This window comes from Chitinophaga ginsengisoli, from assembly GCF_003014595.1.
GTDB classification, from domain to species: Bacteria; Bacteroidota; Bacteroidia; order Chitinophagales; family Chitinophagaceae; genus Chitinophaga; species Chitinophaga ginsengisoli.
Window position 1 is genome coordinate 1 of sequence record NZ_PYGK01000006.1, and the last position, 115,343, is coordinate 115,343.

Here is a 115,343-nt window from a genome sequence, read left to right on the forward strand (position 1 = left end):
ACTATTTTGATGTGCCGCCGTATACGGACCCGTACGTACGGTGGCTGGAGGGGACGGCATGCGAAATAATCTCATGCCTCCTACTCACTTGTAGCCCCGGAGTGCAAACCCGGGGGAATCAATACAACCCCGGGAACATTACAAATCCGGTTCGGGAATAATGTAACCCCAAATCAGAATGGATATCCTATCGCCACGTTCCAGATGATATTATTCCTCCTCCACGCTGCATCCCCCAGCTGCCACTGGCTCAGATACCATCCATTCTTATTTCCTGTATAATAGGGTACCTTCACTGGTACGCCCCAATCAAGCCTTATTAAAAAGAAAGAAAAATCAAGCCTTAAACCAGCCCCTGTACCCACGGCCAGATCCCTGTAAAGGTTCTGCAACCTGAACTCACCTCCCGGACGAATAGTATCCTTCTTCAGCATCCAGATATTCCCCATATCCAGGAAGGTCGCTCCCTTAAGATTAATACTACCGTTGAACAGGCGCAGGAGGTCAAAACGGTATTCAATATTCCCTTCCAGCTTCATATCACCGGTCTGGTCGGGGAAGTTGCTGGCAGTGACGGAACTGTCTTTGAAGGTACCCGGTCCGAGGGTGCGAAGACGCCAGGCGCGGATACTATTAGGCCCACCAGCTGTAAACTGGCGGATATATGGCATTACATCTGATTTGCCGTAAGGGATACCAACGCCGCCATAGATGCGGGTGGCTAGTACTGTATGACCAGTCAGGTTCCAGTAATGCCGGTAATCAGCCTCCAGTTTAAGGAAGTTCGCAATCGGCATGTTGGTCAGACTTTCGAGATCGGTGCCCTTACCGGAAATACTCCCCCAGAGGCTGTTGATACCATTCAGCCATGCACCAGACTCCTCAACATTCGCACGGAAATAAGAATAGTGATTGCGGTGAAGTGCATCATTGTTACTATAGATGTAAGTGACATTCTCACCACCGATGAAGGCAGGCTCAAAGCTTCTTTTCAGATAAGGGTTCTTATTGACAATGCTATCACGGAAACCGGCATTCAGATTCACCCCGACATAGTTGAGGGAAATAGGTTTGACGATCCAGCGTTTATAGAGGCTTTGATTCCATTCATACCCGAAAGAGGCATTTACGTTGGATATATAAAACTTCGCTGAGCGGGTCAGATAATCGACCCCTGCTGTCAGCCTGGTTCGTACTGTAGTGGACCGGCTGCGCTGGGCAATATGAAAGGGCGTAATAAACCGGGGAAAGATCAGGCTGACCTGACCGCCTATTTCCTGCGATTGCAACATCCAGCTGCCCTGGCTACGGATGAGTTCAATGCCGGTATTCAGGCTGACGTTCAGCTGTGTAGCTGAACGGCCTATATTCAGGTGCCGGTAGTTCAGGCTGATACCACTACCCACGAGGTAATCAGAGCTCGTGCTGACCTCGAAGTTGGCCCCGATTTCCTGACGACGTTTGGGCGTCATAAAGATATAAGTGCTCAGCATATTCGGCGTGTCTTGGCGTTCCCTGTACTGCAGGTTTACAAACTGCCAGGCACCCAGGTCATACAGACGGCTGATTGCATCGTTGGTACGCTGCTGAGAAAAGCGTTCATCCTTTTTCAGGATGACAGCCCTGTAAAGTACGGTCGGTTTCAGGATATCCTGGCGGTAGCGGATGGTCAGGTCCTTACGCTGGGTAGTCTTGAACAGTGAGTCAGCAGTACTGCCATATACCGGGTAATCAGGGTACACAATAATGCTGTCCAGGGTATACTGCTGATAACGGAGGGAGGAGTCCTCCGGATTCCAGATCTTAATGGTGATATCCATTTTCGGCATGTCCTGCCCCTTACGCTCATTGTAGACGTTAACGATCCCTTCAAAAGGGTTCATAAGGTTGCGGAACAAGATCTTATGGAGGGTATCGATCTCAAATTCGATTGCATTGCGGTCAAATTTATAATAGCCGGCATTGCGTATTACGCGCATTAGCCTTTCTCGCTCGCTGCCAAGGGATTCCTGTTTGTAGGCCATGCCTGATTTGATCAGGGCGAGATTTTCATGTTCTTTGACCAGTTTCAGCAGATTGGTATCCGGTATTTCATAACGGATCTTGTTGATCACAAAGTTCTTACCGGTGTTAACCTTGTAGGTAACATTGACTTTTTGCCTTTTGATAGACTCTTCGTAATCTACAGTAGCATAGAAATAGCCCTGGTTATTCAGGTAGCTGACCATGCGTTTGACAGATTCCTTGGTTTTGGTGGAGTCGTAGATCACCGGTTCTTCCAGGTTGCGGGGCGCCAGCATCAGGTTCCAGAACCAGTTGGACTTCTTTTCATTGTACTTCTGGTTGTAGAGCCATACCTTGAAACGGGTACCCATAAACAAGGTATTGGACTGTTGCAGCATGAGTTGTTTGGAACTAAGAGAGGCGCGGATATCCTGTTTTTCAGCAGAAGAAGTTTCTCCTTTCACATCTACATCGCTGTCCACATAAAGCACCTGATTCTTTTGCAGGTATTTTGTATTGGAACATGCAGCCAGCGCCAGTGTCGTCATCAGGATGATTAGATAGTTCAGATAAATAAAAAGGGAACTATGTGGCCGCTGCTGCATCAGAGTCAATACAATTATTAATAGTTAGAAGCTTTGTTTTCTGTTATTTCCATAGAGGCCAGTCCGCGTGGCTTTGCCGATTAAAAGAATTCATGTAGGTTTGGCTCTATGTTGTCGAAGGCGCAAATTAAGTATATTCAATCATTACAGCATAAAAAATACCGTCAAAAATCCGGCCAGTTCATTGCTGAAGGCGATAAGATCGTTCCAGAGCTCCTGCAGGCAGGCATTCCCGTGCGGGACGTGTATGCAACTGCTACCTGGATCAGTACTCATCGGTCTTTGCTGGACAGGACACCTGTGGTACGGATCACTGAAGTTGAAGAGAGTGTCCTGAAGCAGCTCTCAGCGCTGACTACACCCAATCAGGCATTGGCCCTGCTGGATATTCCCGGATCTGCTGCCATAGAGCCGGCATCTTTAAAAGGAACCGTATCTCTTGCGTTGGAAACCATCCAGGACCCCGGCAATATGGGAACCATCATTCGTATAGCCGACTGGTTCGGCATCCGTCAGATCATCTGCTCGCCCGATTGTGTGGATGCCTATAATCCTAAAACTATCCAGGCAACAATGGGAAGCATCGCCCGTGTAAGCATACTGGAAAGTGATGTTGTTACTTTATTACAGCAGGCCGGCGTGCCCTCTTATGCCGCTACCTTACATGGTACAGACATCACACAGTTCTCCAGACTAAAAGAAGGCATTATCCTGATCGGTAACGAGTCCCGCGGACTGAGCGATGCCGTAATCGCTGTCAGTACCCATAAGATCACTATCCCAAGACTGGGAGGAGCAGAATCCCTGAATGCCGGTGTTGCTGCCGGTATCATCTGCGGAAGATTGTTGATATAACACGCTAATAGCAACTGTCGCTCCTGACCGCTGTTAAGACAATACGTTGATAATGACATAAAACAAAGAAGTCCATAGCACTGATCGCTATGGACTTCTCTGTTTATGATTGTTAGTCAATGGTCACTTAAACTGTATCGCCTTCACAGGCGTGATCTTCCTGATAATCAGGGAGGGTAGTATCAATACCAAAATGCAAAGGCTCAGGGTACCTAAGTCAATCAGCACTACCTGCCACCAGCTCAGGGAAATAGCTGCTACAGACATGTAATAGGATTCCTCCGGCAATTTAAAGAGGCCCGTAGTCTGTTGCAGGATGGCTAAACCAATACCCAAGATATTTCCCAGAATAATCCCTGCTATAACAATATAAGCCGCCTGAGCGATGAAGATCTCCTGTATCCTGGCATTCCGCATACCCAGCGCTTTCACAATACCGATCATATTTGTCCGCTCCAGGATGAGAATGAGGATAGCCGTGATCATATTGATGGCGGCTACAATGGACATGATCACCAGGATAATAGCCTTATTTTTATTCTGTAAACGCAGCCAGGCGAAGATGTTCGGATAGATATCGGCGATAGAACGGATGAACAGCTGATCCGGAATAACATTATAAGCTGCGGTACCCGTTTCTTTCAGTTGCTGATAATCATCCGTAAAGATCTCATATCCACCAATGCTACCGGGTTCCCAGTTATTCAGCTTACGGATCAGTTCAAGATCGCCCAGTACATACGTCTTGTCGTATTCTTCAATACCTGTCTTATAGATACCACTGATGGTCAGCTTACGGGCTCTGGGAGGTTGTCCTGGCCCCTGGATAAAGTAAATAATAAGTGGATCATGCAGTTTGAGTTGCAGCTCTTTCGCAAGTCTGACAGAGATAAGCACCTCAGGTGCATAACTGCTGTCATTATAATGGATAACAGAGCCTTCCTGCAGGAATTGCTGCAAATGGCTCCAGTTATAATGACGATCTACCCCCTTGAAGATGACGCCTTCCAGATCTTTTTCTGCTTTTATTATAGCAGATTTGGTGGCATAAGCGTTAATAGTATTGATACCTTTTATCTGTCGGAGTTTTGCCACCATGGTGCTATCCGATGGAAAGGGAAATTGTTCGGTCAGCGGACCGGCATTAGGCTGGTACTGGGTAATGTGCATATGTCCCCAGAAACTGAATATCTTCTGCTGGATAACTTCCTGGAAACCATTCACCAGGGCCACAGCCAGTATCATTACCGCTACGCTGATCGCAGTAGCTGCAATAGCAATATTGATAATGAACTTGGAAAAGGAAGACGACCGGTTGAAGGCTATCCGCTTGGCAATGAAGAATGGCAAATTCATAAGACAAATGTATTGAATATAATCATAAACAGCCGGCCGCCTATATTATAATGAAGCTGCTCGGAACAAATCGAAAAAATAGTACCTTAATGGTTACTTGAAATGCTATTATGAAGATAAAAACCTTCTTCTGTATACCTGTAATATGTTTACTGGCGTACGTTCTGCCAGTAGCTGCGCAGGAGAATACTATTAGTCCTGACCACGTTTACTACAGTAATATCCGGTCTGTAAAGCTCAACCAGGCCGGCGATCAGCTCAGTTATCCTATCATTACACTCAATGGCGATGAAAAGTTGGAATTGAGCTTTGATGATATGGACAATGATGTGAAGAACTACTTTTATACGTTCGTCCTCTGTAATGCCGACTGGACAAGACCCCAGATCAACCAGGTAGAGTACCTGCGGGGTTTCTCCGAAAACAGGATCCAGGACTACCGTTTTTCCAGTATTGCTTTGCAGAAATATACGCACTATTCAGTACAGCTGCCCAATCAGAACTGTTATCCGACGAGGTCGGGCAATTACCTGTTGAAGGTGTATCTGGATAGCGATACGGACCAGCTGGTACTGACCCGCCGCATGCTGGTGATTGCCAACAAAGCCAGTGTAAGCGGTTTTATTCAGCAGCCAGTTACTCCAAAAATATTCCGGTCACACCAGAAGATCAACTTCTCTGTTAATACTGCCGGACTCAATATCACGAACCCTTTCGATCAGATGAAAGTGGTCATCCTCCAGAACTACCGCTGGGATAATGCGATAAAATTCCCCCGTCCTTTGTTCATTAAAGGTAATGTGCTGGAATACAACTGGGAGGTCGACTGCGTGATGCCGGCAGGTAAGGAATGGCGTTGGATCGACCTGCGAAGTTTCCGCTTACAGACAGAACGGGTGAGGACAACAGAGTACGCGAAAGATCATACAGATGTATATGCACTTCCCGACTTTGAACGAGGGGGGAAGATGTATCAGTATATCAAGGATATCAATGGCTTGTATTACCTGGCCACACTGGATGGTTATGATCCTTTCTTTGAAGGAGACTATGCTACTGTGCACTTCTCTTTCCCGGTTCCTGAACCTTATGCTGGCTACGACATGTACATCCTGGGAGAGCTGACCAACTATGAGTGCGACGATAATAGTAAGATGGTATTTAATCCCGCCACCAGGGCATATGAGGGAACGATGTTCCTGAAACAGGGTTTTTATAACTACGTATATGCGTTAGTAGATAAAACGGTAGTCGGCAGCAAACCCAGTACTGAGTTAACAGAAGGGAACTGGTGGGAAGCAGAGAACAACTATACGATCCTTGTTTACTATCGCGCATTGGGAGGCCGTGCCGATGAACTGGTTACTACCACCACACTGAACTCGATGTTAAGTCGTAAATAACAAAATATAAAATAGTAACGCGTCCATGGCATCATGTGCTATGGACGCGTTGTTGTTTTTATTACTACGGATGCTATGTCGCATTACACAGCTCCTGGCAAGTATCAGCTGACGACAGTCTGGCGGAGTTTCACAATATTCGCAGCGCCACGTTTAATGATAATTCGTGTACCACGATCAAAAGTGAAGTAGCGATAGAACCAGTTACTAAACACCACCAGTTTGTTCCTGAATCCCAGGAGGCTCATAAGGTGTACCGCCATCCATACCATCCAGGCCATAAATCCGCTCAGTTTCATTCCTGCAAATTCAGCTACGGCATGATTACGTCCGATGGTCGCCATACTGCCAAGATCATTGTACTTAAACCCTTTCAGACCACGTCCGGCAGATTTGATCATCTTCAGGATATTCTCAGCCAGGTTAGCACCCTGCTGGATCGCCACCTGCGCCACCATCGGATAGCCTTTCGGGAACTTAGGATCATTCACCATCTGAGCAATATCGCCAATAGCATAGATATTGAGTGTACCGTTCACCAGGTTGAATTCATTCACCTGTATACGGCCATTGGGCAATATGGCATCCTGCGGAATGCCCCTTACCGGCACGCCTTTTACACCTGCAGCCCATAACAGGGATTGTGTCTTCAGTGTTTCGCCATTGCTAAGCAGAAGTGTTTTACCATCATATTCTTTTACTACTGCATTGCACAATACTTTCACGCCCAGTTTCTCCAGGCTTTCCAGCGATTTGCGGGAAGAGTGTTCACTCATGCCGTTCAGGATACGGCCGCTGCCTTCAATGAGGTAAATGTTCATCAGTGATACTGGCAGTTCGGGATAATCTTTCGGCATGATATATTTACGCAGCTCCGCGAAGGCGCCTGCCAGTTCTACACCGGTAGGACCGCCGCCTACCATTACGAAGTTCAGTTTTGACCTGATCTGTTCTTCATCTTCCAGGAGCAGGCTTTCTTCAAACTGTTTGATCACATAGTTACGGATCTGTACTGCTTCAATGAGCGACTTCATACCAATGGCATGTTCTTCAATGATCTTGTTACCAAAGAAGTTGGTAGTGCTGCCCGTGGCGAGTACCAGGTAATCGTAGTGTAAATCTCCGATACCTGTTTCCAGTATATTTTCTGTGGGCCGTACACCGGTTACTTCGGCCATACGGAAGAAGAAGTTGGATTGTTGCTTAAAGATCCCGCGAAGCGGAAAAGCGATACTATCTGTTTCAAGACCAGCGGTAGATACCTGGTAGAGGAGAGGTTGGAAGAGATGATAATTGTTCCTGTCGAGCATTACAATCTGTACGGGGGCGTTTTTGAGCTTTTTAGCCAGGTTGATACCACCAAAACCGCCACCTACAATTACTACGCGGGGCATGCCTGTTTCCGGAATATTCGGCTGAATCATAATACAATCATTTAGCAATCAAAGAAATAAATGAACGTGTGTCTCTCGACACTATGTATTCAAACGCCGGAACGTATAATGGCATATCAAAATTACAATACTTTCAGAAAAGAATGAAAGTTTATTTATAAAAAAATCCCCGATGCATGGCTTGCACCGGGGAGTATACCATCTAAAAATAAGATTACATCTTCTTCGCGTCTTCCAGGAACTTAGCCAGACCGATGTCAGTCAGCGGGTGTTTCAGGAGACCGAGGATTGAATCCAGCGGACATGTACAAATGTCAGCACCGGCTTCAGCACATTTGATGATGTGTAAAGGAGAACGGATAGAAGCCGCCAGGATCTCTGTTTTGAAGCCCTGGATGCTATAGATCTGTGCTATCTGGGCGATCAGCTCAACGCCATCCCAGTTACTGTCATCAATACGGCCAATGAAAGGAGATACAAAGGTAGCACCTGCTTTAGCAGCCAGGATAGCCTGACCTGCAGAGAATACCAGTGTACAGTTAGTCTTGATACCGTTGTCGGTGAACCATTTCAGGGCTTTGATACCGTCTTTGATCATTGGCACCTTCACCACGATGTTCGGGTGAATAGCAGCCAGTTTCTTACCTTCTTCAACGATGGCGTTGAACTCGGTAGACAATACTTCTGCACTGATAGGACCATCTACCAACTCGCAAATTGTCTCATAATGTTTGAGGATGTTAGCTTCGCCTTTGATGCCTTCTTTAGCCATCAGGGAAGGATTGGTGGTAACACCGTCAAGAACGCCCAGGTCGTTTGCTTCTTTAATCTGCGCCAGATTTGCAGTATCTATGAAGAATTTCATTGTGAAATGATTTAGTCCTTTTTAAATAATTATTGCCGCCACAATAGTACGGAACAAATAAAATATAATCAACAGTACTCACTGATTCATTTAAGAATGAACAGAAGCCGGACAATCGCGAAATAAACAGTTGGAACGCATTGGGTAGAGTCCACAGGTCATCCTTATTGGAATGAATGAGTAGTTAATAGCATTTCAACTGAATCTATCGACTGATGACCTGGAATATAAAATAAAAAAAAAACGGCAAGTTACTTACATCGCACCGCTACAACCGCCTACCCTTGCTACATTCCTGTCCTGGGGGAGTTCAGCAGGAGCTGGTCGTATAAGACTTGCCGGCTGCAAATGTACACTAATTGAAATAAATAACAAATCTTAAAAGAAAAATTATGAGAATTATTTAAAAAAGGAACAAAAAATGTTTCCTGTAGTGATCAATTTTGTCACATCGTATGTTATAAGTCATGTAATTAGTGACCGGTTGAACTGTTGTTGAGCTCCATATTCCCTGAATAAGTATCCTTTTTACACCACGATCCGGTAGGTATTATGTTCATTTTTTATACATATATCCTTTCACCTAAACCGCTAATCATGCAAGACGTTTCCTACGAGTCCTCCGGCGCCATCCTGGGTGGTGCCTTACTGAGCATTTTTCTTTTCGCTTTCGTTATTGGGTTATTTTTCATTGTCTGTTACTGGAAAATATTTGAAAAGGCAGGTAAACCTGGCTGGGCATGTATTGTCCCCATCTACAGCACCATTGTTATGCTGGAAATAGTAGGTAAGCCCTGGTGGTACTTTTTTATGTTCCTGATCCCTATTTACGGGTGGATTGTCCTGCCTATCATGTTAACGCACGACTTCAGCAAGAGTTTTGGGAAGGATATCGGGTTCACACTTGGATTATTGTTTCTTCCATTCATTTTTTATCCGATCCTGGCATTCAGCAGAGACATCCGTTATATAGGTCCTGCCGGTCATCCCACCGGGCCTTCACTGGATAGCCAGATAGGCAGTATCGGAAATCCTGCTGTATAATCAATTTTTTGCCATAATTAGTTTTCCTGCCGGTTGTCATTTATTTGGCGACCGGCTGCTATCGTGTAGTATAGTAGTTGTAATCGTTCAATACCGTCTCCAAGAATTCCACCGGCTGCATGTCTGTTTTGATCTCAAGCACATCCCTTACGCGATAGGCCACACGCGCTGCCAGCTCGGGGTTGTTGGATTTAATGGCCTGATCCATCAATGTTTTGATCTTGTTCATGTCCCTGTCAGATAATTTCAGGATCTGCGGGAAATGCGGCTGATAATCCACCGCAGACATATCCCTGAAGATCGTATCATTCAGGCTTGCCTTTGTTTTTGTACTTACCACGATCGTTCCCGCCACAATATCCCCCAGCCGTTGATCGTACGGCGATCTTAACATGGCAATGATGGGAATAATACCATTCCAGAAGATGTAGGGCGTTTCCAGCATACGGAACAGCCATCTGATCAGGTGCTGGCTGATACTCGGTTTCCCTCCCTGCATATTCCTCACCTTAATGTTCATTATCAGCTTACCCGGTGTCTGTCCGTTCATAATGATCTCAAGTACAAGGAAATAGAACAGCATAGGCAATACACCCAGGAAGAAATACACTACATAACTTGTGACCTCTCCCAGTTGCATGTTATACACCGTGTAACCCAATGCTATACAATAGACCAGCCTGATGAGCGTATCCAGCAACCAACCCAGGAAACGCTGGAAAAGGTTAGCTGTCTCAAATTCGAGATCTATATTGAAAGAAGTGGGTATTTTTATAGAGGCCATGAATAAATTTAGTAATTAATCTATATGTTTGCCAGTAGTCCAGAGATCGTAGACTTTAAGCGGTATACCCTCGCTACAAACGGCTCCTGCTGACTAATCTAGCTAGATTTATTTAATTAATATTAGCTGCCCGGGTCTTTTTTTGTATATTCTGAGCAAAATCCTTTTAATGAACATTTGATGGCTTATCCTTTATAGCTTATCAACTATGGATGACGGATTAAGAGACTAGCCCATGCGTGAATCAACCTTCATAAAAAAGAATCTGCAGCGCTGGAAAAGATACCAGGAGCAACCTGCCGAAGATCCGGACGAGTTGGCGGAACGCTTTACCAGCCTGCTGGATGATCTGGCGTATGCCAAAACCTTCTACAGCTTCAGTAAGATAACCGCTTATATCAACAGCCTGGCTGCCGGTATTTACCATACTATCTATGGCAACCGGAAAGAGCAGGATGGCCGATTCCGTAATTTCTTCGTCTATGAACTGCCACTGCTGTTCCGCAGGTACCACCGCTTGTTCCTGTTCTCCTTTTTATTCTTCCTCCTCTTCTGTGTGATCAGTGCTTTTTCCGCCGCCCACGATGAAACTTTTGTACGTGGTGTGCTGGGAGATGAATATGTAGGTATGACAGAACAGAATATCAATAATGGCGATCCCTTTGGCGTTTATAAACAGGAGAACGAGCTGGTCATGTTCCTGAGAATTGCAGAAAGGAATATTACAGTCGCTATGCTGACTTTTGTAAGCGGCCTCACACTGGGTGTGGGTACGCTCTGGCTAATGATGAAGAATGCCGTTATGCTGGGAGCTTTCCAGTATTATTTCTTTTCCAAAGGATTGGGGCTGAAGTCAATATTGGTAATCTGGATACATGGCACCCTGGAGATCTCTGCTATTGTCATAGCTGGTTGTGCCGGTTTGGTAATGGTCAGCGGACTGATATTCCCGGGTACCCGTAAAAGGTTGGATGCACTGAAGAATACAGCCCGTGATGGCGTGAAGATAGTAGTGACGCTGATACCCATATTTATAGTGGCGGCCTTCCTGGAAGGTTTCGTAACCCGGCATACCGCCATGCCTGTATGGACCAGTGTCAGCATTTTATCGCTGTCGCTGTTGTTTATTGTTAGCTACTTTATTGTTTACCCGATCTATCTGCATCGTAAAGGATATAAGCTCGGACCAAAAGCAACTATTATAAAGCCTGTGAAATGAGGAAAATGCGCGTTCATTATATCCTGGTATTATTATGTCTGCCTTTGTTCGTCAAAGCACAGCAGTCTGTACCTCCGGAACAATTTGATTCCATGGTAGCGGCAGATATGGTGGCTACGGCAACACAAAGAGAGGCAGCGGAAGAAGCAGCCGATTCAAGCACCAGGGAAAATATCAGTCAGCACGAAAAAGCCTTGGCGGATCATCACTTATGGGATGAGGCAGTACCTGCCATGGCTGATACGATGGAATCATACGCAGACTATCCACTGGTGATAAGGGCCGTGCCTGATACCATCATGAAAGCATTGTTGGCAGACAACGACCTGCAATACCAGAAAAAGGAACCTGCGCGACAAAAAGATATGTCCTGGATGAACGATATCTTTTCAGCCATCCTGCGGCTGGTAGGGCTTTCCCCATTTGCGATCATCTGTTTCATATTAAGCGGTGTGGGGCTGTTGTTATATCTCTATCTGAAGCAGAATGGTTACCTCTTTAAAAGAACGAAGCGGGATGCAGATAAGACGGTAAAACTAACAGAAGAAGAACTGGATGTAGCAACATATCATCAGCAGATAGAACAAGCCATTTCTTCCGGTAAGTTCAGAGTGGCGGTAAGATTACTATATCTGCAAACGCTGCGCGTGCTGGTAGATAAAGGGATCGTCACCTATAGCAGGGAGAAAACCAATGCGGCTTATCTACACAGCCTGGTGTCTACACCGTGGTATAAAGCATTTGCAACGCTGACACTGGATTATGAATATATATGGTATGGAGAAATGCCTGTGAACAATGAACAGTTCAACGTTATACACAGACAGTTCCGTCAATTTATGAACGAATTAGGCTATACCCGGTGAAATCAAAATTAATAGCAATAATCAGCGCCATTATCCTGGTATTTTTGATCCTGCTGGTCTTCTCGTCACGCACACGTAAGCCGGACGGCAAAAATATTGATGAGAAAGAACTCTCACAGCAAAGCTTTTCCCACAAGGATAAAAGCCCGGGAGGATGTTATGTGATGTTTAAGGCCCTGTCTCATCTGTTTTATTATGATATCAAACCGCAGATAGTTACCAAGCCTTTTTCCCGCACGTACAATAAGGATGAGACGCTGGCCTCTACAGATTATAATCTGTATATCCTGGTAGCCGACAGGTTGTACACTTCGGCAGAAGATGCGAAGAATATGATCAAATTTGCTTCTGCAGGTAATCAGTTGTTCATTGCATCAAACCGGCCTGATAGTATGTTATTAGAATACCTGAATATCACTGTGGATGATGAAGGTATTTTTCAATCTTTTACCAATGCCGACCAGCGTTATGTGAACAGGAACCTCGCACCTGACACGGCCTTTTCCCGTAAAGGTATCAGAGGGGGCAGTTTCGTCGTAAAAATGGATACTAGTCGCACAACCATATTGGGTACTGATGCATTCAAACGTCCCAATTTTGTAAAGGTCGCAGTGGGTGAAGGCGCTGTATTCCTGCTGTTACAGCCATCTACACTCACCAATTATTTTCTGCTGCATAAGCGTAACATCGTGTCGCTGGAAAGACAACTGGCATACACTAATCTGTACATGGATCATGTGTATTGGGATGAGTTTTATAAATATCAGAGCTTTCGTCAGTCGTCTGATTTCAGTGAGTGGGAGGTGCTGATGCGGTATCCGGCCATGCGCTGGGCATTATGGCTGGCTGTGGCATTACTATTGATCTATATGTTGTTCGAAAGCAAGCGCAGGCAGCGTATCATTCCCGAAAAGCCTGTGCTGGTAAACAACTCGCTGGAGTTTGTAGAGGCACTCGGACAGTTGTATTATCAGCAGCACGATAACCGCAACCTGGCACAGAAGATCATCTTGCAGTGGCAGGAGTTTGTACGCACGCGCTATTATCTGAACACCAACAGCCTGGACAATGCCTTTGCAGAGGCATTGTCGCGCAAGGCAGTGATGCCATTGGAACAGGTGAAAGATATCCTGAATAGTATTCAGCAGGTACAGTCGGGGCAGGTAATTACAGATGAATATTTACAGCGATTTTATAAAAATATACAAGCGTTCTATTTAAATACGAAATAATGGAGGAAACTACATTTCAGCCCCGTACTGATTTTACCGCTCTTCATGAGGCGGTAGTGGCTATCCGGGAGCAGATAGGAAAGGTAATTATTGGCCAGCATGAGATGATTGATCTGTTAATAGCAGGGCTGCTTACACAAGGGCACGTACTGATAGAAGGTGTGCCGGGTGTCGCAAAAACCCTCACCGCTAAGCTGCTGGCGCGCTGCATAGATGCAGACTTTTCCAGGCTGCAGTTCACACCCGACATTATGCCTGCGGATGTGATAGGTACTTCCATCTTCAACCCGGAAAAAAGAGAGTTCGAATACAAGCGTGGTCCTGTGTTCAGCAACCTGGTGCTGATAGATGAGATCAATCGTGCCCCTGCGAAAACGCAGGCGGCGCTGTTTGAAGTAATGGAAGAAAGGCAGATCACGAATGATGGCATTACACATCCGCTGCCTGCTCCTTTTATGGTCGTAGCTACACAGAACCCGATAGAGCAGGAGGGTACTTACCGTTTGCCGGAAGCACAGCTGGACCGTTTCCTCTTTAAGATAGAAGTGAAGTACCCTGCGTTGGCGGAAGAGATCTCCATGCTGCAGGCCATGCATCATTACAATGGTCTGTCCGATCTGACGAAGCTGGTGGAACGCGTGGTAACTGCCATACAGATCATGGAATATCAGCTGCTGGTGCGTAAAGTGCATATAGAAGATAAACTACTGCATTACATTGCTGCCCTGATCCATGAAACACGTAACAATGCCTCATTGTACCTGGGTGCATCACCACGGGCATCGCTGGCAGTAATGAATTGTGCAAAAGCTGTTGCTGCAATGCATAACCGCGACTTCGTTACCCCTGATGATATTGTCAGCATGTTGCCGCATGTATTGCGTCATCGTATTATGCTGACGCCTGAGCGTGAAATGGAAGGCATTACTGCCGATGAGGTGATCTCACAGATCGTGAAGTCAGTGGAAGTACCGAGGTAAAAACTATTGTATGTTAAAAGCATTCTATCAGTCTTTATTTTTTACAACGCGTTTCTATGTATTGCTGGGAAGTACGGCGATGTTGTTCGTCGTGTCCTACTTTCTTCCCCCGCTGTATATCGTGTCAGAGCTGATCATTGCACTGTTATCTTTTCTTCTAGTCCTGGATATATTCTTCCTGTATGCAGCGGGAAATCAACCATTAGAAGTAACACGTAACATGGCCAGCCGTTTTAGCAACGGTGATAATAATGACATCAGGATAAAGCTGATAAATAATTATCGTTTTCCCGTTACAGTTATATTAATGGAAGAATTGCCAGTGCAATTTCAGATACGTGATTTCAGGAAGAAGGTAAAGCTGAAAGCAGGAGAGGAGCAGGATCTCCACTACACCTTACGCCCTGTGGAGAGGGGAGAATATCACTTCGGTAAAACCAATGCTTTTGTACGTAGTTTATTGGGGTTATCGCAACGGCATGTTGCACCGCTGAATGAGGAGATCGTGAAAGTGTATCCTTCTTTTCTGCAGTTACGCAATTATGAGTTCTTCTCTTTCAATGGCCGTTTACAGGAAATGGGTGTGCATAAACAGCGCGTGACTGGCCACAGTATGGAGTTTGATCATATTAAAGAATATGTACGCGGCGATGATGTGCGTATGTTGAACTGGAAAGCTACAGCACGCAGAGGTACGCCGATGGTCAATAACTATGTTGAAGAGAGATCACAGCAGGTGTATTGTGTGATAGACAAAGGCAGGGCTATGAAGATGCCTTTTGAAGGATTGACCTTACTGGATTATGCTATCAACGCCTCGCTGATCTTCAGCAATATCGCCTTACAGAAGGGAGATAAAACGGGGCTGGTAACGCTTGCAGCACAGCAGGTAGATGTGTTACCGTCTTCCAGTAAGAAAACACAAATGAACCTGATACTGGAGAAGTTGTATGCACAGGAAACGCAGTGGGAGGAGAGTGATTATGAAAGACTGAGTGTTACGTTACGCAGTGTTTTTTCCCAGCGTTCCTTACTGATACTTTTCACCAATTTTGAGTCTATGACAGCGTTGCAACGGCAGCTGCCTTATTTGCGCAGGCTTTCGAAGTATCATTTGTTGCTGGTGGTTTTCTTTGAAAATACAGAGCTCAAAAAAGTAACGAAAGATAATGTGCACACAGTAGAGGGCATCTATCGGCAGGTGATTGCACAGAAATTTGCTTATGAAAAGAAACTGATGGTCAGGGAGCTGACGAAATACGGCATTCTCTCCTTACTCACACCACCGGAACAACTCACGCTGAACGTGATCAACAAATACCTGGAGCTGAAAGCCAGGTCGCTTATTTAACCGTGGGAATCAGCTCCGGTAGTTCATTGATTATTTATCCTGGAGTTGCTTTACAGGTATTGTACTTGATACAGACATTGACGGATCGTTTTTATTGATGGCTGTGACTGTAATAATACGGGTAGCATCATTAGGAGGTAGCAGCAGGTCTTGTCCTAATAGTTTCCCTTCACTGGCGGTGAATTTTATAGCAGCTGTATCCAGTGGGTAGATCTTTCCGCTACTGAATGATCCTTCTACATTCAGGTAAAACCTAATGCCTCTTTTCAGGCTGTCGGCATAATGATTAAAGCGGATGCTTTCCAGGTGTGGAAGCGTCAGTGTGGTAGTCAGCGGTTGTGGAGAGTCAGGCAGTGTGACAGTGAGTTCTACCTGGTAATGCAATTTTGCCGCCCGTTGTCTGTCGAGCTGTAGATAGCCGTTTTGCACACTACCGGCAGAGCTGGTCACTTTGATACTCTTCCAACGGTAAGCGCCGTCTAAATATCCTTCTGTTTTTCTTACCTGTCCGTTTGCATATTTGAATTCCAGGCCAATAGGGATATGATTGTACAATTCGGCTATGCAAGCCGGGTCATAACTGGCAGTAACGCTGGTTATATTGTTTTGCTGTGCCTGGGCATTGAAGAAAAGCAATAACTGTGTGATGATTAAAAAAGCTCTCAATGTGTTTTTTACCTGAAAGCTGAAAAAATCATTCCACATTTACAAGTGCAGGCGGTTTTTTATCTTTCTTAACAGATGGTGGAGACGCTATACTATGGGCGTCAATGGCTAATGATGGGAAAGGAACTGGTGTGGGCTGGCTGGCAGTTGCCAGTATAGCTGCTGCGGACCGTTTCTTTCGGGCAATCCTGGGTGCCTTGGAAGACTGTTCCTGTTTTTCTGCTGGTGGTAAAGCCGGTTCCAGCACAGCTGTAATAAATGCCTGTTCGTTGCTGGCAGAGTTGTTAGCCTGAATATCCGTGTCAGTATGAAGAAAGCGCAGCTGCAGCACGACGATTGTGGCAGTTGCTTTGGCAGGTACGGCTGGCAGGAGCAGGGAATGCTGTTTTTCTCCCAGGGCGACGCAACTAGCAGCGGTGGCGGTTCCTACGCAAGTATTGTTGTCGAGGTCCATATCCAGTGCGGCTGCGTGGAGCTGTATATACCTGGTGTCTTTGGGAGGGTTCAGCCAGTGTTGCCAGTTGGGAGGCAGCTTTACCAGGATGCAGCCATCTTCCTGTCGGATGGTGTCTATTCCTCCGATGGTCATAACAGCCTTCTTGTTATAGCGGAAATCTTTCAGGTGCTGGTGCAGGGCATTAGCGCTAAATACGCGTTTTCCCCGTGCATGCCCGGTATCTTCTCTCAAAGCCGCATAAACAGCCTTATTTAGCCTGTAAATCGTCGTTTCTTCCTTTGCCGGTTGCCAGAGCCCATTCAGGGCTGAACGGATCGATTTTGCGGCTTTGCTTGCTTTTGCGAATTCCCGGCTACTTTGTTTACTGGCAGCGGACATGCTGTCCGGGCCATATTGTGGCATCCTACGGCAGAACGGTTTACCGTTCCGTTCGTAAAAGATCAGGTCCCCGACATGGCCGGAGAGTCCCTGTGTGAGCATATTTAAGTTTTGGGCCATAAACGTACAATAGATTTCATTGAATATACGAAATAATCAGCTGATAAATAGGTTCTTGTTTCGAATAGATACCTATTCTTCAGGCTCATTATAAGTACCTGAAAAATACATCTGTATATCCCTGGGAGAGCCTGAAATAAGCCTTTAATGAGCCTGAAGTGACCTTATAGAATCGAACTTTAACAGGACATCAATCGGACTTGAGTTGGACTTGATCAGGGGAAGGAAAGAATGTAAGTAGTGGTTTCGGAGGCGGTAGGTACTTTAGGGAAGGCGAAAACCATTATTTGAAAAACGCCTTTATGGGATAGTGAGTGTAGTGCTGCAAAGATAAGCCATTTAACGATCATGGCCCTGACACACCAGGAAAAAGCGCCATAAGAAAGAGTACCTAATGACATCAGAAGAAACGGGGACTATACCAAAGGTTAGTACTAACCTTTGGTATAGTACTAACTATTTATTAGCAATAGTAAATAGTTTTGCCTTGTCAAAAAATATAGAATGAAAACATTAAGGATTGTTTATTGGGTTAGCACTGCAATTGTAGCATTGATGATGACGTATTCAGCGTATGCCTATTTCACGGATGTAAAAATAGATCAGGCATTTCGACATCTGGGATTTCCCGCTTATTTCAGGATTGAACTGGCTATTGCCAAACTGATAGGTGTTGTATTGTTACTGGCGCCGGTTGGTGCCAGGATAAAGGAATGGGCGTATGCAGGTTTTACTTTCACGTTCATATCTGCTGGTGTAGCCCATGGTTTTTCAGGAGACCCGATGCCGGTTCCGGTTGTACCCTTTGTTTTCCTTGCCGTACTGGCGGTGTCCTACTTTACTTATCACAAACTAAATAAATCAAAATAGTATGAAAAAGATACTGAAGATTATATCAAGCGTAAATGGAGCAGTATCCAAGAGCACGCAGCTAGCAGACGCAGTGATTGAAAAGCTGACAGCGCATTATGCGGGTAGCACCGTCAAAGTAAAAGATCTGTCGCAACAGCGGTATGAGCATTTTCATGAGGGACATCTGAAGGTGTATCGTGGAATGGGAGAAGTGGCGCCTGAAATAGTAGCGACAGTAGAAAAAGTTTCCGACGATGCCATCAATGAAGTAATGGAGGCGGACATTATTGTAATAGGAGTACCGATATATAACTTTAATGTTCCGTCTACATTGAAAGCATGGATAGATCATGTGATGCGCGCAGGGAGGACATTCTCTTTCGCGGGTGGTCAGAAGGAAGGATTGGTGAAAAATAAGAAAGTGTACCTGGCTGTATCTTCAGGAGGTGTTTATTCTGAAGGACCGATGCAGGCATATAACTTTGCTGTTCCGTATCTGGAAGCAACTCTTGGTTTTATTGGTATGACGGATGTCACCACATTCTGGGCGGAAGGGTGTGATATGCCTGGATACAAGGAAACAGCTTTGCAGAAGGCGATCGACAAGGTAGCTGTTTAATCTGAAGTGTAGTTTAAAATACGTAACAGTAGCAAGGCTCCATAAGGAGCTTTTGTTGTTTGATATTGAGATTGTCATTTAAAGAAAAATTGGAAAGATTTATTGTAGTCTTGTTTGTTTGATATAAATTCGGTTATTGTTTGTTGACGTTACTCCACTGAATGAATCAGTTGAAAACTTCTTAGAGAATCATTGTGATATACCTATGCCATGCGGCCTGCGGAAGGCCGTGCGTGTACGCGTAGAGGTAACTGATGAAAAATATTGTTTACTTAAAAAACTGTAATTATGACGAAAGAACACATTGATGCAGTCCTTGCATTTACAAAAAGAAAATGGGAAAGAGGCGTTTCCAGGGAGTATGCAATTCGCAGATTGCAAACTATTGGTTTTTTAGACGAGAGTGGTGAAATCGCGGCCCGGTTCCAGCATCTAGGCGAATGGCCGCCTTTAAATACACCGTTACAAAGTCAACTTAATGAGGAAGGAGAGATGTAAAATGGCCTTATAAAAATGAGGGACATCATTCTGCTATAATAATGAGAAGTTAATAAACAGCAATTTCCAGTCTATGTATAACGTAGGATCCAATTTGGTGCTTGGTTTTCATGGTTGTGATCAAGCCGTTTGTGAGACATTGTTAAATAATCCAAATAGAATAAGAATAAGTCGGGAATCTTTCGACTGGCTGGGGCATGGAATGTATTTTTGGGAAAATAATTATGCACGTGCCTGGGACTGGGCAAGGTATAAATATGAAAGAGGAGAAATTAATTCGCCAGCTGTAATAGGAGCGGTGCTTGATCTAGGGTATTGTTGTGATTTTCTTAGCACAGAGCATATAGAGATGTTTAAAGATTCTTATAAGAAGTTATTTGACTTATATAAAACGTCAAATAAAGTATTGCCTAAGAATAAAGATTTGCGGGAGGATAAACATAAAGACAAATTGTTGAGAGAATTGGATTGTGTAGTGATTGAACATATGTGTGAGGATATTATTGAGCAAATGGAAAACGATTTAACTGTTCATGGTTTTACGAAGCATAAGCTTCCTGATTCAGTAAGAGGTGCCTTTCTGGAAGGCTCTCCTGCTTTCGAAGGCTCAGGCATATATGAAAAAACACATATCCAGATCGCTATCCGCAATCCAAATTGTATCAAAGGATTTTTTCTACCGCGCAGGGAACGAATATCTTTGAATTCCGATCGGGATATAGGTGATATCTCTGACAACGGATTCTTTGTATCCGAGCCTGGAATACCTTATAATGCATAACAAAAACAAGTCCCGGAAGTAGTTTATTTCCGGGACTTACATGCTTTCATGCAAGAGGCAACTCACATATACTTCATCGCTTCATAGCCCAGTAACCTCCGCCATAACGCTAATTGTCCGATACAATTCGCCTCTCGGTAAGTCTGAAAAGAAACCAGATCAAAGATGCTCATTTTCATACCTGGCATTTCAAAAGGCTCATCAAATTTTTCATCATCAGCATTGAGGAGTGATTCTCTTAAAAGCGGAGAAATGATCTTCCAGTCTTTTTCAAAAGAACTCAGTGCCGGATAGATCACGCCTTCCTGTATGCCCTTGTGGTCTTTAAAAAGTTCATTGGCCTGCTGTTGTTTTTCAATACCGAACAATCTGGCTAATTCGAATCGTTCCTGTACGAGGCTGCCTGTCAGCCACGCCATGTGATTGGCTTTTGTACCCAGGCGCTCATTGGCGTCTTTTTCAGAAATGCCTGCGATGACGTTCGGGAAAAAAGTGGTATGCATGTCATACAATACCATAAAGCCAAAGGTTTTGCTGCTAAGTGGTTGTACTTCCATTTTTAATAGTATTGGTGAGTACTAAGATACCGAATATGCGCTGGGTAACAGGTCGCCGGAGCTGCCAATCTTAGGGGGTATTTGTGACAAATACAGTAAATTAGTAGTCTATATATTCAGTTATGCCATCTCAGACGCTCGACAGCCGCACTATAGATACATTAAGAGATATTCCCGACCTGATCCCCGTATTCCGTGAATATTTTGAAGACTGGACCATCAGGGTGTTTAACAGGGAAGTGCATGAATGCCGAAATTACCTGTCTCCCAACCGGAGAGATTTTTATAAGGTACTGCTGACCACGAAAGGAGCAGGGGTGTTTACTATGGGATTAAATACCTATTACCTGGAAGAGCCAACTATTTTGTTTATCCATCCCAACGATATTATCTCCTGGAAAAATCTGTCTGCGGAGTCGGGCGGTTATTATTGTCTCTTCAGAAGGTCCTTTGTGAATGAGCATCCTACCTTAAAGGCAAGTATGGACAAATTTGCCCTGTTCACTGACAAGTCAAAGAGTGTAATCAGGCTGACAGAGAAAGACGCACAGGCATTGGAGCAGCTATTTGCGAAGATGAAGGAAGAGGAACTGTTGGGTAGTAAATGGAGTGATGATTCCCTGCAGGCCTACCTGCAACTGTTAATGGTTGAGAGTACAAAAATTGCCAATTTTCCACCGCCAGACAATGTAACGGATGAGTTCCGGCATGTGCATGAATTTTTCAGATTGCTTGAGGCGGAGACGGCCGGGATCAATAAAGAGGCACCAATCAGGATCAGGACTGCCAAGGAATTTGCGGCAGACCTGGGCGTGCATCCCAATCATCTGAATGCCTTGCTGAAGAAGCATACAGGGCAAAATGTAAGTACTCATATCAAAAGCCGTCTGCTGGACGAAACCAAGGTATTATTGTTGCAAACTGACTGGTCATTACAGGAGATCGGGTACAGCATTGGTTATGCAGAGCAACCCAATTTCAATTCATTCTTCAAGAAAAATACCGGTATTACCCCCGCCGAATTCAGGAAGACATACCATCTTTGATTTTCATAAAAGGTTCAGTGCTTTTGCTAAAGCCCGGCTGCTGGCTTCTTTTCATCTTTGTATCACAAAACACGAACAAAATGAAAAGCGTAAACACACAGAAAGTATGGTTCATCACCGGCGCATCCCGGGGATTTGGATTACAGATATCAAAAGCAGTTCTTGCCGCAGGCGATAAACTGGTCGCTACCGTACGCAGCAAACCACAAGACCTGGCTGCCCAGCTGGGAAATCATGAGCATCTTGCCGTTGTAACCCTGGATGTCACTAATGAAGAACAGGCACAGGCAGCTGCTAAACAGGCTATTGACACTTTTGGCAGCATTGATGTCCTGGTGAATAATGCTGGTTATGGTTTATTAAGCGGGGTAGAAGAAGCCACAGCGCAGGAAGTGAAGAATAACTATGAAGTAAATGTGTTCGGATTGCTGAATGTTACCCGTGCGGTATTGCCTTATATGCGGGTACAGGGATCCGGTCATGTGATCAATATTTCCTCCGTAGGCGGTTTATTTGGCTATGTAGGCTGGGGTATTTATGGTTCTACCAAATTTGCCGTGGAAGGTATTACGGAGGCGATGGCACAGGAACTTGCTCCGTTAGGGATCTATGCTACTGTGGTAGCGCCCGGGTTCTTCAGGACAGAATTCCTCGACCACTCTTCCCTGGTAAAAACCAGTAATGAGATCAGCGATTATGCCGCTACTGTTGGAGAAATGCGCTCTTTTGCAGCGGTTGTAAACAAAAAGCAACCAGGTGATCCTGTGAAACTGGCGCAGGCCTTTGTAAAGCTGGGACATGCGGAAAAGCCTCCTGTACATCTGCCATTAGGTAACGATACCCTGGCCAAATTCAGGGAAAAGACGGCTGCTTTCGAGAAGGAGATCACGGAATGGTATGATGTGATCACCGGAACAGATCATGATGATGTTGCTGCGTAAAATGCAGTGGAAATAAGGTATTAAGAGACAATGGGCTGTCCGCTTTAAGTGGACAGCCCATTGTATATATTAAATCAGTTGAAATGATCTTGCTATTTAATCAGCAGCTGGCTTGTTTGCTCCAGCGTCTCTTCCAGTTCCTGTATCAGTCTGTTTACAATATCATGGATAGGGCTGATATCTTCCACCATTTCGACACTTTGACCAGCAGACCAGAGTTGCTGGTAGTTGCCCGGCTTTACGGCTGCTTCCAGCTTTTTCATGCCGCGTAGTTGTACCAGCATTTTGAAATATTTGCGGGTACGGGCATTTTTATTCAGTTGTCTTTCCAGCCAGTTTTGTTTGTAGCCGATCTTTTTTGCTGCCGGAGTATTGATGACGTTGCAGGGAGTGCCCGACAGGCGTTCCGTCAATACGATATCTTCCATACCATAATCCAGGATGGCGTGCTTGTATTCGTTGCTGACACTAGCTTCCTCACTGGCAATAAAGCGGGTACCGATGGAGGCGCCCTGAGCACCCAGTACCAGGGCACTGGCCAGTTGCTGACCGGTAGCGATACCGCCGGCAGCTACCAGCAGTTTGTCGGGGAAGGCTTTATGGAGGGCAGGAACGAGTATATGCATCGGGTAGGGGCCGGCATGGCCGCCAGCGCCTGCACATACCGCAATAAAACCATCGCAGCCTGCCTGGGCCGCTTTTTCCGCGTGCTGCAGATTGGTCACGTCGCATAGCACTTTGGCACCGTAGCTGTGGGCAGCTGCAATCACTTCCTTCGGGCTACCAAGGGAGGTAATATAAAAAGGTACTTCTGCCGCTACGCAATCTTTCAGGTGTTTTGCATAGAGGGGATTGGTCTTCTGTACGATAAGGTTGACGCCATAGGTTCCCTGGCCGGACGACAATTGTGCCCGGTGTTGGTTCAAATGGTCCAGCACCTGCTTCAGTTCTCCCTCTTTTCTGTAGTTGAGGGAGGGGAATGTACCGGCGATCCCGTTATCCATGGCGGCTTTAACCATTTTTTCGTTGCTGACAAGGAACATGGGGGCCATGATGACCGGGTAACGGATGGCAAGGGCTGAGGTTAATTGCATAAGTGGACGTTTAGCTATGATTTCACAGCAAGCTGCCTGGCCACGTATTTTCCGAGGATGTCAAATTCCAGGTTAATTGTGTGTCCGGGTTGAACGGCTGAGATATTTGTGTGTTCATATGTATATGGAATCACAGCGATGCTGAATTCCATATTGGTCACATTATAAATGGTCAGGCTGATGCCGTTGAGGCAGATGGAGCCTTTTTCCACGACGAGGCCGGCAAATTGTTCCGGATAGCGGAAGCGGTATTCCCAGCTGCCGTTCTGAGGGGTACAGGAAATACACTCGCCGGTGCTGTCTACGTGTCCCTGAACAAGGTGACCGTCAATCCGGCCGTTAAAGACCATGGCCCTTTCCAGGTTTACTTTTTGTCCGGGGGTAAGTTGGCCGATATTGCTTTTCAGCAGCGTTTCGGCAACGGCGACGATGTCGTAGGTATTGCTATCTACGCGGGTAACGGTCAGACAAACGCCGTTGTGAGATACGCTCTGGTCAATTTTCAGTTCCGGTGCGAGGGAAGAGCGGATGGTGATGACCATATTAGTGCCTTCCTGCCTGGTAGCTATTACTTCTCCTGATGATTCTATGATTCCTGTAAACATAGGGCTAAATTAAGTAATAAAGAGGAGATGGCCCTGCGTAGAAGGGAGCTGACATAATTTTGATAATTAAATGGAATGTTATATCTTTGCCTTCCTGAAAAAAAGGAGTATTATATTATGTTGATCATCGATTCCAAAGATTGCGAAAACATTGACAAGGCGCTCAAAAAATACAAAAAGAAATTTGAGAAAGCGCGTATCCTGTTACAACTCAGGTCACGTCAATCTTTCACAAAACCTTCTGTTAAGCGTCGTACTGAAGTGCTGAAAGCTGTTTACAAACAGCAGTTAGCCAGTGGTAAATTAGACGATTGATTCTATCGGGGGTAATTCCCCACGCAAAATATGTGATGATTGTAAGGTTTATTATAACTTTACAATCATCAAACTTTTGATTTTGAGTGAAGTCTTACACCCGGTAGCTAATCGTTTCCTGGCTTACATCCGGCTTGAGAAGCGCTATTCTGTGCATACTGCTACTGCATATCAGCAGGACCTTTCCCAGTTTTTTATCTTTTTAAGATCCCAATATGGCGATGTGTCCCTTTCAGGCATATCGCATTCGCATGTCCGTACCTGGCTGGCCTGGCTGATGGAGGAGGGCATGATCGCCAAGAGTGTTAACCGCAAGATCTCCACGCTCAAATCATTTTTCAAATACGCATTGCGTCATGGGGAAATTACGACCTCTCCGATGACAAAAGTGACTGCCCCGAAGGTCGGGAAGCGGCTACCTGGCTTTATTGATGAAAAGGGCATGCAGGCGGTGGAGGATAACCGGAGCATGCGCAGGGGGCAGGAGGATACGCCGATTTTCACGGACGATCTGGAGGGAAAGACCCACCGGATGATATTTGAGCTCCTGTATCATACGGGTATCCGGTTGTCGGAGTTGATCAACCTGCGGGACCGGCATGTGGATACGGGCAATCTGACAATTAAAGTGCTGGGAAAGGGCAATAAGGAGCGGATTATTCCTATCAGTACTTTATTGAGGGATGCAATAGGGGAGTACCGCGCAATGCGCCGGAAGGAGCTGGCAGAGTACGATAAGGAGGTATTGCTGGTAAATCCACGGAGCGGGAAAAAATTATACCCGAGATATGTTTACAATGTGGTGCGGGGATATCTGACCGATCACCAGATTACGACACTGAGTCGCAGAAGTCCGCACGTACTGCGGCATACATTCGCTACCCATCTTACGAACAACGGCGCCGATCTGAATGCAGTCAAGGAATTGCTGGGACACTCCAGTCTGGCATCCACACAGGTTTATACACATAATAGTATTGAAAAACTGAGAGAAGCGTATCGGAAAGCGCATCCAAAAGGTGAGTAGAAAAGGGCTGTGCTGACTTTAACAAAATATTACTAAATGGTTATGTAAAAGAGTCGAAAAGTGAGTAAATTAGTAATGAGTTCTTTGTATACACTTCTTTCATTAAGTCGATGACCATTAAAAAATGAAAGCCTATGGACGTAATGTTACGAGCATGTACAAGATTGTTTAAAACTAAAAATTAGTGCTATGAACGTTCAAATTCAAACAGTACATTTCGATGCTGACTCAAAGTTGATTGATCATGTTAGTAAAAAAATTCAAAAACTCAATACCTTTTATGACCGAATTATTAGCGTAGAAGTTTTTTTAAAGTTAGATGGAATAGCCCATCAGATTAAGGATAAAATAGCTGAGATAAAAGTCCATATACCCCGCCAAGACTTATTTGTAAAGCACGAATCCAAATCCTTCGAGGAGTCGTTTGATCTCGCCTTTGACTCGGTTGTTAACCAGATCAAGAAAACCAAAGAGAAGAAATTTCAGTAAAATCATAAAAATATTTTGGAATTAAATATCTGTTTACTACCTTTGCCATCCCGATCGAAAAAAGGGATCGGCGAAGGTAGTAAAGTTCTTTACTGTAGGGTGTTTTAGCCAATTAATACAAGTCTTAAAATTTGTATCCGGGTGCTGAAAAAAAGATTTTGAGATTAATTAAATTCAACTATTTTTGCACCCTCTTATAACGGATACCTTTTATAAGATTCTTGAATAACATAAGCCAGCATAGCTCAGTTGGCCAGAGCTACTGATTTGTAATCAGTGGGTCGGGGGTTCGAATCCCTCTGCTGGCTCCGGAAAAATTCCGAAGCAAAAAAGTGGTCCGGACGGACGAGATTTTTGGAAAGGAGTTTAAGGATTAAAATGGGCAGGTTCCAGAGCGGCCAAATGGGGCGGACTGTAAATCCGCTGACTACGTCTTCACAGGTTCGAATCCTGTCCTGCCCACTCAGCGCAAATGTTCCGCCTTTGCCCCTTAGCAAAGGCGGAACTTGTCTGTTAAGTGCAGGTTCTCCCGAAAGGGAAATATACACTGAAGAGAGAAAGAGTAGAGGAAGTAGTACTTAATGGTGTCTATCAGATGGCAGTTCCCCTCAAAAGGAAGCTTACAGTGAAAAAGACACACAGTTCTTTAGTTAATTATTATTAAATGCGGGAGTAGCTCAGTTGGTAGAGCGACAGCCTTCCAAGCTGTAGGTCGCGGGTTCGAACCTCGTCTCCCGCTCATCGTAATACCGGTTCGAAATTTTGTCTTGGTATTACATGGGATGAAAGTTCTTTAAAAGATTTTCAATGCTGTTGTAGCTCAGGGGTAGAGCACTTCCTTGGTAAGGAAGAGGTCGTGAGTTCAATTCTCATCAACAGCTCAACGGATTTCCAAACATCCGGGATCCGGATTTCGTTGTAGCTCAGTGGCAGAGCGTTCCTGGTGAAAACCCAGGAAAGGTCGTGAGTTCAATTCTCATCAGCGGCACAAGTTTGTAAAACCGTTTTTTAAAAACAACTATCAATACAATCTTTACAAACCATCTAAAAAAAATACAATGGCAAAAGAAACCTTTAAGCGGGATAAACCCCACGTAAACATTGGTACCATCGGCCACGTTGACCACGGTAAAACTACCTTAACTGCTGCCATTACTACGATTCTGGCAAACAAGGGTCTGGCAGAGAAGAAAGGTTATGATGAGATCGATGCGGCTCCTGAAGAAAAAGAAAGAGGTATTACCATCAATACAGCACACGTTGAGTATCAGACAGCTAGCCGCCACTACGCGCACGTTGACTGTCCTGGTCACGCTGACTATGTGAAGAACATGATCACTGGTGCTGCGCAGATGGACGGTGCTATCCTGGTGGTTGCCGCTACAGATGGTCCGATGCCACAAACTAAAGAACACATCCTCCTGGCTCGTCAGGTAGGCGTTCCTCGTATCGTAGTATTCATGAACAAGGTTGACCTGGTTGATGATGTTGAGTTACTGGAACTGGTTGAACTGGAAATCCGCGAACTGCTGAGCAAATATAACTATGATGGTGATAACACACCAATCATCAAGGGTTCTGCAACCGGCGCTCTGGCTGGTGAAGACAAATGGGTAGCTGCAGTTGAAGAACTGATGAACGCTGTAGATGAATACATTCCTCTGCCTCCTCGTCCGGTTGATCTGCCGTTCCTGATGTCTGTAGAAGACGTATTCTCTATCACTGGTCGTGGTACTGTTGCTACAGGTCGTATCGAGCGTGGTAAGATTAAAGTTGGTGAGCCAGTTGAAATCGTTGGTCTGATCGAAAAACCACTGACTTCTACATGTACTGGTGTTGAGATGTTCAAAAAATTACTGGATGAAGGTGAAGCTGGTGACAACGCTGGTCTGCTCCTCCGCGGTATTGAAAAATCTCAGATCCGTCGTGGTATGGTTATCACTAAACCAGGATCTATCACTCCGCACACTGAATTCAAATGTGAGGTATACGTACTGAGCAAAGAAGAAGGTGGCCGTCACACTCCGTTCTTCAACAAATACCGTCCTCAGTTCTACTTCCGTACAACTGACGTAACTGGTGAAGTTGAATTACCAGCAGGTGTTGAAATGGTTATGCCTGGTGATAACGTTTCTCTGGTAGTAAAACTGATCGCTCCAATCGCTATGGAAAAAGGTCTGAAATTCGCTATCCGCGAAGGTGGACGTACCGTAGGTGCTGGTCAGGTTACTGAGATCATTAAGTAATCACTTTCTTGATATAAAAGGCCATTAGCAATTAGCAAATTGCAGTCAGCGGATAAATTTAATTTATGTAAATTTGTTTCGCTGAATAGCCTGAAGCTGGCAGCTAATGGTCTTTTCTTACACACACGGGCATAGTTCAATGGTAGAATAGAGGTCTCCAAAACCTTTGATCAGGGTTCGAATCCTTGTGCCCGTGCTAACAATGGTGAAAAGTGAAGGCTTTTCACCTTTCATGTTTTCAAACGGTTAATTTTTAAACCCATGAATAAGGTTAGAGCATACTTCCGGGAGTCCTATCACGAGCTGGTGCATAAAGTATCCTGGCCTACATGGCAGGAACTGCAGTCTTCCACAATGGTCGTATTAATCGCTACTGTTGTTATCACCGCGATTGTTTGGGGTATGGACGCCCTTTCACATCTCATGTTAACACAGTACTATAAAATAATAGGATAATGATAGAAGCATCCAATAACCCTGCAGAAGAAACTAACATTCCCACCCAGGACACCAAATGGTACGTTCTGCGCGTAGTGAGTGGTAAAGAGAAAAAGGTAAAGGAATACCTGGATATCGAAGTACGCCGCTCCGACTGGGGTAACGTAATCACCCAGATATTTTTACCTGTAGAGAAAGTGTATAAAGTGCAGGCAGGTAAAAAGGTGATGCGCGAAAAGAACTTCTATCCAGGTTACGTAATGATCGAAGCAATAGACGGCAAAATGACCGACGAGGTGATCCAGTCTATCCGCAACGTATCAGGCGTGATTCACTTCCTGGGTAAAGATAAGCCCATCGCTCTGCGTAAGGCTGAAGTGAACAAGATGTTAGGTAAGGTTGATGAAATGTCTGACAACGGACTGACCATGAGCGAGCCTTTCATAGTAGGCGAAACCATCAAGATCATAGACGGACCTTTCAACGACTTCAATGGTATCATCGAAGAGGTGATAGAAGACAAGAAGAAACTGAAAGTAACGGTGAAGATCTTCGGTCGTGCCACTCCAGTGGAACTGAACTTCATGCAGGTAGAAAAAATCAGCTAACTATTTCAGTAATCATATTAAACCGTCCCGCTTTAAGCAGGACGGTTTTTTTATGCCTAATTCTTTCTGGAGTATTTGATCTCCATTGTTTTGAATTCTTTGCCATCATTCACCATGTACATTTCCATCACCTGGTGATTGTCATCGATCATCTTAAAGATCTCTTTGACATCCATGTCTTTTCCTGTCATGGGATCTACCGACTTCCCCATGAGTGTGGCAGACTTTGTACCCTCATCCCAGGTACCTTCTGCATTCATGATGCCGGTGCCCATGTTGTCGACCCAGGAGCTCTGGAATATTTTCTTGGCATTGTCATAGGCGAGAAGGCCATGCCCTTCGAAAGGCATTCCCATAAAAGTGCCTTTGTGCACTGATTCCTGGTAGCGGCCGCCCAGGATCATCTTGTTGATGGTAGTGCCCGTTGAAGTGGTTGGCGGGGCATCTGGTTTCATCCACATCGTCATATCAAAGCTCCATTCGCCATCGCATTTGGCAAGCATCTGGTGAACGGCGCCCGGAGTCATATATTCCTTCCAGGCCTTTTGTTCGTCAGATTGTGTCTGGGCACGGGAGGTCGTGTTGAGCGATAAAAATGAGATGATGATTGAGGCTGAAAATAACAATAGACGTCTCATAATTGGTGGAGTTTTGTTTGTATCATAACATTTGAAAACAGAGAAGGTTGGATAGAGATGCTGTTATAGGTTAGCAGATATTCATTAATTTTGAGGACATTTTTACTATACATATGAGGGTTGTTTTTATATTGTTAACTATCATCACATCATTTTCTGCATCACTGTTATATGCTCAGCCAAGGGAAAGAATCAGTACCGAACGTCCGGTACCGGCAGCATTGGTGATACCGGAGGCTGACCTGGCAACTCCTGTTACACTGAGCAATTATTTATCAGCACATACCACTTCCCGGAAAGAGTTTGTCCGGCAGTTGTATAGCTGGCTGGCATGGAACATAGGGTATGACGTGCCTAATATGTATAGTCCTAATTATTATAAAGACACCCTGGATGCGGCGCAGAAGACCTTGAAGACCAGGATTGGTGTTTGTCAGGGTTATGCGAACCTGTATTACCTGGTTTGTAAAGAAGCGGGAATTCCGGTACATCTGATAGGAGGGTATACCAAAACTTCTGGCAGGATCGATAATGCCAGTCATGCCTGGGTTGCGGTGCAGGTGGATAATACCTGGTATATGACAGATCCGACCTGGGGCGCGGGCGTGGTGAACAATAACAAATTTATCAGGAAACCGGTAGACAGTTATTTTCTGGTGGCGCCTGCAGCTTTTGTGGGGACGCACATGCCTTTTGATCCTTTATGGCAGTTGCTGGAGCATCCTTACCGGCACGATGAGTTCAGGGACAATAATCTGAAAGCAGCGGCAGAACGTGCAGTATTTAATTATAAGGATTCGGTGCTTGCCTACGAAACGATGAATGATGATCTTCTGAAATACCAGCTGGTTGTCAACAGGATAGAAGGATATGGGGTGACTAACCAGCTGATCGGCCATGAGCTGGGTTATTATAAAAGCCTGGTCAAATATATTGCGGAGAACAGGCAGATAGCGGCGGCGAACAAGGCAATAGATGATTTTAACAGGAGCAGTAATCAATATAACCGGGCTGTAAACATGTTCAATGAGTATGTACAGTTCAAGAATAATCAGTTTAAGCCGTCGAAGCCGGATGGAGATATCAGGGAGATGGTGGACGCGATAGGAAGGAAGCTGGCGGAGAGCAGGAAGGGCTTGGCCGGGTTGAACAGGAATGAGGGGGCGATCCGGGGAAACATCAGCGAACTGCAGGAGTCATTGAGTGCGATGGAGAAGCGTGTAGGGGAGGAACAGGCGTTTGTGGACAAATATATTAAGACCAAAAAGGTGTTCAGAAAATCTTTGTTTTATAAGACGACATGGATGGGAATTCCATTAAATTAAATTAGATTTGTTGCAGACCATAGAAGACATATTTAACCCTGTTGAAGTATCTACTACCGGGTTAAGATAAAATACTATTTGCAATAGAATTGTAAAATTTTCGACCCAAACTGATTATAATAGCAAAAAGAATGCCCGAAAGCAAATTCTTTTTGAGATTTAATACATTATTATATACCTTTGCATCCCCTTTAAAAGGTAAATTTTCTCTATTTAGTAAGTAAATTTTCTCCTTTTAGTTTTGGGAGTCTCGTCGAAGATGGGACGTTTTCACCAAATTAAACTTTATAACATGGCAAAAGAGATCGCTACGTACGTGAAATTGCAGGTGAAGGGCGGCCAGGCCAACCCTGCTCCTCCGATCGGTCCCGCATTGGGTTCTAAAGGTGTGAACATCATGGAGTTCTGTAAGCAGTTCAATGCCCGTACCCAGGATAAGATGGGTAAGGTATTACCTGTGTTACTGACTGTTTACACTGACAAGTCATTTGATTTCGTAATTAAGACGCCTCCTGCTGCTGTTCAGCTGTTGGAAGCGGCCAAATTGCAGAGTGGTTCCAAAGAGCCTAACCGTAATAAGGTTGGTAAAGTTACCTGGGCACAGATTGAAGCAATCGCTCAGGATAAGATGGCTGACCTGAACTGTTTTACTAAGGAAAGCGCCATGAAGATGGTAGCTGGTACTGCCCGTTCTATGGGTATCACAGTAGATGGTAACGCTCCCTGGAATTAATTGTGTCACCCTGTTGAAAGCAGGTTAACTTTTTAAAACATTTTGCAATGGCAACTAAGAAAAGAAAAGCAGCCGATACAAAGGTGGACAAAAATAAGGTTTATAGCCTGAAAGAAGCTTCCACACTTGTAAAAGACATTAACTGCACCAAATTCGACAGTTCTGTCGATTTACATATCCGTCTGGGCGTAGATCCCAAGAAAGCAGACCAGGCTATCCGTGGTTCCGTAACGCTTCCCCACGGTACTGGTAAAACTAAACGTGTACTGGTTCTTTGCACTCCTGATAAAGAAGCTGCAGCGAAAGAAGCTGGTGCTGATCATGTTGGTCTGGACGAGTATATCCAGAAGATCGAAGCTGGCTGGACAGATATCGATGTAATCGTAGCTACTCCTGCTGTAATGCCTAAGATCGGTAAACTGGGTAAGATCCTGGGTCCACGTAACCTGATGCCGAACCCTAAGACTGGTACTGTTACCAATGATGTAGCAGCTGCGGTTAACGAGGTGAAAGGCGGTAAGATTACTTTCAAAGTGGATAAAGCAGGTATCATCCACGCTTCAATTGGCCGTGTATCATTTGCTTCTGACAAGATCGAACAGAATTCTCAGGAGTTGATCAACGCTATCATCAAGCTGAAACCAGCTACAGCGAAAGGTACTTACCTGAAAGGACTGTCTATGGCGAGCACAATGAGCCCGAGCATTACAGTTGACACAAAATCTGTTCAAAACTAATGATTGGCCTTGTGGCAGATCAACAAACTGACAAAAAGCTATGAACAAAGATCAAAAAAACGAAGCGATTGAACTGCTGAAAAGTAAGTTCTCTCAATATAACAACTTCTACATCACCAACACCGAGTCTCTGACCGTTGCGCAGGTTAACAACCTGAGAAAGGTTTGTTTCGACAAGAATGTAGAAATGAAGGTGGCTAAGAACACCCTGATCCGTAAGGCACTGGAATCTCTGGATGCTGAGAAATATGCAGGTGTATACGACGCGCTGAACGGCGTTACTGCCCTGATGTTCTCTGACAGCCCTAAAGAACCAGCTCTGATCATTTCTTCTTTCCGTAAGGAAAACAAGAAAACAGAAAAGCCTGAGTTGAAGGCTGCATTCGTAGGTGATGAAATTTACACTGGCGATGCGCAACTGGCTAACCTGGTGAAGATCAAGACCAAGAACGAACTCATTGGAGACGTTATCGGTCTGTTGCAATCTCCTGCAAAACGCGTTCTCGCTGGCTTGCTTGAGAAAGCTAAGAAAGAAGGTGCTGGCGCAGAAGCACCTGCGGCTGAGTAATTGGCTGAATGCCTTGACAGGCGCGCAAAACAACACTGGCTTCCAAGTCACAATATAAATTATTACAATCTTTAAAATTCTTAAAAACATTATACAATGGCAGACGTTAAAGCTTTAGCCGAACAATTAGTAGGTTTAACTGTTAAGGAAGTACAAGAACTGGCTGATTTCCTGAAATCTGAATACGGTATCGAACCAGCTGCTGCTGCAGTTGTAGTAGCTGCTGATGGTGGTGGCGGTGCTGCTGCTGCTGAAGAGAAAACTGCCTTCAACGTTATCCTGAAAAATGCAGGTGCTAGCAAACTGAACGTAGTTAAGATCGTTAAAGATCTGACCGGCCTTGGTCTGAAAGAAGCTAAGGAACTGGTAGACGGTGCGCCTAAACCACTGAAAGAAGGCGTTTCCAAAGCTGAAGCAGAAGATCTGAAAGCTAAGCTGACAGAAGCTGGTGCTGAAGTTGAAATTCAGTAATCTTTGCTTAAAGGATACCTCTTTATAAAGGTCAAAAGTGCTTCCGGCACTTTTGGCCTTCTTCCCTTTGGGAAAGTGTCTTTTCGGAGCGTCAAAAAGGGGGAATCACCAGGTCGGTGGATTTGACACGATAGAGAAGACAGAAATTTTTGAGGGTATTTGGCAAAGATGTCTTAATTTCCCCGATCCATGTTGTGATTTACTTCACAATATTATATAAGTTAATATAACTGCTAACTTCGAATATGTCTCTAAAAAAAGCCCAAACAAGCGAAAGAGTAAATTTTGGAAAGATCAAACAAGTTACTGAGACACCGGATCTGTTGGCTATCCAAATCCAATCTTTCAAGGATTTCTTCCAGTTAGAAACCACACCAGACAAACGTAACAATGAAGGCCTTTTTAAAGTATTTAAGGAGAACTTCCCGATTACAGATACCCGTAACATCTTTAATCTGGAGTTTCTGGACTACTTTGTAGACCCTCCGCGATATACTATAGAGGAATGTATTGAACGTGGGCTTACCTATTCAGTACCGCTGAAGGCTAAATTACGCCTGAGCTGTAATGATGAGGAGCACGTTGACTTCCAGACGATTGTGCAGGACGTATTCCTCGGGAATATACCCTACATGACCCCTAGAGGTACATTCGTGATCAATGGCGCAGAGCGCGTGGTAGTATCCCAGCTCCACCGTTCTCCTGGTGTATTCTTCGGACAGTCCATACATCCAAACGGTACCAAGATCTACTCTGCAAGGGTGATCCCGTTCAAAGGGGCGTGGATGGAGTTTGCAACTGACATTAACAATGTGATGTACGCTTACATCGACCGTAAGAAGAAGTTCCCTGTAACTACCCTTCTGCGTGCGATCGGCTACGAAACAGATAAGGATATTCTGCAGCTCTTTGGAATGGCTGACGAAGTAAAAGCAGACAAGAAGAGCCTGGATAAATATGCCGGTAAGAAACTGGGTGCACGCGTACTCAGGAGCTGGGTGGAAGATTTCGTAGATGAAGATACCGGTGAGGTAGTGAGCATCGAGCGTAATGAGATCGTGCTTGAGCGTGACAGTATCCTCGACGAAGCGAATATCGAGACGATCGTGGATATGGGTGTGAAAAGCGTGTTCGTGCAGAAAGAAGAGGTGAGCGGCGACTTCTCCATCATTTACAATACTTTAAATAAAGATACATCTAACTCCGAGCTGGAAGCCGTTCAGCACATCTACCGCCAGTTGCGTGGTGCCGATGCGCCGGATGATGAAACAGCAAGGGGTATCATTGATAAATTGTTCTTCTCTGACAAGCGTTATGACCTCGGAGATGTAGGCCGTTATAAGATCAACAGGAAACTGGGTCTGCCTACACCGCTGAACATGAAAGTGCTGACCAAAGAAGATATCATCGCGATCATTAAATACCTGGTACAGCTCACCAACAGTAAAGCGGAGATCGATGATATCGATCACCTGAGCAACCGTAGGGTGCGTACCGTGGGCGAACAGTTATATGCGCAGTTTGGTGTTGGTCTGGCCCGTATGGCCCGTACCATCCGTGAGAGAATGAACGTTCGTGATAATGAGGTATTCACACCGGTGGACCTGATCAATGCAAGGACACTGTCTTCCGTAATCAACTCCTTCTTCGGTACCAGCCAGCTGAGCCAGTTCCTGGATCAGACGAACCCGCTGTCTGAGATCACGCACAAGCGTCGTATCTCCGCACTCGGACCCGGTGGTCTTAGCCGTGAAAGAGCAGGTTTCGAGGTGCGTGACGTACACTATAGCCACTATGGTCGTCTGTGTACTATCGAAACACCGGAAGGTCCGAACATCGGTCTGATCTCCACACTGTGCGTACACGCGAAAGTGAATGACATGGGCTTTATCGAAACGCCTTACCGTAAGGTGAATGATGGTAAAGTAGACATGGATAAAGTGCAGTTCCTGAGTGCTGAAGAAGAAGACTCTGTGAAGATCGCGCAGGCGAACGCTCCATTGGACGAAGCCGGTCACTTCCTCAATGATAAGGTTAAATCCCGTGAAACCGGTGACTTCCCGATCCTTGATAAGGGTGAAGTTGAATATATGGACGTTGCTCCGAACCAGATCGTGGGTCTGAGCGCCTCCCTGATTCCGTTCCTGGAACACGATGACGCCAACCGTGCTTTGATGGGATCAAACATGCAACGTCAGGCAGTACCGCTGATCAACCCACAGGTGCCTATCGTAGGTACCGGTCTGGAAGGTAAGGCAGCGCGCGACTCCCGTCTGCAGATCACCGCTGAAGGTAAAGGTGTGGTTGAATTCGTGGATGCAAATGAAATTCATGTTCGTTACGAGCGTGATGAGATGCAGAAACTGGTGTCATTTGAAGATGACCTGAAAATATATCAGCTGACCAAGTTCGTTAAAACCAACCAGAGCACCTGTATCAACCTGCGTCCTGCGGTGAAGAAAGGTCAACAGCTCGAGTTTGGCGACTTCCTGACAGAAGGTTACGCTACACGTGGTGGTGAACTGGCACTGGGCCGTAACATGAAAGTGGCGTTCATGCCATGGAAAGGTTACAACTTTGAGGATGCGATCGTAATCTCTGAGCGTGTGGGCCGTGAAGACCTCTTCACTTCCATCCACATCGATGAGTATGAGCTGGAAGTACGTGATACGAAACTGGGTGAAGAAGAACTGACGCCAGATATTCCAAACGTAAGTGAAGAAGCTACCAAAGATCTGGACCAGAACGGTATCATCCGTGTGGGTGCGCACATTAAGGAAGGAGATATCCTGATTGGTAAGATCACCCCACGTGGTGAATCTGATCCTTCTCCTGAAGAAAAACTGCTGCGTGCGATCTTCGGTGACAAGGCTTCTGATGCGAAAGATGCTTCCCTGAAGGCGCCTCCAAGCACAGAAGGTGTGGTAATTGACAAGAAACTGTTCAGCCGCGCCAAGAAAGATAAGAACTCCAAGACCCGTGAAAAAGCGGCTCTGGAGAAACTGGAAAAAGTACACCAGAAGAATGAAGAAGACCTGCTGGAAGTGCTGATGAGTAAGTTGCTGACACTGCTGAAGGATAAAACCTCTCAGGGTATCACCAACACTTACGGTGAAGTATTGATCTCCAAAGGCTCTAAATTCTCTGCGAAGAACCTGGCTAATATCGACTTCCAGAATGTGAATCCGCTTGGCTGGACTACCGACGAGGTAACCAACGATCAGATCAACACATTGCTGCACAACTATAACATCAAGTACAACGAAGAACTGGGACGTTACAAACGTGAGAAGTTTAACATTTCAATTGGTGATGAGTTGCCAGCAGGCGTACTGAAACTGGCGAAGGTATACCTGGCCAGCAAACGTAAGCTGAAAGTGGGTGATAAGATGGCGGGCCGTCACGGTAACAAGGGTATTGTTGCGAAGATCGTACGTGATGAAGACATGCCATTCCTGGAAGATGGAACACCGGTAGATATCGTACTGAACCCATTGGGCGTACCTTCCCGTATGAACCTTGGACAGATCTACGAAACAGTACTGGGTTGGGCTGGTCTGAAACTGGGAGTAAGGTTTGCAACGCCAATCTTTGATGGTGCTACTACAGAAGAAATAGCTGGTTATATCGACGAAGCCGGTCTGCCAAGCTTCGGCCATACTTACCTGTATGATGGCGAAACCGGTGAGCGTTTCCACCAGAAAGCTACCGTGGGTGTTATCTACATGCTCAAACTGAGCCACATGGTTGATGATAAGATGCACGCCCGTTCTATCGGACCGTACAGTCTCATTACACAACAGCCATTGGGTGGTAAGGCGCAGTTCGGTGGTCAGCGTTTTGGTGAGATGGAGGTGTGGGCACTGGAAGCATATGGTGCATCCAACATCCTGCAGGAACTGTTAACCATTAAGTCTGATGACATTGTAGGCCGTGCCAAAGCATATGAGTCTATCGTTAAAGGCGATAACATACCCAAAGCAGGCGTACCGGAATCATTCAATGTATTGATACATGAGCTCCGCGGTCTGGGTCTGGATTTGAAATTTGATTAATAATTAGTCCATAAGTTGATGGTCCATAGTCCTTAGCAAGCCGCTTTGGACTATGGGCCTTAGGCTTTAGATAATCAGACACGGTCTACATGGACGCTGTCTATGCCCGCGGACTGAATAACATGTGAATTTTCTTTAAACAACATATATGGCCATCAAGAAAGAAAATCGTCCTAAATCAAACTTTAGCAGCATTACCATTAGTCTGGCTTCTCCGGATTCCATCCTGGAGCGCTCTTATGGGGAAGTGCTGAAGCCGGAAACCATTAACTACCGTACTTACAAGCCGGAGCGTGATGGTTTATTCTGTGAAAGGATCTTCGGCCCCGTAAAGGACTATGAGTGCTATTGCGGAAAATACAAACGTATCCGTTACAAGGGTATCGTGTGTGACCGTTGCGGTGTGGAAGTGACCGAGAAAAAGGTACGTCGTGAAAGAATGGGTCACATCCGCCTGGTTGTGCCTGTTGTACACATCTGGTACTTTAAATCATTACCTAATAAGATCGGTTACCTGTTGGGGATGAGTTCCAAGAAACTCGAAACCATCGTTTACTACGAAAGGTATGTGATCATACAGGCTGGCGCTAAACAGGAGAAAGGCCTGAACTACGGCGATCTGCTGACAGAAGAAGAATATCTCGACATATTGGATACCCTGCCGAAAGACAACCAGCTGTTGCCTGACGAGGATCCAAACAAGTTCATTGCCAAGATGGGTGCTGAAGCGGTAGAAATGATGCTGGCCAGAATTGATCTGGATAGTCTTTCTTACCAGCTGCGTAACCAGGCGGCAACTGAAACCAGCCAGCAGCGTAAGGCAGAAGCCCTGAAACGTCTGAGCGTGGTGGAAGCTTTCCGTGAGGCAAATGGTCGTGTTGAAAACCGTCCTGAGTGGATGGTAATGCAATACATTCCTGTAGTACCACCAGAACTGCGTCCGTTAGTTCCATTGGATGGTGGGCGTTTTGCGTCTTCCGACCTGAACGACCTGTACCGCAGGGTGATCATCCGTAACAACCGTCTGAAACGTCTGATCGAGATCAAGGCGCCAGAGGTGATCTTACGTAACGAAAAACGTATGCTGCAGGAAGCAGTTGACTCCCTCTTCGATAACTCCCGTAAATCAAATGCGGTGAAAGCAGAAGGCGGACGTGCACTGAAATCCCTGTCTGACGTACTGAAAGGTAAACAAGGTCGTTTCCGTCAGAACCTGTTGGGTAAACGTGTTGACTACTCTGGTCGTTCCGTTATCGTGGTAGGTCCTGAACTGAAATTGCACGAGTGTGGTTTACCGAAGGATATGGCGGCTGAGCTGTTCAAACCGTTCATTATCCGTAAACTGATAGAAAGAGGTATCGTTAAAACGGTAAAATCAGCGAAGAAGCTGGTTGACAGAAAAGAAGCAGTGGTTTGGGATATCCTGGAGAATGTACTGAAAGGACATCCTGTAATGTTAAACCGTGCTCCGACGCTGCACCGTTTGTCCATACAGGCGTTCCAGCCTAAACTGGTGGAAGGTAAAGCGATCCAGCTCCACCCACTGGTGTGTTCTGCGTTCAACGCCGACTTTGATGGTGACCAGATGGCCGTGCACGTACCGCTCAGCAATGCCGCGATACTGGAAGCACAGTTACTGATGCTGTCATCACACAACATCCTCAACCCGCAGAACGGTACGCCTATCACCCTGCCTTCACAGGACATGGTACTGGGTCTGTACTACATCACCAAAGGCAAAAAATCTACTCCTACTGAAAAAGTAGAAGGAGAAGGTAAGGCTTTCTATTCTGCAGAAGAGGTGATCATCGCTTATAACGAGCAGAGAGTGAACCTGCATGCGAACATCCGCGTAAGAGCGACTGTACGTAATGAGAAGGACGAGCTGGAAACTAAGCTGATCGAAACAACTGTAGGCCGTGTGATCTTCAACCAGCACGTTCCAAAAGAAGCTGGTTATGTGAATGCACTGCTGACTAAAAAATCCCTGCGTGAAATCATCGGTGACATCATCAAGTACACTGATATCCCTAAGACTGCGAAGTTCCTGGATGATATCAAACAGCTTGGTTTCCGTACCGCATTCCGTGGTGGATTGTCCTTCAATATCAATGACCTGATCATCCCTGAAGTGAAACAGCACATGATCGATGGTGCTGCCAGCGAAGTGGATGAGGTATGGGATAACTATAACATGGGTCTGATCACGAATAACGAACGTTATAACCAGATCATCGATATCTGGTCTCGTGTGGACACCAAAGTAACAGAAACGCTGATCCGCGAGCTGGCAAATGACAAACAGGGCTTCAACTCTGTGTACATGATGCTTGACTCTGGTGCGCGTGGTTCCAAACAGCAGATCAAACAGCTGGCTGGTTTAAGGGGTCTGATGGCGAAACCGCGTAAGAGTGGATCTACCGGTTCCGAGATCATCGAAAACCCGATCCTGTCCAACTTTAAGGATGGTCTGAACGTATTGGAATACTTCATCTCTACGCACGGTGCCCGTAAGGGTCTTGCGGATACGGCACTGAAAACGGCGGATGCGGGTTACCTGACCCGTCGTCTGGTGGACGTAGCACAGGATGTGGTAATCAATGAAGAAGACTGTGGTACACTGCGTGGTATTGCAACTTCTGCACTGAAAGACAATGAAGAGGTGGTTGAGCCGCTGTACGACCGTATCCTTGGCCGTACTTCCCTGCACGACGTATTCGATCCTCACACAGAGGAACTGATCGTAGAAGCAGGAGCGCTGATCAACGAAGATATCGCTCACCGTATTGAAGATAGCTCTATCGATACCGTAGAGATCCGTTCCGTACTGACCTGCGAAAGCCGCAGAGGGGTGTGCGTGAAATGTTACGGTAAAAACCTCGCTACCGGTTATGTGACCCAGCGTGGTGATGCTGTAGGTATCATCGCAGCACAGTCCATCGGTGAGCCTGGTACACAGCTGACACTGCGTACCTTCCACGTGGGTGGTGTGGCTGGTTCTACTTCCGTGGATACCGGCTTACAGGCTAAATTCGACGGTACTATCCAGTTCGATGGTCTACGTACCACTACATACGAAAACAACGAAGGCGATAAAGTGCAGGTAGTAATTGGCCGTACAGGTGAATTACGTATCATGGACGTGAAGAACGACAGGTTGCTGATCACTAACAACATTCCTTACGGTTCTACCTTGCTGGTAAAAGACGGACAGAAAGTTGCGAAAGGTGACATGATCTGTACATGGGATCCATACAACGCCGTTATCGTATCTGAGATCGCGGGTAACATCCGTTTCGATAGCATCATCGAAGGTATCACCTTCCGTGAAGAGGCTGACGAGCAGACTGGTCACCGTGAGAAAGTGGTAATTGAAACAAAAGACAAGAACAAGATCCCGTCTATCTATGTAGATGGTAATAAAGAGGTGAAATCTTATAACCTGCCGGTAGGCTCTCACATCGTAATTGAAGAGGGTGAAGCTGTAAGAGCTGGTCAGGTAATTGTTAAGATCCCTCGTATACTTGGTAAACTGCGCGATATCACGGGTGGTCTGCCACGTGTAACCGAACTGTTTGAAGCACGTAACCCAAGCAATCCTGCCATCGTATCTGAAATTGATGGTGTGGTAGCTTTCGGTAACATCAAACGTGGTAACCGTGAGATCATCATCGAAAGCCGTGAAGGTCATATCAAGAAATACCTGGTGCCATTGACACGTCACATCCTGGTACAGGACGGTGACTTCGTGAAAGCAGGTACTGCGCTGTCTGATGGTTCTATCACTCCTGCGGATATCCTGTCCATCAAAGGACCGTTTGCCGTTCAGGAATACCTGGTAAATGAGATACAGGAAGTATACCGTTTACAGGGTGTGAAGATCAACGACAAGCACATTGAAGTGATCGTACGTCAGATGATGCGTAAAGTGAACATCGAGGATCCTGGGGATACCCGCTTCCTGGAAGGTGACACTACCGATAAATTTGAATTCTTTGAAGAAAACGACAACATCTTCGATAAGAAGGTGGTTACCGAAGCAGGTGAATCTACTACGCTGAAAGCTGGTCAGATCGTTACCCTGCGTCAGGTAAGGGAAGAGAACTCCCTGCTGCGTCGTGCAGATAAAAAACTGGTGGAATTCCGTGATGCAAAACCGGCTACCTCCAGCCCGCTGTTACAAGGTATTACCAAGGCGTCCCTGGGTACTCACAGCTGGATCTCTGCAGCATCCTTCCAGGAAACAACCAAAGTACTGTCTTCTGCAGCCATCAACGGTAAAACAGATGACATGCTCGGCCTGAAAGAGAACGTAATTACCGGTCACCTGATACCTGCAGGTACTGGTCTGCGTGAGTTCGAAAACATGATCGTAGGATCCAAAGAAGAATATGATATCCTGGCGTCTTCCAAAGAAGTATTCCAGTTTGACGAAGAAGAATAGAACAGATTCATTCATGTATAAAAAAAATGTCCCGGCACTACGCACGGGACATTTTTTTTACCTGTAACTTTCCGGCAATTAAATTACCGGACGATTGTTATGAAGCAACGGCTTTTTTTTCTATTGATATTAGCAGTAGCAGGCATGATAGCCTGTAATAAGAATAGTGACAGCTCTATACCGGAAACAAGTTCCAACATCAATTTCTTTACGGCAGTACCTGGCCGGGAATATGATGTGCTGATCGATACCACCACTATCGGAAGTGCAGTAGGATATGGTGAGAGTACCGGTTACCATTCATTTCTGGCAAAACGTTACACCCTGCGGATCTATCCGGCCGGGAACCATACTGTTGCGATTGGAGGAGGAGAGATCAGCCTAAGGAATGGTCATTATTATTCTGTATTCCTGTCGCTGGATAATACAAGGACGCTGCAGTTAAGGCTTGTTGAAGACCACCTGGCACCCTCCCGGGCCAATTTCGGCAAAGTGAGGTACATTAACCTGAGTGATACCTATACGACTCCTACTTCCAGGCTGACCCTGGACATGTATGTGGACAATGTACGGATATTCCGCCGGCAGGGGTATCTGGCGGCTACCGATTTTGCAGAGGTGTCGGTAGGCACCCGTAATGTGGACCTCCGATATGCAGACTCTTCCCTGAGCCTGATGGGAAACAATAGTCATTCCTATGAGATACAGGACCAGAAACAATATACCATTATCGGGTATGGGAATGTCAGGAATGTTGATTCCTTCAAACTGGTAACGTTTGTACATTAGAGGCGGTTTCCGGAGCAGGTGAAAAATTTATATGTGAAAGTGTTGTTAAGAAAGTGGGGGACTAAGTATAATCATCTAAAAACCTTATTTTAGCCGTTCAATTTTAAAAATGTATTTAAGGAGATTAAAAAATCCACCTAACAACATGCGCACTACTAAACAACTTGTGAAAAGCGGATTATTAGCGGTACTGACAGCCGGAACATTTATTGCTTGTCAACAGAATAACAAACAGGGGAACAATAGTCCGGCGGCTGCCAAGGGCGACAGTGTAGCATCTAATAGCAGTTTTATCATTGCATATGTGGATATTGATACTGTTGAAGCTCACTATGAATATTTCAAGGAAAAGAAGTCTGAATTAGAGAAGAAACAGCAGGCTATCGACAATGAACTACAGGCAAATGTACGTGCATTACAGAACGAAGCAGCTGATTTTCAGCGCAGAGCTAACGGTATGACGCAGTCAGAAGGTGAAGCTACCCAGCGTGCTTTATATAACAAACAGCAGCAGCTGGAAGGTAAGGCACAGGCTATGCGTTCCCAGTATGCAGAGCAGGAGAACAAGTTCAACGAAGAACTGCAGAAAAGGCTGAACGATTTCCTGGCAAAGTATAACAGTAATAAACGTTATGCCTATATTCTTTCCTACCGTTCAGGCGCTAGTAATGTTTTGTACAAGGATGACAAGTATGACATTACAAATGAAGTAATTAAGGGGCTGAATGAAGCTAACGCATCAACTGAGGTAAAAAAATAATAGTTGCTATAGCAGCAACGTTTGAAAAATAATTATAAATTGGAATCCCGTCTCGTAAACATTACTGAGACGGGATTTTTTTAATCATATAGACACAAGAACATATGGAAAACCACAACACAGCTTTTCGTCCCAGTTTAGGTCTGCTGGACGCAACCATGATCGTAGCTGGGTCGATGATAGGATCCGGCGTATTCCTTGTATCCGCAGAAATAGCCCGTAATGTGGGTTCTGCAGGCTGGTTAACATTGATGTGGGTTTTGGGCGGTATTGTTACAATTATCGCGGCAGTGAGTTATGGTGAGTTATCCGGTATGTTTCCAAAGGCAGGAGGACAGTATGTTTACCTGCGTGAAGCCTACAATCCGTTAGTAGCCTTTCTGTTCGGCTGGACACAGTTCAGCGTGATCCAGACAGGTACTATTGCGGCTGTAGCAGTGGCGTTTGCTAAGTTTTCCTCTTATCTTATCCCAGCTTTCAGTGAAGAACATATCCTGTTGGATGCGGGCCTGGTAAAGATATCGGCAGCGCAGATTGTGGCTATCATCTCCATTATATTACTTACCTGGATCAATACACGTGGTATTAAGAGCGGTAAGATCATCCAGACAGTATTTACACTGGCAAAACTGCTGTCTTTGTTTGGCCTGATCATATTCGGGTTTCTGCTGGGCGCAAAACAGGAAGTATGGAATGCTAACTGGGCTAATGCCTGGGAAGCCGTAAGCCTGACGCAGGTAGATGGACAGGTAACTACCACACTGTTATCCGGACTGGCTTTATGTGGCGCCATCGCTATTTCTATGAAAGGATCATTGTTCAGCAGTGACGCATGGAACAATATTACTTTCATTGCTGCAGAGATCAAAAATCCGCAGAAGAATATAGGCCGTGCTTTATTCCTGGGTACGTTGCTGGTGACCATTGTATACGTAAGCGCCAACCTGATGTACCTGGCGGTGTTGCCAATGCATGATATTGCTTTCGCAGCGAAAGACCGTGTAGCTGTTGTTGCCGCAGAGCAGATCTTCGGATCAAGTGGTTCCCTGGTGATTGCCGTAATGATCATGGTATCTACTTTCGGATGTAACAACGGATTGATCCTGTCTGGCGCCCGTATTTACTATACAATGGCTGAGGACGGATTGTTCTTTAAGAAAGCGGCTGAACTGAATAAAGATAACGTACCAGCTAATGGGTTATGGATACAATGCGTGTGGGCGTCGTTGTTATGTCTGACCGGTAAATACAATGATTTGCTGGTAATGGTAATTTTTGGTGTACTTATTTTTTATGTTATCACAATTGCTGGTATCTTTGTGTTACGCAACAAGCGCCCGGATATTCCACGGCCGTATAAAGCATTTGGCTATCCTTTATTACCAATGGTGTATATTGTGGTAGCATCCGTACTGGCATTATTGTTACTTCGTTTTGAGAGCGGCTATGCTTTATCCGGATTATTGATCATCGTTATTGGTTTCCCGCTGTATTATCTGGCCATGAAGACACAAAAAACAGCTTAGAAGATACGGGAAAGCTAAGATGGACAACTAATAATGCGGGTTTGACACAAAAGTTGTATGTAAAATGGTTGAAAATTTATCCCACTGCTGTGGAACTTTCAGTGAATTGATGTAATTTGCATGAAGACTTCCGGAAATAGAGGATTGATTTGTGTGTAACCCTTGACGCAACGACACGTATGAATAGAAAACCCTTTGTCAACAAAGAGCATTGCTTTTCCAAAGAGCAATGATTAGAAGGGGAGGGAACCTATCATATTTCACTAAAGTGGAAGCCCGCAAGAATACAGGAGTAGAAGGCGAATAGATGTTCACACATTCATTAAATGATGCATGTATGAATAATTATTTAACAACATTGTTTGAAGATAGGTAGCGCGTACTGGAAAGAAGTTAACATTTAGAAGACTATATGCCAACAACAAACAACATCAAAAAAAACATTCAATAAAATATTTATAAAGGCAATTATTTCTCATTGGGTGGGAATGAAGATGATTTGAAAAAATCTCTGAATCCCATAATGACCATTAAAAGCCTACACGATTTGCATTCTCGAACATTCACATGACAATCTTAACAACAAGCGTATGGTATCTACCATACGCTTTTTTTATGCCGAAAGAGCTACCTTCGAAAAGCCAGTATTTTATCTTGTAGAGTCCCCTATTCAATATCTTCAGGACTTCAGGTACCAACACACCACAACATCCCAGAGGGAGCTTACCTGCCCCGGTATGTCCATGAGAGGCAGATGTATATACTAAGGCACTACCAGGCCTTCATGTTAAGGAATTATGAACTCGTGTTTTCCGATTAGTATCTCTTCCTTTCGCCAGCGTTCTCTTTATGTAGATTGAATATTTAGATTACCACTTACTAACAAATGAAAATAGATAAGCAATTACTTGAAAGATATTTTAAGGGTGACTGTACAGCCGCAGAAGCTGAACTGGTTGCTGCTTATCTTGATCAGTCCGAAACTCCCGAAGCAGATGAGTGGTTTGATAGCATATATGAAGAAGTGGAAAGGGAAATAGTGCCTGAACCGTTAGTAAGCCCTGTTAAGGAACGAAAGAGGGAAACGATCATCTATAGCAGATGGTATAGTATAGCTGCCGCGGCGGTAGTGTTGTTAGGCGTTTGCACGTGGTTGTTGCAGCAAAGACAACGAAATGGAGGAAAGGTCACACTTGCACTCACCTGGGATACACTCACTAACAATGACAGGAATATTAAGCTAATGACCATGACAGATGGGTCGCGTGTTTGGCTGGCTCCTCATTCAAGGATCGTTTATCCCCACAATTATAATGATACCAGCAGGGAAGTTTGGTTGCTTGGTGAGGCATTTTTTGAAGTAGCACAGGATTCAAAGAAATCTTTCAGTGTTCATACCGGTAATCTGAAAACAACAGCGCTTGGTACTTCTTTTAATATTTCCACCGGCAATTTTGCTGATAGCAGTATACAGGTAAGCTTGCTGGATGGAAAGATAGCGGTGATAAGTGAATCATTCTCCCTGATACTGAAGCCCGGAGAAATGATACGTTACGGGGGAAAGAACTACCTCAAGCCAATGGCCTTCAATGTCAGAGAAGTAATGGACTGGAAAAACGGTAAGCTCGTATTTGATAAGGCTTCATTAGAAGATGTGTTTGCCAAGTTACAATCCCGTTATGGATGTAACATTGTAATAGACAAAACTGTAACAAGGTCATATAAAGTATCCGGTGTGTTCCGGGCAGGTGCACCAATCGAATATATTCTGGAAGCTATAAGATATGTACATGGTTTCCAGGTTGAGAAGAAGGGCGACAACACGTATGAGATCACTGCGGCAAAATGATGTAAAGGTCACAACATAATTTACCGGGCAAACGATACCGGACCTGTATTTATTTACTATTAAATAGCAATTTCTAAAGTATGCAAAAATCTACAAAGGGGTTTTGTAATGGGAGAGTTATGCACAGTTGGAAAGCTTTCCTGTTATGTTTTTTTTCAGCAGGGGTTCCTGCTGTGTTATTGGGACAATCTTATCAATCATTAGGGGATAAAGTATCAGTGCATTTACAACACACGAACGCTGCAGCTGTTGTAAAATCACTGGAGCAGCAGACATCGTATACTTTCGCATATGATCCGGATTATCTGGCACATTGCGCACTGGAAACTGTGAAATTTGAGGGGCAAACACTGGGACAGGTTTTGAATTATCTGGATGTCTATGCACCAATAGATATCATTTTTGCAAATAATACGGTAGCCTTAAAACAGGGTAAACAGGAAAAGTCGTCCAATAAAGAAAAGGGACGTGTAAAGGGGAAAATTGTAGATAACAAAAATGAACCTTTACCGGGTGTTACCATCCAGGCTGATGGCGGACTGGGGGTTGTGACAAGTGTTGACGGAACATATGAATTGAACCTGGCACCAGGTACTTATACACTTACATTCAGTTATGTTTCTTACGACACCCGTAAGGTGACTGAAGTAATAGTGAAAGAAGGTGGCGTTACTCCACTTGATATTATCATGAAAAGCAGCAGTTCCCGGTTAAAAGAAGTTACTGTTACCGGGAGTTACAAACGTGCCTCAGTAGAGGGTTTGTATGCGCTGCAGAAGAATAATGCTGCCATTACGGATGGTATCAGCGCTGAGCAGATCAGCAAGACACCTGATAAAAATATAGGTGAAGTATTGAAGCGCGTAAGTGGTCTCTCTACGGTAGATAACAAATATGTAGTAGTAAGAGGATTAAGTGAACGTTATAATCAGGCGGTGCTGAATGGCCAGATCATGCCGAGCACTGAACTGAATAGAAAGAACTTCAGTTTCGATATTATTCCTGCGAACATAGTAGAAAATGTCACTGTAGTAAAGACATTAACGCCCGATCGCAGTGCTGAATTTGGTGGTGGTCTGGTAGAAGTGAATACGCTTGACATGCCTGCGCGGGATTTCCTGAACATAGGTGTAGGCGGAAGTATTAATAATCTGACTACTGGTGAGAATTTTCGCACCTTGAAACTGGAAGGCAAGGAATACTGGGGCAAAGCTGCAGATCATAGAAATCTGCTGGGTCAGGCGAAGTGGAACAACTCTGCTGATATTATTGCAAAATATGAAGCGAGCAATAAAGATGTAAAGCAATTCAGCAATAACTGGGGCGTATATGAAATGAAAGCGCCGGTTTCACCGAACTACCAGTTATCAGGTGGAAAAGTATTGCCACTCACTGGAAAACGGCAGATTGGTATTGTTGCATCCGCGAGCTATAGAAACACCTTTCAGACGCAGGATATAGAAATGACGAGGGATGGATTTGATGGTGGTTTTACAGGTAAAAGATATGGGTTTGTCACTAACCTGGGAGGATTGGTAGGTATCGGTTATAAGAGTGAGCGTACAAGGTTAAATCTGCAAAGTATTTATATCCGTACGCTGGACCAGCAGTTACTGATAGGAGAGGGAGAACATGCTGATCCGAACGGGCATTTGCTGGGATACTATGATCTCACAACACAGACTTCGCTTTGGCAAACACAATTGAAGGGTGAGCAGGCTTTAGGTAAACGTGGTATCAAACTCAAATGGTTAGGTAGCTATGTATTGCTCGATAAGCAAAAGCCGGACAATCACCAGTTCCTTGCTACCCCAATAGAAGATGGCAAACTGCCTTCCAATGAGTTTAATATCAAGTCGCCGTTTAGCGGTGGCATCAGTGAGGGCGCTTTACGTTGGTGGAGCAGAGCGTATGAGAAAGATTACAACTGGGACCTCGGATTATCTGCTCCGTTTAAATTCGGCGGTGATAAGATCCAGACAGATAATACCTTCAAAGTGGGTTATTCAGGATGGAGCAAGAACAGGCTGTTCTATGTGTTGAATACAGGATCTAAAGGTTTTAATTCTCAGGATTATCCACCATTATCACAGTTGTTTACACCAGAAAGAGGTGGTGAAATCTACCTGAGCCGTTTTACTGACGATTTTCACAGAACAGCGGCATTACATGGTATATATGCAATGCTGGATAATAAGATCAATGAAAAGTGGAGATTGGTATGGGGGTTAAGAGCAGAATATTTCAATCTCAATAAGATTAATAGTGTACTGGATTCTGTGTTCAGAGAGATTAACGGATCAAGAGGTGGAAACAATCAACTGGACTATAGCGCGCTGTTGAACCGTGAGCCGAACTGGCATCTCTTCCCTTCTGCAAATCTGACCTACAGTGTTAATCCAACAATGAATCTTCGTTTGTCTTATGCAAAGAGTATCATTCGTCCGGATCTCAGAGAGCTTTCCTTCTTCCGTGAGTATGATTTTGAATTAGGTGGTGCATATGAAAGTGCTTTGGTGAAGTCAACAACTGTGCAGCATTTTGATTTCCGTTATGAGTGGTATCCTGGTCCTGGAGAGATCATATCAGCGTCTCTGTTCTACAAGAACTTTCAAGATCCTATGGAGATTTACAAACAGGGTGACATAAGGTTATATAAGCTGAAGAATAACAAGACCGCGAAAAACTATGGTCTGGAGATAGAGGTGAGAAAGACGTTGGCATTTACCAATGTACCTGTTATCAAGAATGTCACCCTTTATGGAAACTTCACGGCGCTGGATTCACGGGTAACGCCTGTTGATTTTGATTACAACAAATTAGATCCTAATAATCCGAATAAAGTACTCCCAACTGAATCTGTGAGGAGAGAAGAAAAGCGGCCACAGACAGGTGCCAGTAACTACATGGTAAATGCGGGGTTTTATTACGATATAAAACCTGTTTCATTCAGTCTGGTATATAATTATGTCAGCAACAGGATGTTCCGCCCCGCGCAATATTATAGCGAGTCACTTTTTGAGCGTCCGATTGAAGCACTTGATGCACAGCTGGCCATCAGAATGCTGAAGCAGAAAATGCAGCTGCGTCTGAATGTTTCCAATCTGTTGAATAGTTACTCTATTGTTTACAGGAATTTTTATAAAGACCCGGCTATCAGTAATAACGAGAAAGACCCAAGTATCAAAGACCTGCTGTATCAAAAAGGAGAAGACCGGATAGATTATCAGGCAAAACCAGGCAGGACTTATAGTGCAACTCTTACATATAGTTTCTAAACTTTTGCATACGCGTAAACCCGAGAAAAAACCCTGATCAGGTAGTATTCTTAGACACAGACACAAACAAAAAAACAAACAAACTCAAAACGAGAACCCATGAGAAAACACTCTCTGATTCTTTCTGTTGCCGCTGCTCTGATCGCGCTGAGCACTGCTTGTAAGAAAGAAAGCAATGTCGTAAACGACCGTCCATTGACAGCTGCTGCAGCTGACCACACCTGTGGTGATAGCACTATCTCCGGTGTAATCACTTCTAACCTGTATCTGGGAGATTGCAAAATCTACAAGCTGAGTGGCATTGTGTACGTTTCTAACAACGCTACACTGACCATCGCTCCAGGTGCATTGATCCAAGGTATTAAAGGAGCTCCAGGTGGTACACTGGTTATCACCCGTGGTTCTAAAATCAACGCAGCTGGTACTCAGGCTGCTCCAATCCTCTTCACTTCAGATCAGGCATCTCCTGTATCTGGCGACTGGGGTGGTGTTGTTCTCTTAGGTAGAGCTGATATCAACCAGGGCGATACTGCTCTGATCGAAGGTATCGGTGGTACTCCTCCTGCGAGTGCTTACTATGGTGGTTCAATTAATAACGACAACTCTGGTGTCCTGACTTATGTTAGAATCGAGTATGCTGGTTATGAACTGTCTACTGACAATGAACTGAACGGTCTGACACTGGGTGGTGTTGGTTCCGGTACTACAATCAACCACGTTGAAGTTTACAAATCAAAAGATGATGCATTCGAATTCTTCGGTGGTACTGTTAACGCTTCTTACCTGATCGCTGTTGACCCACTGGATGACATGTTCGATTTCGACAACGGTTATACCGGTACAATCAATTTTGCACTGGGTATTTCTGATCCAAACCGTGCTGACAAGAGCCAGTCAAACGGTATCGAGCTGGATGGTCTGGCTACAGGCGATTCAACCAAGACTCCGTTCACCAGACCAGTGCTGAACCACATCACTATCATCGGCCAGCCGAATATTACTGCTGCAAGCATCACTAACGGTCAGCCTTCAGGTACCGGTAGATATGGTCGTGGTGCACACTTTAGAAGAAGTGGTCGTTTCGATCTGCAGAACTCAGTTATTATGGGTTTCCTGACTGGTGTTTCTCTTGATTCAGCTTTAGGCAACACTAAATCTGCTTACTTCAGAGGTCTTTCTACTCTGAATAACAACCTGGTGCATGCCTTTGCAACTGCATCAACTCCATGGGCTCCGTATGCTAATGAGCTGAATGCTTCTTTAGCAGATTTCTACAACAAAGCTACTGTTGCTAACAGTGCTTATGGTGGAACTAATCCGAACACTGGTATTAACCTGGTTAATCCGTTCGCAAGAACTATTCCTGGTTACTACCCAGCTGCTACTTCCGATGCCCGCACATTTGCTGCTGGTGCATTCACATTCGGAGGTGCTGACTGGACTGCCGGTTTCGTACGTCTCTAATATCAGAGGTCATCACTATAAGTGTGGAGAGCAAGTCTCTCCACACTTTCTTCAAAAACAAATTAAAAACATGCTGAGATTTTCAAAGGTTATTTTATTGGCTGCTTTAGTATTGCTGGCAGCATGCAAAAAGGGGGAACCAGTAAGCGAATTTAGCTTCGCTTCTTTTACAGCTGAACTGCTGGCATTGCCTGGCACAGCTAACGTTGATATATATGTGGGACAAACCAAAGTAGATTCACTTACTGCCGGAGCGGTAGCGGGGATTTCATCTCCTCTGATGCTGGCAGCCGGACAATCAAGTACAATTTCATTTAAGAAAGCAGGGACTGACGACGTATTACTGGACACTGTCGTAAAGGCGCTTGCCGGTGAAAAACTGACGCTAAAGCTGGCATATAGCCCTACTTTAGGTATACAGAGTTTCATGACTGGCAGCGACGGGAACATACCGGCTGATTCAGCAGTATTTTTCCTATTCAATCAATTGCCGGTAGAACTACAGGCAGATGATGTACATGTAGATGGATATCTATTCAAGTTTAATGGGACAGATTATGAGGATACGGGCATTTCCTGGTTAAACCTTGAAAAGAATAAACTACATTCTAATCAGACAAAACTAGCGGTAACCGGTGAAGACGGGCTACCAATCCAATATATAATCAAACTAAAAGATAAAGCTACTGGTGAATTTCTGGTAGATGCATTCGGCATAGATGGATTATCACCCAACTTTTTACCAGGAGAACGGCAGATCATGACGTTGACAGGTATGCAGGCCAGAGGAAGATGGAAATTTCTGGCTGAAAGTGCAGCCTATTAAAATATTATTTAGTTAAACGGAATCAATACTAAAAGACACAAGAACCCCCGACTAGAAATAAGATGTTATAAAGAATAACGTCTCATAGAATGTTTCGCTAATGGTATGTTGTATCGACAGCATACCTTTTTTTAATAGGTTCAGCCATGTAACACCGGTTCAAAAGTAAAAGATTTGAAAGACTATCAGGCACCTATACAAGACTTATAACGCAACTCTTACATATAGTTTCTAAACTTTTGCATACGCGTAAACCCAAATACCCCCCGATCAGGTAATAATCTTAAATACACTCATAAACAACACAAAAAGAGAACCTCATGAAAAAACAATCAATGATTCTTTCGATTGCTGTAGCATTACTTTCATTGGGAATTGCATGTAAGAAAGATGCGAACGTAGCAAATGGTCGTTCATTAACCGCCGGCCCAATCCATTCCTGCGGCGACAGCATTATTTCAGGTGTCATTACCTCAAATCTGTTTCTGGACAGCTGTAAGGTGTACAAATTAAGTGGTATTGTTTACGTAAGTAACAACGCTACACTTACAATCTCTAAAGGTGCGCTGATCCAGGGCATTAAAGGTACTCCAGGCGGGACACTGGTTATTACCCGCGGAGCAAAACTGATTGCTGCGGGCACTCAGGGAAGCCCTATTTTATTTACATCTGATCAGGCATCTCCCGCATCAGGTGACTGGGGAGGTATCGTACTGTTGGGCAAGGCAGATATCAATCAGGGAGATTCTGCGCAGGTAGAAGGTATCGGCCAATTTCCAGCGGCAAGTATTTACTATGGGGGGACAGTTAATACAGACAACTCAGGTGTTCTGACTTATGTTAGAATTGAGTATGCCGGTTATGAATTATCAGTTGACAATGAATTGAATGGTCTAACACTGGCAGGCGTTGGTTCAGGTACTACTATCCACCACGTTGAAGTTTACAAAGCAAAAGATGATGCGTTCGAATTCTTTGGTGGCACTGTTAGCGCCTCTTATTTGATCGCATACCATCCACTGGATGACATGTTCGACTTTGATAATGGTTACACTGGTACGATCAATTATGCATTAGGAGTTTCTGACCCCACCCGTGCCGATAAGAGCCAGTCAAATGGCATAGAGTGTGATAACCTGGCTTCAGGTGATTCAACAAAGACTCCAATCACCAGACCAGTTATCAATCACATGACTATCATTGGTCAGCCAAATGCTGCTGCTGCAAGTATTACTAATGGCGCTCCATCAGGTATCGGCAGATATGGCCGTGGAGCACACTTTAGAAGAAGTGCCCGTTTCGATGTCAAAAACTCCATTTTCATGGGTTTCCTGACAGGGATTTCTCTTGACGGAGGTTTAGGTAATACTCCATGTACTTTTGCAAGCGGAGCGTCAGTATTAGATAACAATCTGGTACATGCATTTGCAACTGCCAGTACTCCGTATGCGCCGTTCACTATTGAAAATGGCAGTCCTTGCTTAACTTCAATGCAGTTTTACAACATGGTTTTACCGCTGAACTCGGATTACACAGGTACGAATCCTAATGCAGGTATTAACCTCGTTAGCCCATTTATGGTTAGCTACTTCCCTGCGGCTACATCCGATGCCCGGACATTTGCTGCGGGTGCGTTCACATGGGGTGGTGTTGACTGGACTGCCGGTTTCGGTCGTTTCAATTAATGCGAGCTGAGATCATTATTTAGGAGAATGTATCAAAAATAAATGAACATCATTGTAATTACTTAGACAAATCCTGACTCCATCAGGCGTCTGAATAAAAGAAGCTGTATCAGGTATGAAATTGCACCAATAGTGTCTAACCTTTTTGGGACACTTCATATCTGATACAGCCTCTTTTATTAAAAGTTATGGCAAATGTCAACAGTTATGCTATCAGTATCCTAAATATTGCTAGTAACATGCAGAGAAGGAGAAGTCTTGCAAGTTGACAGATTGTTTATTTACCTCAATCCAGCCGGTATCTTCAGAATATTCCCACCAGCGACTGCTGCCTGTGAATCAAAGTGTCGTTGTACAATAGTCTCAGGATAAGGCTGTTGTCTGCCGCCACCGGAGATCAGGGAGATAGCTTTGGCTATAAGTGGATCATTCATGTCTCCGATAGGCAGTAATGGGAGATGGGATAGTTCGTCTATGCGGTAGTCTGGTGTAATACCGTCTATATAACCGCCTTCTCCTTTTGCATTGGCAAGATTATAGGTGAGCGGCAGGAGTGTATAAAGAATTCGTTTGGGAGAGCGCATATCATTAATGATTACCGCTGCTTTATCTTTCCCCAGGGTACCAAGACCTATCTGTACAACCTGCATATAGGGTTTCAGTGTGTTAATGGTTAATTCAGCAGCAGATGCCGTCTGCGGACCAGAAAGAATAAATACGCGTTGTAATGAAAGTCTGTTGGGAGATAGTGAGCTGAATGATATAGGTCCGCCGCTTTCAGGCACGGCCAGTGTAGCTTTATAGGTGACGGTCCTTTGTCCCATATTGTTATTGCCTGAGTATTTTGCAAATATGCTGCCTTCATTTATTCCCGGAGCAATCAGCGCATTCAGCAGAGCGGCGCCTGCCACACTGCCACCGGGGTTATAGCGAAGGTCCAGTATCAGTTCTGTAGCGCCGGCAGTTTTGAATTGCTGGAATGCGTTGATCAGTCCCGCATTATAATTGTCATCGAAGGCATTGTAGAACAGATAGGCGACCGTCTTATTGTTTACCTTTTGTATACTTTGTTTGTAAACCGGTTGCTCACGGATGCTTTTTGCTATGAGGGGAATGTCTTCTCCTTTAGTTACCGTAGTGCCATCTGCTGTGGCCATAGTAAGAATTGCACTGTTAGCATTCAGCATTTCCTGGCTAAGCGTTGCTGCGTTGGCAGTAGTAAGCGTATTACCATTAATGGCAGTAAAGTACTGTCCTCTTTGCAGTCCTTGTGACGCAGGAGTAGAACCGGGCACTACCAGATTGATCACGCCTATAGCGCCTCCGGGTGCGGTAGGGTAGGCGATAATGCTATATGCTATACCAAACGAGTAGAGCATGTATTTGGGAAAGCTGGAAGGATCGTCCTGCCGGTATATAACAGAAAACCTGTCGGCTGTATTTTTTATCCGCGATAAGAACTCGGTTGCAGATGGTTGGGTGTCAGCCGCAGCAGGTAGCGTGTTATTCCAGAGATAAAAGTATCGCATACTATCCAGCACCCAGTTATTGATCTCCCGTTGGGTAACGGGACCGGTAGGAGTCTCTGGTTTGACCACATCATCTTTCTTACAGGAAAAAATCAGCAGCGACGACGCCAGGGTAATAGTTATTTTTCGGAACATATAAAGGCGGGTTAAAATAGTTACATGTCATAGTGGGCCATCATTTCCCGCCTGATATATTGCAGCGCGAGATTAAGATGATTTCTTACAGTAGCAGGTGATAGGCTTAGCTGGTCGGCGATTTCTTTGTAACTTTTTCCTTTGTCACGGCTAAGTAGATAAATGTTGCGCCGTTGTTCCGGCATTTGTTCAATCAGCTTGTGGACCTGTTGTCTGAATTCCTTGCGCAGCAGTTGTTCCTCGTCTTTGTTTTCTGATGACACCTGGTTGGAGGACAATTGTGAAAGTGATTGTCTTTCGCGGTATAGTTTACGGGTTTCATCGATGACAATGTGTTTGGTAAATACGAACAATAGTGGGAAGACATCCTGACCTTCCTGTACTTTATGCATGTTTTCCCAGAGCTTGATAAAGCACTGCTGAGTAATTTCTTCCGCCCGTTGTGGATCGGAAGTAAGTTTGAATGCTAACCGGTAGACCTTTTCCCTGTTGGCTTCAAATAATTGACCAAAGAGTGTTCTGGATGGGTTATCAGACATATAGTTTGATATGTGGTTGCTATAATGGAAAATAAATGTAGGTCTTACATGTTACTTGAATGTTAAGACTCTACAGTCATGCGTTTGGATGATATTTAGTGTGATCCCGGCAGGGGAGGGAAGAGCCCTCTATGGACTATTTCGCCAATTTATATACTTTTGTCCCATGTCTACAGAACTGTACAACCAAATATTTGATCAGAGTATTGCCGATTATCATGTGCATAACAGTGTACATCAGCCTATCCTGAACCCGTATGAAAAAACAGCTATAGAGCATCTGCTGTATCTGAAAAACTGGATCGATACGGTGCAGTGGCACCTGGAAGATATAATCCGTGATCCGCTGATAGACCCGGTGAAAGCATTGGAAATCAAGCGTTGGATAGACCGTTCGAACCAGGAGCGTACAGATGTGGTGGAGTATATTGACAGCTATTTTCTTGATAAGTATAAAGATGTAAAGCCGTCTGCCGACGCTATCATCAACACCGAAAGCCCTGCCTGGGCGATAGATCGCCTGTCCATACTGGCGCTGAAGATCTACCACATGCGGGAGGAAGCTACCCGGCCGGACGCTACGCCGGAGCATAGGGAGGCCTGCCAGCGTAAACTGGACATCCTGCTGGAGCAGCGCAGGGACCTGGGAAGTGCTATCACCCAATTGCTGGAGGATATTGCTGCCGGTAAGAAGTACATGAAAGTGTACAAGCAGATGAAGATGTATAATGATCCTGCCTTAAACCCTGTTCTTTACAAGGGAAAATAATATATGGCTGAACAATTGAAAACAATACTGTCTATCCGTTTTTCTGCCATGGGAGATGTGGCGATGACCATTCCTGTCATGCAGCAGGTGCTGGAGCAGAACCCGGACATACAGATCGTTTTTGTCTCTAATAAGAACTGGGGAGCCTTATGTGAAGGCATTCCCCGGCTGATATTCTTTCCGGCCGACCTGAAAGGAGCGCATAAAGGTTTTAAGGGATTATACCGGCTTTACAAGGCTATCAGGCAATCGTGGAAGATAGATGCGGTGGCTGACCTGCACCATGTGCTACGGTCTCAGATCGTACGCACCTTTTTCCGGCTGACCGGTTGCCCGGTGGCTGTTATCGACAAGGGAAGGGCTGAGAAAAAGGCCCTGGCCAGACCGGAAGAGAAAGTCCTGCTGCCGCTAACCAGCACCATAGAGCGATATGCCACCGTATTCCGCCAATTGGGGCTATCCCTGTCCATTAATGCCACGAGGCCTGTATACCCCCGTCAACCGCTTACATCGGAGCTGACGGCCATTACAGGGCCTAAAAATGGGGATAAATGGATAGGACTGGCGCCCTTTGCGACATATAAGGAAAAAACCTATCCGCTGAAGAAAATGGAAGAGGTACTGGCCACGCTGGTTAAACATCCCGGTGTCAAAGTGTTGCTGATGGGGGGAGGGGCTGCTGAAATAGCACAACTGACGGCACTGGCCATAAAGTACCCGGAAGCTATTGTGGTGGCTGGCCGGTTCAAACTGCCGGCAGAACTGGCCATTATCAGCAACCTGGATGTGATGATCAGTATGGATTCGGCTAATATGCACCTGGCGTCCCTGTTCCGGGTACCGGTAGTATCCATCTGGGGGGCTACCCATCCTTTTGCCGGATTTATGGGATTTGGGCAGAGCGAGGCCAATTCAGTACAGCTAGAGAGCCTTTCCTGCCGTCCGTGCTCTATATTCGGTAATAAGCCTTGCTTTAGAGGGGATCATGCCTGTATGGAGTGGATACCACCTTCCGCCATTGTGGATAAGGTCATGAAAGTGGCTGGGTAAGAATAAATTTAAAAACTTTTTTTTGGGAAATGAGAAAAAATACTAATTTCGCCATCCCAAATAATGATGTCACGTACAGTTAATTTGGTTGAGTTTGTCCTATAGTATAATGGTAGTACATCTGATTTTGGTTCAGACTGTCTAGGTTCGAATCCTGGTAGGACAACAGAGGCCCTCAGCTATTGCTGAGGGTTTTTTGCATTTTAGGGGTTATGCAAATTATTTTGGGGCACCGGGGGCAACCCGGGTTACGAATATTGGGCCCGGGGTTGAAACCCGTGATTCCCAGGGGGATGAATCCCACATCACAACCCATTCCGGGGGACAACCCATCCGCGGTTACGACATCTCACGCCACAAGCATCACCGGGTTTACAACCCGTCCGGGGGGTATGAACCCCACATCACAAACAATCCCGGGGTTTACAACCCCGCGCTACAAACAAAGGGACTCCTACTGAGTCCTATTATGTTTTGTTAATTACGTTTGTTATGGGCTAAAAAAAATAAAAAGGGCGACTGTAGATACAGCCGCGTTTGCACCAATCAATAATCCATGTGATGTAATCATTTGTGAATTTTAATTCCTCTTCGACGGACACCAAACCATTCTTGTGCACCTGTATGGAATAGCGCAGAAACTCAGACAGATTGATTGAATAATTTTCAGCTTCGTCAGGATTATCTTTTATCAATGACTTTAGCACACTGAGTGTGTTAAAAAGGAAATGAGGCTGCAGCTGTTGCAATAATACCTGCTTCTGTGCTTCCAGATTGCTTACTTTGAGTTTCTGTTAAACTGGCTATTTCGATCGCTTAAGAGACGTATTGGGTTATTCGAACAGGGTTCTTTCCGGGAACCTGTTTTTTCCATTACCTTTATTGCAATAGCATCAGGCATGGAATTGATCCAGTACATCAACAGCAAAGTGAAACTTAGCGAAGAGGAAAGCGCTATCATTGATGCCGCCTTTAAAAGGGAAGTCTACCCCAAGGGAACTCTTTTAACACCTCCGGGCAATAATTCCCAAAAAGTTTTCTTTATAGAAAAAGGTCTGATCCGGACGTTTTATAATAAAGACGGGAAGGACATTACACATTTTTTCTTCGATGAGAACAGATTTACGATGTCTCTGGAGAGTGTCTATTTTAACCATCCCGACCCTTATGGAAGAGAAGTATTGGAGAATGCAACACTGAGAATTATCCTGTTCAGGGACTTTAATGCGTTACTCAATGAAATTGCGGAATTTAAGAACCTGGGTATTATGGTAGCTATAGAGTTCCTGAAGCTGTTCTCCGACAAATTATATTCGTTGCAGTTTCAAACAGCAGAGCAACGTTATAAGTTTATGATGGATAATTATTCAAACATACTATCAAGAGCCCCACTTGGACATATCGCCTCTTACCTGGGTATTACCCAGCAAACCCTGAGTGTTATAAGAGCTAAATATTAGTTTTCCCTCCCTTGACGAAACAAAATCCGCTTCAGCGTGTTCACTTTTTAATATAGATTAAAAATGGTCCCCCATTTCTTTCCTTGCTTTGCATTGTAATTCGTTATCAATACAAATGCTATATAAGGAATGGGGATTCATTATGTATTTTTTGCAGATGATTTAGGCATTGCCTCTGTCTATCCCGCCTTAAAAGACAGGCTTGCCAAACCAGGCTACACACATGTGTCGCTGCTTTATCGCTCTGCCGATAGCCTATATGCGTTTCAAAAAGAATTGGAGATACTCCACAGGCATTTTCCCACGAGGTTACTGATATACTATTATTCAGGAAAGCCGGCCAGACAATGGATCATCGAGCAAGGCGACATTGAAGCAGTATTGAATGCAAATACGATGCGGCAGATGAGTTTCATTATATCGGGTAATGAGTTGTTTACTAAAAACATCAAAGAAGTGCTACTCTTTCTAGGTATAGAAGATGTGGCGATACAGGAACAATATTTCACAGAATAATAAAATATAAAAAAGATGAGACGATCTCTATTTTATTTTACAACGATTGTCATCTTGATTTTCTCAAGTTGCAGGAACAAAGAAAAACAAACAGCTGAAAGTACTTCTCAGCCTTTGGCTGTCAGGGCGGAAGAAGTACAGCCTACCACCATCTCTGGTGCAGTTTCAGTAAGTGGAAACATAGAAGGCAATACTACCGTAAAGTTGGGCTTTATGGTGGGAGGCAAGGTCAATTATATTTCCAGTAACGAAGGAGATAATATCTCCAAAGGGCAATTGATTGCCAGCCTTGATCCTACCAATTATTCCATCGCTAAAGGGCTTGCAGACGTTCAGGTAAGTACGGCAAGCGATGAATTTGACCGACTGAAAATATTGCATGAACGCGGGAGTCTCAGCGAGAGCGACTTTTCTAAAATAGGTTTCAGTGTGCAACAGGCAAAGCTTCAACAGCAGCTACAACAGAAGAACCTGTCTGATACCCGCTTATATTCTCCCATTAGCGGCGTATTGCTGAAAAGACAGGTAGAAGTAGGAGAGATCGTAAGCGTTGGTCTGCCATTGTTTATCATATCTGATATCAGCAAAGTAAAGGTACTGGCTTATGTTCCTGAAGGAGAACTGCATGAGATCAGGATTGGTCAGACTGCAAACATTCGCATCTCCTCTCTTGACAGAACGTTTACAGGTAAAGTAATTGAGATTGGTTCTACAGCTGATGCCACCTCCAGGGCTTTTACGATAAAGATCGGGATAGACAATCCCGGATTGATCATTCGCCCGGGAATGATTGCAGAAGCCAACGTTGCAACTAATAGTCAAAAACAGGTGATCCTCCTGCCTGCAGAATGCATTCAACAGGACCAGGCCAATCAGAGTTTTGTCTTTGTGGTGGACAAATCACAGAACAAAGCATTCCGGCGTAGGGTAAGCCTGGGAAGCATGGTGGACAACAAGATAGAAATTGTATCAGGGCTTGCCGAGAAAGAGATCGTGGTTACCGGCGGCCAGAAAAGACTGTCTGATGGTTCCCTGATTACTATTACCAAATAATTACTGCAAATGAACATTATTAAATCATCACTGAAGTATAAGCATGTAACCTTGTCTGTATTGTTATTGCTGTTTGCGGTAGGTGTCAATTCCCTGTTCAATATGCCGCGCAGGGAAGATCCGAAGATCACAATACGGCAAGGACTGGTCATTGCATACTTTCCAGGGGCGAACTCTGTGCAGGTAGAAGACCAGGTTACCAGGAAGCTGGAACAGTATCTCTTCCAGTATGAGGAGGTCAATAAATCGAAAACATATTCTACTACAAAAGACGGTGTGGTGGTAGTAAATGTGGAACTCACAGAGAGTGTAAAACAACCTGATATATTCTGGAGCAAATTACGTCATCAGTTGCTTGTTTCAAGACAGATCGATCTGCCGGAAGGAGTAAAGGGGCCTATTGTCAATTCGGATTTTGGAGATACTGAAGCTATGGTGATGGCGCTGGAAAGCAACAGTGCCAGCTATGATGAACTAAAGCGGTATGCCCAACGCCTGGAGGACTATCTGCGCACTATTCCAGCCGCTTCCAAAATAAAACGAATAGGCGAACAGCAGGAAGAAATAGTTGTATCGTCTACTTCAGAGAAGCTCTCCCAATACGGGGTGAGTACGGATCAGGTGGTAAAGTTATTGCAATCTCAGAACAGTATTAATGCAACCGGAGAGGTGAAGACCAGCAGCAGCAAGACACCGCTGTACACTAATGGCTATTATAGTACCGAAACAGACCTTGCCAGCCAGATTGTGGGGATCTCTCAATCAGGCGCAGTCGTTAAGCTGGGTGATGTGGCCAGCCTGAAAAGGGATTATGCGGAACCGCAGAGTATTATTACCGTCAATGGCAATAAGGCGATGATGCTTTCCATTCAAATGCAGGAGGGCAATAATATTGTGAAGTTTGGTGAGGACGTGAATAAAAAGATTGAAGACGCCAGGAAGGTGATTCCTTCTTCCGTCAAGATCACCACGATCGTTAATCAGCCACATGTCGTAGATGAGAATATTTCGCATTTTATTCACGAGTTCTTCCTTGCCATCCTTTCGGTGATTGTTGTGGTTGTTTTATTACTGCCGCTGCGTATAGCGATGGTAGCAGCTATGGCCATTCCCATGACGGTGGCAGTCACATTTGCTATTATGCATGCATTGGGTATTGAGCTACACCAGGTGTCGCTGGCTGCGTTGATACTCGTATTGGGGATGGTGGTAGACGATGCGATTGTGATTGCAGATAACTATGTGGAACTGCTCGATGAAGGCGTTGACAGGTGGACTGCTGCCTGGCGTAGTGCCAATGACCTGGTCATACCTGTACTGACGGCAACGATTACCATTATTGCGTCTTTCATGCCAATGATCTTACTAAGAGGAACTGTTGGCGAATTCATATTTGCGCTGCCTATAACAGTTGCAGTGGCGCTGGCTTCCTCATTTTTTGTTGCCATGGTGCTGACGCCATTGCTTTGTTACACGTTCATTAAAAAAGGCCTACATCAGCAGCAAGGGGCTAAAGGAGGGGAAATCGATAATGTTCCTGTGAAGAGGAAAAAACGGTCTGTGCTTGACCTGATGCAGGATGGATATAATGCACTGCTGGACTGGTGTGTACTGCATCCGCGGCTGACAATTCTCAGCAGTCTTGTGCCTATTATTTTTGCAGGCTTGCTGTTTTCAAAGGGTGTGAGGGAGCAATTTTTCCCGGCAGCAGAAAGAAACCAGTTTGTGGTGGAGCTATGGATGCCAACGGGAACAAAGCTGGAAAAGACCAATGAGGCTATTCTGAGGGTGGAAGCATTGCTGAAGAACGACAAGCGGGTAGTTTCTTATGCAACATTTACGGGGACTTCTTCGCCCAGGTTCTATTATAATTTTTCCCCGGAGTTTCCAACATCGAACTATGCACAAATACTGATCAATACTACTACGGAGGCAAGCACGGAAGAGCTCTCCCGTGAGTTAAGCGGCAAAGTAGGAGAACTGGTACCTGAAGGTACCACTTATGTCAAACTGATGCAGCAGGGATCGGCGTTAAAGGCTCCTGTGGAAGTGCGGATCATCGGTGAGGATATTGATCATTTAAAGGCTATTGCGGCGGATGTCACCAACATCGTTAGCCATGCGAAAGGCGCCCGTTTTGTAAGAAGCGATTTTGCGGAAGATTATTATGGCATCGGGATAAGACTGAAAGAAGAAGCCAGCCGGCTGGGTTATACCACAACCAGCATCTCTCAATCCGTCTATACAGGCTTTAGTGGTGCTGCTGTTTCTACCATGTATGAAGGCAATGATCCGATAAATATTCTGCTGCGACTGGATGAAAAAAGCAGACAATCTACAAGTGATCTGGAGAACCTCTATTTGAAGTCGCCGGTAACAGGTGCGGCAGTGCCTTTAAGGCAGATTGCTGATTTGAGTCCGCAATGGCAAACGGGCAGAATTATGCACCGTAACGGTGTACGGACCCTGACCATTCAAAGTGAAACGGCGCCGGACGTACTTCCTTCTGAGTTACTGGCTGCTATACAACCGGCGATCAATAAACTGGCACTTCCCAATGGATATCGTATTGAATACGGGGGAGAGGACGCTAATAAGAAAGAAGTGCTGGGACAGTTAATTGCTGCATTATTGGTGAGCCTTGTACTGATATTCTTCATTCTGCTGTTCCAGTTCAGGAATATCAAAGAGGTACTGATCGTGATGCTTACCATACCTCTGAGCCTGTTTGGCGCTATCATGGGCCTGTTCCTTACAGGTAATTATTTCAGCTTTACTGCCTTTGTTGGTTTAATAGCGCTGTCGGGTATCGTTGTGCGTAACGCCATCATCCTGGTAGACCATACGCATGAACTGATGAAACATGGACTTGATATTAAATCGGCAGCCATAGAATCGGGCAAGCGGCGTCTAAGGCCTATTTTCCTTACAGCAATGGCTGCTGCTATTGGTGTGTTGCCAATGATCATATCTGGTTCCCCTATGTGGGCGCCACTTGCAAGCGTGCTGGCATTTGGCGTGGTATGGAGTATGATCATGGCATTACTCACCGTACCGGTATTGTATATCTCCCGGATAAAGTCAACACCTAATGTAGAAACGATAAAGTCAACAGTGAAATGAAGCATTATATAAAACATTCTGCCCTTTTGTCCATGGCTTTCATCTGCTGCTGCTCCTTATTGAAAGCGCAGGATAGTCAGTCATATTCTCTCGAGCAGTTAAAGGATGCTGCTTTGAAGAACAATCATATACTTGCCATCAAGGAATGGCAGATAAAAGAAAAGCAGGCAAAGATCAAAGAAGACGAAGTCAAAAAGTATCCTTCTGCCACTGTGAATGGCAATTACTTATATAATATCAACCTGGGGGAAATAACCATACCTGCCGGTACTATTGGTGAATTGCAGCTCAGTCCCAATAATACTGTACTGCTTCCCAACACCGACAAGAATTTTACAGTAGGGCAGCATAGTAACTTTACTATCGGCATGCTGGCATACCAGCCTATTACCCAGCAGGCCAAGATAAAAACCGGACTGGATATAGATAAAACCGAAATAGCGGTGACTGAGAAAGAGCGGTTTAAAATATCCCTGCAAATAAAACAGGCAATAGATAAACTTTATTATGGCACCTTAATAGCACAAAAACAGCTGGAGGAGGCGGAAGCAAAGTTAGCGTTAGCTACCTCAAAATTAGCGGATCAGGAAAATGCGCAACTGGCCGGTAAAACGATCACAGCGGATAAAGCTGGTCTGCAGGCTGCTGTTGCCAATGAAGAGCAAAACATCCTCAAATTGAATATTCAGATTGAAGACTATATGGGGGACTTAATCAACCTGACAGGGATTGATGCGCATTCCTTGAAACTGGCAGCCATTGAGCCGGCCGTGCAGCCAATGGATGCACTGGAAGGCTATAAGAGTGTTGCCTCTTCTTCAAATGCTGACATGCAGATAGCAGGATTGAATAAATCAAAAGCCTTATTGGGCATTAAAGCTGCCAGGCAAAGCAATATCCCAGATCTGGGACTGGTGGGCGGTTATTCTTATCAGTACGGAAATCCTATACTGCCTAACAATATTCCATTTGTAGGAGTGAACCTCAAATGGAATGTGCAGGAGATCTTTTCCAACAAACAGGTATTGAAACAACGACAGTTCCAGCTAAAGCAGGCGGAAGAGAATATTCAGTACACACAGCAGCAGGTGAACAACGACATTGAAAAGGCATACAGGAAGATCGAACAATCAAAGCAGTTGATCGCTGTTGCGCAAAAGGCCCTTTTTTATCAGAAAGAGGCGTTTAAACTGCAGGAAGATAAAAAGGCTGCTGGTCTTAATGTGAAAACAGATCTGCTGAACGCAAAATCTTCATTGGCGAAGTCTGAGGCCGATATGTATGCGGCGCAGTTGTCTTACCTGATAGCGGTTGCTGACCTGAAGATATTGACGGGGCAGTAAGAGGACGTTGTTGTTACTTATAGCTGGATGGTACAGATATGTTACAGTATATTGATTGGATATTTTCCACTTTGTAGTTTAATTTTGCGCCCATATCCGGGGACGGGAAAATTAATCGAGAATGAATTTTTATACACGTAAATGGGTGAAACCCGAGGATCTGAATGCACATGGAACTTTATTTGGCGGCAGCCTGCTGCGCTGGATAGATGAAGAGGCAGCTATTTATTCAATTATTCAGCTGGGTACAAACAGGTGTGTGACCAAATACATGTCCGAAATCAATTTTATCAATTCTGCCAAGCAGGGTGATATTGTAGAGTTGGGGATCAAGGCGATCCATTTCGGCAGAACGTCTTTGACACTTACCTGCCAGGTAAGGAACAAGATCACGCAGAAAACCATTCTTACCATTGATAAGATGGTATTCGTAAGTGTGGATGAAAACGGTGTACCGGCGCCACATGGGCGTACAAAGATCACTTATACTGACGAGCGTTTAAGAGAGGAGGATTAAGTACGTCCGACGGTGAAGCAACGCATGCTTACCGCGCTGAATACTTCTTCGTAGGTATAGTGGATCTCCTCGTGTTTATCGGCCAGTGCGATGCTGTATAACATGGGAATGTAGTGGTCTTCCGTAGGAACGGCCCTGCGTGCCAGTTTCCCCAGGTTCCTGTAGTAGAACAGACTGCCAAAGTCGCGTTCATTGATCCTGGCTTTGACCCAATCATCGAACTCAATAGCCCAGGAATAAGGCTTTCCGTTACTGAATGTTCCTTTCAGGAGGCTGAGTTGCAGGTTGTGTACGATGTTGCCACTACCAATGATCAATACGCCTTTCTCCCGTAATGGCTTCAGTTGCTGCGCCAGATTCCAGTGGTAGTCGAGCCGCTGACTGACAGGAACGCTTAATTCCATTACCGGGATACTGGCGTCGGGCATGATGTGCCGGAGTATGGCCCAGGCGCCGTGATCAAGGTCGGTGCTTTCGTCTATTTTTACCTGTGGTGATAGTTCTGGTATCATGGTACTGAAGCGGGTAGCTCCGTCTACGTCGTAGTAAGTGCAGTTAAAATGTGCCGGCACCTTTAGCCAGGTGGTTTCTGCAGTCAGGTAGTGGCCGGAAATGACCAGGATGGCGGATGGCTTCCGGGTGAGGGCAGTCCCCATTTTACGCAGGCTTTGGGTAAAAGGATTGTCCCTGAATGCATTTTCCGGATCGCCATGACCTACAAAAAATACCGGCATCTTTTCAGTAGGCTGGAAAATGCCTGGCAAGTTTAATAACCGCTCTATCTGCCCAGAGTAGGGGATGAGCGGCAGTAGTGCCGCCATCTTAATAAATCTTTTCCGCTCCATACCAGTTTAATGATTCATAATACCAGGTAAATATATTTTCTATTTAAGTATCTCCCACATTCCCTGGCGAATTTTAACTTTTACCTTTCACCAGTATACTTCCCCTCAGGAAGTTCATTTTCACAAAAGAGTCTGTTTCTTCAAATCCTGCATCCAGCCATTGCTGTTTGCATTGCGGATTCGCGTAAAGTATTTTCAGGGGACGGGGCCTCCTGAGCAGGCTTTCTTCGACTTTGGCGATAAATTTCTCCATGATCACCTGATCAAAAGGGTTGAAGAGGAAGATCACGCCGACGGTTTCAGGGATGGCATAGGCACGCGCGTCCTGGCAGGCTACATTGATCCTGATATCGCGATACCGGTTACGGAGGATATCCCGCATTTTTATGGCGGCCTTGTACAGTCTGGGGGAAAGGTCTATGCCGGCAAGGGTAGTGAAGCCGTAGGCGGCTCCCATGGCTAATACACGTCCTCTTCCGCACCCGACGTCCAGCAGGGTAGTTGACAGGTCAGCAGGCTGCAGGTGATCGAACAGCCAGGTGGCGGTGTAGTAGTTGACTGGCTCATACATGGCGATATGCTTCCTGTCTTCTTTTGATACCTCCGATGCGAGGTTGTCTGTGCCAATGGTCCGGATGCCGTATTTCTTTTCTCCGCGGATTTCGTGCCTGATGATGAAAAAGGCCAGATCTAATCCCCAGTGCCATCCGACATATAAAAAATATAACAGGTATCTCATGATACGCTTGTTGAGGGGTGATGCTGTTTCAGGATTGTAGGGTTCAGGCAGTAATATTGTAATATAAGTAATTTATTCTATTGTTTATGCTAAGTAGCTTGGTTTCATTACGCTGCGTTTTTTCCGCTAAGTAGCTTCGGTTTCAGTATGGGATGTCGGTCGGCGCCTCTCTGAATGTCGATTGGGCTTCGTCAAGCGAATAAGAAGTGGGATATGGATTGGGCAGCACCGGTCGTGTCGCCGGAGAGCCGAAGGCCCGACATTCCCATCTGAAACCGGTGCTACTTCCGCTGTCCCTGTGCTGTTTATAGGGTCCCTTTATTATACTCCCTGACTGATGAGCTGTCTATTGGATGCTTTTGAGGTCTGTTTTGTAGTCTGTTTTTGTACTCTGTTTTGAGTACTATTTTCAGGGCTGTTTTGTGGTCTGATTATTTTTAAGGCAGGTAGTAGTGGTTGGTTTCTATTGGCCGCAAACAGGCGTAGCACGGCTCAGATCTTCCCCGAAGGGAAAATATGCCCGTTGATAAACAAAAAAGCTGCCTCCCGGATGGAAGACAGCTTTTTATAATTGTTGTAATAGTTATATAGCTATAATATTTTATAATATCTATACCTGTTGTTCTTTCTCCTCCAGTCTCGGCTGATGCAACTTTACGGGCTTGCTGGATTTGGATTTCATTTTCAGGTTCAGCATTTCGATGAAAACGGAGAAGGCCATCGCGAAATAGATATATCCTTTAGGGATATGCTGTTCGAAGCTTTCTGCGATCAATGATACGCCAATGAGCAACAGGAAAGAGAGCGCCAACATTTTCACTGTTGGGTGTTTGTCCACAAAGTTGCTGATGACTTCGGAGGCCATCACCATTACGGCTACAGCGATAATCACTGCAGCGATCATGATCTGGATATGGTCGGCCATACCCACTGCGGTAATAACAGAGTCAAGAGAGAAAACGATATCCAGCAGTAAGATCTGGATAATAGTCTGGGTAAAGCTGATAGGCTTGGGATTCGCAGATTCATGTCCGCCGCCTTCCAGCTTTTCATGTATTTCGGCTGTACTTTTATAGATCAGGAAGAGGCCCCCGATAAGCAGAATGAGATCCCTGCCGGAAATAGCGGTGGCTTCCAGCCACTTTTCGTTCTGTATGCCTATCCAGTCGCCTACGTTGAACAGCGTACGGGTCAACGACATGATCCAGCTGATGGACAGCAGCAACAGTATGCGGACAAACATGGCGAGTGTCAGACCAAGACGACGCGCCTTCTTTTGCTTGTTTTGAGGCAGTTTTCCTGCCATGATGGAGATGAAGACGATATTATCAATTCCAAGTACTATTTCAAGTACGCTTAAGGTTAAAAGGCTGATCAATGAGTCTATTGTAAACAGGCCTTCGACGGAAAAAAGATTTCCCATTTTTAATGTGCATTATAGGTTTGAAGCCGCAATCTTACAAATTTTTACGCTGATCAGGAAAGTTTGTTGACAACTTGCTGCCAGCATTCTGACAGAAACGCTCCTGTTATTGATGTGAATGCTGCTCCTGTATGATATTCCAGGGTATCACAAAATGTGCGCCATTGCTGCGGTGAACTTTAGTGATTAAAAAAGGAGGAAAAGCGCCGTTAATTGGATACTTTTGTTATTGTAACCCTTGTTAGAAGATATATGGATATAAAAGTTATTGCCTTTGACGCGGACGATACATTGTGGATAAACGAACCCTATTTCCGCGAAACCGAAACCGAGTTTTGCCAACTGATGGAAAGCTACTTACCGCAGCATACCGCAGCGCGTGAATTACTGCAGATAGAAATCAGAAATCTTTCCCTGTACGGCTATGGTATTAAAGGATTTATGCTGTCGATGATAGAAACTGCATTGACGGTGTCCAACAATACTATTGATATCAGTGCTGTTGAAAAGATCATCGAGTTAGGAAAAGCCCTGCTGGCCAGACCGGTGGAAGTATTGGACGGCGTGTTTGATGTATTGTCGGCCCTGAAAGATAATTACCGCCTGGTGGTAGCTACCAAAGGAGATCTGCTGGATCAGGAACGTAAGCTGCGTAATTCTGGTATCCTGCACTTCTTTCACCATGTGGAAGTAATGTCGGACAAACAGGAAGGTGATTACCGTAAATTATTAAAACACCTGGATATTACGCCTGATCAGTTCCTGATGATCGGTAACTCCCTGAAATCTGACGTGTTGCCGGTACTGGCGATTGGCGGTCATGCTATTCATATTCCTTTTCACATTACCTGGGAGCATGAACATGTAGACGTACATATTGATAACCCTAACTTCAGACAGGTAGAAAATATTTTAGCTATTCTGCCATTGTTGTATGCAACGTTACCGTGAGTAGTCATCGTTGTTTCTGATTGTCCATCCTATACTGTCCCAGTACCAGCGGGACTTTTAATGCTTAATTATTAAGCAGGAATTACTATTTTGTAGCCTCACGTTAGAATTCCATATTATTCACTACTCAAGTCAAACTAAATGAAAATTAAATGGATGGTGTGTTGTGCACTTCCAGTGGTTTTCATGTTACCACTGAAGGCACAAGCCGGCATTAAACAGGTCTCACCCGGCGCCTACACTCCTCCCGCCTATGAAGCATTGCCATTAGGTGCCGTTAAACCCGCGGGATGGTTGAAACATCAGTTACAGATCATGCGTGACGGTACCACCGGTCATCTGGATGAGGTGTACGCTAAAGTCAAAAATGATAATGGCTGGCTGGGCGGCCGTGGCGATGGCTGGGAGGAAACCCCTTATTGGCTGGACGGTGCATTACCGCTGGCTTATTTACTGGACGACAAGATCCTGAAAGAAAAAGTGCTCCGTTATGTCAACTGGACGATAGAACATCAGCGTCCCAGCGGTTATTTTGGTCCGCTGACAAGAATGGAGCTGGACAGTGGTGTCACCATTGATCCGCAGCACGCTACTTATGGCGAAGACTGGTGGCCTAAGATGGTCATGCTGAAAGTACTGCAACAGTACTATTCCGCTACCGGCGATAAAAAAGTTATCAAGCTGATGTCGAAGTATTTCCGGTACCAGGTGGAGGCCCTGAAAGTAGCTCCTATTGGCAAATGGACGGAATGGGCCACTTCCCGTGGCACAGAGAATGTGATGATGGCGCAATGGCTGTATGGTATTACCAAGGATGATTATCTGCTACAGCTTGCCGACCTGATAGAGCGGCAATCATTCCCCTGGACCAACTGGTTCGGTAATAGGGATTGGGTGATCAACACCACTACCTATCGCAACAATTATCAGTGGATGAACCGGCATGCTGTCAATGTGGCTATGGGACTGAAATCGCCAGCTGTCAATTATGAGCGTACCGGCAACAAACAATACCTGCAGAACCTGCGTACAGGCTGGAACGACTTAATGACCGTTCATGGCTTGCCTATGGGCATCTTCTCCGGAGATGAAGATCTGAACGGCAATGATCCGACACAGGGTGTAGAACTGTGTGCTGTCGTGGAGGCGATGTATTCACTAGAGCAGATCAGCGCTATTACGGGAGATGTGGCTTATATGGATGCGCTGGAGAAGATGGCATTCAATGCCCTGCCAACACAAACGACGGACGATTACAATGCAAGACAATACTTCCAGGTAGCGAATCAGCTACAGATCAGCAAAGGCGTATTTAACTTCTCCCTGCCTTTTGACCGGGAGATGTGTAACGTACTGGGACCGCGTAGCGGTTATACCTGTTGCCTTGCGAATATGCATCAGGGCTGGACGAAATTCACGACTCACCTGTGGTACCAGACTCCTGATAATGGTTTAGCTGCATTGGCTTATGGCCCGAATACAGTGACAACTAAAGTAGGGAAGAAAGAGCAGGAAGTGACCATCAGGGAGATCACAGACTATCCTTTCAATGAAGCGATAAAGTTTGAAATTGCGTTAAAGAAGGAAACGGAATTCCCCCTGCAACTGCGTATACCGCAATGGTGTGAGAATGCCGTCATCTTACTAAATGGCCAGCCTTACAGTAAAGAGAAAGGTGGACAGGTCATTACCATCAAACGCGAATGGCATAATAAAGACATAGTGACATTACAGTTGCCCATGAAAATCTCCACCGGTACCTGGGGAAGAAATTCCAGTGCAGTAGAAAGAGGTCCTTTAGTATACGCCCTGAAAATACAGGAGCGATGGGAGAAAGCTACTGATACTATCGAAGGAGATTACTTTAGCGTATATCCTGAAAGTGTCTGGAATTATGGGCTGCGTCGTGTAGATGTGCGCCATGCTGCAGATAGTATGAAGGTGAGCATGCAACGGCCTGTAGGTGACAGCTTCGTATGGAACCTGCAACATGTTCCTATCGAGATCACAGCGCCTGCGAAAAAGATTCCTTCATGGAAAGTATTGAACGGTGTGGCTTATCAGCCGCCTACTGACCGTGAAGGCATTTATAAAGGGAAGGTAGATACTGTTGTACAACATATCACCCTTGTACCTTATGGTTTTACTAAAGTCAGAGTTGTAGCATTTCCTGTTGTACCATAAAATATCAATACATTGAAGTTCATTTTATCCGCTATTCTTTTATTTTTTGCCTGTATTACTTATGGCCAGCGTGCTGACTGGAAAGGCAGCTGGATCACCAATACGGAAGATACGACTGCTACAAAAGCACCTTATTTCAGAAAGACATTTAAACTGCAGAAGAAAGTAATCAGCGCTACTGCCTATGTTGTTGGCGTTGGGTACCATATTGTGTATGTAAACGGCAAACCTGTTACGGATGCTGTCCTTGAACAGGCATATACACGCTATGATAAACGTCTTTTGTACAAAGTGTATGATGTTACTGCACTGTTGTCTAAACAAAATACTATTACACAGAGTATTGCTGCGGAGTTGGGTAATGGCTGGTATAATATTCAGTCGCACGCTGTATGGGGCTTTCAGAATGCTCCATGGAGAAAGACGCCCCGCCTGTTATTAGACCTTGTTATCAAATACACGGATGGCAGCAGTGAAACTATTGCTACTGATGATAGCTGGAAGTGTGCCACTGGTCCCAGTCAGTTTAACTGTCTGTATACCGGTGAAATATATGATGCCCGCCAGGAAGTGCCCGGATGGAATCAGCCCGGCTTCAATGATGCCAGTTGGGCACATGCATTGAAAACATCTTCTCCCGGAGGTACGCTGTATGAGCAGGTGATGCCATCTATCAAGGTTATTCGTCGTATCAAACCTGTGTCTGTAAAGAACCTGGGTAATGGCCGATATCTTTTTGATATGGGACAGAACTTTGCCGGTGTGGCTACTTTACGTGTGAAGGGGAAGGCAGGTACAAAAGTGACGATGTATTACGGAGAGGTAGTCAAAGATGGGGAGCTGGATATGAAACACAACACGGAGCATATGCGCAGTATGCCTGGTGAATTGCGTTTCCAGACAGATGTATATTATCTGAAAGGCAGCGGTAATGAAACTTTTACTCCCCGGTTTGTATATCATGGTTTCCAGTATGTACAGGTAGAGACTGACAATACGCTTCCCCTGGATATTCATTCCCTGGAAGGCTTATTTTACAGTACAGACTTCAAAGAAGCGGGACACTTCACCAGTTCAGATACTATGGTGAATAAACTGTACGCTGCTGCGAGACAGTCTTATCGCAGTAACTTCCTGAGCATTCCTACTGATTGTCCGCAGCGTGAAAAGAATGGCTGGACAGCGGATGCGCATGTCTCTACAGAAGTAGGGCTTTGGAATTACAAGTCAGCAGCAGGTTACCGTAAATGGCTGGATGATGTGAGTGATGCGCAGACAGCCGATGGCGCTATGCCTGGTATTATTCCTTCCAATGGCTGGGGATACGACATACCTGGTGATGAAGAGCATACCTTCGGGCCTGCCTGGGGAAGTGCGCTGAGTTTTGTGACCTGGTATATGTACCTGTATCATGGGGATACTGCTTTAGTGCAAAAACATTATCCTGCGATTAAAAAATATACAGATGTTGTGGCGAAAGAAGCGGAGGGGTATTTGTTTAAGTATGGGTTGGATGATTGGATGTCGCTTGTGCAGACGCCGAGAACCTTTACTTCTACGGCTTACTTTTATACCGATGCCGTCCTGACAGCTAAAATGGCGCGCATTTTAGGTAATAAGGCGGATGAGGCAACTTATACCAAACTTGCGGATAGTATCCGCGCTGCGTTTAATCGTACGTTCTTTGATCCTGCTACTGGTCATTATAAAGATAGTACGATGACGGCGTTGAGTGCTGCCGTATTCCATGATCTTGCTTCTCCTGAGGTTGCGACTACTGCTGTGGGGCAACTGGTGGCTAAGGTGCAGCGGAGTAATTATCATGCGGATTTTGGGGTAATGGGGACGAAGTACGTGTTGCCGGTGTTGAGCGAGCGTGGTTATGGGGATGTTGCTTTCCGCATGTTGACAGATACAGGTTATGCGGGATGGGGTCATTGGATTGCGCATGGCGCTACTACTTTGTTTGAAGACTGGCCAGGGGAATTGTCGCATAATCATATCTTCTTTGGGGATTATTGTGCGTGGTTTTATAAAACGCTGGCGGGGATAAGGCCGGATGAGGAGGCGCCTGGGTTTAAGCATTTCTTCCTGCAGCCGGTGTTTGCGAAGGGGCTGAATTTTGTGAAGGCTGATTATGAGAGCAGGTATGGGGTGATTAAATCGGAGTGGCGGCGGAACGGGGGCGGTGTACGGTTTAGCTTTGAAGTGCCTGTTGGTACGACGGCGACAGTGAGATTGCCAGCTGGTGTGCTGGTTTCGCCTAAGGTGAAGCGGGTTGTTATTGTAGGGCAGGCGTTGGATGAGGTTGTTGTGGGAGGAGGGAAGTATGTGTTTGATTTGAAGATTTAGTTTTTTGGAAGGCCTGGCGATTGTTGCCGGGCCTTTTTTATTATCGTGATTGTTTTTTGTTATCGTGATTATTGCGCCGACCTTCTTGCTCACGGTGCAGGTGGGATCACTGGCTGAGTTCTTTGAAGTTTCGTGCTATGGGGCTTCAGGAAGGCGGTTGGGCGGTTGGATTTTTATTAAACCCCTGGTGGGGCGCGTCGGCAACTTCAAACAACTTAGGCCAGTGATTCCCACCTGCCCACTCGCTGCGTACGGTCTCCCTACTAATGGTAGGACGGCCAACTTTTCATGGGGTACTGCCTTTGCTTGGTTATTCCTTTGTCCATTATTCCATGCAACTGTTTCTTCTGTCTAAGGGGGTATCAGGGGGTGGCAAAAGCGGCAAAAGCGGCATAATTGGCATATACGGCCCAGAAGTACGCTTTAAACATGCCTTTGCCATGCCGTTAACACGACGTATCTATGACGCAGCGTATATTCGTGTAAACCTTTTAAACTGATCTTTATGGCGAAGATTGTTGGGCCAGTGCCGCCTTTTATTGGTACAAGAGATAATGTGACAATATATCGTATGAATGGAGAATATATTGCCCGCACTAAGAGTTCGCTTACAGGAAAACGTGTTAAGAAAGATCCTGCATTTGCCAGAACAATGGAATGGGCCGGCCGCTTAAAGCAAGGGGCACGTATTGCTTCAGGCATCTATCAGCAAATGCCTGTTGATGGGCGTGTTTATAAACAGTATCGGGAGATTACCGGAAAGGCAATGTCCTTGCTGAAAGAAGGTTTTAGTGTGGAAGATGTTATTACCATGCTTGAAGCTATTTATGTGCCTCATGCCTCAGTTAGTGGAGACTTCAGAGAGTGTGATATGGACGTCCAATTATTATCGGGAGGCATACGCAGCGAGCGGGCAGGTGGGAATCGCTGGCCTAAGTTGTTTGAAGTTGCTGATACGACCTACCAGGGGTTTAATAAAAATCCAACTGCCGAACCGCCTTCCTGAAGCTCAATAGCACGAAACTTCAAAGAACTCAGCCAGCGATCCCATCCTGCGCCGTGAGCAAGAAGGCCAACGCAGGAATTGCTATCGGCTTATTCCTATACAACGAAAGAAGATCAACTTAAAACTTATACGGATAAAAATTTACCGCCGGACTTTTCCCTTCACTAATAGTGATATACCCGGAATTATCCACACTAATAGTCACCCCTTCTCCCTGCTTCTCCGGTACATAAGGCAGAATAACAGCCTCCCTTGACATTGCCGCTTCAACACTCTCTTCTGCATTCCGATGCCAGTAATAAATCTTGTTCAGATCCTTAATAACAATATGCCTCCCATCCTGGGAAATATCCCCCGCTGTAATCCACGTATACGGCAGCGTTCCTACTTTATGAAACACCGCTCTGTCACCGTCTTTAAAATCCAGGCTTGCTTTGTATATACCGACAGCTTTCTCTCGTTTGCTCACGATATAAAGCCAGCGCCCAATAGGATCCACCATCAGCGTCTCCGCATCCCGCGGACCATCAGCAAAGGCAACATGTAATACATCAGGGTTGATGTTCATTTTTTTTCCAGGCACCTCTGTAGGAGCAGGGAAACGTAAGATGCGCGTACGCAGATCTATCTGGACATTGTTGCCAATATCGCCGACATATACATATTGTTTGTGAGGAACCGGACCTACGCCTTCTGCAATATCTTCCCAGTCGCGGTTGAATACCGCCTCAAGATGTATAGTGCTTACCAGCTGGCCTTTATTATCCAGGAGGAATACTTCTGGTTTATTGCCACTGTCATTGTGCGTCCAGTAATGGCCGGGTAGTGATTTGCTGGCTGCAATGCCTGATGCTTCGGCAATGGCAGGTGATTGTACAATGCCGAGCACAATGGGTTTGACAGACCCCTGTGAGGATGCGGTCTGTTCGGATTTCTTCTTCTCTTTTTTCTTATGTTTCTTTTTCTGCGCCGGTGCTGTGATGGCTATAGAAAGCATGATCAGCAGCAGGGTGCTCATGCGAAATATCCCTTTACTCATTATACGATACTACGAAATAATGAGCACATAATCTATCTACACCAGCCCCGTCTGTAATGCTATCTTTACCAATCCGGCGGTATTCTTGACTTCCAGTTTATGCAGAAGGCTGATTCGGTGATTTTCTACTGTGTGAAGGCTGAGGAAAAGTTTGTCAGCAATTTCCTGGTTGGTATGTTCGTCAATGATCAGCTGTAGTACTTCTTTTTCCCTGCGGGTTAAAGTAGTCGTTTTCTTTTCTGACTTCTTGTTTCGGAACATATCTTCTATGAGCAGCTGGTTGAGGGCAGGAGAAAGGAACTGACCGCCTTTATACACGGTTTCTATCGCCTGGAGAATGGTGGTCTCGTCGGAGTCTTTCAGCAGGTATCCCATGCATCCCAGTTTCAGCATTTTCTTTACCTGGAAGATAACATCGGAGCTACTGAGTACGAGGATGTGTACCTGTGGATAGTTTTTCAGGATACTGGCAGCCAGCTCCGGACCGCTCATATCGGGCAGGTGCATGTCAAGCAGCAGTACATCGGGTTGTCTTTCTTTGATGCCTTTGAGGAGCGAAGTACCATTGGCATAGACATCGGAGACTTCTATATTGGCAGCATCACGTAAGATGTTACAGATGCCTTTAGCTACAATAGGATGATCGTCAGCAATCGCTAATTTTATAGGCATAACTGGCAGTATTTTGTTTGAGCGTAATTTCTATGTGTACGCTGGTTCCCTGCCCAGGTACACTATCTATATGCAATTCCCCGTTCAACGAATTTACGCGTTCCCGGATAGTTTTCAATCCTATACCATCAGATTGTGATGTGGTCAGCATGCCGTTGCCATCATCTTCCACAGTGACGGCTAGCTGCGTCTCATAATATGCAATCTGGACGATGGCATGCCTGGCATTGGCATGTTTGAGGATGTTATGCACCAGTTCCTGGATGATGCGGTACACGGTGAGTTCGGCGCCGGAGGAGAGGTTGGAGGCGTTGCCGATAACCTGGAAGGTGATTTCCAGGGTATGGCCTTTGCGTACACGCTCACAGAAGAGTGCAGTGGCCTTGGCGAGGCCTTCCTGCAGGAGTATTTCCGGCATGAGGTTGTGGGCTGTTTTGCGCAGTTCTGTTGAAGCTTCTTCCAGCAGATGGAGCACTTCCCGGAAGTCGTCTGTGACGTCGGCGGTAGTGTGCCGGCGGAAGATGGAGCTGAGACGGGTACGGATGGCGCCGAGGGTGCCGCCCATGCCGTCGTGCAGATCGCGGGCAATGCGGCTACGTTCTTTCTCTTCACCTGCTATCATGGCCTGGAGATTGCTGATCTGTAATTCCTGGCGGAGATTACGGATCTTTTCAGCCTGCAGTTTCTGTTTGTTAAGATTATTACGGTAGATGAGGATACTGACCAGTAATATAAGCAATAGGCCGGCAGATACGCCGATGATGAGGAAGTTCTTGGTTTTGATCCGGCTCTCATTGCGGGTGATAGCCAGCTGTTTTTCAGCCAGTTCCTTATTCTTGTCGGCGATGCGGTATCTCATTTCCAGGTTGTACACCAGTTCCAGCTTTTCGACCTTCATCATGCTGTCTCTGATGACGCTGTATGTCTTCCTGTATTCTGCGGCCTTTTTGTACTGTCCCAGGGCCTCATAGGCGTCTGCCATTACCTGGTTGCCACGAGCGGTCAGAAGGTGCACCATATTGCGTTTATGCGCACTTTGCATGGCAGGTGTAGTGATGGTGATGGCCTTGTTGTATTGTTGCTGCATCAGGTACGCCTGGCCCAGAAGGATGTCAGCAAAGATCTGATGACGGTTGGTGACGGGATCGAGCTGGGGAAAGAGTGCTTTTGCCTTTTCCAGGTAATGGATGGCAGGAGCGGGATTTTTGTCGTCCAGGTAAGTGAGCGCAGTGTTGATCAGCAGGCCGGCTTCCATACTGGGAGAAATCCTTGTTGCCTTGCCCATCTGGATGGAAGAACTGCAGTAATAGCGGGCGGAGTCATTCTGAACGATGTTATTAAAATACCCTGCTTTATAGAAGTATAACATCATCAGGGCAGCGGTATCCTTTTTAATTCTGGCGCTGTCTATCAGCGTGTTGATATGCCCCATTACCTGCTGGATGTGCATATCGTTAGAGATGTTCTCGTTGATGTTCAGCCAGAAGTCCAGCAGGCTGCAGTATACACGGGTCTGCATTCTCCTGTCTTTTACCTGGTTGGCCTCCAGTACGTCGAGCGCTGCATAACGGTAGAAGGCTGAGGAGTCGTATTTGCCCCTGTAATAGAACGTCTGCGACAGGAGGATGTAGAGGTCGACCCGTACAGCGATCCCCTGTTCGTTGTTCTCACAATAATGCAGGGCCATGCGTTCGCAGGAGAGGGCTTTATCTTTTTCGTTGTTGTTATTGTAACAGAGTGCCAGTCCGGACAATGCGCGGGCTACTCCGTTGTTGTAGCGTAGCATACGGGCGTCTTCCATGCCTGTATAATACAGACGCATGGCGGTACCGGCAGCAGTATCTCTTTTGGAGCCTGCGAGTTTCAGTAGGCTGTCCACGTTCTTTTTACTGGTACGCGGTTGTGTGACAGTTCGTGGTAAACGATCTTCTACCGTCTGCGCGGTAAGGGATAGACAGTTACCTGAAAGGAGCACCAGTAAGAAAAGCAGGGCCCGACGGATAGTTCCGTGGCTATTGTTACTAAGGTTTCCCATGATTAGAAGTCATTTCTTTCCTCTTTGTGGCATCACTGGCAAAGCATGCCTGTAAAATTGACAGTTATTACAGGGCTGTGATTAGATTCTGGTTGCGACAAAGGTTGTTTCCTATAAAAAACAGACGTTACGAATATAATTCCTGGTTGATTCCGATGGGTAAGATAATAATTAAATAGTGGTTTACCGCTATTTTCTACAACAGCGGTTTACCCGGGTAAGAGAACGTTGGCAACTGAATAATTTTAGGTTTTGAAAAAAGGAACATAGTGGGAAACATGTGGAGGGGAACAGATGGAGAACGTCAATCTATCGTAATACAAGGAACAACCAGAAAGCAGGAGTTACAACCAGGATCTATTCAGTAAATCAGCTATACATATGACATTACCTATGCATGGTAATCGCTTGACGGCGCCGTTAAAAAGACGCCGGCAGGGAATTATTACGGTAACAATATTGTTATTACTATCCGCCGGTGCGCATGCTGCCGGTAATACCCATACGGCAAACAGCCGTGCAGTACGGGATTCAATTCCTGTGAGTGTGGCAAAGGGACGTGTGACCGGCGCAGAAGAGAAAGTAGCCTTGCCTAATGTATCAGTAGTCAACCTGTCCACACGTAAAGGGACTGTAACAACCCTGGAGGGAGATTTTGTGCTGGCGGCTCGTTCCGGCGACAGTCTTCGTTTTTCCTATATCGGTAAACAATCGAAACTAATATTGTTCAGGGGACAATCATTACTCAATATAGTATTGAGCGGCACAGAAGGCTCATTATCTGAAGTAGTGGTGACCGGTTACCAGAATGTGGACAAGAAGAAGTTTGCCGGTTCGGCGGTATCCCTGAAGGCGGAAGATGTGAAGATCAGTGGTGTGGCAGACATCAGCCGTATGCTGGAAGGTCGTGTGGCAGGTGTATCTATTCAGAACGTGTCCGGTACATTTGGTACGGCACCTAAGATCCGTATCCGTGGTGCTTCTTCCATCAATGGTGATAACAAGCCGTTGTGGGTGGTAGATGGCGTGGTACTGGAAGATGTGGCTAATATCTCCAATGATCAGCTCTCAAGTGGAGACCCGACCACCCTGTTAGGATCTGCGGTGGCTGGCCTGAACTCCAACGACATTGAGAGCTTTGATATCCTGAAAGATGCTGCTGCTACTGCACTGTATGGCGCCCGTGCCATGAATGGTGTAGTGGTGATCACTACGAAAAAAGGCCGTGCCGGTAAAACGGCTGTTGCCTACAGCGGCAATTTCAGTACTCAATTGAAACCTACCTATGGAAGCTTTAATATTATGAACTCCGCCAGACAGATGTCTGTTCTGGCGGAGCTTGAGCGTAAGGGTATTCTTACCTCCGACATCCTTTCCCGTGGCGACGTAGGCGTGTATGGTAAGATGTATGAAATGCTGCAGGCTGATGAGAACGGGAACTATGGACTGGAGAATACACCTGAAGCGCGTAAGGCCTTCCTGCTGAAGTATGGAAAGGCTAATACCGACTGGTTTGATATCCTGTTCCGTAACAACTTTGTACAGGAGCACTCCCTTAGTATATCTTCCGGTACTGATCGCTCACAGTCTTATTTCTCTACCAGCTATTATGGCGACAATGGCTGGACACTGGGTGATAAGGTGCACCGTTATACGCTGAACTTCCGTAACAACTATAAATTCACCGACAGGCTGACTGCTGGTTTCTCTACACTGGGCTCCGTGCGTCAGCAGCGTGCACCCGGTTCCCTGAGCCGCAACAGTAATCCTGTGGAGGGGCAGTATGACCGTGACTTTGACATCAATCCTTTCAGCTATGCACTCAATACCAGCCGCACGCTGAGGGCCTATAATGATAATGGTGAGCTGGAATATTTCAGACGTAATTATACTGACTTTAATATCATCGATGAGCTGCGTAATAACTACCTCACGCTGAATGTAATGGACCTCCGTTTACAGGGGGATATAGGCTGGAAGATCACAGACAAACTGAAATGGGAGTTTGTAGGCGCATTGCGTTATGTGAAATCATCCCGCGAGCACCAGATCACAGAAGACGCGAATATGGCTAATGCATATCGGGCAGCAGACAATGCTACCATTGCCCAGAACAACAAGTTCCTGTACAGGGACCCTGAAAATCCGGATGCACCGCCAGTGATAGTGCTGCCAGCCGGCGGCTTCTATAATCGTACGGAAGACCAGCTGTTGAACTACGACTTCCGCAATAACCTGAGCTATAGAACTACTTTTGGTGGTAATCACAATGTGAATGTACTGGTTGGTCAGCAGGTGAAGTATGCTGACAGGCAGAATGCATCCAATACCGGTTATGGTTATCAGTACAATAACGGAGGCGTACCTTATATCGACTACCGGATTGTAAAACAGACTATAGAAAGCAATTTTCCTTACTATGGCATGGCCCGCGACTATGATCGTTTTGCGGCCTTCTATGCTACTGCAGATTATTCCTACGGAGATAAATACAGCATTACCGGTAATGCACGCTATGATGGTTCCAATCGTTTAGGCGCCTCCTCTAGTGCGCGCTGGCTGCCTACCTGGAGTTTTGCAGGCCGTTGGAACCTTGACAGGGAGAGCTTTATGCAGAATGTGAACAATATAGATTACCTGTCATTGCGTGCCAGTTATGGCCTGACGGCAAGCATGGGGCCTGCTACGAACTCCAATATTGTATACCAGACGGTGAACAGCCGCCGTGCGCATCTCAATGAAGTGGAATCCGTGATACAGCTGGCACACCTGAAGAATACAGAACTGACCTGGGAGAAATTATATACTTCTAACGTCGGGGTGGAAGCAGGTTTCTTTGACAGACGCCTGAACCTTACACTTGATCTGTACAGTCGTAAGAGTTTTGATCTTATCAGTATTATCAAAACTGCAGGTATCGGTGGAGAACTGTATAAAGCCGCCAACTATGCGGATATGGATTCCAAAGGTATAGAAGTGATGCTGGGGGGTGAAGTGGTCCGCAGGAAAATGTGGGGCTGGAGAACCAATCTGACCTTTGGTTATAATACCAATAAGATCACCAATGCAAAGAACTCTCCGATAATTTTTGACCTGGTAGCTGCCGAAGGTGGTAACAAAGAAGGATATCCTGTGCGTAGCCTCTTCTCCCTCGATTATAAAGGCCTGGACCCGCATACCGGTGTACCTGCTTTCGTAACGCCTGATGGCCATGTAAGTTCTAATATAGACCTGCAGGACGATGCTACCGGCAACCTGGTATATCAGGGCCCTGTTGATCCTCCGGTAACAGGTGGTTTCAACAATACCTTCCACTACAAAGCATTATCACTGAATGTATTCATGACCTATCAGTGCGGTAATAAGATCCGTCTCTATCCTGCCTTCAAAACATCTTACTCCGACCTTGATGCTATGCCGAATGAGTTTTACGATCGTTGGGTGATGCCGAAAGATGAGATGGAAACTAATGTGCCGTCGATCCTGGATGCTTATGAGAAGACCTTACTGGGAGGCGCTTATCCTTATAGCAACTACAACTTCTCGACAGCGCGGGTGGCTAAAGGAGACTTTGTGCGCCTGAAGACAGTATCTCTTACTTATCAGTTGCCCGGCAGCCTTATTAAGAGAACGGGCTTTAACAGCCTGGTGGTAACCGGTGCGGCGAATAACATGTGGTTGATCTATTCAGACAAGAAGCTGAAGGGACAGGATCCTGAATTCTTCAATGCGGGTGGTGTTGCGCAGCCCATTCAGAAGCAGTTTACATTATCCGTTAAAGTGGGCATTTAAAAACAGACAGTATGCAAAGAAAAGCGCTATATATCCTCTTCACTATCCTCCCTGCTTTTGCGGGTTGTGAGAAATACCTTGATCAGGCGCCTGACAGTACCTGGACGCAACTTGATACACCGGAGAAAGTGAGCCAGTTGCTGGGAACAGCTTATCCACAGGCCAACTATATGACCTTCTGTGAAGCGATGTCAGACAATGTGTCGGATAAAGGTACAGGTGTTGACCAACGTACCAACAGGGACCCGTTTTATTTCAATGACGTACAGAATACCAACGAAGATTCTCCTGAATATTACTGGCAGGCTGCTTATAAGGCTATCGCTGCTGCTAACAACGCACTTATAGCCTGTGAGAATGCGAAGGACACTGCGGCTTATAGTCGTCAGAAAGGAGAGGCCCTCGTTGCACGTGCGTATTCCCACTTCATGCTGGTGAGTTTATTCTCCAAAACTTTTGATGCTGCTACGGCTAACATAGATATGGGCATACCATATGTAACACAGCCGGAAGAAGTGGTGTTCAGGCAGTATGACAGGAAAACGGTAGCATATGTATATGAGCAAATAGAGAAAGACCTGCTGGCAGGTTTACCACTGATCCGCGATGACAAGTACAAAGTGCCTTCCTATCATTTTACGCAGAAAGCGGCTTATGCATTTGCTGCAAGGTTCTACCTCTACAAACGTGACTACAGTAAAGTGGTGATGTATGCGGATATGGCGTTCCCTACCAGTCAGACAGGTGCTTACCTGCGTCCATGGAATACATCTTATGTATATATGTCGCCGCTGGAGCTGTTCAATATCTACACCAACTCCAGCGAGAAAGCTAACCTGTTGCTGGTGGAAACGGCTTCCAGCTATGGCCGTTACGTGGGCCAATACCGTTTTGGTATGAACTATCCCATGTACTATGAGATCCTGGGCAGGGGGAATGTAACAGGCGGCGGCTGGTGTTTCCCTGTTTATACGTACAGCACCAATGATTATTTCGTGCCTAAAGTGAGTGAATATTTTGTGAAGCAATCTGTGAATGCAAACATCGGATTCATTTACACAATGGTGCCTTTATTCACTGCGGAAGAAGTACTGTTCAACAGGGTAGAGGCCAATGCCAATCTGGGAAATACCGCTGCTGCCCTGGCAGACCTGAATCTGTATGCCAGCACACGTATCACGAATTACAATCCTTCCGCTCATAATATCACGCTGGCTAAAAGCAAGACCTATTATGGTGTTACTGACGACCGTGAGGCTTTGCTGAGTGTGTTGTTTGATTTCAAAAGAGCAGAATTCGTGCAGGAAGGACTGCGCTGGTTTGACCTGATGCGTTACAAAGTACCTGTCACACATGTTACCCGTGACGGAGAAACACTGGTGCTGGGCGCTGATGACCCACGCCGGGTATTCCAGCTACCGGTTACCGCAAAGACTTCCGGTCTTCCGATGAACCCCCGCTAAAAAACATTCTCAAGATCTATCCGCTAATAGCATGAAAAAAATAAAAACAGTAATAGTCCTTCTCAGTGTGGTGTTGTTTGCCGCCTGCTCAAAGGATGACGATCTCAGCGGTCTGCAGGACATTCCCGGTCTTGGAGGCGATACCTGGCAAAAGACAGCGCTGGATAAGTGGTTGTACGATACCCTGGTGGTGCCTTATAACATTGAAGCAAAATATAAGTGGGATCAGTTTGAATTTGACCTGAACAAGACACTGGTACCGCCAAAGGAATCTATGGTGAAGCCTGCGCTGGAGGCTATCAAGAAAGTATGGATCGACACCTATGTGACAGAGGCAGGGGCCTTGTTCTTCAAACGCCACAGTCCGAAATTTCTGATACTGTGTGGCAGTGCCAGCTGGAATGTGGATAACGGTACTATTACCCTGGGAACAGCAGAAGGTGGCCGTAAAGTGGTGATTTATTCCATCAACTCTTTCCGCATTAAGGGTATGCCGGACTATAAGCCTTCCGACTCAGCTGTGTTAAAGCAGATCTTTCACGTCATAGAGCACGAATTCGGGCATATTCTTCATCAGACGATCCTTTATCCTCCTACATTCAAAAGCATCTCTGCAGGGCATTATACGGCCAACTGGAATAATATCAGTGACGAAGAGGCGCATGCCAATGGGTATATCTCTGCTTATGCCATGTCTGGCTTTGATGATGATTTCGTGGAGATGATCTCCCTGATGATGATTGAAGGCCGTGATGGTTTTAACAGGATCGTGGAAAGCATTCCTGCAGGTACTTCTACTACCGGCGTGACTCAGGCGCAGGCGCAGGCCGCATTGCGGGAAAAGGAAGCAACAGTTGTGGCTTACTTCAAGGCTGCCTGGAACATTGACTTCTACAGCCTGCAGGCGAAAAAACGGAAGGCGGTGGAAGCGCTGATCTATTAATTGAAAACAACAAGACAAAGAAATTATGTATAAACGCTTATTGCTGATCTGTTTCACCTTTTCCATACTGGCGGCCTGCCAGAAGTCGGACGAAAGTGTATTCAGCGCTCCGCCTGATACCCGTCTGAACGATACCCTGAAAAAATACGGGGATATACTGGTGGCTGCGCCGCATGGCTGGAAAGGACTTGTTTATCCCAAGGGGTTGGAGAACGGTGTGTTTTCCTTCTTTTTCCAGTTCGATGCTGCCAACCGGGTGAAGATGTATGCTGATTTCGACTCTGCATCATCTGTGACGAGCATGGAGGGCAGCTACCGTTTAAAGGCGTTGCAGCAGCCTTGTCTTTTATTTGATACCTATTCTTACATCCACCTGCTGAGCGATCCTGATGCGGCCGTAAATGGCGGGGTGTATGGCGAAGGATTGTCTTCCGATTTTGAGTTTTCCATTGAGGGCACGAATGGCGATACCATTCTGCTGAAGGGAAGATATCACAACAGTAAAGCAGTACTGATCAAAGCAACAGAAGCCGAGGAAGCTGCTTATGGCGCAGAAAAGGCCAACCGCCTGATTGACAAGATAGATACTTACCTCACATATTTTAAACGCTTTACTACAGGCAGCAGCAATTATGACGTGGCTTTCAATATCCTGACAAGGAGTGCCACTTTCAGCTGGATAGATGAAAGCGGTCAGAGCCACGTAGTGACGACTGGGTTCTATTATACTCCTTCCGGCGTAGGCTTTTCTCCTGCTGTGAATATCGGGGCAGTAACGCTGACCTCTTTCGATAACATCAGCTGGAGTGCCGCTACTACTACGCTTAGCTTTACGGTGAATAGCAATACCGGTACAATCAAAGAAACTGCAAAACCGCTGGTGGTAGATCAGGATGCTCCTAAAGCATGGTGGCAGCAGCAGGTAGATGCCGGCGGTTACTGGGTAACGCTGCAGGGTTTCCATGTAGATGGAGTAGATGACGCATATGGTATCAGCAAACTCCCTAATTATTCCTTTACGGTCTTTTATCCTCAGTTTGGCACAAGCGACAATATCGTATATGACCTTTTAGGTTTTGTAACCCGTGTTGATGGTGAACAATACATAGAATATGGCCCCGCCTTCAAAGCTCCTACCTATAAAGCAGACGGACGTATTGTATTCCCTTACCTGGGCATCCTGGGAGAGCTTCCCGAGGGAGAGACGGCGGTTACTAATACGATCATCAAGCTCACTGATTCAAACGGGTATTACCTGGTGAAAACAAGTGAGGGTTATGACATGGTAAGCGCGAAAGACGGCAAATCCTGGATATCCTGGTTTTAACAATCCAAAAAGAAAGTTATTCACATGAAACGGCATTTTACTTATTCTTTTTACAGGGGCTTATGTCTCATGGTTATTTTGCTGATGGGCATAACGCCTACGCAGGCCCAGACCACTGATATCAAGATCGGGTCAAGTACAGTGGGAAACGAGATCAGCTGGTATCCCTGTCCTTTGCAGGATTATAAGCAGGGGGCGCGCGCGCAATATCTCTATCTGTCGTCTGAGCTGCATGCGGCGGGCATGGGGGCGGGCGATATCAGCGCGTTGGCCTTTAATATACTGAACCTGCGTGGTGTGGGTAAGGTAGAGGGCTATGTAATAAAGATAGGTTTTACGTCGCTGAATAATCTGGATGAGACCCGCTGGGAGACCGTGAATACACAGGTTTATGGTCCCGTACATTATCAGCCGGTGGCAGGGTATAACAAATTTGCCTTCCCTTCGGCCATCACATGGAATGGTGTAGATAATATCATTGTGGAAGTTTGTAATGGTGATCCCGGTGGTTCTACCAGTAATGAGAATCCGGAAGTAGCCTATACAGAAATGCTGCCGTTCAAAGCTTCCCATACTTACCGTGCCAACACCGGTAATGAATGTGGTACTACCCAAACCACCAATACCGGGGAGCTGACTAATCGTCCGGATATTATGTTTTCCTGGACACCAGCTCCGGTATGTACAGGTGTGCCCGTAGCCGGCACGCCCAGCGCCAATACTGCCGATATATGTGCAACAGGAAAAGTGGCTCTGTCACTGACAGGCACAACGTTGGCTTCCGGTTTAACTTTTCAATGGCAATCCTCTCCTGACAATACTACCTGGACGAACATCCCCGGCGCTGGTCTGCCAACCTATACAGCCTCACAGGCGGCCACTACCTGGTATCGTTGCGTAGTAAGTTGCAGCAGCGGTGGTTCTTCCACTTCAGCCAGTGTGCAGGCGGTGACGCCTTCACCGGTGAGCGGTACTTTCTTCATTAATAACGCGGTGGCTACTGGTGGCAACAACTTCAACACCTTTAAAGAAGCGATCGACTTTATCAAATGTGGTATCAACGGCGCGGTAATATTCAATATAGTAAATAACACCACCCCTTATGATGAGCAGGTGATGATACCGCCTGTAGCGGGTGCTTCTGCTACCAATACTATTACATTCAATGGTAATGGTGCGCTGTTGCATTATCTGTCCGGTGATGCGAAAAAACAATATGTGCTCGAACTGAATGGTGCTGACTTCGTTACTGTGAATAACCTGCAGATAAAAGCGGATGGTACAGGCTGGGACCACTACGGTATTGCCGTACATCTGACAAATGATGCAGATAATAACGTTATCAATGGCTGTACTATCACTACCGATACGCAGTCAACTGACTTTAACTATGCGGGTATTGCTGTGACAGGCGGCCCCTCGATCAATGAGGAGGATGCCCGTTGTGATAATAATATCTTTAGCGGTAACACTATCACAGGTGGTATTTACGGTATCCTGATGATGGGTAGCAGCACACAGGCTGTTATGAACAATAAAGTGTTTTCTAACAAAATCTATGATTTTCAGAATACAGGTGTAAAACTTCAGGGTACTTTCACTGCAACGGTGGACGGTAATGAATTAAGTTGTCCTACACGTACTACTGCCTGGTCGTTTGTCGGTATTGAATTAAGCAGTCTGAATACGAAGGCGACCATTAATTCGAACCGTATCAGCAATCCTTATGGTGGTGTGCCAGGTAAGACAGACCCGGCAACTGGTATTAATGTGAACATGGTGGTGGCGCTGACAACCCTGGAGAATAAGATCACCAACAATCTTATTTATAATCTGAACACTACGGGAAATGTGGTGGGTATCAATTGTTACTATTCCAATAACATCTGGTTTTACCACAACACTATTATCCTTGATGGTACGACAGCTCCGGGTACGTACGATACCAAGGGGTTCACTACGGATAATGGGGCCGGTGGGCTGATCTTCAAAAATAACCTTGTCTACATTTCCAGGACCGGTACTTCAAAGAAGTATGCCGTTTATTCTGATGGCGCCGGTGCTGGTCTTGAAGCAAATAGGAACAACTATTACATAGAAGCTGCTGCAACAAATGCATTCGTAGGATATGAAGGACAGGATGCAGCTTCTTTAGCACAGTGGCAGGCACTCAGCAACCGTGATCAGGCGTCTGTGTTTGCTCCGCCATTGTTTGTGAATGTTGCCGCAGGTAATTATACGCCACAGAATAACGTAGTAGATAATAAGGGCAGTTATGAGAATGTGGATTATGATATTACCGGTGCGGTGCGTAGTCATACGACGCCGGACATAGGTGCATTTGAGTTTACACCGCCGGTATGTACGGCGCCGCCAACTCCTGGTACTGCTACATTATCCAAACCTGTTGTGTGTGTGAATACATCTGTGATACTGGGTGCCAGTGGTAACTCAGTAGGTGTGGGGCAGACTTATCAGTGGCAGACATCCATTGCTCAGGCAGGTCCCTTCACTGCTATCGGTAGCGTTCTGGATGGTCCTGATACGGTAATTACAGCGACCACTTCACTGTGGTACCGACTGGCAGTAACATGTAGCGGTAATACTGCTTATACTGCCCCGGTGTACCTGGCAGTCAACCCGGCGATGGCGCCCAATACTTACACCATCAATAAAGGTGCGCCTGCTTCTACAACTAACTTTACCAGCTTTACTGCTGCCGCGGATGCGCTGTCCTGTGGTATAACTGGTCCGGTGGTATTCAACGTGGTGGCAGGATCTGGTCCTTATAATGAACAACTTATCCTCGATACCATTAAAGGAGCTTCTGCTGTGAACACTGTTACCTTCAATGGAAATGGTAATACGATCGCTTACAGTTCCGCTGTATCCATAGAAAGAGCGGTGATCAAACTGCGTCATGCTGACCATGTGATTATTGATAGTCTGATCATCGACGCGAATGGAACCGGTGATTACGGATACGGTGTTCAACTGTTGTATGATGCAGACAGTAACGTGATCCGCAGGTGTAACATTCTTGTGAGCACGACAGAATACTCCGGAAGAGCTGCTGTAGTGATCAATGGTAATGATGAATCAGACAGGTACAGCGCTTCCTATTGCGATGCGAACCTGATAGAAAATAATAACATCATAGGAGGATATGCAGCGGTGACACTGTATGGTGGATCTGACTATCCTGTGAGGAATAACCGCATCCTGAATAATAAGATCGCTGACTTTACGCAGTACGGTATCAGTTTGGGTAACACTGCTAACACTATGATTGCCGGCAACACCATCAGCCGTCCTACCCGTAATGCCAGTATGTCTGATTATTACGGTATTCTGTCTGAGGGGCATAGCGGCCTGCTAATAGAAGGCAACAGGCTGGTAAATCCTTATGGCGGCAATCCTTCCGCTTATGGCGGTTTCCGTGGTATGGACATCGAACAGACGCAGCAGGGTGCATGGAACAACATCAGGAACAACGTGATCCATGCTACTGGCGGAAGTGGTAATGAGGTGACAGGTATCTATTCTTCTTTCACCGACAAGACCAACTACTATCACAACACTATTGAAATAGAAAGTTCTCCTGAAGCAGGTGTTACTGGTTTTGCACTGTATGGTAATGCAGATAGCCTTGCCTTTACGAATAACATCGTGAGTCTCAGAAGCGAGAGTGGCAGGAATGACAGGATTGGTCTGAACCTGGCGAATGCCGGTCAGCAGATCCTGAGCATCAGCCATAACAATATCTATCTGAAAGCAACCACCGCTGCTTATGTAGCGAAAGTTGATCAGGCTGTATTCACCGACATCGCGGGATGGCAGGCTTCTCCTTTCGGAGTAGCTTCTATTGGCGTAGCGCCGGTGTATGCAGACGTAGCAAATGGAAACTTTACACCAATTATTTCTCCGTTTGATAATGCAGGCGCACCGGTAGGTGTAGCAAAAGATATCCTGGGCGTGAACAGGAGTATGACAACGCCTGACCTGGGAGCTTATGAGATCAACATCCCTGTATGTGTAGCACCACCAACGCCGGGAACTGCCGTGGCCAATCCAACAAGTGGTATCTGCCTGGGAGATACAGTAAAACTGGACCTGTCCGGCAATACCAAGGGCGGTACGCAAACTTACCACTGGCAGCAGGCGAAATCTGCTACCGGCCCATGGACCAGTATCGGAGAGTGGCAGTACCTTTCTTCATTTGCTACGCCAATTACATTTGAAAACTACTTCCGTTGCATACTGGTATGTGGTACAGATACTGTATACTCTGCACCGGTACAGGTAAATATGAACGCAGCCTTCCCTGCGGGTGAATATACCATTAACCCGGCTTTACCAGCTGGCGTAACCAACTTCCAGTCTTTCAATAAGGCAGTGGAAGCCCTTGAATGCGGTATTACAGGTCCTGTTGTGTTCAAAGTAGCGGCAGGTACTTACAATGAGCAGGTAAGAATGCACACAGTAGCAGGCGCAGGTCCTGATAGCAGGATCACCTTCCGCAGTGATAATGGTGATGCTGCCAGTGTGATACTTACGAATGTTTCGACTTCCGGTGATAACTATGTATTATCTCTCGACAGCGCTATGTACGTGACCTTCAGGAGCATTACCATGAAGGCAGGTGATAATAACTACGGTAAAGTGGTGTTACTGTCTGGTACTGCTTCTTACGACAGTATTCTGAATTGTAAGATCATTGCACCTGATGTGATCAACAGCAGCACAGATGTTGCAGCTATCATCGGCGAAAGCTTCCTTGGTAAACACATCGTGATCAAAGGCAATACCATCGAGAACGGTTCTGCGGGTATTTATCTCTTTGGTGTGAACGACCAGAACCTGTCGCAAGACCATGTGATAGACAGCAATATCATCAGCAATAGCTTCAAATGGGGTGTTTATTCACAATACACCAGCCGTGTGAACATTACCAGGAACACCATTAACCTGGATGGTGATATGAGCAGCAGTGGATATGGTATCTGTCAGTTTGAATCGGATACGGCATGGCATATCAACTATAATACGATCAATATTCAGAACACTGTAGCAGGCGATAAGATATATGGTATACAGGCAAGATGGAGCAATACCTTAGCTGCAGCACCACTTCAGATAGAGGGCAATAAGATCATAGGCTTGACAAATAATAAAGCCAGCCTGTATGGTTTGTACACAGAGCATAATAATTACACCAGCATCCTGAACAACGTGGTAAGTGTGCAGACAACGGCGAAACTGGCTTATGGGCTCTGGGTAGCGTCTGACGAAAATGCCACTTATTATAATAACACTATCTACAATGGTTCTGCGGACCTGTCAGCTAAAACCAACAGCGCTGCCAAACTCAATGAAGATGGCGCGAGCAATGTGGTAGTAAGGAATAACATCTTCTATCATGGCGCGGCAGGTATTGCACTTGATATCAGCAATGAAAAAGAAGAGAATACCGACTACAACGTATTGTACAGCACTGGTGCCGTACTGGCATCTACATCCCTCTATAAAGAGGCAACGCTGCCGGCTTGGAGCGCACGTACAGGGCAAGACCTGCACTCTATCTATTATAAACCGGAACTGACCCTGACTGACGGCACTCCTGTAGTCAGCAGCTCTGATGTATGGGCAATACATGGCCGCGGTGTACAAATACCGGGCAATGATCATGACATCAACGGCAAGGCAAGACCTGTTAGTTTACAGGCTGGCGTGCCTGATCTGGGTGCATATGAGTTTGAGCCTACTTCCGTACCTGCCCTGCTGACTGCTGTTCCTGCTGCTCCTGCTGCGGGTACTACCCAGCACTTTATGATGGGATCTGACAGTGTGATGAGCATTACCTGGGCAGCCGGCGCTCCTGTTCCTGCTTCCGTGAATATAAGAAGGTATACAGGCGTACTGCCTCCGAATGCACCTGCATCTGCAGAACAGATGTACTTCTACAATGATGTGGAAACCACAGGTACAGGCGCGTATGATTTCTCTGTAAAAACTTTCTACATGGACCCATGGCAGGGTTTTGTGAAAGCACAGTACCAGTTAGGATTAGGAAGAACAGATGCGAATGACAAATGGCTGGTAGGAGATAGCAGTAAAGTAAATGAGTTCGATAATTATATCACTGAGCCTAAACTCAGCTTCCTGGATAAATTCACTGGCCTGGTGGATAGCGCGAGGGCAGTAGTGCCGGTAGTGATCCCGCCAGCAGATAGTTCCAACAGGGGCACCCGCTTCTGGGTAGGTTATGGTCATCATGAATTCTTCAGCGGCAGCAACGATCAGGATATGGTACTGTACCTGAGCGCAGAAGAGGCTGCGGATGTTACTGTGAAAGTGAATGGCACCAGCTGGATCAAACGTTATCATGTAACTGCGAACACTACATTGTCCACAGACCTGATACCGAAGAATGGCCTGGAGGATGCTCGTTTAATGACTGAAGGAATTTCTGACAGAGGTATCAGTATTGAGAGTGATAAACCGATTGTGGCATATGCACATATTTATGGTCATCAGTCATCTGGTGCTACCATGTTGCTGCCGGTGGGTACGTATGGATATGAATACTACTCCCTTGGTTATAGCCAGGTGTATGGCAGCGAGGACTATTCATGGGCATATGTTGTAGCAGATCAGCCGAATACTGTTGTAGAAATCACACCGTCTGTTCCGACAGTAAGCGGGCATGCGGCGAATGTGCCATTCACCGTAACACTGAACAAAGGAGAAGTGTACCAGGTGCTTGGTGCAAGGATCAACGATGCAAAAGGATATGATGTGACGGGTACAAGGTTTAGGTCTGTACAGAATGCACAGGGTAAATGTTACCCAATAGCGGTATTCTCTGGTAACAGCCGTACCAGTGTAAGTTGTGACCCAAGCGGCAGTGGCGGTAACGGGGATAACTTTATCCAGCAGTGTTTCCCTTCACAGGCGTGGGGCAAACGTTACCTGACAGCACCTACATCTACTGACGAAGATCCAAAGGTACTGATGGGGAATGTATACAGGATCATGGTGAAAGATCCGGCAACAAAAGTGAAAGTAGATGGATCATTACTGGCAGGATTGAACAATGGCCGTTTCTACCAGTTTGTGACGGATGCACCTGCTTATATAGAAGCTGATCAGCCTATCATGGTTGCACAATACATGGCTTCCTGGGATAGATGTACTAATACCGGTGGCTACGGAGATCCTGAAATGATCTATCTCAGTCCGCTGGAACAGGGTATTAAGAAACTGGGCTTCTACCGTAATACTGAGGAGGGTATTGTAACGAACTACCTGACACTGATCATCCCTACAGGTGGTTTATCCAGCCTGAAGATCGACAACAGTACATTATTTGATTACACTTATGATCACCCATCATTACCTGGTTATACAGTCGTGGTAAAGCGCTGGGATGCTACAAGAGATCAGAGTTATGTAGTCAGTGATTCTGCCTTTACCGCGATCACTTATGGTTTGGGCGAAGATGAAAGTTATGGCTACAATGCAGGTACACTGGTAAGGAACCTGAATACCAGAACATCGATCTCGAATGTACATGGTGGTACCAATGCGGTAAGTGAATACACCTGTGAGAATACACCATTCCGGTTCACGTTCATTTCCACACAACGTCCGGCTTCCTTACAGTGGAATATCAGCAAGGTAAGCAACATCACTCCAGCTGCTGACGTGATACAGGACAATCCGACGCCGGTGGATTCCTTTGTGGCCAACAACAAGAAATATTATCGTTTCGTCATAGACCAGGATTACTCCTTCTCCAAAGCGGGTACTTATTATGTGCCCGTAGTGATGCAGGATCCATCTTTCGAAGGATGTGACAATAAAGTAGAAACCTTCCTGCCTGTAACAGTAATTGCTGCGCCGAAGGTAGACTACACCGCTGTATTCAATGGTTGTGTAAGCGACTCCGTACACTTTACAGGCAGCGCCGTAACTGCCAATGGTGCTGCTATCGGTAAATGGAAATGGGACTTTGGTAACAGTGCGGTTGACAGTGTGAAGAATCCTGTTTACCTGTTCTCTGCCGGCGGTACTTATCCTGTGTTACTGACAGTGATCGGTGAAGACGGATGTATCGCAGATACTACAAAAGACCTGGTGGTGAAGGGGCCTGCGGTCGGTATACTGGTAACAGATTCCTTCACCGTGTGTATGGGCAGCAATGTCACTTTCGAAGTGCAAAGCCCTGCTGCGGGAGTTGATTACAACTGGTATGATGCGGCCACTGGCGGTAAGCTGGTTGCAGGCAGCAGCACACTAAACCTGACCAATGTAACTGCCAACGCACAATTCTACCTGGAAACAATCAAGGACGGTTGTGCTTCTCCTGAACGTACACCGGCAGAAGTGGTAGTGTTGCCCGCGCTGACTGCTCCTGTAGTAAAGCTGGATTCAACCGGTGTCAATGTACTTCGCTTTACATGGGATGCTGTACCAAATGCAACGGGTTATGAGGTATCAACAGACGGGTTGAACTGGACTGCGCCATCAACAGGTAGCCAGGGACTTTCTCACACTATCTCCGGTTTACAGCCGATGCAGGAAGTGAAGCTGTATGTGAGGGCACTGGGCTGTAAGCCGGTAGCGGCTGAACCAGTAAGTGGTACGACATTACTTGATGGTATCTACATTCCGAACGCCTTTACTCCGAATGGTGATGCAGTGAATGATGTATTGAAGGTGTATGGTAGTATTATCAAAGATATCCACCTGATGATCTTCAACCAGTGGGGGGAGAAACTGTTCGATTCCGATAGCCAGGACAGAGGATGGGATGGAACACACAAAGGCAAACAGCAGCCATCAGGTGTATACATGTATGTGTGCAGACTGGTGTTGATAGATGGCACTACGGTAGATAAGAAAGGTATTGTCAACCTGATCAGATAAGCATGACGACATTCGTAACCAATATTTTCAATCATATGCAGGCAGCAGTCCGTAAAGGCGCTGTTGCCTGCATCTTCACACTGTGCGGCATCAGTGCGATGGGACAGGGGCTCTCTAACAGGGGTAAGGAATTCTGGGTAGGATATGGACACCACGAGTTCATGGAGCCCGGTTTTACCAACAGCCAGGACATGGTGGTATACCTGAGTGCAGAGGATGCCGCTACAGTGACAGTGAGTATTGATGGAACCGCGTGGACGAGAACGTATAACATCCCTGCCAATACGGTGATAGTCACGGAAACTATTCCGAAGTCGGGACCCATTGACGCCCGCCTTTTTTCCGTGCCGCCTTCTTATGGCGGTACAGGGGGAGAAGGGCTGTTCAGTAACAAAGGGATCCACATTGTAAGTAATGTGCCGATCGTAGCCTATGCACATATTTTTGGAAGTGTATCATCAGGAGCTACCATGCTGATGCCGGTATCTACCTGGGGATACTCTTATATCTCATTAAACAGCCAGCAGAGCTTTGCAAATGATTGCTTTTCCTGGATGTATGTAATTGCGAAGGAAGATAATACGATGGTTGAGATTAACCCCTCTGAGTCGAGCCGTAACGGACGTGCTGCAAACGTTCCGTTTACGGTGACACTCAACAAAGGCGATATTTACCAGCTGATCGGCGCTCCGCTGGGCAGCGGTAAAGGAAAGGAGCTGACAGGTACTACTGTTCGTTCAATCGCCAGTGCATCCGGAAAATGTTTCCCCATTGCCGTATTTTCTGGTAGCAGCCGTACCAGTATTAATTGTACCGGCATCACCGCCGGTACCAGTGGAGATAATAATATGCAGCAGGTATTCCCTTACCAGGCCTGGGGGAAGCGTTACCTGACCATGCCCATCTCCGGAAGGGTAGCGACCAGTTTTCAGACGAATATCTATAAAGTAGTTGTTAAAGATCCTTCTACTGTTGTAAAGCGTAATGGCGTACAGCTGACCGGGCTAACGTCTCATATGTGTTACGAGTTCCAGAGTAATACTGCTGATTATATAGAAGCAGACAAACCGGTGTTACTGGCGCAGTTCATGGCTTCACAGGGTGGTTGCCCGAATACCACCGGTATCGGAGACCCGGAGATGATCTATTTAAGTCCTATTGAACAGGCAACGAAGAAGGTAGCTTTTTACAGGAATAATGTAGAGAAAATTGAAATAAATGGATTACTGCTGGTGATCCCTGATAATGGAATGAAGTCTCTCACTGTGGATGGCAGCCAGACATTTGATGTTACTTATCCACATCCCAATCTAGCGGGATATACTGTTGTCGTAAAACGTTGGCCGGCGGCTGCAGCACAGTGTACGGTACAGAGTGATTCGGCATTCAATGCTATAACCTATGGCCTGGGTGATTTTGAGAGCTATGGTTATAATGCCGGCACATTTATCAATAACCTGAATGCCATTGGGCAGATACATAATGAAGCAGATACAACAAAGGATGTGCATGCATTTACCTGTGTGAATACGCCGTTGGATCTGTCAGTATTGCTTACCTATCAGCCTGCGAAGCTGGAATGGCAACTCAGCAAACAGGGTACGGGTATTACGCCTGCTACAGATGTGGTGCAGAATACACCTGCGCCTGCGAAGCAATTGCTGGTGAATGGAGTGGTATACTATCAATATACATTACCTCAGTCCTATCAGTTTACGAATGCCGGCTATTTTGATATAACAATACTTTCTACTGCTCCGCATATTGATAACTGTAATAATACCGAAGAGATCAATTTCAGTGTGATGGTAAAGGGTAGGCCTGATGCGGTGGCTACCTATAGTTTTCCTACCGGCTGCGTGCTGGATACAGCCTACTTCGCGGGGAAGGACAGTAGCAACGGGTATAAGCTGGCGCAATGGAAATGGGAATTCCCGGGCAATATTATCTCAACGTTACAAAAGCCCGGGCAGCGACTGAATGCTGGCACACAGACCGTGAAATATTCCGTTGCTACAGAGGATGGCTGTGTGGCAGATACAAGCTTTAACCTGACAGTATATAACAAGCCTGTTGCAGATTTTGCCGCAACACCTGCGGCGGTCTGCGCTGGCAGTACCGTGACCTTTACGGACAATGCCACTTATGGAGGGCCGGCTCCGGTAAAAGAATGGTACTGGGACTTTGGTAATGGCGATATAAAGACCAATACAGGCAATGCTGCAGCAACAACTGTTTATAAAGACTACCAAACCTACATTGTAAGGCAGGTGGTAAAGGTAAGCCAGCTATGTATGAGTGATACCCTGAAGAAGACTGTGACTGTCTATGCGGCACCGGTGGCTTCCTTTACCTACCCGCAGAATTGTATATCGCAGGGAGAGCAGATACCCTTCACCAGTACTTCCAGTGCGCCTGACGGACAGGCGCTGGCATCGTACGCCTGGGATTTTGGCGATGCCAATGCTACGTCTGCCAATCCAGATACATCGACCTTAGCTGATCCTGTACATTCCTATACCTACTATGGTTCCTATAAAATCCGGCACAGTGTGACGACCGTAAACGGTTGTGTGAAGGATACTGTCGTAACGGCCACGTTCAATGTGAAGCCTGTTCTGACATATGCCAGCATACCAGCTGTATGCGAAAGCGTAAAGGGGACTGTCTCCATTGCGCTTGCCGGGGTTACGAATGGCGTGACCGGGGCCGGTATCTACCGGGGCCCGTATGTTGATGATACCGGTAATTTCAATCCATCTGCCGCAGGGGCAGGGGGCCATACTGTGAAGTATGTATTTACTGCTACCAGTGGTTGTATGGATTCTATTACGGCAACTGTAACAGTATTACCTGCACCGGATGCTGACTTCACCGTCAGCCCGGATGTATGCCTGGGCGCTGCGGTAACTATCACAGATCAATCCACTATTGACAGTGGTACAATCACCACCTGGAACTGGAGTTTTGGGGATGGGTCTACAGATGTACAAACTACCGGCGGCACATTTGACAGGTTATACACAAGTAAGGGCACTTATGCATTAAAGCTGGCAGTAGTGAGTGGTAATGGTTGTACCAGTGATACAGTGATGAAAAATATAGTGGTACATCCCTTGCCTGTGGCTGATTTCCGCACGCCTGTCGCGGTGTGCATGCCTGAAGGAACTGCCGCATTTACCAATGCATCTGCTGTAGGCGATCAATCTGTATTAAGCTATCAATGGAATTTCGGCGACGGTGCCGGTACTTCTACTGCAACCAATGTTGCATATCATTACGCCGCAGCGGGTACATACAATATTACATTGTCTGTAGTATCTGCCTATGGTTGTACGCACGATACAACTAAATCTTTCAGCGCATTTTTCAATAGCCCGGTAGCTGCTTTTACTGCTTCTCCGGATACGCTTTGCCAGGGAACTGACAATTTCTTTGCAGATGAGAGTACGGTTGCCAATGGTACTATCAGTTCGTGGGCATGGGATTTCGGGGATGGCAGTACTGACGATGTTGCTGATCCGGTGAAAAGATTTAAAGATCCAGGTGATTATACGGTGCAACTGGTGGTGACAAGCAATGCAGGTTGTGTATCTGAGCCATTCTCTTCTCCTGTGAAGATCTACTTACAGCCGGTAGTTGACGCAGGGCCATCATTTGTAGTGACGCAAGGTACGGTGGTGCAGTTCAAGCCTGTAGTGAATGATGAAACAGGGCTGAGCTTCAGGTGGACGCCCGTAGAAAACCTTGCCAATCCGGATGTATTAAGACCACAACTAACGGTGACGGACGATGCAACTTATACCCTGACTGCGACCGGTCTGGGAGGTTGTACCGCGAGTGATGAGCTGACGGTAAAAGTATTCAAACCTGTAAAAGTGCCTAATGCCTTTTCTCCAAACGGAGATGGTATCAATGATACCTGGGTGCTGAGTAATCTTGCAGATTATCCCGGTTGTACAATAGAGATCTTCAACCGTTATGGGCAGCGTGTGTATCAGTCTACGGGCTATAACACTCCCTGGGATGGCACCATGAACGGGCATCCTTTACCATTGGCAACTTACTATTATGTTATACAACTGAAGAATGGATTTGCCCCGATTACTGGTTATGTTGTGTTAGTGCAATAGCAAACAAATTTCAAAAAAACATTGATCAATAAAAAATGCTGACATCATGAGAACTTTTACCAAAGCATTGCTGATGCTGACCCTGGTGAGCCTTACCGGTAAAGAGCTGCAGGCGCAGTCAGACCCGCACTTCTCTGGCTACTATGTGTATCCTGCATGGTTGAATCCTGCATTGACAGGTGTGTTTGACGGTAATTACCGCGTATCCGGTATCTACCGTTCGCAATGGGGTAGTGTAAGCAGTCCCTTTAAGACTTATGGTATAGCAGGAGAGGTGAATACGAACAGCAATATCAGCTTCGGCGCCAGTGTGCTGAACCAGAAAGCGGGTGATGGTGGTTATAACTATACGACTGCTTATGGAAGTGCTTCCTACAGTGGTGTGCGTTTTGGTGCATTTGAGCAGCACAGGTTGATGTTTGGTATCCAGGTGGGGATGATACAGCGCAGGTTCGATCCTTCCAGACTGCATTTCGGAGATCAATGGAATCCTATTACCGGGTATAATCCGGGGCAGGCAACAAATGATATGTTCAACAAAACATCGGCTGCTACATTCGATGCAGGGGCAGGCGTGCTGTATTATGATGCACAGCCAGGTAAGAAATATAATGTGTATGGCGGCTTTTCTGTGATGCACCTGAACAGACCCAGTGATCAGTTCAGCGCTACAGGAGATGCCCGTATACCGATGCGTGCTACAGCTCATGCGGGGGTAAGGGTGATGATCTCTGAGCTGTTCAGTCTTACGCCGAATGTATTGTATATGAAACAGGGATCTGCACAGGAGAAAATGTTTGGCGCTTATGGACAGTATGCTGCTGCTCCTGAGACGGATGTGATGCTGGGTGCGAACTACCGTTTTAAGGATGCTTTCTCTGTATATACCGGTGTAAGTTATAAGAGTTTCATGCTGGGACTGAGTTATGATGTGAACTCGTCTGACCTGGGTAAGATCACCAGGGGCTCCAACAGTTTTGAGTTATCCTTATCATTCATCGGCAGGAAATCAGTGAAGACACCGGCAGGTGATTTCGTTTGTCCAAGGTTATAAAGAAAAAATTATTGCATCATGAAGAAATTATTTCTGACAGTTATAGGCCTGGCCGTTATGCAGCTGGCATGGGCGCAACATAAAGCAAGTTACCTGAGGGCCGCGGACAGTTATTATAAGCAGGCAGATTATTATTCAGCATCCCTGTATTATGAGAAATTCCTGGCCGTAAATACGAAAGGAAATACAACAAGTGCATACAGCCCTTATGCTGCACCTGGTGGTTCTGCAAAGATAGCGCCTGCGGCTGATGAGATACAGGCTGCCTATCAGCTGGCAGACAGTTACCGCCGGTTGCATGATCCTGTGAAAGCAGCACCTTTGTTTGGTAAGGTGGTGGCGGCTGATAGTACCCGCTTTCCATTGGCAGCTTATTATTACGGAGAGAGTTTACGTGCCATCGCACAATATGATGCAGCCGCGTCTGCATTCAAAACTTTCCTGTCACAATACAATCAGAAAGATACTTACAGTGTAACGGCGGAGCAGGAGTTGCGTAATCTGTCCTATATCCGCGAGCAGTTACAGAAAAAAGAACTGTCCGATTATCATATCAGGAAAGCGCCATCTGTGCTGAATGCCGGTGGCGCTACCTATGCCCCTGTATGGGCAGGTGATCAGTTGCTCTTTACTTCAACGAAAGAATCAAATTATGTGAACCGCATTTACATGGCGAAAGACACGGTGGCTGCTGCTATCAGTAAAGCAAACATAACACAGCCATCTAAAACGCATCAGGGTGCGATCAGTGTGTCTGCAGATGGTAACACGCTTTACCTGACACAGTGGACTGTGGCAGATGGCAAAAAATCCGCAGCTATCTATACCAGCCGTAAAGAAGGTGATAAATGGAGTGAACCTGTAAAACTGAGTGATGTAGTGAATGCTACAGGCACCAATACGCAGCAGCCTTTCGTCATGGCGGATGGTCATCATCTTCTGTTTGCGAGTGACAGAGCAGGCGGTTCAGGAGGATATGATCTTTATTCCGCAGAGCTGGATGCCAGTGGGAAACCGCTGGCTGTACAAAATCTTGGACCAACCATTAATACTTCCGCCAATGAAGAAGCCCCATTCTTTCACCCTGCGTCCGGTACACTGGTGTTTGCCAGTGACGGGAGAACAGGGATGGGCGGATTCGATCTCTATTATGCAAAGGGCAGCCTGGGTAAATGGGATGCACCTGTGAACTTCGGTTACCCGGTGAATGATGTGAAGGATGATATGTATTTCTTCAGCCGTAGTAAGTCTGAGTATATCCTGGAAGATGCCTGGTTTTCTTCTGATCGCTCTGCAGAATGCTGTCTTGAGCTTTTCAGCCTGCATCTGGCGCCGCCACCGCCTCCTGTGAAGGAGGAACCGGTAGTAATTGTAACGAAGCCTGCTCCGACTTTGGCAGACACTATCCTGAGCGCACCTGTGAATACCGCCATCACTATGCAGGAGATCTACTATGAGCTGAATGAGTTTGAGGTGACGCCAGCTTCACATCCTGCATTAGATAAACTGGTGGAATTGCTGAACGGTCATCCGCAGATGGAAATAGAGATCAGTGCACATACTGACAATACCGGTAGCGCCGCATTTAACCAAAGGCTATCAGAGAAGCGTGCATTGAACTGTGTGGCTTACCTGGTGAGCAAAGGCATCAACAAGAAACGCCTGCAATACAAAGGTTATGGTGCAACAAGGCCCGTAGCGCCCAATACTTTAGCTGACGGATCAGATAATCCTGAAGGAAGAAGGCTGAACAGGCGTATAGAACTGAAGATCTTAAAACAGTAACATAATGCAGTTGAAGGGCATGATAGCTGTCATCATACTTGTACTGGCCCTGTTGCCGGTACAGGTATTGGCGCAGCAGCAACCGCACTATACACAGTATGTGCTGAATACGTTCATCATCAATCCGGCAGTAGCGGGTATTGAGAACTACTGGGATGTGAAGGCCAGTCACCGGCATCAGTGGGCGGGGCTGAATGGCAGTCCGGTTACGACCTACCTGACAGTGCACGGTCCATTAAGTACGACGGATTATCCGCAGGCTTCTGCTACGGGCTTTAATCCGGAGGGATCGAATCCGCGGGGAAAGGCATACTGGGAGTCTTATTCAGCGCCAGCGTCGCATGCCGGTGCAGGATTGACTATCCTGAATGATCGTACGGGGCCGCTGAACAGGTTTTCGATAAGTGGTACTTATGCCCATCACATTGGCATAGCGCCTGGAACCAGTCTGAGTTTAGGTATTTCGCTAGGTGCGCAGCGCATCTCCCTGGACGCATCGAAACTGGAATTTCAGAACCCATCTGATCCTGCTATCGCAGGCAGTACGGTGTTAGGAAAATGGCGTCCGGATGTGAGTATTGGTATGTACCTGTATTCTTCACAATACTTTGCCGGTATCTCTGCACAGAATATAGTACCAGCAGCAATAGGTTTTGATAACGGAAAGGTGATGGGTGACAGTGTGTATCGTGGGAAGCTGGTACCGCATCTGTTTGGTACCGCTGGTTACCGGTTGTGGGTAAATGAGGACCTGAGCCTGCTGCCTTCTGTAATGATCAAATATGTGACTGCATTACCCCTGAGCCTTGATGTGAATGCTAAACTGCAATACCGTGATCGTGCATGGGTAGGTGCTTCCTATCGCCATAAAGACGGTATCGCCGCCATGCTGGGTATTAATGTGAATGCCACTTTCAATGTGGGATATGCCTATGATTATACTACTTCGGGATTGAATATCGCCAGCCATGGTTCTCATGAGATTGTGATAGGAATCATGATCGGAAACCGCTTTGCTGACCTATGTCCGCGGAATGTCTGGTAGGATTTGGGACTTAACGGAAACGCTTTTATTAAAAAAAACGACTAATCACTTTAACACTTAAAATTAAAACCTAAATCGAAACATGAGAAAAATGTCTTTGTATGCCCTGTTGTTATGTGGAATCTGCTTATTTGGTGCATGTGGAAAAGATGGTGCTGCCGGTCCTAAAGGAGATACCGGTGCAACTGGTCCTGCGGGTCCTGCAGGCCCTAAGGGGGCGGATGGGGAAAATGCTACTTCCGGTGTTATTTATTCTGACTGGCTGGACGTAACATACCAGGCTGTTACAGAAGATACCGATACAGATGGTAATGGTAAGCTGGATACTATCTTTTTTGGTGCACAGATTGATGCGCCGAAACTGACAGACGAGATTCTGTCTACCGGAGATATTAAGGTGTTCATCAATACCTATTCCGAAGCTGAAAAGGACGTTGCTCCATTGCCTTACACAAACCCGTTCAGCGGCGCCAGTATTAACGCGTCTTATGGATTGCAGCTGATCACCCTGATCGCGAATGGACCCTTTAATACAGTTACTGAAAATGGCGTTAAATACCAGCAGTACAGATATGTGTTGATTCCTGGTGGTACCGAAGCGCGTAAAGCTGCCGGTATTGACTGGAATGACTACAAACAGGTAAAGGCTTACCTGCATCTGAAAGACTAATCATTTAAAAAGCTTAGAAAAAAGAGACTCCGGCTTTGGAGTCTCTTTTTTCATTTGTACTTTGCCTGTTCTGATCATTCAAAAAGAAGTTATGAAAAGTTACAGGCACTTGATAAGTACAACTATTTTACTATTAGGATCGGTCACTGCGGTCGTGGCTCAACAGCCATTGAAGATCAGCAATGTATCGTATGTAGATCCCACTATCGGCAGTGTAGGGCTTATACTGGAACCTACCCGTCCGGCGATGTACCTGCCTAACAGTATGGTAAGAGTATTTCCCGGGCGTAAAGATCAGCTGGATGATAAGATCAGCTATTTCCCCCTGACGATCGCTTCTCACCGTCAGGAGAGCCTGTTCGGGTTCCTGCCTGTCTCCGGAGAGATCAATGATAATAACTGGCGCCAATCCCGGGTATCTGACAGAGAGGAAACTTCGCCATATAAATACAGTGTTTACCTGGATGATACTGACAATGTGCAGTTCTCACCTACTGCCCGCAGCGGTTATTTCAGTATCCGTTTTGCTGATAATACGCCTCATCAGTTACGGTTCAGCATCCTTAATGAGGAGGGTGAGTTGTCTGCCAGCGGAAAGCGTGTCATCACCGGGAAAGAAAACTTCAGTGGTATGAGTGCTTACTTTTATGCGGAGCTGAATACAGATATTACAGGTACAAGCTATCGTGGCGATAATAAACACCTGTTTGTGGCAACAGGGAATAAAGCGCAGCGGGTGGATGTGCGTTACGGCATATCCTTCGTAAGTATGGAGCAGGCGAAAGCGAATCTCCAGAAAGAGATCCCCGAATGGGGTATTGCTGCTGTTACCAACAAGGCGTTCCAGGCATGGGATAAAGTGCTGGGGCAAATCAATGTGAAAGGCGGTACTCCTGCACAGAAAAGAGTATTCTATACTTCGCTGTATCGCGCATATGAGCGTATGGTGAACATCAATGAATATGGCAAGTACTACAGCGCATACGACCACCAGGTACATACATCAGATAAGCCTTTTTATGTGGATAACTGGCTGTGGGATACCTACATTGCCCTGGAGCCATTACAGACCCTATTGAACCCGGCTATGGAGGCAGATAAGATCCGTTCTTATGTGACCATGTATGAGCAGAGTGGCTGGATGCCTTCTTTTTCTATTCTGTGGGGTGATAATCCCTGTATGACGGGCAATCACGCTGCCGCCTGGATGGCGGATGCCTGGTTCAAAGGTGTCAGGGACTTTGATATTAAAAAGGCTTACGAGGGACTGAAAAAGAACTCTTTGGAAGCTACGTTGCTACCCTGGAAGAATGGTCCGGCTACTTCGCTGGATTCCTTTTACAATGAGCACGGTTATATGCCGGCGCTGAAACCGAATGAGAAGGAAACTGTAAAGGAAGTACATGGTTTTGAACGTCGTCAGGCAGTGGCGGTAACACTGGAAAACAGTTATGACGACTGGTGTATTGCGCAGCTGGCGAAAGCAGCAGGCAAACCTGAAGATGTTGCCCTGTTCCTGAAACGGGCTGCCAACTATAAAAATGTGTATCGTGCAGATCACGGATTTATGTGGCCGAAAGATGCGGATGGTAACTGGATAGAGCCGTTTGATCCTAAATTCTCCGGTGGTCAGGGTGGACGTGATTACTTCACAGAAAACAATGCTTACACTTATAACTGGGATGTAAAACATGACCTGCATGGCCTGTTTGACCTGATGGGTGGCCGTGCGAAGGCAGAAGAAAAGCTGGACCAGCTGTTCCGTGAGGGCCTGGGGCGCAGTAAATACCAGTTGTGGTATACCTTCCCGGATGCTACCGGCCTGGTAGGACAGTTTGTGATGGGGAATGAGCCGAGCTTCCACATCCCTTACCTGTACAACTATATGGGTGCTCCCTGGAAGACACAGAAACGCATCCGTATGCTGTTGGACACTTGGTACACAGACAACCTGTTCGGTATTCCGGGTGATGAAGACGGTGGGGGTATGACAGCTTTTGTGGTATTCTCCATGATGGGCTTCTGTCCGGTAACACCTGGTATTCCTGTGTATAATATCGGTAGTCCTGTATTTGAAGAAGTGACTATCAAACTGTCGAATGGGAAGGTATTTACCGTATCAGCACCGGGTAGTTCGGCTAAGAACAAATACATCCAGCAAGCCTCTTTGAATGGTCAGCCTTTGAATACACCCTGGTTTACACATCAGGCGCTGCTGAAAGGTGGGGTACTGAAACTGGTGATGGGAGAAGCGCCTAATAAACAGTGGGGCAATGGGGAGCAGGCTGCGCCGCCTTCTTCGCTGGAATATAAACCGGAATAATAAGAGCGATCTGATTTATCCGGCAGATAATATCTGCATACAGCCGTGATCATTATTATTGAATGATTGCGGCTGTATTTTTTTGGGCTGGATGTATTGCTGTGCAGATATCACTAATGTCAGATTTACAATTATTTAGTTTCATCATCCTTGCATAAACGTTATTCACGATCTGGCCTCACTAAAAATTTATTTTAAAAAAGATAGCCGATTTATAATAACATTTTCACTGCTGCGTTATAGTTGGTGGAAACCCGGCCGGTAACCCTCATGACCTATAGTTTAATAGCCCGGAAACAATCATGTAACAACAGCCCGAATCCTTAATTACCGTTACCCAAGTCTACAGGCTTAATGCCTATTGTTACTCATTTCCGTAATGGGAGCAATATGTAATATGCTACTGTCTGGACTATGTTCTACTCACAATTATCAACTTAAAAAATCTCAATCGTATGTTTAAAAAGATCATTATGGCTTGCCTATTAACTGGCATGATCTTAACCAGTTGCAATAAAAATACTGCTGACACGAAATCTTCTCCCCAAAGGCTGACCAAAGCTGAATTGTATGCAGACCTGAAGGCCTTCAATGCGGCGCATGCTGTAAGGCCCGAATGTAGTGGTTTCTGGAGCTGCCTTGGTAAAGTGGCTGCGGTGGCCGGTGCAGATATCACAGGCGCTGCTGCAGGTATAGTTGGTGTTAGTGAGGCAGCTGCAGCACTCGGTATTGCTACCGGTGGTACAGGCGCCATTGTTACGATGGCTGCCGGTGGCGCTATCGCGGGAGGTGGTGCTTCCTATGCTGCTGCTAAAGCTGTGTATACCGCTGTTGCTCCTAATGAAGAGAAATACGGCGATTTAAACCTGGATATTCCCCTGGAATTTCATCCTCTCAGCGACGTAGGCATTAAGCATAATAATGCCATGTATAATATATTTTTCGGTGGCCAGGACCTAAACAACAGTTATTACACTGGCACACTGGGAGTTGACCGTGAGTATTTGCCTATTGTTAATAGTGAGATTTATCAGCGGAAAGTTCAGATGGCTTCGGAGCTTGGCAGAGACTATGTTGCCAGCGGATTTGACTACGCATTTTTAACAAGTAGGGCCTACGAAACGGGTTTGATCACAGATGACATGCGGCAGATATTGTATTCCTTTCTGGAGGCGTACGGAACAGGTGCAGATATGGAGAATGTCATCAATCATTACATCAGTATAGTTGACCGGTCCGAGTTGACCGATATAGAAAGGAAGGCACTTATTGGAGGCTTCATTGTAGCCTCTCAAAGCCCTTACGTGTTCTATAACAATGTTACCGAAAAATAAAAGCACTCAGCTACCTTAAATTTAAAGCGCCTCTGCATTCATTGCAGGGGCGTTTTAGTGTTCCGTTACAAGGCATTGCTGATTATTGGAATACCAGATATTCCCCCGGGAATTTTTTATCTTCATCCGGATTTATGGTAGAAAGTATAGCAGGTCATGCTTACACTACAGTTCATCCTGGATATGGAGGCCCAGCTTTTTGATAGCTTCCTCATTCCTTTTGTAGTGTGTCCATTGGCCCAGACGAGTAGCTATCAGCAGGTCCGCCCGCTGCAGCAGGGACAGATATTCAGATACTGTGGATTGCGTGAGCCCGGATTTCTGCTGAATATGGCCCACACACACGCCTGTTTTGGCAAATTCCCCGCATTCCTGCCTGGGGAAATGCTTTTCCGGTTCCTTCAACCAGGCTAAGATTTCCAGCCTTTTCTTATTGGATAAGGCCTTAAAAACTTCTACTTGATCCATACTGCAAAGGTATCGGAATTCCCCGATTTAATGGCATAGGGTTTTATAATGGTTATATAATGTTTTCATAACAATAAATTCTTTTATCTTACTGTTTTTTAGAATAATTTATATGGATCTGTTTCAATACAAGAATGGAGTGCTTTATTGCGAGGATATCCCGGTGAACAGTCTGCCGGAAAAGGGTCTCCCTACGCCTTTTTACCTGTATTCCGCGAATACGTTAAGACAGCATTATAAGAAGATCTACAGCATTTTCGAGAAGCTGCAGCCTATGATCTGCTTTTCTGTGAAATCGAGCAACAATGTGCATCTCCTGAATGAACTGGCGGCCCTGGGTGCCGGAATGGACATTGTGAGCGGGGGAGAGCTGTTTGTGGTGAAGCAGAGTAATGCAGATCTTTCAAAGGTTGTGTTTGCCGGCGTGGGTAAGTCTGACGAGGAGATCACAGACGCTATTGTCAGCGAAGTAGGGTTTATAAATATCGAATCGGAGCAGGAACTGGCAAGGGTCCAGGAGCTGGCCGGAGAACTGAAAAGAGAGGTGAATGTGCTGATCCGCATCCTGCCCGATGTACTGGACGAGAAGACGAATGAAAAGACCCGTACGGGGCATAAAGGGGCGAAATTTGGCATTGATTATGCCCATGTGGAGGCGCTGATCGAAGAGAATGCTGATCATCCTTATGTGAAGATCAGGGGCCTGCATTCTCATATCGGCTCGCCTATTTCTTCATATACATTCTACGTAGCCGCTATTCAGAAAATGGTGGAGCTGGTAGAGCATTTAAAGCGTAAGAACATCCGGTTGGATGTATTGAACATAGGTGGTGGATTTCCGGCGAATTATATGGATAACGACAATTTCTCCTGGGAGAGTTTCGCCGGTCCGATCACTGAGCTACTGGAACCTTACGTTAAAAATGAGGGCTTTAAGATCATTCTGGAGCCGGGACGTTCTATCTCTGCGAATACCGGGATTATGGTCACCAAGGTATTGTATGTAAAGCAATCAGGCGATAAGCATATTGTGATACTGGATGGTGGTATGACTGAGTTGATCCGTCCGGCGATGTACAATGCTTTCCATTTCATCTGGCCGGTAAAGCCACAGCCAGAGCATGTATTGGCGAATCGTAACTATCCTGTGCAACAGGAAGGACTGATCACGTATGATGTGGTGGGACCTATCTGTGAATCGTCCGACTATCTTGCCAAAGAAAGGCCATTACCGGCTTTGAGGCAGGGAGATTATATAGCAGTATTTACAGTAGGTGCCTATGGTATGGTGATGGCCAGCAATTATAATCTGCATGTAAGGCCGGCAGAGATCATGATCGACAAAGACAAGATATATATTATCAGGGAACGCGAAACGCAGGAAGACCTGGTAAGGACAATGATCAAGCACGAACTGTAAATGTTAATCAACTAACCTATGACTAAGGAAGAGTACAAAAAGTTATTCAACGAAGACGATGCAGTAGGATGGCTGGCAATTGATAAACAACTGGAGAGCATCTATGGAACACAGGAGCCAAGACATTATGCTCCACCCTTACACTTTGCAATAGGAGGTGAAGATCCTATTGACGGTACCAGTATTTACGACAGTGAAAAACAGGTCGCACACCTGCACATGGTCAGCTATGGTATGTCACAGTTGTACTATAATGAAGAGCAGGCAGGTGGTGAATTCAGTAAATGGGGATTTGAATTTACTTTCAGGGTAAAACCTTTTGCAGAAGATAATGGCGATCCTACATGGGCTATCCAGGTGATGAATAACCTGGCGCGTTATGTATTCGAAAGCAAACGTTGGTTTGAGCCCTATCATTTTGTTCCTGCAAATGGGCCTATCAGACTGGATACTGCTACTGACATCGTCGGACTGGCATTCGTTCCTGATCCTGAACTGGGTACTATTCAGACACCTCACGGAGAAGTTACCTTTCTGCAGATGGTGGGACTGACCACCAAGGAAGTGGAGCGTTTACTGGCTAAACCACAGACAGGTGAAGTAGAGAAGCTGATAAATGAATTGCGGTTGAATAATCCTTTGCTGGTCACAGACCTTGACAGGGTAGATTAACTAACCGGGTTATAAAGAAAAGAGACTGCTCATACGGATGGGCAGTCTCTTTTCTTTTTTATATAATGTTATTGTGTTTTACACAGTAACATTCTTTTCCTGCTCAGTAAAAGGCAGGTGTTTCTTTTCATAAGGCGTCTTCTTCGGTGTTGCCGTAATGCCTTGCAAAGCGCTGTTCTGTGGCAATGTGATGCTCCAGTAATAGTTAGCATTTTCGGTGGTGGTCAGGTACAATACACTGTACAGGATACTATCATAAGGCAGCATCCATTGATCCCAATCCAAATTGACAAAAAAGACTTCATCGCCATAATGAATATCTGTTCCCTCGGAAGTATCCCGTTTGTAGACTACCCATGCTGTTTTATCATTGCTGTCATTATCATAGTACAATGATTTTCTGCTAAAGGCGCCCAGCTGATTTTTATCGCCCACGCTGCTTTCTGTAGTAAGGATACGTAAAGTATCTCCGTGAGAAAGGTTATTGCCCTGTGCGTTGAGGGGATAGAATTGCAGTATCACGGGCGTATCATTACTCATATAGGGGTAATCTTTATATTCCGGTCCGATGAACTGCCCATCCTGGGAAAGGAGGTAGATGCCGGTATTGTAAGGCACCTGTACTTCTGATGCAGCTGGAAGGCTATACTGTTCCTGGTACAATTGAGTCGCTTCCGGATCGTCCGGCGGATTATCTCCCCAGGAAGGATATTCGTAATAAGTGGTTGTAACAGGATCGGTAGGATTTGTTCTGCCACTGAAATCAATGATCGCGTAGGCATGGTTGTAATAAGTTACACCATTCAGATCGGCGTTAGTGGAGAGCTCAATCATATTGCCTGTTTCCGGATCAATAAAGTTCTTGATGTCCGGATAGTTGATGGCATAAGGGTCGGAAGAAGTCAGTTCTTCGAATGCACTGCACCCCAGCAGCCTTCCTTTAGAGAGTCCCAGCAGGTCGTTTTCAAACATCACAAAATTGTGTTCATGTCCCCATAACCAGGCCGCTATTTTTGGAAAATAGGGAAGGAAGGTCTGGTAGAGATAAGGGTTCTGTGAAGGCAGTGCGCTGAAATCGGACAGGGCGCCATTGATCTTGGAATTGCTGGAGAATAACTGGTGATGGGAAAGCAGGATGGTAGCCCCTCCGAAGTTGTTCAGTTTATCCTGGTGCCATTCTATTTCATTTGGTTGCAGCCAGGGGCCTGCATAGAGCGGGTCCGCCTGATCGGCAGGGTTACTATCGTTATAGCCGGTATCCATTCCCAGGAGTTGCCATCCGCCGTCTTCTGTACGCAGACAGAAGTAGCTGGCCGCCTGAAAGGCAGCAGTTCCGATCTCGCTGTTCAAGCCATATACCATGCTATAGTAGCCCCATCCCAGTGAGTAGTAGTCATGGTTGCCGGGAATAGTGAAAACAGGAACAGGGTCTTTTTCAGCGATGTCAAAAGCGTTCTTGATAATAGCGGAGAAATTGTTGACACATTCTTCAGGTGTACCGGAGTAGTAGATGTCGCCGAGGTGAATAATACAATGTGGATTATGCCGTTGGATGATGTCCACCAGCAATGCCTGTGCATCTGCGAGTCCGGTACCCCAGTCGCCGATGATGGCCACTCTTGCATCCGAAGGAAGAGAGAAGCCGTTGCCACCATCATTTTCGTTGATGACGCTGTAGGTAGAGATGTCTTCCCCCAATTCTTTCCAATCATTGTAAGCGAAGACGCCGCCATATTGCGCCCAGTATTCCGCGAAAGTAACCACACAGGAGGCGAAACCGATGATGTCCTTGTCGCTGTACTTGCGGTATTCCGTATCCAGTGCGCCGGCTCTTTGTATATCACCTTCTACCAGGCATAAGGCTTTTTCATAAGCCAGGTGGGAGAGATATACCCGCTGCTGGTCGGGATCAGTAAGGTCTAATGTGTCGGGTCCCGGAGGAGTACCTTTTGCCGTTAATTTAACGTGTTGTGCAGTGGCTGCGATTGCGGGATGTTTGAGTAGCAGGTTGTGGCTGACCTTAGCGCCGGTCAGCTCCATTTGTTGGCGTACGCGTTGTGATACGACAGATTGCCAAAAGGACAGATTGGCATTGTGTACCCGTACAAAGTTTTGCAGAGACATAAAGCGGGTTTTAGGAATGATTAAATGTTTACGATCGAAAAAGTGCGTAAGGAGCCGTACGAATAAGGTGGTCTTATTCATAAGATCTCAATGATGTGTGGCTATATGTTCTCAGGAAGTAGTGGGTACCAATGCATCTAAGGCAACGTTAAGATGAAGTTTCTGCGTGGCCTGAACAAATTTATGGAAAAAATTAACACCGCTTTATGGAATCTTTTTATTTCTTGCATCATTATAGAAATTTGTCGAATTGAAGTACTTTCCATGGGCCTCTACGGTCATGTTTGTTAGCGGAGCGTTCCTTCTGTTCTGGCACTATCTTGAAGCCAGGAGCCTGCACCTGCGACCTGCTGTGCACTACGACACGGTAGAGAAGATACCGTTACCTGCGGGGTATAAACGAGTATCACAGGATGTGGGTTCGTTTGGCGCGTGGTTGAGGAAAGTGCCTTTAAAAACAAATAATACGGTCTATCTCTATAACGGCGAAAGAAAGCTGAATCAGTCAGCGCAGTTTGCGGTGCTGGATGTTGCTGTGGGAAAGAAGGATCTTCAGCAATGTGCGGATGCGGTGATCCGGTTATATGCAGAATATATGTATACTTCCCAACAGTATACGCGGATAGCGTTTCATGCTACTGATGGAACGTTGATGGATTACAGCAGCTGGATGAAAGGCTACCGTTTTCCCGTGAAGCAGGGGCGTTTGCAACGGCAATTGACTGCGACGCCTTGTCAGGGCAGGGACTGTTTTTATCAGTATTTACAGACGGTGTTTTCTTATGCAGGTACTTTGTCGTTGAGTAAAGAACTTGTAGCTGTTCCTACACCATCGGATATACGGGCCGGAGATGTGTTTATCCGTGGTGGTTCTCCGGGGCATGCGGTGCTGGTAATGGATATGGCGGTGAACGCTACAGGGCAGAAGGTATTTCTATTGGCGCAGAGTTATATGCCTGCGCAGGATATTCATATATTAAAGAATCCGGCGAATGCTCCTTTCCCCTGGTATTATACTGTTGATGCAGGTAAGCTGGTGGTTACGCCTGAATGGGTGTTTAAGTGGGAGGAGTTGATGCGGTTCAGATAAAGGTTGTCTATTCCCTATACCATGCGACGCTGGTGAGCTACTTCGGTGGCTTGCCAGTTTTTTGTTTGAGGGGTGGCGTTTGCACGGTTTCAGGTAGGATGCCGGTCGGCGCCTCTCCGGGCATTGGATGGTGATTAAACTTTATCAATCGTATAGACGGGGGATTGTCTATTTGGATGCATCAATCGTATGCCCAAAGAGCCGAAGGCCCGGCATTCCTGCCTGAAACCGCTACTACTATTGCGTTTCAAATGATTTATAGTGTTATTACCAAAACGTTGGTACATCTCCTTTTGTACTTATTGTAAATTTGAATACTTTGCAATGGAGTAACCCAAGACCTGGTACATTAAATAACCTATAAAACATTTCATGAAAACTTTAGTATTAATTTTCAGTGCTGTTATTTCATCAACATTTTTATATGCTCAAAATAATCAGATGAAGTGGAACAACGAACCCAAGAAGTGGTCAGGTGATGAGAAAAAACTGACTTGCACCATTGAACCCAATACGGATTTCTGGCGGGTGACGCATTATGGTTTCATCCGCGATAATGGTCCTTTCTACTATAAGGAAGTGACCGGCAATTTCGAAGCCAGTGTTAAGATTAGCGGTCATTACAAAGAGCTATTTCATCAGGCTG

Annotated in this window: 85 protein-coding genes, 7 tRNA genes and 1 other RNA gene (1 of these 93 running past the window's edge); 70 read left to right on the plus strand and 23 right to left on the minus strand. The window is 45.8% G+C overall.

Annotation, left to right across the window (positions count from 1 at the left end; translation table 11 throughout):
- Positions 1-173: 173 nt before the first annotated feature.
- Positions 174-2,552: a translocation and assembly module lipoprotein TamL gene (tamL, locus tag CLV42_RS15770; RefSeq protein WP_211303465.1), complete on the minus strand. Its 2,379-nt coding sequence runs from the start codon at positions 2,550-2,552 to the stop codon at positions 174-176.
- Between the two features lie 165 nt (positions 2,553-2,717).
- Here tamL and CLV42_RS15775 point away from each other — a divergent pair, with 165 nt between their 5' ends.
- Complete coding sequence (locus CLV42_RS15775; protein WP_106602898.1) at positions 2,718-3,464, plus strand: TrmH family RNA methyltransferase; 747 nt, start codon at positions 2,718-2,720, stop codon at positions 3,462-3,464.
- A 123-nt stretch (positions 3,465-3,587) separates the two neighbouring features.
- On the opposite strand, the gene CLV42_RS15780 is transcribed toward CLV42_RS15775, so the two are convergent.
- Positions 3,588-4,820, minus strand: a complete 1,233-nt coding sequence (locus CLV42_RS15780) for an ABC transporter permease (protein ID WP_106602899.1) — start codon at positions 4,818-4,820, stop codon at positions 3,588-3,590.
- 110 nt (positions 4,821-4,930) lie between these two features.
- Between CLV42_RS15780 and CLV42_RS15785 the strand changes: the two genes are divergently transcribed.
- Positions 4,931-6,223 (plus strand): type IX secretion system plug protein, encoded by a 1,293-nt coding sequence (locus CLV42_RS15785; protein WP_106602900.1) that lies wholly within the window; start codon positions 4,931-4,933, stop codon positions 6,221-6,223.
- A gap of 104 nt (positions 6,224-6,327) precedes the next feature.
- Here CLV42_RS15785 and CLV42_RS15790 read toward each other — a convergent pair whose 3' ends face one another.
- From CLV42_RS15790 to ffs, 3 genes are all read right to left on the minus strand, one after another.
- Positions 6,328-7,647, minus strand: coding sequence for an NAD(P)/FAD-dependent oxidoreductase (locus tag CLV42_RS15790; protein ID WP_106602901.1), 1,320 nt, complete (start codon positions 7,645-7,647; stop codon positions 6,328-6,330).
- A 184-nt stretch (positions 7,648-7,831) separates the two neighbouring features.
- Positions 7,832-8,482, minus strand: a complete 651-nt coding sequence (fsa, locus tag CLV42_RS15795) for a fructose-6-phosphate aldolase (protein WP_089835205.1) — start codon at positions 8,480-8,482, stop codon at positions 7,832-7,834.
- 241 nt (positions 8,483-8,723) lie between these two features.
- An RNA gene (gene ffs / locus CLV42_RS15800) (signal recognition particle sRNA small type) lies at positions 8,724-8,823 on the minus strand.
- A 256-nt stretch (positions 8,824-9,079) separates the two neighbouring features.
- On the opposite strand from ffs, the gene CLV42_RS15805 reads away from it, so the two are divergent.
- Positions 9,080-9,526, plus strand: coding sequence for a DUF5684 domain-containing protein (locus CLV42_RS15805; RefSeq protein ID WP_106603247.1), 447 nt, complete (start codon positions 9,080-9,082; stop codon positions 9,524-9,526).
- A 58-nt stretch (positions 9,527-9,584) separates the two neighbouring features.
- Here CLV42_RS15805 and CLV42_RS15810 read toward each other — a convergent pair whose 3' ends face one another.
- Positions 9,585-10,310 (minus strand): RDD family protein, encoded by a 726-nt coding sequence (locus CLV42_RS15810; protein WP_106602902.1) that lies wholly within the window; start codon positions 10,308-10,310, stop codon positions 9,585-9,587.
- Positions 10,311-10,545: 235 nt separating this feature from the next.
- Between CLV42_RS15810 and CLV42_RS15815 the strand changes: the two genes are divergently transcribed.
- The 5 genes from CLV42_RS15815 to CLV42_RS15835 are packed head-to-tail and all read left to right on the plus strand — an operon-like array spanning position 10,546 to position 15,958.
- Positions 10,546-11,529, plus strand: a complete 984-nt coding sequence (locus CLV42_RS15815; protein WP_106602903.1) for a stage II sporulation protein M — start codon at positions 10,546-10,548, stop codon at positions 11,527-11,529.
- Positions 11,526-12,395, plus strand: a complete 870-nt coding sequence (locus CLV42_RS15820) for a DUF4129 domain-containing protein (RefSeq protein ID WP_106602904.1) — start codon at positions 11,526-11,528, stop codon at positions 12,393-12,395. The genes CLV42_RS15815 and CLV42_RS15820 overlap by 4 nt, the downstream gene beginning before the upstream one ends.
- Positions 12,392-13,627, plus strand: a complete 1,236-nt coding sequence (locus CLV42_RS15825; RefSeq protein ID WP_106602905.1) for a DUF4350 domain-containing protein — start codon at positions 12,392-12,394, stop codon at positions 13,625-13,627. The genes CLV42_RS15820 and CLV42_RS15825 overlap by 4 nt, the downstream gene beginning before the upstream one ends.
- Positions 13,627-14,607 (plus strand): AAA family ATPase, encoded by a 981-nt coding sequence (locus tag CLV42_RS15830; RefSeq protein WP_106602906.1) that lies wholly within the window; start codon positions 13,627-13,629, stop codon positions 14,605-14,607. Before CLV42_RS15825 ends, CLV42_RS15830 begins: the two co-directional genes overlap by 1 nt.
- Positions 14,608-14,617: 10 nt before the next feature.
- The gene (locus CLV42_RS15835; protein ID WP_106602907.1) at positions 14,618-15,958 is read left to right on the plus strand and encodes a DUF58 domain-containing protein; all 1,341 of its coding nucleotides are present in this window, start codon (positions 14,618-14,620) and stop codon (positions 15,956-15,958) included.
- A 30-nt stretch (positions 15,959-15,988) separates the two neighbouring features.
- Here CLV42_RS15835 and CLV42_RS15840 read toward each other — a convergent pair whose 3' ends face one another.
- Together CLV42_RS15840 and CLV42_RS15845 are read right to left on the minus strand one after the other, a co-directional pair.
- On the minus strand, positions 15,989-16,624 hold the full coding sequence (locus tag CLV42_RS15840; protein WP_146154394.1) for a hypothetical protein: 636 nt from the start codon (positions 16,622-16,624) through the stop codon (positions 15,989-15,991).
- 28 nt (positions 16,625-16,652) lie between these two features.
- Complete coding sequence (locus tag CLV42_RS15845; protein ID WP_106602909.1) at positions 16,653-17,579, minus strand: hypothetical protein; 927 nt, start codon at positions 17,577-17,579, stop codon at positions 16,653-16,655.
- Positions 17,580-18,083: 504 nt separating this feature from the next.
- Between CLV42_RS15845 and CLV42_RS15850 the strand changes: the two genes are divergently transcribed.
- From CLV42_RS15850 to CLV42_RS15865, 4 genes are all read left to right on the plus strand, one after another.
- Complete coding sequence (locus tag CLV42_RS15850) at positions 18,084-18,449, plus strand: DoxX family protein (RefSeq protein ID WP_106602910.1); 366 nt, start codon at positions 18,084-18,086, stop codon at positions 18,447-18,449.
- Between the two features lies 1 nt (position 18,450).
- Positions 18,451-19,050, plus strand: coding sequence for an FMN-dependent NADH-azoreductase (locus CLV42_RS15855; protein WP_106602911.1), 600 nt, complete (start codon positions 18,451-18,453; stop codon positions 19,048-19,050).
- 288 nt (positions 19,051-19,338) lie between these two features.
- Positions 19,339-19,548, plus strand: a complete 210-nt coding sequence (locus CLV42_RS15860) for a hypothetical protein (RefSeq protein WP_106602912.1) — start codon at positions 19,339-19,341, stop codon at positions 19,546-19,548.
- A 73-nt stretch (positions 19,549-19,621) separates the two neighbouring features.
- Positions 19,622-20,329: a hypothetical protein gene (locus CLV42_RS15865; RefSeq protein ID WP_211303466.1), complete on the plus strand. Its 708-nt coding sequence runs from the start codon at positions 19,622-19,624 to the stop codon at positions 20,327-20,329.
- Between the two features lie 62 nt (positions 20,330-20,391).
- Here the strand turns inward: CLV42_RS15865 and CLV42_RS15870 are convergent, their stop codons facing one another.
- On the minus strand, positions 20,392-20,886 hold the full coding sequence (locus tag CLV42_RS15870) for a hypothetical protein (protein WP_106602913.1): 495 nt from the start codon (positions 20,884-20,886) through the stop codon (positions 20,392-20,394).
- Positions 20,887-21,008: 122 nt separating this feature from the next.
- Between CLV42_RS15870 and CLV42_RS15875 the strand changes: the two genes are divergently transcribed.
- On the plus strand, positions 21,009-21,932 hold the full coding sequence (locus CLV42_RS15875; protein WP_106602914.1) for an AraC family transcriptional regulator: 924 nt from the start codon (positions 21,009-21,011) through the stop codon (positions 21,930-21,932).
- A gap of 80 nt (positions 21,933-22,012) precedes the next feature.
- A complete protein-coding gene (locus tag CLV42_RS15880; RefSeq protein ID WP_106602915.1) occupies positions 22,013-22,873 on the plus strand; it encodes an oxidoreductase in 861 nt (286 codons plus the stop codon).
- Positions 22,874-22,965: 92 nt separating this feature from the next.
- Here CLV42_RS15880 and CLV42_RS15885 read toward each other — a convergent pair whose 3' ends face one another.
- The gene (locus CLV42_RS15885; RefSeq protein WP_106602916.1) at positions 22,966-23,967 is read right to left on the minus strand and encodes an NAD(P)H-dependent flavin oxidoreductase; all 1,002 of its coding nucleotides are present in this window, start codon (positions 23,965-23,967) and stop codon (positions 22,966-22,968) included.
- 14 nt (positions 23,968-23,981) lie between these two features.
- Entirely contained in the window at positions 23,982-24,572 is a 591-nt protein-coding gene (locus tag CLV42_RS15890; RefSeq protein WP_106602917.1) for a riboflavin synthase, read from the minus strand.
- Positions 24,573-24,689: 117 nt separating this feature from the next.
- Between CLV42_RS15890 and rpsU the strand changes: the two genes are divergently transcribed.
- The 12 genes from rpsU to nusG all read left to right on the plus strand — a co-directional run bounded on the left by rpsU (position 24,690) and on the right by nusG (position 29,695).
- Positions 24,690-24,887, plus strand: coding sequence for a 30S ribosomal protein S21 (gene rpsU / locus CLV42_RS15895; protein ID WP_089835189.1), 198 nt, complete (start codon positions 24,690-24,692; stop codon positions 24,885-24,887).
- An 82-nt stretch (positions 24,888-24,969) separates the two neighbouring features.
- The gene (locus CLV42_RS15900; protein WP_106602918.1) at positions 24,970-25,914 is read left to right on the plus strand and encodes a tyrosine-type recombinase/integrase; all 945 of its coding nucleotides are present in this window, start codon (positions 24,970-24,972) and stop codon (positions 25,912-25,914) included.
- Positions 25,915-26,103: 189 nt separating this feature from the next.
- A complete protein-coding gene (gene hpf / locus CLV42_RS15905) occupies positions 26,104-26,403 on the plus strand; it encodes a ribosome hibernation-promoting factor, HPF/YfiA family (RefSeq protein ID WP_089835187.1) in 300 nt (99 codons plus the stop codon).
- Positions 26,404-26,637: 234 nt separating this feature from the next.
- Positions 26,638-26,711 (plus strand) — tRNA-Thr (locus CLV42_RS15910).
- A 72-nt stretch (positions 26,712-26,783) separates the two neighbouring features.
- Positions 26,784-26,865, plus strand: a tRNA-Tyr gene (locus tag CLV42_RS15915).
- A 204-nt stretch (positions 26,866-27,069) separates the two neighbouring features.
- A tRNA-Gly gene (locus CLV42_RS15920) sits at positions 27,070-27,142 on the plus strand.
- A 70-nt stretch (positions 27,143-27,212) separates the two neighbouring features.
- A tRNA-Thr gene (locus tag CLV42_RS15925) sits at positions 27,213-27,284 on the plus strand.
- Positions 27,285-27,317: 33 nt separating this feature from the next.
- Positions 27,318-27,391: transfer RNA gene (locus tag CLV42_RS15930), tRNA-OTHER, on the plus strand.
- A gap of 70 nt (positions 27,392-27,461) precedes the next feature.
- Positions 27,462-28,649 carry an elongation factor Tu gene (gene tuf, locus CLV42_RS15935; RefSeq protein ID WP_106602919.1) on the plus strand — a complete coding sequence of 396 codons (1,188 nt, stop codon included), beginning with the start codon at positions 27,462-27,464 and terminating at the stop codon, positions 28,647-28,649.
- A 125-nt stretch (positions 28,650-28,774) separates the two neighbouring features.
- Positions 28,775-28,845: transfer RNA gene (locus CLV42_RS15940), tRNA-Trp, on the plus strand.
- A 65-nt stretch (positions 28,846-28,910) separates the two neighbouring features.
- Positions 28,911-29,105: a preprotein translocase subunit SecE gene (gene secE / locus CLV42_RS15945; protein ID WP_089835185.1), complete on the plus strand. Its 195-nt coding sequence runs from the start codon at positions 28,911-28,913 to the stop codon at positions 29,103-29,105.
- Positions 29,105-29,695, plus strand: a complete 591-nt coding sequence (nusG, locus tag CLV42_RS15950) for a transcription termination/antitermination protein NusG (RefSeq protein WP_106602920.1) — start codon at positions 29,105-29,107, stop codon at positions 29,693-29,695. Before secE ends, nusG begins: the two co-directional genes overlap by 1 nt.
- Before the next feature lie 56 nt (positions 29,696-29,751).
- Here the strand turns inward: nusG and CLV42_RS15955 are convergent, their stop codons facing one another.
- The gene (locus tag CLV42_RS15955; protein ID WP_106602921.1) at positions 29,752-30,333 is read right to left on the minus strand and encodes a DUF1579 domain-containing protein; all 582 of its coding nucleotides are present in this window, start codon (positions 30,331-30,333) and stop codon (positions 29,752-29,754) included.
- A 113-nt stretch (positions 30,334-30,446) separates the two neighbouring features.
- Here CLV42_RS15955 and CLV42_RS15960 point away from each other — a divergent pair, with 113 nt between their 5' ends.
- The 15 genes from CLV42_RS15960 (at position 30,447) to CLV42_RS16030 (ending at position 54,843) form a co-directional block, all read left to right on the plus strand.
- Entirely contained in the window at positions 30,447-31,658 is a 1,212-nt protein-coding gene (locus tag CLV42_RS15960) for a transglutaminase domain-containing protein (protein WP_106602922.1), read from the plus strand.
- Positions 31,659-31,950: 292 nt separating this feature from the next.
- Positions 31,951-32,391 (plus strand): 50S ribosomal protein L11, encoded by a 441-nt coding sequence (gene rplK / locus CLV42_RS15965; protein WP_089835181.1) that lies wholly within the window; start codon positions 31,951-31,953, stop codon positions 32,389-32,391.
- A 47-nt stretch (positions 32,392-32,438) separates the two neighbouring features.
- A complete protein-coding gene (gene rplA / locus CLV42_RS15970; RefSeq protein WP_106602923.1) occupies positions 32,439-33,128 on the plus strand; it encodes a 50S ribosomal protein L1 in 690 nt (229 codons plus the stop codon).
- Between the two features lie 40 nt (positions 33,129-33,168).
- A complete protein-coding gene (gene rplJ / locus CLV42_RS15975; RefSeq protein WP_106602924.1) occupies positions 33,169-33,696 on the plus strand; it encodes a 50S ribosomal protein L10 in 528 nt (175 codons plus the stop codon).
- Between the two features lie 96 nt (positions 33,697-33,792).
- Entirely contained in the window at positions 33,793-34,167 is a 375-nt protein-coding gene (gene rplL / locus CLV42_RS15980; protein WP_106602925.1) for a 50S ribosomal protein L7/L12, read from the plus strand.
- A 245-nt stretch (positions 34,168-34,412) separates the two neighbouring features.
- A complete protein-coding gene (gene rpoB / locus CLV42_RS15985) occupies positions 34,413-38,222 on the plus strand; it encodes a DNA-directed RNA polymerase subunit beta (RefSeq protein WP_106602926.1) in 3,810 nt (1,269 codons plus the stop codon).
- Positions 38,223-38,370: 148 nt separating this feature from the next.
- A complete protein-coding gene (gene rpoC, locus CLV42_RS15990) occupies positions 38,371-42,666 on the plus strand; it encodes a DNA-directed RNA polymerase subunit beta' (RefSeq protein WP_106602927.1) in 4,296 nt (1,431 codons plus the stop codon).
- A 99-nt stretch (positions 42,667-42,765) separates the two neighbouring features.
- Positions 42,766-43,455, plus strand: a complete 690-nt coding sequence (locus CLV42_RS15995; RefSeq protein WP_106602928.1) for a DUF4397 domain-containing protein — start codon at positions 42,766-42,768, stop codon at positions 43,453-43,455.
- 145 nt (positions 43,456-43,600) lie between these two features.
- Positions 43,601-44,215: an OmpH family outer membrane protein gene (locus CLV42_RS16000; protein WP_170117533.1), complete on the plus strand. Its 615-nt coding sequence runs from the start codon at positions 43,601-43,603 to the stop codon at positions 44,213-44,215.
- A gap of 104 nt (positions 44,216-44,319) precedes the next feature.
- Positions 44,320-45,741 (plus strand): APC family permease, encoded by a 1,422-nt coding sequence (locus CLV42_RS16005; RefSeq protein WP_106602930.1) that lies wholly within the window; start codon positions 44,320-44,322, stop codon positions 45,739-45,741.
- A gap of 886 nt (positions 45,742-46,627) precedes the next feature.
- The gene (locus CLV42_RS16010) at positions 46,628-47,590 is read left to right on the plus strand and encodes a FecR family protein (protein WP_106602931.1); all 963 of its coding nucleotides are present in this window, start codon (positions 46,628-46,630) and stop codon (positions 47,588-47,590) included.
- A 119-nt stretch (positions 47,591-47,709) separates the two neighbouring features.
- Entirely contained in the window at positions 47,710-50,868 is a 3,159-nt protein-coding gene (locus tag CLV42_RS16015) for a TonB-dependent receptor domain-containing protein (RefSeq protein ID WP_106602932.1), read from the plus strand.
- Between the two features lie 99 nt (positions 50,869-50,967).
- Entirely contained in the window at positions 50,968-52,332 is a 1,365-nt protein-coding gene (locus tag CLV42_RS16020) for a hypothetical protein (RefSeq protein WP_106602933.1), read from the plus strand.
- Positions 52,333-52,402: 70 nt separating this feature from the next.
- Entirely contained in the window at positions 52,403-53,158 is a 756-nt protein-coding gene (locus CLV42_RS16025; RefSeq protein WP_106602934.1) for a DUF4397 domain-containing protein, read from the plus strand.
- Between the two features lie 320 nt (positions 53,159-53,478).
- Positions 53,479-54,843, plus strand: a complete 1,365-nt coding sequence (locus CLV42_RS16030; RefSeq protein WP_146154395.1) for a hypothetical protein — start codon at positions 53,479-53,481, stop codon at positions 54,841-54,843.
- Positions 54,844-55,124: 281 nt separating this feature from the next.
- On the opposite strand, the gene CLV42_RS16035 is transcribed toward CLV42_RS16030, so the two are convergent.
- Positions 55,125-56,507 carry a S41 family peptidase gene (locus CLV42_RS16035; protein WP_106602936.1) on the minus strand — a complete coding sequence of 461 codons (1,383 nt, stop codon included), beginning with the start codon at positions 56,505-56,507 and terminating at the stop codon, positions 55,125-55,127.
- A gap of 20 nt (positions 56,508-56,527) precedes the next feature.
- Positions 56,528-57,046 (minus strand): RNA polymerase sigma-70 factor, encoded by a 519-nt coding sequence (locus tag CLV42_RS16040; RefSeq protein ID WP_106602937.1) that lies wholly within the window; start codon positions 57,044-57,046, stop codon positions 56,528-56,530.
- Between the two features lie 166 nt (positions 57,047-57,212).
- Between CLV42_RS16040 and CLV42_RS16045 the strand changes: the two genes are divergently transcribed.
- The 3 genes from CLV42_RS16045 (at position 57,213) to CLV42_RS16055 (ending at position 59,031) form a co-directional block, all read left to right on the plus strand.
- Entirely contained in the window at positions 57,213-57,815 is a 603-nt protein-coding gene (locus CLV42_RS16045; RefSeq protein WP_106602938.1) for a DUF4254 domain-containing protein, read from the plus strand.
- A gap of 3 nt (positions 57,816-57,818) precedes the next feature.
- On the plus strand, positions 57,819-58,865 hold the full coding sequence (locus tag CLV42_RS16050) for a glycosyltransferase family 9 protein (RefSeq protein ID WP_106602939.1): 1,047 nt from the start codon (positions 57,819-57,821) through the stop codon (positions 58,863-58,865).
- A gap of 95 nt (positions 58,866-58,960) precedes the next feature.
- Positions 58,961-59,031, plus strand: a tRNA-Gln gene (locus tag CLV42_RS16055).
- 331 nt (positions 59,032-59,362) lie between these two features.
- Here CLV42_RS16055 and CLV42_RS34600 read toward each other — a convergent pair.
- Positions 59,363-59,638: a histidine kinase gene (locus CLV42_RS34600; RefSeq protein ID WP_106602940.1), complete on the minus strand. Its 276-nt coding sequence runs from the start codon at positions 59,636-59,638 to the stop codon at positions 59,363-59,365.
- 126 nt (positions 59,639-59,764) lie between these two features.
- On the opposite strand from CLV42_RS34600, the gene CLV42_RS16065 reads away from it, so the two are divergent.
- The 6 genes from CLV42_RS16065 (at position 59,765) to CLV42_RS16090 (ending at position 66,877) form a co-directional block, all read left to right on the plus strand.
- Positions 59,765-60,325 carry a Crp/Fnr family transcriptional regulator gene (locus CLV42_RS16065; RefSeq protein ID WP_106602941.1) on the plus strand — a complete coding sequence of 187 codons (561 nt, stop codon included), beginning with the start codon at positions 59,765-59,767 and terminating at the stop codon, positions 60,323-60,325.
- Positions 60,326-60,454: 129 nt separating this feature from the next.
- Positions 60,455-60,841 carry a ferredoxin reductase domain-containing protein gene (locus CLV42_RS16070; RefSeq protein ID WP_106602942.1) on the plus strand — a complete coding sequence of 129 codons (387 nt, stop codon included), beginning with the start codon at positions 60,455-60,457 and terminating at the stop codon, positions 60,839-60,841.
- A 15-nt stretch (positions 60,842-60,856) separates the two neighbouring features.
- Positions 60,857-61,894 carry an efflux RND transporter periplasmic adaptor subunit gene (locus CLV42_RS16075; protein ID WP_106602943.1) on the plus strand — a complete coding sequence of 346 codons (1,038 nt, stop codon included), beginning with the start codon at positions 60,857-60,859 and terminating at the stop codon, positions 61,892-61,894.
- 9 nt (positions 61,895-61,903) lie between these two features.
- Complete coding sequence (locus tag CLV42_RS16080; protein ID WP_106602944.1) at positions 61,904-65,017, plus strand: efflux RND transporter permease subunit; 3,114 nt, start codon at positions 61,904-61,906, stop codon at positions 65,015-65,017.
- Positions 65,014-66,360 carry a TolC family protein gene (locus CLV42_RS16085; protein WP_106602945.1) on the plus strand — a complete coding sequence of 449 codons (1,347 nt, stop codon included), beginning with the start codon at positions 65,014-65,016 and terminating at the stop codon, positions 66,358-66,360. The genes CLV42_RS16080 and CLV42_RS16085 overlap by 4 nt, the downstream gene beginning before the upstream one ends.
- A 121-nt stretch (positions 66,361-66,481) precedes the next feature.
- Positions 66,482-66,877, plus strand: coding sequence for an acyl-CoA thioesterase (locus CLV42_RS16090; RefSeq protein ID WP_106602946.1), 396 nt, complete (start codon positions 66,482-66,484; stop codon positions 66,875-66,877).
- On the opposite strand, the gene CLV42_RS16095 is transcribed toward CLV42_RS16090, so the two are convergent.
- The 3 genes from CLV42_RS16095 to CLV42_RS16105 all read right to left on the minus strand — a co-directional run bounded on the left by CLV42_RS16095 (position 66,874) and on the right by CLV42_RS16105 (position 69,884).
- A complete protein-coding gene (locus tag CLV42_RS16095) occupies positions 66,874-67,722 on the minus strand; it encodes a dioxygenase family protein (RefSeq protein ID WP_106602947.1) in 849 nt (282 codons plus the stop codon). The two genes, CLV42_RS16090 and CLV42_RS16095, sit on opposite strands and share 4 nt — an antisense overlap.
- A gap of 73 nt (positions 67,723-67,795) precedes the next feature.
- Positions 67,796-68,461, minus strand: coding sequence for a class I SAM-dependent methyltransferase (locus CLV42_RS16100; RefSeq protein WP_106602948.1), 666 nt, complete (start codon positions 68,459-68,461; stop codon positions 67,796-67,798).
- 610 nt (positions 68,462-69,071) lie between these two features.
- Positions 69,072-69,884 (minus strand): TerC family protein, encoded by an 813-nt coding sequence (locus CLV42_RS16105; RefSeq protein WP_106602949.1) that lies wholly within the window; start codon positions 69,882-69,884, stop codon positions 69,072-69,074.
- Between the two features lie 252 nt (positions 69,885-70,136).
- On the opposite strand from CLV42_RS16105, the gene CLV42_RS16110 reads away from it, so the two are divergent.
- The 4 genes from CLV42_RS16110 to CLV42_RS16125 all read left to right on the plus strand — a co-directional run bounded on the left by CLV42_RS16110 (position 70,137) and on the right by CLV42_RS16125 (position 76,377).
- Entirely contained in the window at positions 70,137-70,835 is a 699-nt protein-coding gene (locus CLV42_RS16110; protein ID WP_106602950.1) for an HAD family hydrolase, read from the plus strand.
- A gap of 141 nt (positions 70,836-70,976) precedes the next feature.
- The gene (locus tag CLV42_RS16115) at positions 70,977-73,019 is read left to right on the plus strand and encodes a beta-L-arabinofuranosidase domain-containing protein (protein WP_245901668.1); all 2,043 of its coding nucleotides are present in this window, start codon (positions 70,977-70,979) and stop codon (positions 73,017-73,019) included.
- 12 nt (positions 73,020-73,031) lie between these two features.
- Positions 73,032-75,371, plus strand: a complete 2,340-nt coding sequence (locus CLV42_RS16120) for a glycoside hydrolase family 78 protein (RefSeq protein WP_106602952.1) — start codon at positions 73,032-73,034, stop codon at positions 75,369-75,371.
- Positions 75,372-75,876: 505 nt separating this feature from the next.
- Positions 75,877-76,377, plus strand: a complete 501-nt coding sequence (locus tag CLV42_RS16125) for a hypothetical protein (protein ID WP_106602953.1) — start codon at positions 75,877-75,879, stop codon at positions 76,375-76,377.
- 118 nt (positions 76,378-76,495) lie between these two features.
- Here the strand turns inward: CLV42_RS16125 and CLV42_RS16130 are convergent, their stop codons facing one another.
- Genes CLV42_RS16130 through CLV42_RS16140 form a run of 3 tightly spaced genes read right to left on the minus strand, consistent with a single transcriptional unit; the run spans position 76,496 to position 80,123 of the window.
- Positions 76,496-77,395 (minus strand): hypothetical protein, encoded by a 900-nt coding sequence (locus CLV42_RS16130; RefSeq protein ID WP_106602954.1) that lies wholly within the window; start codon positions 77,393-77,395, stop codon positions 76,496-76,498.
- A 57-nt stretch (positions 77,396-77,452) separates the two neighbouring features.
- Positions 77,453-78,088, minus strand: coding sequence for a response regulator (locus CLV42_RS16135; protein WP_106602955.1), 636 nt, complete (start codon positions 78,086-78,088; stop codon positions 77,453-77,455).
- Entirely contained in the window at positions 78,063-80,123 is a 2,061-nt protein-coding gene (locus CLV42_RS16140; protein ID WP_106602956.1) for a tetratricopeptide repeat-containing sensor histidine kinase, read from the minus strand. The genes CLV42_RS16135 and CLV42_RS16140 overlap by 26 nt, the downstream gene beginning before the upstream one ends.
- A gap of 381 nt (positions 80,124-80,504) precedes the next feature.
- Between CLV42_RS16140 and CLV42_RS16145 the strand changes: the two genes are divergently transcribed.
- The 12 genes from CLV42_RS16145 (at position 80,505) to CLV42_RS16200 (ending at position 108,923) form a co-directional block, all read left to right on the plus strand.
- Entirely contained in the window at positions 80,505-83,915 is a 3,411-nt protein-coding gene (locus CLV42_RS16145; RefSeq protein ID WP_106602957.1) for a SusC/RagA family TonB-linked outer membrane protein, read from the plus strand.
- A gap of 11 nt (positions 83,916-83,926) precedes the next feature.
- The gene (locus CLV42_RS16150; protein ID WP_106602958.1) at positions 83,927-85,378 is read left to right on the plus strand and encodes a RagB/SusD family nutrient uptake outer membrane protein; all 1,452 of its coding nucleotides are present in this window, start codon (positions 83,927-83,929) and stop codon (positions 85,376-85,378) included.
- A 31-nt stretch (positions 85,379-85,409) separates the two neighbouring features.
- Positions 85,410-86,321, plus strand: a complete 912-nt coding sequence (locus tag CLV42_RS16155) for a zinc-binding metallopeptidase (RefSeq protein WP_106602959.1) — start codon at positions 85,410-85,412, stop codon at positions 86,319-86,321.
- A 25-nt stretch (positions 86,322-86,346) separates the two neighbouring features.
- The gene (locus CLV42_RS16160) at positions 86,347-87,648 is read left to right on the plus strand and encodes a DUF4302 domain-containing protein (protein WP_106602960.1); all 1,302 of its coding nucleotides are present in this window, start codon (positions 86,347-86,349) and stop codon (positions 87,646-87,648) included.
- Positions 87,649-87,672: 24 nt separating this feature from the next.
- The gene (locus tag CLV42_RS16165) at positions 87,673-96,579 is read left to right on the plus strand and encodes an Ig-like domain-containing protein (protein WP_106602961.1); all 8,907 of its coding nucleotides are present in this window, start codon (positions 87,673-87,675) and stop codon (positions 96,577-96,579) included.
- A 2-nt stretch (positions 96,580-96,581) separates the two neighbouring features.
- Complete coding sequence (locus tag CLV42_RS16170; protein WP_106602962.1) at positions 96,582-100,712, plus strand: gliding motility-associated C-terminal domain-containing protein; 4,131 nt, start codon at positions 96,582-96,584, stop codon at positions 100,710-100,712.
- 46 nt (positions 100,713-100,758) lie between these two features.
- Positions 100,759-101,766, plus strand: coding sequence for a PorP/SprF family type IX secretion system membrane protein (locus CLV42_RS16175; RefSeq protein WP_106602963.1), 1,008 nt, complete (start codon positions 100,759-100,761; stop codon positions 101,764-101,766).
- A gap of 18 nt (positions 101,767-101,784) precedes the next feature.
- Positions 101,785-103,551 carry an OmpA family protein gene (locus CLV42_RS16180; protein WP_106602964.1) on the plus strand — a complete coding sequence of 589 codons (1,767 nt, stop codon included), beginning with the start codon at positions 101,785-101,787 and terminating at the stop codon, positions 103,549-103,551.
- A gap of 4 nt (positions 103,552-103,555) precedes the next feature.
- Entirely contained in the window at positions 103,556-104,596 is a 1,041-nt protein-coding gene (locus CLV42_RS16185; protein WP_106602965.1) for a PorP/SprF family type IX secretion system membrane protein, read from the plus strand.
- Between the two features lie 82 nt (positions 104,597-104,678).
- Entirely contained in the window at positions 104,679-105,266 is a 588-nt protein-coding gene (locus CLV42_RS16190; RefSeq protein WP_146154396.1) for a collagen-like triple helix repeat-containing protein, read from the plus strand.
- Positions 105,267-105,357: 91 nt separating this feature from the next.
- The gene (locus tag CLV42_RS16195; protein WP_106602967.1) at positions 105,358-107,589 is read left to right on the plus strand and encodes a GH92 family glycosyl hydrolase; all 2,232 of its coding nucleotides are present in this window, start codon (positions 105,358-105,360) and stop codon (positions 107,587-107,589) included.
- A 473-nt stretch (positions 107,590-108,062) separates the two neighbouring features.
- Positions 108,063-108,923: a hypothetical protein gene (locus CLV42_RS16200; protein WP_146154397.1), complete on the plus strand. Its 861-nt coding sequence runs from the start codon at positions 108,063-108,065 to the stop codon at positions 108,921-108,923.
- A gap of 165 nt (positions 108,924-109,088) precedes the next feature.
- Here the strand turns inward: CLV42_RS16200 and CLV42_RS16205 are convergent, their stop codons facing one another.
- Complete coding sequence (locus tag CLV42_RS16205; RefSeq protein WP_106602969.1) at positions 109,089-109,391, minus strand: ArsR/SmtB family transcription factor; 303 nt, start codon at positions 109,389-109,391, stop codon at positions 109,089-109,091.
- A gap of 112 nt (positions 109,392-109,503) precedes the next feature.
- Here CLV42_RS16205 and lysA point away from each other — a divergent pair, with 112 nt between their 5' ends.
- The gene (lysA, locus tag CLV42_RS16210; RefSeq protein ID WP_106602970.1) at positions 109,504-110,811 is read left to right on the plus strand and encodes a diaminopimelate decarboxylase; all 1,308 of its coding nucleotides are present in this window, start codon (positions 109,504-109,506) and stop codon (positions 110,809-110,811) included.
- 18 nt (positions 110,812-110,829) lie between these two features.
- Positions 110,830-111,483 carry a suppressor of fused domain protein gene (locus CLV42_RS16215; protein WP_106602971.1) on the plus strand — a complete coding sequence of 218 codons (654 nt, stop codon included), beginning with the start codon at positions 110,830-110,832 and terminating at the stop codon, positions 111,481-111,483.
- Positions 111,484-111,561: 78 nt separating this feature from the next.
- Here CLV42_RS16215 and CLV42_RS16220 read toward each other — a convergent pair whose 3' ends face one another.
- Positions 111,562-113,607, minus strand: coding sequence for a metallophosphoesterase family protein (locus tag CLV42_RS16220; RefSeq protein WP_170117535.1), 2,046 nt, complete (start codon positions 113,605-113,607; stop codon positions 111,562-111,564).
- Positions 113,608-113,857: 250 nt separating this feature from the next.
- Here CLV42_RS16220 and CLV42_RS16225 point away from each other — a divergent pair, with 250 nt between their 5' ends.
- Complete coding sequence (locus tag CLV42_RS16225) at positions 113,858-114,697, plus strand: DUF4846 domain-containing protein (protein ID WP_146154398.1); 840 nt, start codon at positions 113,858-113,860, stop codon at positions 114,695-114,697.
- 441 nt (positions 114,698-115,138) lie between these two features.
- A protein-coding gene (locus tag CLV42_RS16230; protein WP_106603248.1) for a DUF1349 domain-containing protein crosses the window boundary here: on the plus strand, positions 115,139-115,343 show its start. The gene runs 335 nt beyond the window's last position; the window shows 205 of its 540 coding nt (coding positions 1-205); it begins with the start codon at positions 115,139-115,141; the stop codon falls past the right edge of the window.

What these genes read in the sequence shown, in the direction of transcription:
- tamL (WP_211303465.1), bottom strand. Translation starts at nt 2,552, where the DNA reads ATGACGACACTGGCGCTGGCTGCATGTTCCAATACAAAATACCTGCAA.
- CLV42_RS15775 (WP_106602898.1), top strand. Translation starts at nt 2,718, where the DNA reads ATGTTGTCGAAGGCGCAAATTAAGTATATTCAATCATTACAGCATAAA.
- CLV42_RS15780 (WP_106602899.1), bottom strand. Translation starts at nt 4,820, where the DNA reads ATGAATTTGCCATTCTTCATTGCCAAGCGGATAGCCTTCAACCGGTCG.
- CLV42_RS15785 (WP_106602900.1), top strand. Translation starts at nt 4,931, where the DNA reads ATGAAGATAAAAACCTTCTTCTGTATACCTGTAATATGTTTACTGGCG.
- CLV42_RS15790 (WP_106602901.1), bottom strand. Translation starts at nt 7,647, where the DNA reads ATGATTCAGCCGAATATTCCGGAAACAGGCATGCCCCGCGTAGTAATT.
- fsa (WP_089835205.1), bottom strand. Translation starts at nt 8,482, where the DNA reads ATGAAATTCTTCATAGATACTGCAAATCTGGCGCAGATTAAAGAAGCA.
- CLV42_RS15805 (WP_106603247.1), top strand. Translation starts at nt 9,080, where the DNA reads ATGCAAGACGTTTCCTACGAGTCCTCCGGCGCCATCCTGGGTGGTGCC.
- CLV42_RS15810 (WP_106602902.1), bottom strand. Translation starts at nt 10,310, where the DNA reads ATGGCCTCTATAAAAATACCCACTTCTTTCAATATAGATCTCGAATTT.
- CLV42_RS15815 (WP_106602903.1), top strand. Translation starts at nt 10,546, where the DNA reads ATGCGTGAATCAACCTTCATAAAAAAGAATCTGCAGCGCTGGAAAAGA.
- CLV42_RS15820 (WP_106602904.1), top strand. Translation starts at nt 11,526, where the DNA reads ATGAGGAAAATGCGCGTTCATTATATCCTGGTATTATTATGTCTGCCT.
- CLV42_RS15830 (WP_106602906.1), top strand. Translation starts at nt 13,627, where the DNA reads ATGGAGGAAACTACATTTCAGCCCCGTACTGATTTTACCGCTCTTCAT.
- CLV42_RS15835 (WP_106602907.1), top strand. Translation starts at nt 14,618, where the DNA reads ATGTTAAAAGCATTCTATCAGTCTTTATTTTTTACAACGCGTTTCTAT.
- CLV42_RS15845 (WP_106602909.1), bottom strand. Translation starts at nt 17,579, where the DNA reads ATGGCCCAAAACTTAAATATGCTCACACAGGGACTCTCCGGCCATGTC.
- CLV42_RS15850 (WP_106602910.1), top strand. Translation starts at nt 18,084, where the DNA reads ATGAAAACATTAAGGATTGTTTATTGGGTTAGCACTGCAATTGTAGCA.
- CLV42_RS15855 (WP_106602911.1), top strand. Translation starts at nt 18,451, where the DNA reads ATGAAAAAGATACTGAAGATTATATCAAGCGTAAATGGAGCAGTATCC.
- CLV42_RS15860 (WP_106602912.1), top strand. Translation starts at nt 19,339, where the DNA reads ATGACGAAAGAACACATTGATGCAGTCCTTGCATTTACAAAAAGAAAA.
- CLV42_RS15865 (WP_211303466.1), top strand. Translation starts at nt 19,622, where the DNA reads ATGTATAACGTAGGATCCAATTTGGTGCTTGGTTTTCATGGTTGTGAT.
- CLV42_RS15870 (WP_106602913.1), bottom strand. Translation starts at nt 20,886, where the DNA reads ATGGAAGTACAACCACTTAGCAGCAAAACCTTTGGCTTTATGGTATTG.
- CLV42_RS15875 (WP_106602914.1), top strand. Translation starts at nt 21,009, where the DNA reads ATGCCATCTCAGACGCTCGACAGCCGCACTATAGATACATTAAGAGAT.
- CLV42_RS15880 (WP_106602915.1), top strand. Translation starts at nt 22,013, where the DNA reads ATGAAAAGCGTAAACACACAGAAAGTATGGTTCATCACCGGCGCATCC.
- CLV42_RS15885 (WP_106602916.1), bottom strand. Translation starts at nt 23,967, where the DNA reads ATGCAATTAACCTCAGCCCTTGCCATCCGTTACCCGGTCATCATGGCC.
- CLV42_RS15890 (WP_106602917.1), bottom strand. Translation starts at nt 24,572, where the DNA reads ATGTTTACAGGAATCATAGAATCATCAGGAGAAGTAATAGCTACCAGG.
- rpsU (WP_089835189.1), top strand. Translation starts at nt 24,690, where the DNA reads ATGTTGATCATCGATTCCAAAGATTGCGAAAACATTGACAAGGCGCTC.
- hpf (WP_089835187.1), top strand. Translation starts at nt 26,104, where the DNA reads ATGAACGTTCAAATTCAAACAGTACATTTCGATGCTGACTCAAAGTTG.
- tuf (WP_106602919.1), top strand. Translation starts at nt 27,462, where the DNA reads ATGGCAAAAGAAACCTTTAAGCGGGATAAACCCCACGTAAACATTGGT.
- secE (WP_089835185.1), top strand. Translation starts at nt 28,911, where the DNA reads ATGAATAAGGTTAGAGCATACTTCCGGGAGTCCTATCACGAGCTGGTG.
- nusG (WP_106602920.1), top strand. Translation starts at nt 29,105, where the DNA reads ATGATAGAAGCATCCAATAACCCTGCAGAAGAAACTAACATTCCCACC.
- CLV42_RS15955 (WP_106602921.1), bottom strand. Translation starts at nt 30,333, where the DNA reads ATGAGACGTCTATTGTTATTTTCAGCCTCAATCATCATCTCATTTTTA.
- CLV42_RS15960 (WP_106602922.1), top strand. Translation starts at nt 30,447, where the DNA reads ATGAGGGTTGTTTTTATATTGTTAACTATCATCACATCATTTTCTGCA.
- rplK (WP_089835181.1), top strand. Translation starts at nt 31,951, where the DNA reads ATGGCAAAAGAGATCGCTACGTACGTGAAATTGCAGGTGAAGGGCGGC.
- rplA (WP_106602923.1), top strand. Translation starts at nt 32,439, where the DNA reads ATGGCAACTAAGAAAAGAAAAGCAGCCGATACAAAGGTGGACAAAAAT.
- rplJ (WP_106602924.1), top strand. Translation starts at nt 33,169, where the DNA reads ATGAACAAAGATCAAAAAAACGAAGCGATTGAACTGCTGAAAAGTAAG.
- rplL (WP_106602925.1), top strand. Translation starts at nt 33,793, where the DNA reads ATGGCAGACGTTAAAGCTTTAGCCGAACAATTAGTAGGTTTAACTGTT.
- rpoB (WP_106602926.1), top strand. Translation starts at nt 34,413, where the DNA reads ATGTCTCTAAAAAAAGCCCAAACAAGCGAAAGAGTAAATTTTGGAAAG.
- rpoC (WP_106602927.1), top strand. Translation starts at nt 38,371, where the DNA reads ATGGCCATCAAGAAAGAAAATCGTCCTAAATCAAACTTTAGCAGCATT.
- CLV42_RS15995 (WP_106602928.1), top strand. Translation starts at nt 42,766, where the DNA reads ATGAAGCAACGGCTTTTTTTTCTATTGATATTAGCAGTAGCAGGCATG.
- CLV42_RS16000 (WP_170117533.1), top strand. Translation starts at nt 43,601, where the DNA reads ATGCGCACTACTAAACAACTTGTGAAAAGCGGATTATTAGCGGTACTG.
- CLV42_RS16005 (WP_106602930.1), top strand. Translation starts at nt 44,320, where the DNA reads ATGGAAAACCACAACACAGCTTTTCGTCCCAGTTTAGGTCTGCTGGAC.
- CLV42_RS16010 (WP_106602931.1), top strand. Translation starts at nt 46,628, where the DNA reads ATGAAAATAGATAAGCAATTACTTGAAAGATATTTTAAGGGTGACTGT.
- CLV42_RS16015 (WP_106602932.1), top strand. Translation starts at nt 47,710, where the DNA reads ATGCACAGTTGGAAAGCTTTCCTGTTATGTTTTTTTTCAGCAGGGGTT.
- CLV42_RS16020 (WP_106602933.1), top strand. Translation starts at nt 50,968, where the DNA reads ATGAGAAAACACTCTCTGATTCTTTCTGTTGCCGCTGCTCTGATCGCG.
- CLV42_RS16025 (WP_106602934.1), top strand. Translation starts at nt 52,403, where the DNA reads ATGCTGAGATTTTCAAAGGTTATTTTATTGGCTGCTTTAGTATTGCTG.
- CLV42_RS16030 (WP_146154395.1), top strand. Translation starts at nt 53,479, where the DNA reads ATGAAAAAACAATCAATGATTCTTTCGATTGCTGTAGCATTACTTTCA.
- CLV42_RS16035 (WP_106602936.1), bottom strand. Translation starts at nt 56,507, where the DNA reads ATGTTCCGAAAAATAACTATTACCCTGGCGTCGTCGCTGCTGATTTTT.
- CLV42_RS16040 (WP_106602937.1), bottom strand. Translation starts at nt 57,046, where the DNA reads ATGTCTGATAACCCATCCAGAACACTCTTTGGTCAATTATTTGAAGCC.
- CLV42_RS16045 (WP_106602938.1), top strand. Translation starts at nt 57,213, where the DNA reads ATGTCTACAGAACTGTACAACCAAATATTTGATCAGAGTATTGCCGAT.
- CLV42_RS16050 (WP_106602939.1), top strand. Translation starts at nt 57,819, where the DNA reads ATGGCTGAACAATTGAAAACAATACTGTCTATCCGTTTTTCTGCCATG.
- CLV42_RS16065 (WP_106602941.1), top strand. Translation starts at nt 59,765, where the DNA reads ATGGAATTGATCCAGTACATCAACAGCAAAGTGAAACTTAGCGAAGAG.
- CLV42_RS16070 (WP_106602942.1), top strand. Translation starts at nt 60,455, where the DNA reads ATGGGGATTCATTATGTATTTTTTGCAGATGATTTAGGCATTGCCTCT.
- CLV42_RS16075 (WP_106602943.1), top strand. Translation starts at nt 60,857, where the DNA reads ATGAGACGATCTCTATTTTATTTTACAACGATTGTCATCTTGATTTTC.
- CLV42_RS16080 (WP_106602944.1), top strand. Translation starts at nt 61,904, where the DNA reads ATGAACATTATTAAATCATCACTGAAGTATAAGCATGTAACCTTGTCT.
- CLV42_RS16085 (WP_106602945.1), top strand. Translation starts at nt 65,014, where the DNA reads ATGAAGCATTATATAAAACATTCTGCCCTTTTGTCCATGGCTTTCATC.
- CLV42_RS16090 (WP_106602946.1), top strand. Translation starts at nt 66,482, where the DNA reads ATGAATTTTTATACACGTAAATGGGTGAAACCCGAGGATCTGAATGCA.
- CLV42_RS16095 (WP_106602947.1), bottom strand. Translation starts at nt 67,722, where the DNA reads ATGGAGCGGAAAAGATTTATTAAGATGGCGGCACTACTGCCGCTCATC.
- CLV42_RS16100 (WP_106602948.1), bottom strand. Translation starts at nt 68,461, where the DNA reads ATGAGATACCTGTTATATTTTTTATATGTCGGATGGCACTGGGGATTA.
- CLV42_RS16105 (WP_106602949.1), bottom strand. Translation starts at nt 69,884, where the DNA reads ATGGGAAATCTTTTTTCCGTCGAAGGCCTGTTTACAATAGACTCATTG.
- CLV42_RS16110 (WP_106602950.1), top strand. Translation starts at nt 70,137, where the DNA reads ATGGATATAAAAGTTATTGCCTTTGACGCGGACGATACATTGTGGATA.
- CLV42_RS16115 (WP_245901668.1), top strand. Translation starts at nt 70,977, where the DNA reads ATGAAAATTAAATGGATGGTGTGTTGTGCACTTCCAGTGGTTTTCATG.
- CLV42_RS16125 (WP_106602953.1), top strand. Translation starts at nt 75,877, where the DNA reads ATGGCGAAGATTGTTGGGCCAGTGCCGCCTTTTATTGGTACAAGAGAT.
- CLV42_RS16130 (WP_106602954.1), bottom strand. Translation starts at nt 77,395, where the DNA reads ATGAGCACCCTGCTGCTGATCATGCTTTCTATAGCCATCACAGCACCG.
- CLV42_RS16135 (WP_106602955.1), bottom strand. Translation starts at nt 78,088, where the DNA reads ATGCCTATAAAATTAGCGATTGCTGACGATCATCCTATTGTAGCTAAA.
- CLV42_RS16140 (WP_106602956.1), bottom strand. Translation starts at nt 80,123, where the DNA reads ATGGGAAACCTTAGTAACAATAGCCACGGAACTATCCGTCGGGCCCTG.
- CLV42_RS16145 (WP_106602957.1), top strand. Translation starts at nt 80,505, where the DNA reads ATGACATTACCTATGCATGGTAATCGCTTGACGGCGCCGTTAAAAAGA.
- CLV42_RS16150 (WP_106602958.1), top strand. Translation starts at nt 83,927, where the DNA reads ATGCAAAGAAAAGCGCTATATATCCTCTTCACTATCCTCCCTGCTTTT.
- CLV42_RS16155 (WP_106602959.1), top strand. Translation starts at nt 85,410, where the DNA reads ATGAAAAAAATAAAAACAGTAATAGTCCTTCTCAGTGTGGTGTTGTTT.
- CLV42_RS16160 (WP_106602960.1), top strand. Translation starts at nt 86,347, where the DNA reads ATGTATAAACGCTTATTGCTGATCTGTTTCACCTTTTCCATACTGGCG.
- CLV42_RS16165 (WP_106602961.1), top strand. Translation starts at nt 87,673, where the DNA reads ATGAAACGGCATTTTACTTATTCTTTTTACAGGGGCTTATGTCTCATG.
- CLV42_RS16170 (WP_106602962.1), top strand. Translation starts at nt 96,582, where the DNA reads ATGACGACATTCGTAACCAATATTTTCAATCATATGCAGGCAGCAGTC.
- CLV42_RS16175 (WP_106602963.1), top strand. Translation starts at nt 100,759, where the DNA reads ATGAGAACTTTTACCAAAGCATTGCTGATGCTGACCCTGGTGAGCCTT.
- CLV42_RS16180 (WP_106602964.1), top strand. Translation starts at nt 101,785, where the DNA reads ATGAAGAAATTATTTCTGACAGTTATAGGCCTGGCCGTTATGCAGCTG.
- CLV42_RS16185 (WP_106602965.1), top strand. Translation starts at nt 103,556, where the DNA reads ATGCAGTTGAAGGGCATGATAGCTGTCATCATACTTGTACTGGCCCTG.
- CLV42_RS16190 (WP_146154396.1), top strand. Translation starts at nt 104,679, where the DNA reads ATGAGAAAAATGTCTTTGTATGCCCTGTTGTTATGTGGAATCTGCTTA.
- CLV42_RS16195 (WP_106602967.1), top strand. Translation starts at nt 105,358, where the DNA reads ATGAAAAGTTACAGGCACTTGATAAGTACAACTATTTTACTATTAGGA.
- CLV42_RS16200 (WP_146154397.1), top strand. Translation starts at nt 108,063, where the DNA reads ATGGCTTGCCTATTAACTGGCATGATCTTAACCAGTTGCAATAAAAAT.
- CLV42_RS16205 (WP_106602969.1), bottom strand. Translation starts at nt 109,391, where the DNA reads ATGGATCAAGTAGAAGTTTTTAAGGCCTTATCCAATAAGAAAAGGCTG.
- lysA (WP_106602970.1), top strand. Translation starts at nt 109,504, where the DNA reads ATGGATCTGTTTCAATACAAGAATGGAGTGCTTTATTGCGAGGATATC.
- CLV42_RS16215 (WP_106602971.1), top strand. Translation starts at nt 110,830, where the DNA reads ATGACTAAGGAAGAGTACAAAAAGTTATTCAACGAAGACGATGCAGTA.
- CLV42_RS16220 (WP_170117535.1), bottom strand. Translation starts at nt 113,607, where the DNA reads ATGTCTCTGCAAAACTTTGTACGGGTACACAATGCCAATCTGTCCTTT.